The organism is Enterococcus sp. RIT-PI-f (assembly GCF_001297065.1).
GTDB lineage: Bacteria > Bacillota > Bacilli > Lactobacillales > Enterococcaceae > Enterococcus_D.
This window is the reverse complement of the sequence record NZ_LHOX01000018.1, coordinates 230686-346028: the sequence shown is the minus strand read 5'-3', so window position 1 is coordinate 346028 and position 115343 is coordinate 230686. Positions and strand designations below refer to the sequence as shown.

Sequence of the window (115343 nt, the reverse complement as noted above, 5' to 3'; positions counted from 1 at the left end):
CTTTAGCGAAGCAACAGATTCCACTCGTTGTATTGAATCGGCAGCTAGACAGCCCCCGTTTTAACAATGTCACCAGCAACGACGCCCAAGGGGTTTATCATATGATCCAGTATGCCATTGATCAGGGTTACACCAAATTCGCCTGCATTGAAGGTATTCCCTCTTTTCGTTCGACCATCGAAAGAAAGAAAGGCTTTGATCAAGCATTAGCAAAAGCCGGACTCACTTGTCCGTCAGGCTATACCGTGTCAGGCGATTTTTCTTTGGCGAGCGGGCAAGCAGGTGCGCAGCAATTATTGGCACTTTCTGATCCGCCAGAAGTGATTTTTTGTTCAAATGATGATATGGCGATCGGAGCCATCAACTATTGTTTACAGGCCGGGTTGCGCATTCCGGAGGATATCGCGATCATCGGTTTTGATGATATTCCTTTTTCGCCATTCACTTATCCGCCTTTGACAACGATCAGCAAGCCTGTTTATGAGATGAGTAAATGTGCAACCGAACTCCTTTTGGCAAGTCTATCAGAAGCCGATCAGCAAAAACAATTATTCTTAGATACATCGTTGACGATTCGTCAGTCCTTATAGCAACTTCTTAGGACTGCACAATAATGTTAACGTGTGCATATATATTTTAAACCATCGGAGGCTAAAACATGCAAAATATCAAAGATCAATCTGTTACGCAGTATCCCCCACGTGTCATCCAATTTGGTGAGGGAAATTTTATGCGGGGCTTTTTTAATTGGCAATTGGCCCAAATGAATAAACAGGGATTGTTTCAAGGAAGTGCAATCGTTGTTCAACCGATCCCCCAAGGATTGAAAGCCCTTTTAGACGAACAAGATGACCGTTATACAGTGATTTTAGAAGGCTTAGTCGACGGCGTTCCTATGCAAAAGGCGGAAATCATTTCCACGATCCATGAAGTGATCGATCCGTATCGACAATGGCAAGAATTTCTTGCATTGGCCGACAATGAGGCATTGGATATCATTGTGTCCAATACCACTGAAGCTGGGATTCGCTTTGACCCTTCAGATACGATCAGTGATACGCCACCCAGCAGTTATCCGGCAAAGTTGACCGCACTGCTCTACCGCAGATTTCAATTGAAAAAACCAGGATTTACCATTATCCCTTGTGAGTTGATAGATCGCAATGGTGAAAAGTTAAAACAAGCCGTTCAAGCGTATGCTGAATTGTGGGCATTGCCTAAAGCGTTTAGTGAATGGCTCAACTCGGATAATCAATTTTGCTGCAGTCTGGTGGATCGAATCGTACCTGGCTATCCAAGAGAACAGGCAGCGGCATATGAAACTTTGTTAGGCTATCAAGATCAATTGATCGTCACCGCTGAACCCTTTATGCTTTGGGTGATCGAAGGGTCAGAGATTGAAGCAAAGTTGCCTTTGGCTGCCGCTGGTCTAAATGTGATTGTCACCGACGATATGACCCCTTATCGTGAACGAAAAGTCCATTTACTTAATGGTCCCCACACAGCAATCGTGTCATTAGGCTGTCTTGCCGGTCTTGAAACCGTTGAAGATGTCATGAATGACCCAGACTTTGCTTTATATGTAGAACGCCTGTTCCAAAACGAATTGATTCCTATGCTTGATTTACCAGAAACGCAATTAAGAGCCTATGCCGAAGAAATCAAAGAACGATTCAAAAACCCTTATGTCCATCATCAATTACAATCGATTGCTTTGAATAGTGTCTCAAAATTCACTGCGCGGTTATTGCCGGTCTTGATGCGTTTCTACCAAAAGAAACAACAAATCCCTTTGCGGATCACAGCCTCTTTGGCGGCATTGCTTCACCGTTATCTAACAGGACCTTTCGAAGATGAAGCCCTTGTATCAGCTATTTTCACCGAGGCCAAGCAGCTGGCACCATCCGCACAATACGCTTTTTTGCTGGGCAATGACGCATTGTGGCAGATTGATCTGCGTTTTTTAACTGATGACATCCAAACCATGACCTCGATATTGGCCCTTGATGGACCTCGTGCATTGCTTCACTATGTAGAACAGCAAGAAGCTGTATCTCCTGTGTAAACGTCAATCATCGTCCTTTGGTGACCGTTGCCAGAAAATCAGCAACCACGATAGATTTACCTGACGAATAGACCCGTTCAATTGAACAAAAGAAAGGAAGAAAATCATGACAGAGGCACTGATCAAAACACCTGCACAGCTCTTAAAACTACACCCGAAAGACAATGTCGCGGTTGCACTGCAGCCCCTCGCCCAAAATAGTCGCTTGACCTTTGAAGGCCAAGACTTGTTTTTGACCGAAGATATTCCCCAAGGTCATAAGATTGCTTTAACCAACTTAGCAACAGGCGCGAATGTCATCAAATATGGCTACCCCATCGGTCACGTGACGACAGAGGCGGCGATAGGCAGCTGGCTCCATACCCACAATGTAAAAACCAATCTGGCAGGCACCTTATCTTATACCTATCAGCCCAACTTGCAGCCGGTCCATTACCCTAAAACTGAATTGACTTTTGCTGGCTATCGCAGGGCCAATGGCAAGGTTGGGATTCGCAATGATTTATTGATCGTCCCAACGGTTGGCTGCATCAATGGAATCGCCGAGATCATCGTTGAAGAATTCAAAGCACTCCACCCAGACCTCGGCTCTTTTGACCATGTGACGATTTTAAAGCATCCTTACGGGTGTTCACAATTAGGTCAAGACCACCAAAACACCCGCCAAATTCTGATCGATGCGGTTCAACACCCCAATGCAGGCGGCGTCCTGGTTTTTGGTCTAGGCTGTGAAAACAATACCGTTCCTGCCTTCAAAGAAAAGCTCGGTGATTATGATGAACATCGCGTAAAATTCCTGGTTGCCCAGGAAAGCCAAGACGAGATCCAAGTCGGGATCGAGTTGCTGGAAGCATTATTAGAAACTGCCAAAGATGATGTTCGTGAAGCTGTCCCATTGAGCGAGTTGAAAGTCGGCTTGAAGTGCGGCGGTTCCGACGGTTTTTCTGGTATCACTGCCAACCCATTATTAGGTGCTTTTTCAGACTTTCTCGTTGCGCAAGGCGGCAGTACTGTTTTGACTGAAGTACCAGAAATGTTTGGTGCGGAACAAGTCTTGATGGCACGAGCGGAAAATGAGGAAACTTTCGAGAAAATCCTTCATTTGATCAATGATTTCAAAGACTACTTTTTGGCCTATGGAGAGCCAGTCTATGAAAACCCATCCCCAGGAAACAAAGCTGGCGGCATCACAACACTGGAGGACAAATCCTTAGGTTGTACGCAAAAGTCTGGCACATCAGCGGTCGTTGATGTCTTGAAATATGGTGAAAAACTGCGAAAACCGGGATTGAGTTTGTTAGAAGGCCCTGGGAACGACTTAGTGGCTGCTTCTGCTTTGGCATCTGCTGATTGTCAACTTGTTCTCTTCACCACCGGTCGGGGAACACCATTTGGTGCCTATGTGCCCACAATGAAGGTCGCGACCAATCAAGACATCTTTCGCAAAAAGCCCCATTGGATGGATTTCAATGCTGGACGGTTATTAGAAGAATCGATGGATGTTGTACTGACAGACTTCATTCAAGCCATCATTGACACAGCCAGCGGCAAAGCGACACGCAATGAAGCCAACAATGTACGAGAAATTGCGATTTTTAAAAATGGCGTCACGCTATAAACCAATAGGAAGAAAGAAGGAAAACCGTTGTTTAAAGAGAATTTTTTATTAACAAACCCGATCGCTGAAACACTATATCATCACTATGCGGAAGATCTGCCCATCATTGACTACCACTGTCACCTAGACCCGAAAGAAATCTATGAAGATCAACCCTTTAAAAATATAACAGAAGCATGGCTTTCTGGCGATCATTATAAATGGCGTTTGATGCGGGCTTGCGGGATCGAAGAAGAGAAAATCACCGGTCCAGCATCTGATTACGACAAATTTGCGGCCTGGTGTCAGACAGTGCCGAAATTGATCGGTAATCCATTATATACATGGACGCATCTAGAATTACAACGTTTCTTTGACATTGACCTCCCCGTCAATGAAGCCAATACGGCAACATTATGGGAACAATGCAATCAAAAATTACAGCAAGCTGCTTTTAGCAGACGTTCTTTGATTGCCAATAGTCGTGTGGAGATCGTTTGTACGACAGACGATCCCATCGATAACCTCTCCTATCATCAACAACTCCGTCAAACAGAAGACCGTTTCACCGTTTTGCCAACTTTCAGGCCAGACAAAGCAATCAAGATCGGTGATGCCCATTTTCTATCCTATATCGCACAACTGGCTGCTGCTTCAAACCAAACGATTGAAAGTTATCCGGACTTGTTGGCTGCTTTGTCCCAACGCATCAGGTACTTCTCAGAAAATGGGTGTCGCTTAGCTGACCATGGCATCGATACATTGACCTTTAAGGATCAATCTGAATTATCCGCTGCCGACATTTTTCAAAAAGCACGCGCCAAAAAAACGTTAAGCGAGCAAGAAATTGCAGTCTTTCAAACGGCCTTGCTCTTAGAATTGATGAAGCACTATCATCAAGCAGGTTGGACGATGCAGCTGCATTTGCATGCGTACCGCAATTGCAATCAGCGTATGTATCAAACATTAGGACCTGATACTGGTTATGATGGCATCAATGATCGTTCTATCGTCAAAGATTTGCAACAACTCCTCAATCAAGCAGATCAAGCGCAATACTTGCCGCAAGTGATATTGTACTCATTGAATCCCAATGACTACGATGCCCTCGTGGCGTTGATGGGTTGTTTCCAAAGTACCGGCGCCAATAAACTGCAATTGGGCTCTGGCTGGTGGTACAATGATACCCGGGCTGGCATGCGCCGCCAACTCACTGCATTTGCAGATGGCAGTGTGCTGTTTAATTTCGTTGGCATGTTGACGGATTCTCGCAGTTTCCTCTCTTATACACGACATGAATATTTCCGGCGGGTACTCTGCGAATGGTTAGCTGAAATCGTGATCCGGGGGGAAGCACCCACAGACCTTCAGCAGTTGAAACCATTGATAGAAAACATTTGCTACCACAATGCTGCCCATTACTTTCAATTTAGGAGATGACAGATGCCAAAATTCATTATTGCCGGAGACTCAACTGCGGCAAACAAAAGTGAACGTGCACGACCAGAAACGGGTTGGGGAGAAAAACTGTCATGGTTTGTCTCTGATCATTATCAAGTAATCAATTTTGCCAAAAATGGTGCTTCAACGAAAAGCTTTATCAACGATCATCTGCTTGCAGAAGCTGAAGTCGCAATGCATAAGGGAGATTATTTTCTGATTCAATTCGGCCATAACGATCAAAAAGTCGATGATGACCGAGGAACGACGTTAGACGAATACCAAAAAAATTTAACTGTTTACGTTCAAACCGCACAAAAAAAAGGCGTTAGGCCTATATTGCTGACATCCATCACCCGCCTTCATTATCAAAAGCAGCAACTAGACACAGATGCCGTCGGGGATTATCCATCTGCTATGCGTGCTTTTGCAAAGCAACACGATATTTTATGCTTAGACATCTTCGCGGCCACACAGAACTATTTCAATCGACTATCGCAGATGGAGGCCAAAAGCCATTTCTTGCATTTACCTGTGGGGGTACACCCGAATTATCCTCAAGGGATCGATGACAACACCCATCTCAATGGACATGGTGCAACAGCAATTGCCCAGATCATCGCCCAATCCCTTAAAGAATCCGGGTTGCCTTGCGGCCAAGATATCCGGATTGAATAATCGTCAAACAACCAAGAAGGAGGAGTCATGCATCAACAGATGCCTGGCTCCTCCTTCTTTGATCCATGTTTTGTTGATTGTTTGCGGGTGTTACTCCGGTTGTTTGCCAATATAGGCTAAGATTCCGCCATCGACATACAACACATGTCCATTGACGAAGTTAGATGCTTCAGAAGCAAGGAATACGGCTGGACCAGCTAAATCTGTAGGTTCTCCCCAACGGGCTGCAGGTGTTTTTGCAACGATAAATTGATCAAAGGGATGACGTGAGCCATCTGGCTGTACTTCTCTTAACGGCGCTGTTTGCGGGGTCGCAATATAGCCAGGCCCAATGCCATTACATTGAATATTTGCTGAACCGAACTCTGAACAAATATTTTTGGTCAGCATTTTCAAACCGCCTTTGGCTGCTGCATACCCAGCCACTGTTTCCCGACCTAATTCACTCATCATCGAGCAGATATTGATGATTTTACCGTGGCCTTTTTCGATCATTGATGGTAAGACTGCTTTAGAAACGATAAAAGGTGCATTCAAATCGACATCAACTACTTGACGGAAATCTGCTGCTGACATCTCCAACATTGGAATCCGCTTGATGATCCCAGCATTGTTGATCAAAATATCAATGACACCGACTTCTGCTTCGATTTGTTTGACCATTGCTTGTACTGCTGCCTCGTCCGTCACATCACAGACATACCCATGTGCCTCGATTCCCGCCTCTTTGTAATTTGCTAAACCTTGATCCACTGAAGCTTGATCTAAATTGTTAAAGACGATCGTCGCACCTGCTTTGGCTAGCGCTTGTGCCAAGGTAAACCCAATCCCGTACACAGCACCCGTAATCAAGGCGATTTTGCCATCTAATCGAAAATCATTCATTGAAAAATCCATCATTATACCTTCTTTCTTTTATTTTAACTCATCCATTGCGATCATATCCATATCAGTGTAGGTAATGTTTTCACCACACATTGCCCAAATGAAGGAATAATTACTTGTGCCCACGCCAGAGTGGATCGACCAGCTAGGAGAAATGATCGCTTGCTCTTCGGCAACCACCAGATGCTTGGTTTCATCAGGTTTGCCCATCATATGAAATACTTTGGTGTCTTCATTCGCAAAGTCAAAATACACATACGCTTCCATGCGGCGTTCATGGGTATGACAAGGCATCGTATTCCATGCACTCCCTGGTTCTAAAATCGTATAGCCCATTTGTAATTGACAGCTTTCACAGACATTTGGGTGAATATATTGATAGATTTTCCGTTCGTTCAACGTCAATCCTTCCCCTGTTTCCATAGGTTTGACTTGATCGATACTGATTTTGACGTTTGGATACTTTTTGTGGGCAGGTACACTTGAAAGATAGAATTTGGCTGGATTTTCGGGATCATCAGAATAAAAGACCACGTTTTTTGTTTCTTTGCCAATATAATAGCCATCTTGTTTTTTCATGGCTTCTTTCGTGCCTTCGATCGAGATCGCCCCTGGTCCGCCAATGTTGATCACACCCAATTCCCGGCGTTCTAAGAAATAATCGACACCTAATTCTTTCGTCAATTCGATTTCTAAGCCTTGATCTGTTGGTGTGACCCCACCGAAAATCATGCGGTCATTGTGGGTATATGTCAGCATGATTTGACCGGGTGTGAAGATTTTCTCCACTAAAAATTCTCTGCGTAATTCTTCCGTACTATAATGTTTGATATCTAACGGACTGTGGGTATACCTTGTTTCCATATGTTGCATGTGTCTATTCCTCCTTAGCGAATCATTTTTCCTGATCCATTTTTGATAAATGCCTCAACGTCTGACACTGAAAAAAGATTACAATCTCCATGTACAGTGTGCTTGAGTGCCGAAGCTGCAGTTGCAAAGTCGATCAATGCTTGATCGCTGCTTTGATTGGCGATGCCATGTAAGACACCAGCGGCAAACGCATCTCCGCCTCCGACGCGATCGACGATCGGATCGATGGTATGGGCCTGTGACACCACGTAATTGCCTTGATGCCACAGTCTACCTATGAGCACATGATGACTGGCTGAGATCACTTTGCGGTGGGTACCATAAAACAAGTCAATGTTTGGATACAATTGATTCATTTCTTCATAATAATAGCGATCGTCTGTTGCTTCTGCTGACGCGGGTATATCCATAAAAACTTGCGCATCAAGTTTGCCTGCCGAACAAAAATCGACGAACGGCAATAGTTTTTTTAAATATTGCTTTGCTTCATCCGTTGTCCATAATTTGCCGCGAAAATTGATATCTAAACTGATTTTGACACCTGCTTGTTTGGCAGCTTTGACTAAGTTGATCAAGGTAGCCTGCCAATCTTTTGAGAGTGCTGGGGTGATGCCGGAAATATGAAAGATATCGACATCGTCAAACAGCGCTTCTGGCCATTCGTTGGTGGTCATTTCAGCAAAGCTGGATCCTTTGCGATCATAGACTACTTGTGCCGCTCTTTCCCCGACCCCCGTTTCAACATAGTAAGTCCCCAATCGAGACCCACCTCTCAGCACATAACGACAATCAACTCCATATCGCTGCAAATGCTGCTGGGCACCATCGCCTAAAGCGTTTGCAGGAATCTTGCTGGCAAAAGCAACACAATGGCCAAAATTGGCCAAAGAGATCGCAACATTGGCCTCTCCGCCGCCATAATGAGCAAAAAATTGCGTGCTGGATGCGACCCGTTCACCCACCGTCGTGGATAACCGCAACATGATCTCGCCTAAAGTAAGCATCTTTCCCATAACTATGCGCCTCGAATCTCTTTCAATTGTGCCGCATATTGTTTGGCGACTTCTGTTACCGCCGCAAAATCACCTGTGGCAGCTGGTGCAAGCAGATTGCCGCCAACGCCTACTGCCACGACACCAGCGTCAAACCACTCGGCCATATTCGCTAGACTGACACCGCCTGTAGGCATGATATTCAATTGCGGCAACGGCGCTTTGAAGGCAGAGATAATACTCGGTCCATACGCACTGCCAGGAAACAACTTGATAATGTCCGCCCCAGCTTTCAACGCTTCCTTCATTTCTGAAATCGTCATACAGCCGGGAAGATATGGCACTTGATACAGGTTGCACATCTCAGCTGTGGCTTGATCAAACGTTGGACTCACCACATACTCAGCACCCGCCATGATGGCTAAGCGAGCGGTCACAGCATCCAACACAGTTCCTGCCCCGATCACCACATCATGTTGATCACGATAGGTCTCGGTTAATTCAGCAATCACTGCCGCAGCCTCTGGGACGGTAAATGTCAATTCGATCCCAGTGATGCCCCCTTCAATGATTGCTTGACTGGCTTTGAAGGCTTCTTCCTTGGAAGCGCCCCTCACTACGGCTATCACTCCGCTCTTTTGCAATTTTGTTAATCGTGCGACTTTATCCATCAAACCCCTCCTAAATTTCTTATTTGGAAAATAGAATTTATTATAAAGAAACTTACAAATTTATTATACCGTTCTCCAATATTTTTGCAAGGGCTTTCTAGACTTTTATAATGATTTTTCGATGGCTTGTTTGGTTTCGCGAATTGTCTCAATCAATGTTTGCTTATATGCTGGTGTTAGGCGATATTTAGGTAAACTAACCGAAAAGGCCCCAACGACTGCGCCATCGTGGATCAATGCTGTGCCAATACAATAGATCTCTTGTTCCATTTCTTCGTCATCAAACGCGACTTGCTCTTCTCTCGACCGTGCAAGTTCTTTTTTTAATTGGAAGGGATTGGTGATGGTATTTTCAGTATAGGCAATCAGTGGTGTGTCAGCTAAATAGTCTGCGACTTCTTCTTCTGAAAACAACGCCAAAACTGCTTTACCCATTGCCGATGAATACAATGGTCTCGTGATCCCTACTTTAGAAGACATGCGGATCGTCTGGTGCTTGGGCTCCAACTTGTTGACATATAATATCTCATTTGCCGCCAAAACCCCTAAGTGGATAGTTTCATCCGCTTTTGTCTGTAACACTTCTAGATGGGGCAAACTTCTTTCGACTAAATCTAATTCCTCCACACTATGATTGGCATATTTGATTAGTTTAGAACCCAGACGATAATTCTTTTCTTTGCTTCGCTGCACGTAGCCTATCATCACAAGTGTATCTAAGATTTTCAGCGTCGTTGATGCAGTCATTTCTGTTGCAGCGGCAATCATCTGCAGTGGTTGGTTTGGATGCTCAGCTAAATGATCCATAATCAGTGCCGCCTTCAATAAAACTGTGCCGTATGGTTTTTGTGTCATATTCTCCACCTCATTTTTTCTATATAAGAAATTATAATCTCTTTTTGAGAAATGCACAATCTTCTTTGATTCTTTTCCTCTAGATGATGATTTACATTTGCTGATAAAAACAAGTATGATAAAGGAGAAGGATAAAGGAGTGCGTATGAATGGATCTGGATGTGTTAACCAAAGGAAAGAAACTATCCGACAATGAAAAACAGATCATCGACTATCTGATGACCCATACAAAAGAAATCGATGGCTGTCCACTAAGAGAAATTGCCAAGCGAATCTATACCTCACCTGCAACAATCGTTCGCTTAGCACAAAAACTGGGATTTTCTGGCTATACCGAATTCTTTTACTTTTTAAAGAATCAGTTGAAGCAGCAGCAAATCACTGAAGCGACGATCGACTACCAAATCGACAGCGCAAGTATTGATCAGATGATTGCCTCCATTCGAGACATCTATGCAAATCAGCCCAATAAGTTCATCACGATATATGCCACAGGCTTTTCCGGGATCATTGCGGAGTATTTGCACAAAAAAATGCTGGTCAACGGCATCAAAACATTATTGGTCAGTGCTTCAGACTCAGGCGGCATCATCAGCAACAATATTGAAAACATCAGCATGCTGATCACGATCAGCAAATCAGGGGAAACCCAAAAAGTCATCGAAAAAATGACGTTGGCCCAACAAAACCATATCCCAACGATTTTGTTTTGCGGCAACGGGGATCATAGTGCCAATCAACTAGCTACTTATGTTTTTGAAGTCACGGATGAACGGCCTTTTGACACCCAAAATATCGAGTATAGCAGCTTTTTTGGCAAACTGCTGTTACTCATGGAATATATCGTTGCTGCGATGACCGTAACAGAAAAAACACCACACAAATAAAGCGCCTAGCAACAGTCGGCTTTCTCAGCGAACTGTTGCTAGGCGCTCAAATTTGTGGTGTGCGGTTTTAGCGTTGGAAGTAGGACGGAGCGATTTGCTGATAGGTAGTGGCTGATTGCGGATCAGGTGTGATCGTCTCCCCGATTTCCACCGCCACGGTTGTCGGATCATACAGATCATACAACCCAAAGATCGGCTCATTTGCTTCTGAAAGACAACAAGCAACGCCCAAAACATCCGCTGTCATTTGGGCAAGAGCCCTCGTTTGAAAAAAGCCTCCACTGACGGTTACCTGATCCGCCACTTGAACCAAGTCCTTCAACAACCGGATATTCATCAACATCCCCTCGATCGTCGCTCGAATCATCTCTGGACGTCGATGGGCAATCGTCAGATGGTAAAAACCAGCTGTCACTTGATTTGTCCAAAACGGCGCCCGCTCTCCATTCAAATAAGGGAAGAAACGCAGCCCTTGACTGCCAATGGCGGTCTCATTCAATAGGTGCGGCAACGCTTGGAAAAAATCGCTGCCATTTTCGGCAAAGGTCTCCTTCGCCCAAGCCAAAACTGATCCGCCATTATTTGAAGGTGCGCCCACGACATAGACCCCCTCCTTTAAATAATAGCAAAAGTTTTGTTTGTCCAAATCAAAGCTCGGTGTGCTGGTCACTTTACGGATCGCGGCACTTGTTCCAATCGTCAAACTGTTCGGGATACCCGTAGATCGATAGCCCGCATAAGCAGCCAAACAGCCATCACTTGCCCCGCACATGACCGCCACTTGTTGGGAAAGACCCAATTGTTCCGCCAATTCCGGTACGATCAAGAAGCAATCCGTTGGTTCGCACAGTGGCGCCAACTGCTCTGCTGTCACAGAGAGATACGCGAGAATGGCATCACTCCATGTTTTTTCTTGCAATGCATATAATCCCGTAGCAGAAGCGGTACTGCGATCGATTCGTACTTCACCAGTGAACAAACGCATGGTCAACTCTTTTAACCCATAAAAATGATCATAAGATGAAAGCAGTCCCTGCTCCTTGAGATGGAGCAATTTGGCAAATGGCGACATGGCATGGATCGGTGTACCCGTTTCCTGATAAAAAGATCTAGCCTTCTCAGTTTTTCGGAACGCTTCGATTGTTTGGCTGGCTTGATTGTCTGACCAAATATAAATCGCATCCCCTTGCCCATTCTTTTCTGGCATGAAACTATGCATCGCTGTACTGAACGCGATGGTCTTTATTTGTGCTTTTAACACAGCAGGCAAGGCCTGTATGCCCTGGCGCAATGCGCTTTCGATTGCCTTCGCCGATTGTATCTGCGTTGATCCTTCAATTTGCGTAGTCAGTTGGATCGAATGACTGTGACGAATGTTGCGCCCACTGATCACACCAAACTTGATTGCTGTGGTGCCGATATCGATACCTAAAAACATGTCTTCTCATCCCTTTTCCATACAAATTATGCTTTATTTTACCATAGATTGGCACAAGGAAACGTTGCGGGTTTGGGTTAAGGAAAGATACTGCTTTACATGGCGCAAAAGATCGTCTAGAAACATCCCACAGGACACTTCTCGACGATCGATCTGCGCGGCTTCCTTATTAGATGTTTCTCAAATGTGAAACAAATCAGTGCAAATCTGGCCAATAATCGCCATTCTCAGAAACCAAATCTGCCAATAATTCTTTGGCCACTTTTGCGCTAGGAATGGTTTTGGAAAGGGTTAACGCTTGCCACATCTTCTGGTAGCTTTTTTCCACATATGCTTCCACAACCAACTTTTCGACCATCACTTGCTGGTACATGAGTGTTTGTTGGAAAGCGGGTATGTTGCCTTGTGCCAACGCTTCAGGGCCGTCTGAGCCAATGATACAAGGAACTTCCACCATCGCATCATCCGGGAAATTGGCAATGGCTCCATTGTTCTCAACAATCATGATCATCCGCTCATGGGTATTAAAAGCGATCGCTCTGGCTAAGTCGACGATGAAGCTGGCATGGGCATCGATCTCAAAGGCAATACCTTGCGCAGATCCGTTTTCGACGATTTTTTTGGCATGGGCAAACACCCGCTTTTCTCTTCCTTCCATGACCTCATTGGCGCGGGTATGTTCAGGATGATCTTTCATATGATCAAACATTTCATCAGGATACAGATAATATTGCAGATAGGTATTCGGCAAGAATTCCGGCGTCAATGCCAACAGATCTTTGGCTTTTTTATGGGTTTCTTGCCAACTAGGATCTGTATGCTGGGTATCGACTTCCACTTGTGTCAAATAGCCATGTTTGGCCACATAGGAACGAATGTCTTGAATATATTCCGTTCCCGCTTTGTCTTTGATACTTGTCCACCAGCCAAAATGGTTCAAACCAAAATAACGCACCTCTAAATCTTCCGGTTGTTTATTGATGATCTGCGACATACGCCGCAATGTGCCCACTGGCATATCACAAATATTCAATACTTTCGCATGTGGTCGCAACACCCGACAAGCTTCAGCAACGATCGCCGCTGGATTAGAGTAATTCAACATCCAGCAATCCGGTGCATAGGTTTCCATATGATCAATGATTTCCAGCATCCCTGTAATACTGCGCATCCCATAAGCAATCCCACCAGGACCGCAAGTTTCTTGACCGAAAACACCGTGTTTCAGCGGGATTTTCTCATCTTTTTCCCGCATTTCATATTTGCCGACGCGAATATGCGCCATACAGAAATCCACATCGGTAAAGGCAGTTTCAGGATCGGTTGTAAAACAAAACTCGATTTGCGGTGCTTGTTCCTTCAATAAGATCGCTAAGGCTTCTCCTAAATTCCCTTGACGCACATCGTCATTGTCATACAATGTTAGTTTTCTTAAGGGGAACCGTTCTTGATTGTCTAATAACATCATCACGATTCCTGGTGTAAACGTACTACCGCCACCAGCAATCACTACTGAAAAATCTTTCATTATTCATTCTCTCCTTCTCGACCTAGATAAGCTTCTAAATTTTCACGTACTTTCGGGACTGTTAACCCATATACCACATGCACGTTTTCGCCATTTTTAATGACCCCTTTGGCGCTCGTTTGCTCTTTCAAAAGTGTTTCATTCACCAGCTCAGGATCATTCAGTTTTAAGCGCAAACGCGTGTAACAATTATCGATCGTTTTGATGTTGCTGTCGCCACCGAGCCCTTCTGTGATCAATGCTGCGATTGAATCTTGGCTCGAGCTAGCAGCAACCATGCCGTCGTTGCCAGCCAACTGCTGTTCTTTGTAGTCTTTTTTCGAATATAATTTTGTTTCATTGCCTTCATCTTCACGCCCCACGGTTTTTAAATTCATTTTTGTGATCAAGAAACGGAACAAGAAATAATAGATGAAGAAAAAGGCGATCCCAACGAGTACATAGATAGGCCAGCGGGTCTTTTCAATACCCAACGGTATATTATATAAAAGAAAATCGATAAACCCATTCGGTCCGATCGCTCTTGAACCAAATAGATTCAAGGCAACCATACTCAAGCCGCTTAAACCTGAATGGATCACAAACAACATGGGCGCCACAAACATGAAAGAAAATTCGATGGGTTCTGTTACACCTGCAATAAATGACGTAATTACTGCAGGAATCAGAATCGCTTTGACTTTGAATTTATTTTCTGGCTTCGCCGTATGATACATCGCCAAACATGCACCGATCAGTCCGAACATTTTTGAGATCCCTCTGGCATCCCAGATCACACTTTGCGACAAGACCGTCACGGCTGGATCCGCAATTTCTGCGAAGTAAATATTCCGCGCACCTTCAAAAACTTGCCCACCAACATCAGCTACCCCGCCCAATGATGTATATAGAAATGGAGTATAAATCAAATGATGCAAACCAGTCGGAATCAACAAACGTTCCAATGTCCCATATAAGAAAATACCAAAGTTCCCGGTTTGTTGGATCACTCCCCCTAAGTTATCAATCCCTGTTTGAACAACCGGCCAAACAAACGTTGAGAGAATCGATAAACCCACTACCACAGGAATCAATACAATAAATACAAATCTAGCGCCCCCATAGACTTGAAATGCATTGGAAAATGTCTTATCGATAAAGCGATTATGGATCAGCGCCGTCACGACACCCAAAATAAGACCCAAGAAAACCCCCATATCCAAAACCTGAATCCCCAACACAAGCGCTTGTCCCGATCCTTGCAAGGCATCTGCAGGGACGAGCATTTCCCGTAATGCCATGAATTTGTTCATCGCATTCAAGAAGACAAAGTACCCCAATAAAGCTGTAAAAGCCGCCTCAGCTTTTTTCTTCTTCGCCAAACCTAACGCGATACCCACACAAAAGATAATGCCCAAATTGGTCAAAATGGGTAAAAGTGCGGCAGACAAGATACTGCCGAACCCAATGGTGATCGGATTATCTAAAAATGGAAAACGCTCAATCAATCGAACATTGGTAAATACATTCCCAACTGCAATCAAAATCCCAGCAATCGGTAAAATCAATACCGGCACAAACATCGCCTTTGAAAACTTCTGCATTGCATCCATCACTTTTTCTTTCATTGATGAAACTCCTTTGTTTTGTATTTGTAGGTTCATTATAGGAAATAACGTTGACCATTGATAGGGCAAACGCTTTCAAATCAATATGTTGCATGATTTGGAATTTGTTTCAAAAAAAAGCAAAGAATGATCATTTCTTCTCATCCGTTGCTTCACTATGCATCTTATTCTATATTTGAACCACGTGGTGATAAATCATAGGAAAAATCTTTAGGTATGCGGCTTCCGTTAAGTGTATGCCATCATTGGTGAAAGAAGCATCAAGTTGACTGAAATTATCCATGAGCAAACTATTGACTGTAACCGTATCAAAATCATACAAATCCGCTAGTTCACTGACTTTTTCACTTGCTTCAATCAAGCGTTCATTTGTTCGATATAATGCGGCCTGGAATAACCATTCCTCATTGAAATGTCGGGCTGTTTCTTTAATTTTTTCCGTATTAACTGGATAGAACATGATAAAGGTTACTTTGCATTGAGGTAAAGTTTTTTTTAGTTTGCTAAAAATTTGTCGATAACTACCTAATAAGCTGTTGATATCAAAATATTTATCTGCTAAATCATTCGAACCAATATTGATGAATAGATGAGTTGGATCCAAAGGAAATATTAATTGATCAAAAACCTCAAGATATTCTTTAGAGGTTGCCCCACTAATTCCACGATTATAAACGATCATATGTTGATCCATAAATAGTTTTTCTAAAGGGAACTCTTCCATCAAAGAAGAACCAGCAAAGACAATTTTTCCTTTTTCCGCATACTCATTTTTACGAAAGTAGCTATTCAAATCAGCCATTCTTTCTTTACTCCTTTTTGTTAGATGTTTCAACAATTGTCATAGCAGACTTTGCTGGCAAATAAATTGTATCCATTCTTAAGGAATCTATCGTTACTTTAACAGACGCACCATTTTCACTATCATTAAATAATATAACCACTACAGTTTGATTCTCATTTTGAAATGCAACACTTCGAATACTTTCATCATTTGAACTGGCAATCCGAACAGATCCTGGATGTACATATTTACTAAAATGAGCTAATCCAAAATAATCAAGCGTCATCTCATACTCACTTGTTTGTTGGTTCACTTTTATGAGGCCTCGACAAGTACTTCTTCCGAAACCAGGAACAGTAGGACCATTATTTTCATCCAACGCTACATTCCAAAGCGTCATAGATTTTGCACCATTTCTGAAAATGTCAATCCCAGTTCGTATTAAATTACTGAATGCAGGTTCGAAAGCTGGTATCCATTCTCCTCCTGAACCTTCCGTAAAATGAATTTCTTTATTTGGATAAAAAGCAGCAACTCTAGATTGATTGACAACATTGCCTCCATACCAATGCCATGCTATACCATCAAATGCTTTTTCTGCTTTATCTAATATTTCAAGTGGATAATCAATACGATCCCAGTTATGGTCATAACCAAATATCTTCACATTGATATTGTTATTCTCAAATGTCGGCTTTAAATATTCAGCAACGAACGTTGCTTGTTCATCTGCCAACATCTCCATTCCTGGATAATGCGGCGGTAAAAACAAAGGTTCATTTTGAGGTGTAACAGCATAAGTCTCTAAGCCATGCAGGAGATAACTTTCAATTACTTTTTTGAAGTAATTGGCATATGTTTCATAATACATCGGTAGCAATTTACCACCAATCATTTTTTGAGAGTCTTTCATCCATCCCGGAGCACTCCATGGAGAAAGAAATAGTTTAAGTTCAGGGTTTATTTTTTTTGCATATTTCGTTAACGGAATGATGCTTTCTTCATCATGCACAAATGAAAAATGTGTAAGATCCACATCTGTTTGCTCTTTTTCCATATCATCATAACTATAAATAAACCGTGCATAGTCAGAAGCGCCCATAGGATTTCGCAAAATGGAAAGCCCTATTCCTTTGTTCCGATCAAACAATGCCTCCATGACTGTAGTTTGCTGTTCCTCAGACAAGCATTTATCCAGTAAATATGCAGAAGCATCTGTGAATGATGCCCCCCATCCATCTATTGTCTGAAAAGTTTGTTTGCTATTGATATGAATTTCAAATTCACTTTTATTATTTGTAAATGGTGATCGTTCACGCTGAAACATATTTTCTTCATCTGTTGTCACATAGTATTCAAAACTCAATGGATCACTCCTACTCTATTTGTTTTACAACTATCTGCTTCATAATTTGTTTATAGATGAAAATTTGGAAAAGCATAGGGAGACTTATTCCAAATAATGCCCATATCAATCCTAATTTCGGCAAAAATATAGGTATTACAAAACTAGACAGCATAATCGCTAATCCGATACTATTAAAACCTGCATATTTCAATGTTATTCCGAAGGCATATTGCAGTATAGATCTAAGAGACATTTGATTGTTACTTACAATAAATGTATTTGAAAGGAAAACTATAAAAAAAGCAATAAAGAGTAGTATTAAAAATTGAAACATAGTCCCTCTAGTGAAGGCCAACAAAAGAAATAGCATGAAAAAAATAAATAAGAAAATGATTGTTAGAACAATTGAAAGAACAATACTTTTTCTGAATTGCTGGATATATCTTTTTACAGTAATTTCCTGCTGATTAAAATCTTTCAAAAGTTGGTAGCCAGTAATCAACGCGCATGGCAACGTAACGATTGGCAAACTTGTCATAACGATCAATAAGTTAAGTAACATAAATTGATACATCTTATGAAGAAAACTGTAAACCTCGCCATCAATATTAAATAATTGCTTCATTACTGGCTACCGCCTTTCTTAATCTAAACCAAGTTTTTCTTTATTTTCGGCTATTTTTTCATTTCTAATCGTCTCGATATCAGACCAGCCATTTTCATCTAAAAACGTTGTATATGAAGAAAGTATCTGATCAAAATCTTCTTCTGAAGAAGAGCGAATCAAACTGACTAGCGTTGTATACCAGTTGGTATTGATTGCCGAGAGATTGCGTGCTTCTTGAGTCCCAGAACTAGGATCAATATTCTCTAAAATAAAATGAGGATATAATTTTCCTTCTCCCCATTCTCTAGGCTGAATCAAAGCTGGTGTCTGGGTACTTTCACTAGCCATAGATTGATACTTGTCATGACCAAAGAAAATAAATTCACTCAGTCGATACTCTTTTTTAAACCGATCTGAGTCATTGTCTTTCATCTCTTGAACTTCTGGAAGCAACTCTATTTTTCCTTCGGAATCATATTGGAACGTTTCACCTTCGATACCAAATGTAGTTAGAATACCACCATATTCGCTCTGTAAGTACGTGAAAATTTGCATAGCTTTGGCTGGATCTTTAGCACTTTTACTAATGTAATTGATCATCCAACCAGTGATTCCGCTTTGATTTAATTTAGGCTCATTGCCTTCACTATTCTGCGGTCCATTGATAGCAATGTACTCACCATCAGGATTTTCCGATAACCAGCTTTGCAAAAAACCGCTCATTTGTGCAGTGCCGCTAGCCATGATCGTTGCATATTGACCAGATTTCACTTTTTCTTCAAAAGCTGTACCATCATCAGAAAAACTATCATCAGACAAATTCCCATCATCATGGATTTGACGTAAAACTTTTAACCATTTTACATACTCTGGATCTAAATTACGATTGTAAAATCCGCCATCTTCTGTTTCAAGATCAACACCCAAGTAGTCTTGAAAAACGTCTCCTAAAGAGCCTGCGCCATCACCTAACGCATTGAATCCGAAAGGTACTAGGTCTGGGTATTTTTCACTGATTGATTTCATTCCTGCGATAAAGTCATCGGCTGTTTCAAAATTGTTTTCACCAATTGCCTCATATACATCTTTTCGGATCAAGAAATTCGTGTTCGCCGGAATTAAACCGCTATCATAATCTTCTGCTGTATTAGAATAATTAGGATATCCATATGTTTTCCCATCATCTAATTGAAACCAATTCAATGTATCTTCTGCTGCCACAGTTTGCCAATAAGGATCGTATTTTTCTGATAGATCATCTAATGAGTATGCCCAACTATCCGCCTTTTGTGCTACTTGTGAGTTTGAATCAAATATTGTGACAATATCTGCCATATCATTACTCGAAAACATAGTATTTAAGTTGGTATCATCACCTTTAATAAATTTTATTTTGATGTTCAGATCTTCTTCCATCTGTTTAGTTACAACATCATTACCCCATTCATCATTCCACCAATCAGCATTTACATACCAGGTCAATTCAGTAACTTCTTCTTTATTATCCAATTGCCAAGCCGGTGTGTTTTCATCCAGTGTATAACGATCACTAATATCCACATCTTTTGCTTCTTGACTTGCGCTATCTTCTCCGCCTCCGCATGCACCTAACAACATTACTGAACTAGTCAAAAACAGCATATTTTTCATATTTTTCATTTTATGATTTCTCCTTTTCTATTCTTTAACAGCTCCGACCATCATTCCAGCAATGAAATGTTTTTGGAGTAATGGATAAATGATCAATATCGGAATCGTTGTAACCACGATTGTTGCAAGTTGGACACCTTTAGTCGTACTTTCTGCAACAGCAGTTCCGATGTTTTGCATTCCTTGTGTCTGTGATTGAACAATGATTTCATAAAGTTTCATTTGTAATGGGTAAAGTGACTTATCGGTAATAAAAATTCTCGCTGTCATAAAATCATTCCATTGATTTACACCATTGAACAATGCAATTGTCGCTAATGCTGGTTTAGAAAGAGGCAAGAAAATTTGCAGAAAAATTCGCCAATGGCCTGCACCATCGATCATTGCCGATTCTTCCAAAGAATCAGGTACATTTCTAAAGAAATTCATTAATATGATGACATCATAGTAACTTAACAGAGCTGGTATAATATACACCCAAAAACTATTTAACAAACCAATTTGCCTAAACAACAGATATGTTGGAATCATGCCTCCTGAAAAAAACATGGTCGTAATACCCATTGCAGAGTACAATTTTCTACCCTTTAAATTTGCTTTACTCATAGCATAAGCCATCATTGCACAGAAAAAAACATGAGTGAGCACGCCTATAATTGTTTTAGATACTGAAATAAAGAACGCTTGTAACATACTTCCATCTCTAAACACTGCTCGATAATTCTCTAGGGATAATTCAGATGGCCAAAATACAAAGTCCCCTTTAGCAAGTACACGCCCAGATGCAAATGATGATACCACCACATTCCATAAAGGAATAACGATAATCAATGTAAAAATAGTTAAAATCAAAATATTGAACATATCGAACAAACGACTATCTATATCTTTTTTCATTACTTTTTTTTCCACTAAATTCTCCTTTCTACAATACAGATGTATTGTCGTTTAGTCGTTTTGTCATTTGGTTTGAACATATCAACAAAATGACTGATACAATCGACACACCTAATCCAACTGCAGTAGCATATGAAAAATCTCCTTGTGCGATCCCCATTCTAAATACATATGAATTGATGACTTCTGCTTTAGCCTGATTTTGATTATTCATCAAAACCATTGTTTGATCTAAGTTAGACCCTAATAATCCACTAATAGTCAAAATCAGATTTAAACTTATGATTCCTTTTAGCATTGGTATTGTAATTTTCATGATTTGTTGAAACCTGGTTGCGCCATCTATTTTTGCTGCCTCATAGTAAGAGGGATCGATTTTAGATAATGTCGCTAAATACAAAATAGTACCCCAACCAGTATTTTTCCAAATATCTGACAAAACGGCGATCCACCAGTATTTATTCACAGATAAAAGAAAATTTTCATGCTTTATAGAAAATCCAAGTCCACTCAATATCGTGTTAAGTAATCCATTGGTGGATAACCAATTGATCAACATACCACCTAATACGATCCACGAAAGAAAATATGGCATATAAGAGATTGTTTGAACCAATTTTTTAAAAACGCCTTGTCTGAGTTCAAAAATCAAGATTGCTAAGATAATCGGCAAAATAAATCCAATCAGTAATTTGAGGAAGCTTATACCCAATGTGTTTACCACTGATCCCCAAAAGAACTTATCATTCAATATAATCTGAAAATTTTCCAACCCAACCCATGGTGCTGTTTCGAGTGTATCAATGACCGTATATCTTTTGAAGGCTATGATCAGTCCGTAGATAGGAATAAAATTAAAAATAATCATAAAAATAATTCCTGGCCAAACCATACTCTGCAATTCCCATTGTTCAAAAAAAACAGCAATCCATCTTTTTATCTTCATAGAACGTTTTACATTTCCCACGGAGTTTTCCATCTGTTCTCCCCACTTTCAGATTTTAGCTGCGCCAATATGAATCATTTTCTTTATCTGATAAACTGCCCCAACCATTCCAGCATCATTCATTAATTTCGCAGCTTTGATTGGTGCAATCGTTTTATCCATTAAATAATGAATACTATGGTGTCTTGTTGCCACTTTGGAAATGGTGGATTGTAACCGCTCTAAAAACACCTTATTCGCACTGATACCGCCTCCTATCAATACTAACTCAGGATCAAAACAACTAATTAAGTTCAATATACCGATAGATAGATCTTCATAGAAATTTTGAATAAGTATATGTGCGTCATTATCATCATTTTCTTTTGCAAAGATTTCTTTCGCATCCCATATTGGTTCAAAGGTCGAATCGCTTTTTAACTTTATTTGATTATATCGATAACACAAACCACCAATCACTGCTGCACGTTGGTTTAAAGACATCGCTTCTATATCACTACTGTCATCGATATCCTTAATTACCATCCAACCAAATTCTCCGGCCATGCCATGGGCACCTCTAATTAATTCATTTTGACAAATAATACCGCCTCCTATGCCTGTTCCTAAAACGATGCATAAGTAATTCGATACACCTTGAGCATGGCCGATCCATTGTTCTGCGATAGCAGCAGCATTGGCATCATTCTCAATAACAATAGGTAATGTCGTTATCTTTTGTAATTCCTGTTTCAAACGAACCCCATAGATTGATTTGATGGCGCCTGCTGTAATCATTGTGCCATCCTGGTCAATAATGCCTGGCGCACTAATACCAATACCTTCAATGGTTTCTTGCCGTTGACTATCTTCGATAATTCTTTGGAGATTGTCTAAAAATTGCTGTTTATCGTCAACTGTTTTGATGCTTTTTTTATTATAAACTTGCCCTTTATCATTGATAAATCCATATTTAATCGTTGTTCCGCCAATATCAATTCCTAAATACATGTACATCACTCGTTTCTATTTAAACTGCAGAACAGATTCTGCTTCATATAAAGTTCCTTTTAAAACAAAAGACTTGCCTTTATCTTCTCCATTGATCAATTTGATTAAATGCTGTGTGGCAAGTTCACCTTGTTCCTTGATTGGATTCACAATTGTCGTTAGTGATGGACGAAAGTACTTCAATAGCTCGATTCCATCGAAACCAACAACACTAAAATCATGAGGGACATGATAACCCGCTTGCTCTATCGCTTTGGTTACCCCAATCGCACTAAGGTCATTTCCCGCTAAAAATGCTGTTGGCAAATCATTTTGCTGATGTAAAAACTGTTTCGTTGATTGATAGGCACATTCCTCTTCAAATCTACCTTCTAATAAATAATTTGCTTTCAATGGGATTTGAGCTTTCTTTAATGCTTGTTGATAACCCTTAAATCGCTCATCGCTATCAAATACACCATCAAAACCTTTAACAAAAGCAATATCACGATGTCCCATAGCTATTAGATAGGATGTTGCATATTCAGCACTTTCATTCGAGTTGAATACAACACTACCAAATGTATGATCTTGAATGTTCCTATCTATAAAAACAGCATTGATTGCTTCATTGCGAATCGTTTCTAAATCCTCCTGATCAAGCATATCTTCGAACCCAATGAATCCGTCAACAGCTCCACCAAGAATGCTAGTGAGCACAACTTCTTTTTCCATTGATATAAAAACATTTAGCGCATAACCATGTTTTTCAGCTTCTCTAGCGATTGATTCAATCAAAACGCTAAAATATGGACCTTTAATACTTGTGGTATAAAAACCAATTCTTTTTGTTTGATTTGTTTTCAACTCTCTCCCCATTAGATTAGGTACATAATGAAGATGCTTTGCGGCCGCCAGCACCTTCTCTTTAGTAGATGCTTTCACTACATCTACACCATTTAAAGCTTTTGAAACTGTAGCTATTGAAACATTTGCTTCTTTCGCAACATCTCTAATCGTTGTTCGTGTATTCATTTGCACCACCAAATAAAAACGTTTTTATTTTTTGTTAACCTTATAATTGAACTATAAATAAAAACGTTTTCATTTTCAACGGATTTCATTAAGATTGGTCAATGTACCACCTTAATGGCTTTTGTACCTTAATGAAACCCCTCGTACCAAACACCTATATATTTTCTCCGTTAGATGCTATAACACTTTGATACCAATTAAATGAGTCTTTTTTTAAACGTGTAAGCGTCCCTTGACCAGCATTATCTTTGTCAACATATATCATGCCATACCTTTTTTCCATTTCCCCAGAACCAAAACTAACAATATCGATAATGCCCCACGGTGTATATCCTAAAAGATTGACGCCATCTTCTAATACAGCCTTCTTCATCTCAGCTATATGCGCTTGGAGATAATCAATACGATACTGATCATGAACTTGATTATTTTCGACTGAATCATAGGCACCAAATCCATTCTCAACAATAAACAATGGTAAATGATATCTTTGGTCAAGAATATTTAAAATATATCTCAAACCAACAGGATCAATTTGCCAACCCCAATCGCTTGCCTCTACATGCGGATTGCGCAACCATTTGGTTTTTGGGTAGTCAGTGATCAAATCACCTTTCTCATCTAATGTAGTTACAGTTCCTGACATGTAATAACTAAAACCTATATAATCTACTGTGCCTTCTCTTAATATCTTTTTTTCTTCTTCTGTAACATTGATAGAATATTTTTTTTGTTTCCATTCATTTAGTATATAATTGGGGATTACACCTATTGCATGAACATCACTATAAAAGAAACGTCTATTCATTACTTTCAATGCTGCCATCTGGTCGTCTGGCTTGCTAGAGAAAGGGTATACAGGAACATATGCCATCATACAGCCAATTTGAAAATCTGGGTTGATTTGATGCCCTAGTTTGACTACTTTTGCACTGGCAATCAGTTCATTGATGGCCGCTTGATAAATGACTTCTTCCTTTTTGGCTTGGGATTCATTCTGATTGAATAAAATAGCGGAGTTTGTCCAAGTATGTAGATCATGCTGACCATCTGCTTGATTATTAATTTCATTAAATGTCATCCAATATTTAACTTTATTTTTGTATCTAGTCATGACTGTTTCTGCGTAATGCACAAAAAAAGCAATTACTTGTTTATTTTTGAAACCACCATATGCTTCGTACAAATGAAAAGGAATTTCAAAATGTGATAGGGTAATGACCGGCTCTATACCATTTGCGTGTAATTCATCAAATAAATCATCGTAAAATTGAAGTCCTTTTTCATTTGGTTCTTTGTCATCGCCATTTGGAAAGATTCTTGTCCAATTGATTGAGGTACGTAACACTTTGAGTCCCATTTCCTTAAACAACTGAATGTCCTCTTTGTAACGGTGATAAAAATCTATAGCTTCATGATTTGGATAATATGCTCCATCTAAAACGCCATGTGTGATTTTTCTGCCTATGCCATTACCACCCGCAGTCATAACATCCGCGATACTTACCCCTTTACCATCAAGATTCCAACCACCTTCAACTTGATGCGCAGCTACTGCACCACCCCATAAAAAATTTTCTGGAAATTGATTCATACTTCTTCATCCTCCTTGCATTTTTCTTGAGTATACAAAAAGATTTGCTTTCACTGTGCGTTTTTTTTAAAAGTGGTACCTGATAACGAAAATAGAAAAAAAAAGCACCTTGGTACACCTAGTACCAAGGGCAATGATGAAGTTAGAGCTTGTCTAAAGTAACTATTTGGCGAACTGCTTCGGATAAGGCTTCAATCAAAAAAATACAAGGGATTTGACTGGTTAGATCCTCATGTTTGTTGATTCTCTTCACATCTACTGAATAGTCTAGAACAAAGTCACTCATTCGTCCTAATGCGCTAGCAGCATCACTTGTCACAACAACTGTTGTAAAATCTAGATTATTTTTAAATCCATTGAATAATTCAATGATTTCGGTCGTTCCTCCCGTAACTGATAAAGCCAAAACCATATTGTCTGATGTATTTTTCAGTTTGGCAAAGATGGGGTAAGTATGGTCAACCAAAGCAAAACTATTACAACCTAAAATTGAAAATCTACGCGCAGCATATTCACAAATCGATGCTGAGGCACCTATGCCATAAAAAATAATATTTTCACACTCTACTAATTTCTCAGCAACACGCCTTAACTTACTTTCAATATCACTTGGAAAGTGTTCAGCACTTAATAAGTCACTACCACTAAGTATATCCGAATCTTCCAGTTGCGGTATTCTAGCATGCGAACGAAACTCAGTAAAACTTTCAAAGCCCAGTTTTCTTATGAAGCGCATCACAGAAGATGCAGACGTATGTGATTCTTTCGCGATTTCTCTCACCCGCATATAAGGGATCTTATCACTTTGACTAGACATATAATGATAGATTGCACGATCAGTTTCAGACAAATCATTAAAATCTATTTTTCCAAAAAAAGACATATTGACCTCTCCTCATCTATATTCTACCTTTAATGTACCATAAATGTCTGAAAGCCGCCTATTGCTATATAAGCATAGCATGCACTGAAGGTATCCATAGCTAGCCGATTTGTTTAGCTTCCACATTTGATGGTTTATTTCTGTTCGGCATAATCCGCCAGCAGCGCCAGAAAAGCAGCCCCATACTTATCTAATTTGTTTTGCCCGACCCCTTTGATCTGTAAAAACTCGATTGGTGATTTCGGCTGGGTTTCTGCCAACTCACGCAATGTTTGATCAGAAAAAACCACATAAGGCGGCAAGTTTTGCTCTTGCGCCAAGGTTAGGCGCAGTGATCGTAATTGGTCAAACAACGCATCATCGACGACCAATTGTTTGACTTTGGTTTGTTTGCGGAAGACTTGTGCTTTGCCTAGCAAAACATCGATACCGGCATTGGTCACACTTAACAGCGGATACTGTCCTTCTGAAGGCAATAAATAACCTGAAGCGGTCAAATAATCGATCAACTGAGTGACATCTTTTTGCGACCAGTCTTTGAGCAACCCATAGGTAGGTAATTTTTCAAACCCCCATTGCTTGACTTTCTGATCGCCTGAACCTGTCAACACTTTACCTACCAAAGATTTGCCGAATCGTTCACCCATCCGTTTGACACAAGACAAGACTTTTTGTGTATCAACAGTGATATCAACTTGTTCTCGTTCATCTAAACAATTGCTGCAGCGTTGACAATCCGCCCCATCTTCGCCAAAATAGCGCAAAATATACCGCTGTAAACACAGTTGTGTATGCCCATATTGACTCATTTCTCGCAGTTTCAAATATTCGTTTTGACGGTAATGAATATCTGATTCCGATTGATCAATGAAGAACTGTTGGATCTGCATATCCTGCGGGGCATAAAGCAAGATGGCATCACTCGGTTCGCCATCCCGTCCTGCCCGACCGGCTTCTTGATAATACGATTCGATATTGCCTGGCATCTGGGCATGGATCACGAAGCGGACATTGCTCTTATTGATCCCCATCCCAAAAGCATTCGTCGCCACCATCACCTGGATACGGTCATAAAGAAACTCTTCTTGAAAAAATGACCGCTCTTCTTCAGACAACCCACCGTGATAATAGCCGACAGCTATTTTTTCATGCTTCAGCAAATGATAGATCCGTTCAACTTCCTTGCGGGTACTGGCATAAATGATACCAGATTGCCCTTGATTCATTTTAAGATATGTACTGATATAGGTATCTTTTTGATCTTTGACCACTTGAAAGGCCAAATTTTCTCTAGCAAATCCTGTTTTGACCTGATTTTGCGCCGGGATCGATAATAACCGTTCAATATCTTCTGCTACTTTCGGGGTTGCCGTCGCCGTCAGCGCAACGATCGTTGGTTTGTTTTCTAGCAAACCAATGGTTTCAGCCAAACGCAGATAGCTCGGACGAAAGTCATGTCCCCATTGGGAAATACAATGGGCTTCATCGACAGCGATCAACGAAATCGGTACTTGCTTCAATGCATAGCGAAATGCTTCAGAATCTAGCCTTTCTGGTGATACATATAAGAGTTTCAGCTGTCTATTTCTAGCTTGCAGCATCCGTTGATTGATCTCGCTACTGTTCAACGTAGAATTGATATACGCTGCTGGAATGCCCATATCCCTCAAGCTATCCACTTGATCCTTCATCAGAGAAATCAAAGGCGAGATCACTAATGTCACACCTTCTAACAAAAGTGCCGGCAATTGATAACAGATCGATTTCCCGCCGCCAGTCGGCATGATCCCCAAAACGTTTTGTTGTGTTAAAATAGATTGGATAATGGTTTCTTGCCCTTCACGAAAGTGCGTATAACCAAAATGTTCTTTTAATACTGAATGAATGTCCATAATACCCTCTTTTCCAATTCTTTATTATACGCAATTAATTACGCAAAGGAAATGGCTATGAGAAGAAGTTTAACTTCTGACCTCCATAGGCCAGCAACCAAGCAGCTTTAAGGAGTGAACAGATTGAAAAAAATCACGATCATCGGCGGCGGTATCATCGGTATGACCCTCGCTGTTTATCTCGATCACACGCAATATGAAGTGACCGTGATCGACCACTTAACAGGACAAGCAACCAGTGCCAGTGCAGGGATCATCTCACCCTGGTTGTCAAAAAGACGCAACAAAAAATGGTATCGTTTGGCCCAAGACGGAGCTGCCTTTTTTGGAAAATTGGTACAGGATCTTGCGTTGGATCAAACGATCTATGCGCCTTCTGGCACCCTCATCTTGCGACCAGAAGGAGAACTGCTAAACTTGGCTGAATTAGCTGAGACCCGCAAAGAAACTGCACCGGAAATTGGGACGATCAGACTGCTCACTCGTCTAGAAACCAAGCAAGCATTGCCTTTGTTAAAGCCGCAACCGTCGTTATCAATCAGTGGCGGGGGGCGCTTAGACGGTCGCGCCTATCTTTTGCATTTGAAAAAGATCGCCCAGAAAAAGAACGTCAAATTTATTGAAGGCTCTGCAGTGATCCAGCAACAATCTGATGGATGGCAGATAAAAGTGAATGAACAGCGCATCTTCTCAGACATCCTTTGTGTCACAGCTGGCCCAGGTATCGAGCAGCTATTGGCTCCTTTGGGTTATCAAGTAGACGTCCGACCGCAAAAAGGACAACTCTTGTCCTTTGCTACACCATTTCACACGGATAACTGGCCGGTAGCCATGTTGGCAGGTGAAGGTGATTTGATTCCCTTTGCCGATGGGACTATTTTGCTAGGCGCAACCCATGAAAACAACGCAAAATGGGACTTGACACCGACAGAGGAGGCAAAACTACAGCTAACAGCTGGTATCAGCGATTTTCTGCAAGACCCGAACAGCCTCTTTTCTATGCCCCTTTCCTATCGCGTAGGCACTCGGGCTTATACATCAGATTTTGCGCCTTTTTTTGGCGATGTTTCTGGTCAAGGCACCTTATTTGCGGCAAGTGGACTGGGATCATCGGGGTTGACCACTGGCCCTTTCATCGGCTATTTGATTGCACAATCTTTAAATAGCCATATGCACCATGCATCACATTTTTCTCAATACAGCAAACCTATGACAGACTATATCACCCACTCCGTGGATTTGACATAAGAAATAACACAAAAAAACTGGCCGCAGCCAGTTTTTTTTTAGAAAAATTCACCTGTATCCCAATATTCAGCAAGTTGTTCATTCAACATATCTCTATCTAATGGTTCTCTCACATCATCAAACATGTCTTCCACCGGTACATCTCCCACTGCTTTGATACATACAGGATAATAAGGTACATTGACTTCTTCTTTTGTCAGTCTTTTTTCGATCTTGATTTTATGTGTCCAATCCGCCCCCATATCGTAAATATAGGTCAATGATGTGCATTCTTGAAAATCTTGATCGATCGTTGCCTTTTCACTGGAAGAAGAAATACCAACACCAAATGACTTTTGGCCAGCAAAAAAGAGATAGACATGGTTGTTCATCCACTCAAAAGCGATCTGGATCAAGAGATGGAGCTGCTCATAACTGATCCCTGCAGGAACGACCAAGCGACGCCAGATTGGCGGACGATATCCTTCTAGATCGATTCGAATTTGATAGGCCGCTGGTTGATCATCGGTCTCATCAAAGACGGTTTTTGTTATTGGAAAAGGCACCACTTTTTGAGAAGCAGCTGCGATCCGAGGATCATCGACGGGCAACAGATCATGCTCTTCCGGTTCCACATCTCTGATCATGCGCATCATAGCCGCTTTCTTTTCTTCCGACCAAAATTGCGGTTTTGACATTCGTGCAAAAAAAGTCGGTTGTTTTTCTGCGAAAATAAAGACGATTTCTAAGTATTGGCTTTTGGTCAAGTGTTTTTCTTTATATAAACAGTAATAAAAATCTTCCATCGCACTTTTGGCAAAGGGGAGATAACGCAAACTATACGGCACTTCTTGCGGGATCAACTCGGTGTAGAGTTCAGTCACAAATGCTTTGTCCTTTAATTGACTGAGCCCACCAGCAGTTTCTGCACAAAAGATCAGATAAAAGACGGGGTCCAAATAATGTTCTAGATCATCATCACTGACAATGGTTGGTCCACCATACAAGTCTACATGATCCATCATTCGGTCGATGACTTTCGCTAATCGCTTTAATGTTTTTTCCAAATCAAAACCGCTCCTTCCTATCAGCTTTACTTTGACGAAAAGAGCGGTAAATGTCAATCTTTTTTTTAATGTGCCAGCATTTCCTGAGCAATCTCCAAACCAGTCATCTCAGATGGATAATAAGTTGGCCAATGGTCCATCTCTTTCAGCAAGGCTTCTTGACTCTCATTGCCAAAATAAATATGGAAATGGTGCGCTTCTTCAGATGCGATGGCATGATCACTGAATTGAATATATTTAAATGCGGCATCTTCATCATCGGTCTCAAATAAATAGCGTACGCCGCGATTTCCCGCTTCATAAGTCAATATTTCTTTGCCTGCATAGGTATACGTTGCTTCTTTTTCAGTTCCGTCATCAAACATAAAGCGCATGGTTTGATCGGTGATGTTGATTGAAGCAACATCTGTTTGATAACCAGTTGTATAGTAGGCTTTGTATTCTTCCGCAGTCATCTTTTGTGTTTGTTTGGCTTTGTAATCAAAGACTTGATCCAATGTCCCATCTTCCAAGAAAGGATATACGGATTGCCAATCGCCAGCCCAATCAGATAAGGGACGATCTTCAACTGCATGATCGTCAAAGTAGCCATTGTAGACGGTTTTTTCTTTTTCCGTTTCCGCAATTTCTTTGTCATTGGCTACATCTGTCGTTTTTCTTAAAGCATCACGGTTTTGTTCCATAATAGAAATATAGTTTTCACCATTGTCCATTTGTTCTTGTGTCAAGCCTTCTAACGGATTCAGCACCGCCAGTTCAACACCGGCTTCTGATGCCAATGTCCGGGCAATACTATCTTTGGCATTTTCCTCAAAATAAATCGTTTCGATCCCAGTTTCAGTCACAAAGTCTTTCAATTCAGCAATTCGTGAAGCAGATGGCTCTTCACTTGGAGAAAGTCCAGAAATCGGCACTTGTGTCAATCCATATTCTAGTGCCAAGTAGCCGAAAGCCGCATGTTGTGTGACAAAGTGACTTTGTGCTGGATTGCTGAAGGCTTCTAGATATGATTCATGCAATGCTTCCAGTTCCTCTAGGTAGGCTGTTGCATTTGTATCAAAAGCAGCTGCTTTTTCTGGATAGGCTGCACTTAATTGATCACGGATCGCTTCAACTTGTTTGATTGCTAAACTCGGCGCCAACCAGACATGAGGGTCTAATTCGTGAGAATGACCATCATCCCCGTGGTCATGGTCATGGTCGTGGTCATGATCGTCACCGTGGCTATGGTCATGATCGTCATCGCCAGGCAACAAAATCATGCCTTCTGTCGCTTTGACAACTGTCACATTTCCTTCATCGAGTGTGGTTTCAATCGAAGGCACCCACATTTCCATATTTTCATTGTTATACACAAAGACATCGGCATCTTGGATCGTGGCCATATCTTTTGCGGAAGGTTCATAGTCATGGGAATCTGTGCCAGCAGGCATCAGCAATGTCACTTCCCCTTCGTCGCCAACAATTTGCTGGGTAAAGTCATACATTGGATAAAAAGTCGCAACGACTTGGATAGGATCACTGACAGCTTCAGCAGAAACAGCTTCCGATTGATTCGTGCTATCAGTCCCTCCTTGACCGCAGGCTGCCAACCCAAGCGCTGTTATCGATAATAACGTTATTTTAAAAAACTTCTTCATTTTTTTGAAACACTCCTTTTCATTTTCCTTCTTTCTTACTGACGAAATAAATACCATGAAATCAATTACGATTTACGAAAACAAAACGTAAAGATTACGTTTTACTCTCAAGTCACTACTTTACACAACTAATTTCAACCTGTCAATATCATTTTTCATGTTTTTTTATATGATAGATTCTTCATATAAAATCGCTTCAGTCATCAAAAAGAAGTCATTGTATCTGTTGCCGTCTTCTTCTCTATAGTTGTTCTTTCTCAGTTGATGTGCTACACTGTGGTCATTCAATTGAATATTTATCCACTAGGGGCGCTTTATGCTGAGATAGACTTTGGTCTGGTCCCTTTGAACCTGATTTGGTTAGTACCAACGTAGGGAAGTGGCGACGCACAACTTTTTGCGTTCCCATTTTTCTGTCTGCATGTGGATAGTTAAAGGGGGAACGCTTTTTTTGCGGGCAGAATGATCAGAAAGGAGAGTTTAAAATGGAAGCATGTCAAACAGGAATGATCGATATTACAGGGTGTCGGGTAAGTATATATCCAATGAAAGACCAGTTCGCCACCCAAATTTTAACGAGTATCAAAGAAACTGATACCAGTGCAGTGTGGAAGCAAACGGATCTCTTCAGCACGTTGTACCGAGGAGAACCGGCAAGTGTGGTAGATGCGGCAGCAGCATTGATGATCAACGCCTATGAGCCACACACACATCTTGTTGGTGAATTTACATTTTCGAAAGGATGCCCAGGGGATCATGCTGGCGATAGTTACTTGAATGGCCAACAAGCAAAACCAAATGATGCCAATAACATAGCAAAAGGCGATTTTCTCGTTGATTGCAAATACTCCTTCTATGCGTTTGGTGAAAACAATTATATGGAGGAAATCGCCGCCATCGTTGCTTTGGCAGCTGATCATGGATTGAAGCCTCGCTCGGCGCACTATGTAACACTCTTATCGGGCACTGCCAGTCAATTATTCACCTATTTTGAAGCTGCATTGGCGTATGCGCATGCGCACCTTTCCCATTATGTCTTAGAGGCAACGATCTCTGTCAATAGTCCTTCTAAGGAGGTGGCGGCACATGTTTAAATGGGCATTAAAAGATGTGATCATGGTGGGGATCGCTTCATTGATTTTTGGGGTCATCTATCTGGGCGCCGTTCATTTTGGCCTGCTTTTAGGGACACTTCTGACCCCTTTTGGCCTATCAGTTCTGGCCAATGAATTCATTTTTGGTGTTTGGTTCATGGCCGCAGCTTTTGCAGGCTATGTCTTGCGGAAACCTGGTGCCGCGACGATCACAGAAATGATCGCTGCTTTGCTTGAAGTCTTTATGGGCAACTTTTATGGCCCAATCATTTTTATTAGTGGGTTTGTCCAAGGAATTGGTACTGAAGCAGGATTTGCGTTGGGGGGCTATCGGCGCTACGGCTGGTTCCCGTTGATCACAGGTGCGATCGGTGCAACGATCACTAGCTTCATATGGGGTATCATCCGGTCAAATTTCGTTGATCTGAAATGGCAGCTCCTACTGACGATATTTGTGATTCGCTTATGTTCTGCCTTATTTTTCTCGGCATTTTTGATCAAGATCGTCTGTGACCATTTGACACGTATGGGTGTATTGAACAGCTATCCAATTGCTGCAGATCCGACCCTACAGGTCGCTGGAAAGACGTCTCGATGAGCTTACAATTAACAGATTGTCAATTTGCTTGCGATCACCAGACAATCACAGCTTCTTTCGAATTACATCCGGGAGAAACCAAAGCCATCTATGGCCCTTCCGGATCAGGAAAAAGCACCCTCTTTCGTATTCTTGCAGGATTGAGCCAAGAGGGCTTCTTATCAGGAAGCTATACGATTGATGCCCATTCAATCGATGATTTATCCATTCGTACACGCGCCACACTGATTAGTCTGATGTTTCAAAATCCCGATACTCAGTTTTGCATGCATACCCCCAGAGAAGAATTGCTTTTCTGTTTAGAAAATCGAGAGATTGCACCAAAAGATATGCCGCAACGTGTGGAGGATGCCCTTTCTTTTTGTGAGATCGAGGCCCTTGCCGACCAGCCATTGCGCACGTTATCCGGTGGCCAAAAACAATTGGTTGCTTTGGCTTGCTGCCTAGTCATGGAAAGTCGGTATTTATTGTTAGATGAACCTTTTGCCAACCTTGATCATCAGACGCGCAAGCAATTGATCCAAAAATTACGTCAGCTGCAACGCACGCACAATATCGGTATCCTACTGATTGATCATCAAGTTTCATATGTCACAGATTGGGTTGAACAGTGGTTGATGATCGAGGCGCAATTCCTTTCACTCGATCAAGAAGCCATTTTGGCGTTGGAAAATGCGATCACCAACAGATTGCCAGTTCCTTCTATAGAGGAACCCGCATCAAAAGAAGCACTAGTTTTAGAAGATCTTCGCTTTTCAGCGGGATCTCACTCAATCCATCTGCCAACATTTCACTTGCCAGCCGGTGGCCTAATCGGCATCACTGGTAAGAGCGGGATCGGCAAATCAACTTTCTTGAACGTCTTGTTGCATGACCATCCTTATCAGGGCGTCGTTCGGGTCAATCAAAAAAACATTGCCACAGTCAAACAAGCGTTCACCCAAATGAGTTGGATCATGCAAAATCCCCAAGATCAGTTCATCGCCACCACAGTTGCAGACGAATTGCGGGTTGGCAATCAAGACATTTCAATTGAGTCCTGCTTGGCCCAGCTGCACTTAGATGAAAAAAGCCACACCTCCCCTTTTCTATTGAGCCAAGGGCAACAGCGGAGATTGGCGGTTGCCAGCTTTTTGTTTCGCCCTGTCCCCATCCTGCTCGTGGATGAGCCGACATATGGCCAAGACCTTGAACAAGCCTGGCAGATCATGCAAATGCTGGCAGATAAAGCCAAATCTGGCACGCTGGTCCTCATCGTCAGCCATGATACGGAACTATTGCAGGCATTTTGCAGCCAGATCATTGATTTCAATCTTTATCTAACGGAGGATGCCTATGAAAACACTCAACCCAAGCGTCAAGTTATTCGTGATTTTAGCACTCGCATTGGTCATTTCTTTTCAAACAAATAGCAGATTGACCCTTTTGGTCACGATTGTTTTCTTATTGCTGACGCTCAAAGAATTGACGATCAAAAAAACTTGCTTGTTGTTCAGCCTCTTATCTCTGTCCGCATTGGGTGTATTTTTTACCGGTCTAATTTTTTATCAGAATCAAACAACGCAAGATAGTCAGACGCAAGCGATTCAGTATGGCTTAGACATGGCAGCGCGCGTCTATTGCTTCGGGATATTAGGGACGGCCTTTACTGCCTCTACAAAAATTGATGACTTGATTTATTCATTACAGCAACAAGTGGCTTTGCCACCTGTCTTTGCCTATGGCTTAATGGCAGCTTTTCAAATTGCCCCCATCTTGCCCACCGAATACAAACATATCAAGCAAAGTCTGCGGTCTCGCGGCATGACTGTCGGCCCCTTCTCAATGACCTTCTTGATCCCACTGCTCGTCAAGTCAGTCCGCTGGTCAGAGTTATTGGCCGATGCGATGACATCAAGAGGTTTTGATCCTGCTGCCAGCAGAAGTTATGCAAAAACCTTTACGATCACCCGTCGAGATTGGCTATTTATCCTTTGCTGTTTGACCGGCAGTTTGATTGGTACATTTTATTTATCGTAAGGTGAAAAGGACCATTTCAATATGAAATGGTCCTTTTTAATGATCCAGTTTTGACTTGATACAATGTCACAAAAATCGTCGTTGTTAACACATACAAGGCGAAAACACTATATAAGCAATGGATAAAGAACATCGTCCGTTGATTGATCAAGCGTCCCAGATGCGGAAGATGAAAAATAGGTTGCCCAATCAATTGGCTTTTGTGGATAGCCTTTTGCTCCAATTGCTGTTGATTGTCACCAATCGTGTAAATCATCGATTGATCGTCTTCTATCGCCACGATCCGGCGGGTTTGCATCTCTTTTCCTTGATTGATGTAATAGGTCACTTCGTTCCCAACAACCAAATTGTCTTCAGTCGCCTTTTTGACGAACAACACCGTTCCTTCTGCATACGTTGGCATCATTGCATCTGTGGTAACGACAGCCATTGTGAAACCAAATACTTTCGGCACCACGATCATCAATAATGAACAGAGCATGAACAGTAAAAAAACAAATGAGAACAAAATACTTTGCCTTGAAAATTTTTTCAACGTATCACTCCTCTATTTGGTTACTGATTAACTTCATTTTATAACATATAATTATTTTACACAACATCAAATAATAAATAAATTATCGATAAAAATAAATAAATGAGTTATTTTAATTTTCTGAATATGCAAATACAATTGACTTTAACTTCTTTTTTATATTATTCTAAAAAAGAAGTTAAAAAAGGGGTTTTAATCATGAAGAAATTAAATAACAATATAAATATTAAAATAATTTTACCGTTTTTGCTCGTGTTGATTACTTTCCTCAGTTTGGTGTTGATTTTGATCTCTCAAGCGATGTTCCCTACCGATGATTTAGCCTCCATGAACAAAAAAGAAGAATGGCTCTATTTTCCTGAGAATCAACCTGAAACAGTATTTAGCAGCAATTATGTGAATTCATTACCAAACATAAAAGCCAATGAAACCTTCATTATGGAACGAGAAATGACCACCGACCATTCCTTTCCAACGCTATTGCTGATTGGGGATCACCAGAAAATCACCGCTTATCTGGACGACGAGTTATTGTTTTCAAACGATTATAGCCCTGACAACATGATGACCAGCCACCCAGGAAAAACACTGTCTTTCGTGACATTACCTCAAGATTATCAAGGGAAAACCTTGCGTATCTATGTATCCAGTCCCTTTGACAGTTTTGCTGGATTTCCAGCTGATGTGTATGTCGGCACAGCCAACGCCTTGATTGCTTATGTCTTCAAACACTCGATCCCAAATATCTTTATTCTTTTACTCACAGGGCTGATTTGTATATTTACTCTGTTGAGTATCGGATGGCATTATATACGCCATAGAAAAATGCGTGTATCTGCTTTGCTGCTCAGTTTGTTTTCACTTTTTGCTGGTTTAGAAGCGGGATTTAGTGATATGTTGGGTGGATTGCTGTTTCGGTCTTCTTTCAACTCATTGATCTTGAACCTATTAACGATCGTGACACCCATGTGTTTGATTGGTTTTTATTATGTCAAAATGATTTATGCCCGCAAATACTATGGCAAATGGATCTTGTTCCATTACTTGTTTGGTCTTACGGTGATGTCATGGAGACTTTACGCCCCCCAACAAATGCCAAACATGCTGAATTATATCCTGTTGCTGAACATTGCAAGCACTTTCATCACGGCTTTTGCTGCCATTTATGAAGCGGTCAAAAAGAACCATTTTTACGTTTTATGCGCGCCATGGGTAGTCGTGGCAGCCATCGGCCATTGCTTTATTTATATTCTTGATGTCTTGCATCTTCGACAATCTGCGGTCAATTGGTCATCTTTGCTCTTTATGATGTTGGTGGTGATTTTCACATGTTATCACTTATTGGATTATTTCTTCTCATATGAAGAAAAAACAAAGGAAAATGACACCACCACCATGAAAATGCGTTTATACGAAGAGCAGCAGCGCCTCTTTCCTCACAAAACCGCGAAATGGCATCAGACGATCGATGCTATTTCACACCAAACGCAAGTGATAAAAGAAAAGCTTGAAGAACAGCAAATGATCGCGGCTTTCGAAGGCATATCCGAGATTGAGCACCAAATCGATACCCATAAACTGGAACAGATAGACGACACACCTTCTCTACTGACGATGCTTTTGACTACTTATGCGCGCAAAGCCGCCAAAAAAAGTGTTGCCTTTGAACAGCAGATCGACACCAGTCTGTTTGCTGCCTTCCAGGAAGAGGATCTGTTGCCATTATTTGTCCACTTGTTGGATTATGCATTTAGACAGGCATACCAACATAAGGATCCTAAACAACGCCAAGTTGCATTGCGTACGGAGGAAAAAGAGCAGCAACTCATTCTTGCTTGTTCCTTCTCAGTGCCTGAAACGCAGCAATTGCATAACAAATCAGCAGACTTGCGGCATAAGCAAAACCACCGTGATATGCTAGGGCTCAAGCGGATTCTTCGCACCTATCAAGGGGAATGTACCATAGACGATCACCATGATACCCGCAAAGTGACCCTCGTTATCAACCGCTACGAAAAAGGATTGATGGATTAGGTCTTATTGACGGGTGCCTCTGTCGCAAAAAAAGCTTGCATTTTCCGATTGAAGCATATAGCATATAGAATAGATAGAACACATAGGACAAGTAGATTTATGATGGTTACAGAGAGTCGAAGCAAGCTGAAATTTCGACACCCGCTGATAAAACGAACCTACCGATGTGAATGACCGCAAAACGGTCGGTGGAAAGGCCTTATCCTTTAGCGAGTTGGACTAGCAATAGTCAACAAAGGTGGTACCGCGAAATCCAAGCATTTCGTCCTTTTATAGGACGGGATGCTTTTTTTATTTTTAAGGAGGAATATGAATGACACAAAAAAATGACTTTACAGAATGGTATATCCAAACGATCCAAAAAGCTGAACTGATGGCCTATTCTCCTGTGAAAGGCTCGATCATTTTTCGCCCGGATGGCTTTGAATTATGGGAACATATCCAAGAAGAATTCAACCGTTTCTTGAAAGCTGAAGGCATTCGCAATGCCTACTTCCCAATGCTGATCCCACAAAGCTTCTTTATGAAAGAAGCAGATCACATCGAAGGTTTCGCCCCTGAATTGCCTTGGGTCACTGAGGTTGGCAATGAAAAATTAGAAGAACCGCTTGCTCTGCGTCCAACTTCTGAAACCATGATTGGTTCAGCCTTTTCAGATTGGATCAACTCTTATCGCGACCTGCCTTATGAAATCAACCAATGGGCCAATGTCTTCCGTTGGGAAAAGAAAACTTTGCCATTCTTGAGAACCTCTGAGTTTTTATGGCAAGAAGGACACACTGCCCACGAGGGGGAAGAAGATGCCCGCCAACGGACGATGCGCGTATTAGACGAATATGCCCGCTTATGCGAGGAATTTTTGGCGATCCCTGTATATAAAGGTCAAAAAACCCCTTCCGAACGATTTGCAGGTGCTGTCGATACCTACTCTATCGAAGCCATGATGAAAGATGGAAAAGCAGTCCAAGCAGGGACGAGTCATTACATGGGGACAAAATTTGCGGAAGCTTTCGATATCACTTATTTATCAAAAGAAAACAAACACGTTCATGCCCATACTACCTCATGGGGGGTCTCTACACGTCTGCTCGGGGCATTGATCATGACCCACGGTGATGAAAATGGTCTAATCTTCCCACCAACGATCGCGCCAACGCAAGTAGTCTTGATGCCTGTAGGTCCATGGAAGAAAAATCCAGCTATTTTAGACAAATTAACCGAGTTGCAGACTTCCTTCAAAGCAAAAGGCCTGCGTGTCCGGTTAGATGACTCTGACAATTCGCCGGGATTCAAATTCAACGAATGGGAATTGAAAGGCGCTTGTCTGCGTATCGAATGCGGACCAAGGGATCTTGAAAATGGACAAGTTATGGTGAAAATCCGTGATTTAGCTGACAAGCAAGCGGTCGCACTCACTGACCTGTCTGCTTTTGTCGACGAAGCACTAGAAGCAATGACACCACGTCTATTGGCTGCTGCCAACGCCCGCAACCGTGAAAATGAATATTTGGACATCGACACGTTAGATGCGCTTAAAGCCCATATCGAGACGTGCCAAAAAGAAGACAAAGTCACTGGATTTGTCTTGATCGGCTGGGATGGCTCAGAAGAAACTGAGGCAAAAATCAAAGAAGAAACAGGGTTCACTACCCGGAATATGCCTTTTGATGTCCCAGTTGAAAAAACTGTCGATATCGTCAGCGGCAAACCAGCAAAACATACAGTTTGGATTGCTCGCGCTTATTAATACAAAAAACAGCAGCGGCTCATCTTCATCATGGATGAGCCGCTGCTGTTTTTTTGTAGTGCATCTGTCTTAATAAATCAAGCCCAATAAATCCTCTGGCGTGATATTTCCAAAGTATTTTTTGACATCGATGGTGTCAATTTTCGCTTGCAGATCATCTTTGGCATAACGGGTACCCACCAAAATATGTTCCACATCCTGGATATCCCCTAATCCGAAGAAATCACCAAAAATCTTCGCATCGGAAATCCGTCCTTCTTGCACATTCAACCGGATCTCGATAGAACCAATCGGAAAACGATGGCGACGTTCAATATCGAACGCAGGCGATTTCCCATAATTCCAATCCCAATTGCGGTAATATTGGTCAGAGATCTCATTGATTTTGACCCAGTCTTGATCTGTCAAGGTGATCGTATCAACATCGCTGATGGATGATACACCAAAAATCTTCAACAAAATCTCATCTCGAAAGTCTTCTGTCGTCATTTCCTGCTTCTCAGCTGGCAGAAATGGTTTGATATTCGTGACACGAGATCGGATCGATTTGATCCCCTTCGATTCGATTTTATCTTTGCGCACTTTCAGTGCATTGACAACTTCATTGATGTCACTATCGAACATGATCGTTCCATGGGCAAACATACGACCATTTGTCGCATACATCGCATTTCCGGAAAACTTCTGGTCATTGATCACCAAATCATTGCGTCCTTTTAATTGGGCGCCTTCTACGCCCATCTCATGTAGCGCTTGAACGATCGGTTTGGTCAATTTTTCGAAATCTCTAAATGAGTTGCCGTCATCTGGCATGATAAAACTGAAATTTAGATTGCCGTAATCATGGTATACCGCCCCGCCTCCACTAAATCGGCGTACGACATGGATATGGTGTGCATCAACGTAGTCTTGATTGATTTCTTCAATCGTGTTCTGGTTACGGCCAATAATGATCGATGGTTCGTTGATATAGAATAACAAAATAGGTTCATCGATCTTCTTTTCTTGCAGCAAAAATATCTCTATCGCTAAGTTGATCCGGGGATCATGCAAATCATTTGGTACAAAAAGCATAGTCAAACTTCCTCTCTATTTAAATATCGAAACTTTTTTGAACAGCCGCCAATTCTACTGGAATGCCGTCTGCTGCTAAAGCTGCTTCTTCTTTCAATTGTTCTAAGTTGCCATGTTGAGGCAGATGCGTCAATACCAGCTTTTTAACCTGAGCAGCATGGGCGATTTCCCCCGCTTCGGTTGAAGTGAAATGGGCCTTGTGCCGTTCATTGCCAGCAAAGAGATAGGTATCTGCCAAAAATAGATCCGCTTCTTGTGCAAAATCAACAAAAGAGGCTAAATACCCAGAATCCCCAGTAAAAACCAATACTTTGCCGGTTCTTTTCTCAACAATACGCATCGCATAACAGATGACTGGATGGATCGTTTTCATAAAAGTGATGGAAAAAGGACCTAAATCTAATTGTTCCGACTGAAGATAATCATAGCCTTTCGTCACACCTGGCAATGTTAACGCATCAAAATGTACGGCATCTTCGCCATGTCCATAGATCGGCAGGACTGCCCGTTCATCAGATTGGGGAAAAAGTTGCCAGTAATACTGCAAGACGCCCAGATCGGCGATATGATCATGGTGGTAATGGCTCAATATAACCGCATCTAAATCAAGCGGATCTAGAATTTTCTCCAATTGGACCAATGTTGTGCTGCCTGCATCTACTAACAGATGAAAGCCGTCAGCTTCCAATAAATAACCTGTCGTCCCTTCTCCTTTGTACGGATAGGCACCTAAACAGCCAAGTACAGTCAATTTCATGTTGCTTCCTCCTTCATGACTTCTCTGTGTTTCTTGACGCTTCATGACACTATGCTATCATAAACTGATTATTTGAACAAAGAAAGAAAACAACGCTTATCAGCAAATCGATAAGCGTTGTCCTTTGATTAGGCAATCGTCATGGCTTGATCTTCTTTCAGCGCTTCATAAAATGCAGCGTTCACGCCATAGGCATAGGCATTTGCCCACAGAATACCGATCACTAAAGCCAGCAGCCCCAATATAAACCAGCCAATCAATGAAAGCTGCAGCCAAATATATTGCCACAATACAGGTCTGAGCATCCGCCAAGCCTGTTTCAAAGACTGCATCAGGCGCAAATCAGGGTAATCATACTGGAGATAGATCGCAATTTGAAATATTCCACTGATGACTTGCGAAAAGAACAAGAACAACAGCACTGAAATGACTAAACTGACCATAAAAGCAATCGATTGGTTGAGTAATGAACGGTCTGTTGAAAAACCATGATTGAAAGACAGGACCAATTCCAGATATTGATTGAAGCCGGTCATCACAAATTGCGGCAAGAAAATCAATAATCCCAGCAGATAGTTCACAAATACATTCAAAAGATTTAACCCGAAATAAGCTGGATAAAGTCGCTTGTCAAAAACCAAAAAGATATTTGACACATTGACACCGACACCGCGAACCAAAAGCAGCGCCATGATGCTTAATCCTATCGTAAGTGCAAAAAAGACAACATTTTCTAGTATAAAATCAATCAACGTTTGATTACTGTTGCCACTCCCGCGAAGACCAAGTGTTCCAATAATACTGTTAAGAACAGATTGGATCGCGATACTCGCTAAAATACTTAAAACCATCGTCCCCCAAAAACCCCGCAAGGCATTTTTAGCGGTTTGACGAATCACATCGTTTTCTCTCATAGCTGCCCCTTAATAACTGCGCAGTGCTTTGACGGTTTTATCATCCAATCGGCGCACAACTTCAGTGACTAATTTAACTGTATTCAAGTAATCATCTTCATGAATGATCGATGTATGAGAATGCAAATAACGCACAGGTACCGTGATTGCGATCGAAGGAACACCATCACGCGTCAAATGCATTTGACCTGCATCTGTCCCACCACCTGTGATCACCGTATATTGGAAAGGAATCTCCATTTCCTCCGCTACAGAAATCACGAAATTCAATAGTTTTTTGTGGGGGATCATGGATGCATCAAAAATCAAGACTTGCGGTCCTTTACCTAAAACAGAATCGGCCTCTTTCGATGTCATACCAGGCGTATCACCAGCTGTACCTGTATCCAACGCGATCGCAATATCTGGATTGACCAAATGGGTACTGGTACGTGCCCCACGCAAACCGACTTCTTCCATGACATCACTACCGGCAAAAAGACAATTGGGATGGCCTTCGGCAGCCAATGTTTCCAATACCCGCAACGAAACTGCTGTCCCGATCCGATTATCCCAAGCTTTCGCCAATAAGAATTTACTATCATTCATTCGCTTGTATTCAATATATGGCGTGATCATATCTCCCGGACGGACGCCCCATGCCTTGGCTTCTTTGTCGCTGCTGGCACCAATATCAATAAACATGTCTTTGACATCATATGGTTTATTCCGCGTTTCCGGACTCAATACATGAGGTGGTTTCGAGCCAATCACACCATGGATCAACTGACCAGCTTGTGTTTTGATTTCCACTTGTTGGGCCAACATTACCTGACCCCACCAGCCGCCTAGCGTTTGGAACTCAATAAACCCCTTTTCGCTGATTTTGGTCACCATAAATCCAACTTCGTCCATATGGCCCGAAATAAAAATTTTAGGTCCGCCGCCGTCCCCAACGTGTTTGGCAATGACACTGCCTAACCCATCAAAAAAGATATCTTCAGCAAAGTCTTTGGCATACGCCTTAAAGACTTCCCGTACCTCCTCTTCATTACCAGGCACGCCTCGGGCACTGGTCAAATCGATCAAAAGCTGCTCTTCTTTTTTCTCCATGTTTATGCTTTTCCTCCTTTGTTTCGTTCTCTATGATTATACCATTGTCTTATGTAAGACGTGCAAATAAAACAAAAAAGAGCGGAAAATCTCGCTCTTTTTCAACGTTCAATGATCCGCAAACTCAGCTTGACAGTGATCAAATAGGCCAGTAAATAGACCACAGCCGCTGCGCCAGCAAATAAGTAGGCCACCCAATATCCACGACTATCAATAATTTGCGTTAATGTATTGATCGCAAATACCGCATGAAGGATCGCCAACAAAGTACCAGGCATAAAAACCCAAATATTTTGCCAATAAATCAACTTTCGAATCTCCTGCCGACTGTAGCCTAATTTTGTCAGCAGTTGATAATTGCGTTTTTCTCTTTCAGTGTTCGAGAATTGACGGACGATCAAGCTGCTAGACGTGGTGATCAAGACGATCACGCCAACAAATAAAGAGACAAATAGAATGATACCGCCTTGCCGTCGCACGCTGCGCATCGTTGTAAACCGATCAGCACGATTCAAACGATAGACGGTCACTTGATCTGTATGCTCCTTTTCTGCAGTGGTAAATACCGCCTGAGCGCCATTCTTCTTCTTGACCAACCGATAGGTGATCGGTTCGACCCATTCTGTTTTACCAGCATCACTGATTGTCTGATGTGCGGCTTCTGACAACCTCCCTTGAACCTGAAGATACGTCACCGCATACTGATACCCGTCGAGGTGTTCAAAGGCAGCATCGCTCACGACCAGCACATTCGCCAAGGCATAACGCAAGGAGTCATCACCTAAGTAATCAAGCTCCGTCTGTACCAATGTGAAGTTTGCTGTGCCAGCCACCAACACCTGATCCCGATACGACCTAAAGGCCTGAGTTATATCATATTCACTGTCAAACAAAGCAGCCTCTTGCCCATTGATCTTAACTTCTGGCGATTCTTTCAAAAGTTTTCGCAATTGATTGTATTGGCTAAGAGACAGCAGATTGACCATCACTTCTTCCTGATTATTGTCAGTGGTCTCTCCTAAGTATCTCGTATAGACAGCCATATTGGTCATCTTAAAAGTGACCGTTTGATCAGCCGCCAATGCGACTTGGTTGTCTTTCAACGTATCCCGCAACTGTTGGGCTTGCGATTCGGCCACTTGATAGGAGACTGGATACAAGCGGCTGGTCGCTTGATAATTCAAAGAGATCATCCCCATCGTGCCGCCAATCAACGAGATCGCAATAGCTGTGAGGACAGTCAAAAAAGCAAAACTCTTCCATGTCCGTTGCAAATACGCCCGTACATTGTTGTAAGCAATCAATTTGGCACCTTTGATATTGCGTTTTTGGGGCTGACTCAGCCAATGCAATAAAGCCGGCAGGGTACAATCAAAAAAGATATAAGTAGCCGTGATACAACAAAACAAAATCAATAATGGCACCCAAATAATCGCCGAAAAATCTTGTGTATAGGTAATATAAGATTGCCATGTCTCCTTCAAAAATAAAGACAAATAATAACCAACACCCAGCAGAATCAACCCTAAGATCCCCATCAAGATGCGAAAAGGGGTCATCTTCATTTTTTTGATGGGCAAGGAATAATCCGTTTTTAAGGTTTCACTCATTGGTGTGCGCCACACAAACAGCAGCACTTGCAAGCTCAAGATCAGCAGCGCAGCGAAGAAAACGACAATCGTTGTGACGATCGAGCGGGAAGAATTGAAGAAATGACTGGTCAATGTCAATCCCATTGCCCGAATCAAAATCATCGAGAAAAATTTTGAAAAAATGATTCCCATAAAAATACCAATGACCAATGAGAAAAAATTCAGCAAAAAAGTTTCCCGCAGCAGCAACCAGGCCAGCCGCCCTCGCCGCAACCCGAGCAACTGATAAATACTGATTTCCTTTTGTCTTTGACTCAGAAAGAAATGATTGGCACTCAGCATAAAAAACAACACCACAAAGGCCACAATACTACTGCCAAAACCCAATACGCCCTCGATGCGAATATCTTGTTGTACCCGCTGCGTCAGTAAGCGATCATTCATCATGGCGCTAAAAGAATAAAAAATCATCACAGCTGTCATCATACAGATGAAATAAACACCATAATTACGACTTTGCCTTAAAAAACTGCGCCAACCGATTTTAAACAACATGTCGAGGTCCCCCTCCGATCGTTGCCTGCATGTCGATGATCTTCTCAAAAAAATCTTGCCGTGACCCTTTCTTTGTCACTTCTGCAAAAAACACGCCATCTCTGATGAACAAAATCCGATTACAATAACTCGCAGTGAAGGGATCATGGGTGACCATCAGGATCGTGGTCTTTTCCTGTTGGTTGATTTGGTCCAAATAACGCAGCAATTCAGTGGCTGCTTTCGAGTCCAATGCCCCCGTAGGCTCATCGGCAAACAAGACCACCGGTTGACTCACGATCGCGCGTGCCGCAGCGATACGCTGCTTTTGACCCACAGACAATTCTTCCGGATAGCGGTCTAAGAGATGTTCAATGCCCAGCAGTGAGGCAATCTGAGAAATGCGTTGATCGGTTTCTGCGATCGACAACCGATCAATGGCCAATGGCAGCAAAATATTGTCTTTGGCGGTCAATGTATCCAATAAATTAAAATCCTGAAAAATAAAGCCAATTTCTTTTCTTCTAAAATCGCTCAAGCGGTTTTCAGACATGCGGGTGATATCTTTCCCATTGATATAGATGGACCCAAGACTCGGACGCAAAATGGAGGACAATAAATTCATCAATGTCGTTTTCCCCGCACCACTAGGTCCCATAATACCGACAAACTCCCCTTTGTCCACGACAAAAGACAGGTTATCCAATACTTTGGTTTGGTTGAAGCGGGTGCCATATGTTTTGGTCAAGTGTTTGACATCGATCATATTTCTCATAAAGAACCCTCCTTTATCATAAATTCTCTTCTATGGTAGCATACTTTTCTCATGAAAACAGTTTACGCAATCAAAGCCAAAAAATTTTTTTCGCTATTTTTTATTCATTGTGTGAAACATGAAACAATCCAAACATTGTTGTTATCAACTTTAAAGCATTTTCGTCAAATGAATATGCACTACATATTGTGTATATCCAAGAAAGAGATCCATAAACCCCACTATATATAGTTGCTCATTCGCCTATTTTGTTTTATCATATTGATGAAGATAGGAGTGGTTCTAATGATGAACATTAAAAGAAATCCTGAACAAGGACTGGCTAGACAGCCCCATTTAGCAAATTTAAAAATCGTCAAACGAGATGGTCGGCTGGTCGATTTTGATGATCAAAAGATCTATGATGCTTTGGTCAAAGCCCAAAGAAATACGCAAGGTGAATTAACCCCCATCGACCATGAACATATCATGGATATCGTAGAAAGTATTGATCATGAAATCGCTGCTCGTTTTCAAACAAACGTCAAAATATACGAAGTGCAAAATATCGTTGAACATATTTTATTGACTAAAAATGCCTATGCGTTAGCGGAAGAATATATCAATTATCGTACCCGTCGTGATTTTGAACGCAGCAAGGCAACGGATATCAATTTCACGATCAACAAATTGATGAACAAAGACCAATCAGTGGTCAATGAGAATGCCAATAAAGACAGCAATGTCTTCAATACCCAACGTGACTTGACCGCAGGGATCGTCGGTAAGTCCATTGGCTTGAAGATGTTGCCGCCCCATGTGGCCAACGCCCACCAAAAAGGCGATATCCATTATCATGATTTAGATTATCATCCTTATACACCGATGACGAACTGTTGCTTGATCGACTTCAAAGGGATGTTGAACAATGGTTTCAAAATCGGCAATGCTGAAGTTGAATCACCGAAATCGATCCAAACAGCGACTGCTCAGATCTCACAAATCATCGCCAATGTTGCTTCTAGTCAATATGGCGGCTGTTCTGCTGATCGTACCGACGAACTATTGGCGCCTTTTGCAGAATTGAATTATCAAAAACACCTCCGGGATGCAGAAGAATGGATCGAAGCGCCCGACCGTCGGGAAGCCTATGCGAAAAGTAAAACCCGCAAAGATATTTTTGATGCGATGCAAAGTTTAGAATATGAAATCAATACTTTATTCACTTCGAACGGACAAACCCCCTTCACCTCATTAGGGTTTGGTCTAGGAACGTCATGGTTTGAGCGGGAGATCCAACGGGCGATCTTGCAAATCCGGATCAACGGACTAGGTAGTGAAAAAAGAACAGCGATTTTCCCTAAATTGATTTTCAGTGTGCGTCGTGGGGTCAATCTTGACGCGACGGATCCAAACTATGATATCAAAGAATTGGCTTTAGAATGTGCCACCAAACGGATGTATCCTGATATTTTAAACTATGACAAATTGGTCGAATTGACTGGCAGCTTCAAAGTGCCCATGGGATGCCGCTCTTTCTTGCAAGGCTGGAAGAATGAACAAGGGGAAGAAATCAATGTCGGTCGAATGAATCTAGGCGTCGTGACCTTGAATATCCCACGCATTGCCTTAGAAGCCAATGGCGACCAAGACAAATTCTGGGCCATTTTAGCCGATCGTTTGCAGATCGTGAAAGATGCGCTGGTCTATCGTGTGGAGCGATGCAAAGAAGCCAGTCCAGCAAATGCGCCTATTTTATACATGTATGGTGCTTTCGGTGAACGTCTAGACCGCAAAGACAACGTGGATCAACTTTTCAAAAACAAGCGGGCGACTGTTTCCTTAGGCTATATTGGGTTGTATGAAGCGGCTGCTGCCTTTTATGGCGGCGAATGGGAACACGATCCTGAAGCAAAAGCCTTTACCTTATCGATCGTCAAAGAGTTGAAAGCACATGCAGATGCCTGGGGCGATGAATACGGCTATCATTTCAGCGTCTATTCGACACCTAGCGAAAGTTTGACTGATCGCTTCTGCCGTCTAGATACCGAAAAATTCGGTGAGATCGACAACATCACGGATAAAGAATATTATACGAACAGCTTTCACTATGATGTCCGCAAAAATCCAACACCTTTTGAAAAACTAGATTTTGAAAAAGACTATCCGCAATTTTGTTCAGGTGGTTTCATCCATTATTGTGAATATCCTGTGTTGCAGCAAAATCCAAAAGCCTTAGAAGCTGTATGGGATTTTGCCTACGACCGCGTGGCATATCTCGGTACCAACACACCAATCGATCATTGTTATGCCTGCGGGTATGAAGGAGACTTCAATCCAACTGAACGCGGCTTCGAATGCCCCCAATGCGGCAACCATGATCCCAAAAGCTGTGACGTCGTCAAACGGACATGCGGTTACTTAGGCAATCCCCAAGCACGTCCAATGGTCAATGGCCGCCACAAAGAAATCTCGGCCCGGGTCAAACACTTACAACAATAATCGTATCTGCAAGGAAGAAAAACAACGTTGTTTTTCTTCCTTTCTTCCAAACAATAGAAAGAAGTTTGATAAATGAGAAACCCAAAACCAAAAGAATGGCAAGCACAAGATTACAGCCAGAATAGAATTGCAGATTATAAAGCCTATAATTTTGTGGATGGCGAAGGCATCAGAAACAGCCTATATGTCAGTGGGTGTTTATTTGCTTGTGAGGGCTGCTTCAACAAAGCTGTCCAAAATTTCAACTACGGTGTGCCCTTCACGCCTGAACTAGAACAACAAATCATTGATGATCTGCGGCCAGATTATGTTCAAGGATTGACCTTGCTTGGCGGTGAGCCTTTCTTAAATACACCTGTCTGCTTGCAAGTCGTGGATCGTGTCCGAAAAGAATTTGGACGCAGCAAAGATATCTGGAGCTGGTCCGGCTACACGTATGAAGAATTGCTTGAGGATACAGATGACAAGTTAGAACTGCTTAGTAAAATCGATATTCTGGTGGACGGTCGTTTTGAACTGAGCAAACGTAATTTGAATTTGCAATTTCGCGGCAGCAGCAATCAAAGGATCATAGATGTGGCTGCCTCAAAAGCACAAGGCGAAGCTGTTATTTGGGCCAAATGCAAAGATGCTGAGGAAAGTTATGAGCAAATAAAGAAACAGATTTGAGCCATAAACGAAAAAAACCATAGTAAACGCCATGACCTAAGCGTTTACTATGGTATTTTTGATTGCCTTCATGCGTGATTTTTTTCCTCATCGATTTAAATACTTGCTGGCTTCTCGGATACTAAGGGGCGACATTTGATCACGATACGTAGCTATAAAATGTCGCACCCATGCCGGATCTGTTTTCGCATAGTCTCTTAAACTCCATCCGATCGCTTTATTGATAAAAAATTCTTTGGTCCCAAAATTGTTCAGGAGAATGATCCGCAACAGTTCTGTGTCCGTCTGCTTTTTCAAGAGGAGTTGATGAATGATCGCAGAACGTCGCAACCATAGGCTCTCTGAGGTACTCCAACGCAACATCTCCTGTTTCAACACAGGTTCTTGAATGACCATCTTTGAGATCAATTCACTAAAAGCATCAATACTATCCCACCAAGGGTGTTGCAATAGCATGGCTTCAATCTTGGACAAGTCTTCTTTTTTTAGATACGCAGTCATCGCCACCAAATAATCGATTGCCAAATAATGATGCTCGCGGTATTGGCTTTGCCAACACACATCGACAAACAACCAATCAATCACACCTGCGGCTTTGGCCTGTCTTAATGCCGTCTTAGCCGCTTGGCGGCGAATCGGGGCAGTAACACCCAAAAAGGTGAATTGATGCCGCATGTAGGCCGCCATCTTTTGGCTTCTTGTGTCATCTTGCAAAGTGATCAAGGTTTGATATACTTCGTTCATTTGTCGATTTTCCTCTCTTTTATTCTTCTTCTGCGATCTGCCAAAGGGGCAAGACGATATTTTCGTAAGTCAAAGGATCTAGATTGGTCACAGTGATCCCCAACAAACGAATCCCCTGTTCTAGACCCAATACTTCCTCCCAGATCAAACTAGCTTCTGAAAAAAGTTGTTCTTTTTTGTGCACATAGACCGGCAATGTCACCCGTTTCGTAATGGTCGAATAATCTGTGTAGCGGACTTTCAAGACGACTGTTTTGCCATGTTTTTGCGTCCGTTTGAGGGCTTCAGCTACTTCTTCTGCAATCGAACGCAACTGACTCACCACTTGTTCTTCTGTGGTCAAGGGATTGCCGTAGGTATGTTCTTTGCCGACAGATTTACGTTCTCTCGTGACGCTGACAGGTGAATCATGGATTCCCCGCACTTTACGATACAATGAATATCCCATTTTTCCAAATGCGCGAATCAATGCCATTTCACTCATTTCATACAGTTCCGCACCCGTATAGATCCCCATCTCATGCATCCTCGGAACCGTTTTTTTCCCGATACCATGAAATTTTTCGATCGGCAGCTGTTTTAAGAAAGCAACTGCATCTTCCGGCAACACGACAGTCATCCCTCTTGGTTTATGATAATCTGAAGACAATTTGGCCAAAAATTTGTTGTAGCTGACGCCTGCTGAACACGTCAAATGGGTTTCTTGCCAGATATCCCGTTGAATCATGCGGGCAATCTTGATTGCAGAAGGACAATCGATTTTATTACTTGTGACATCAAGATATGCTTCATCGATAGATACCGGTTCGATGACATCGGTATAGCGATGAAAGATTGCTCTGACCTGATGAGAAACTTCTCGATATTTTTGATGATTACCAGGTTTAAAAATTGCTTGCGGACACAATTCAAATGCTTTTTGCGCACTCATTGCTGAATGAATACCATATTGACGCGCCAAATAATTGGCGGTCGTCACCACACCCCGTCCCCCAGTATCACTTGGGTGGCGGGCAATCACTAAAGGGTGTTTCGCCAACTCCGGATCATCTCGTTCTTCCACAGATGCAAAAAAGGCATCCATATCAATATGAATGATTTTGCGGCTCGTGTCATGATGTAAAGGAAATTGTAATTCAGACATATGTATCACCTCGTCACTTCTATTATAAACGAACAAAAGTTCCCTTTCAATAGTTGCGATTCAGCAAAAAAAAAAGAATATCAGCTACGGCCGATACTCTTTTTTTGAAACATTCATCTAGTCCATTTTATAAAGCCGCTGATCCTCGTTCTTTGGTCCGGATCCGCACCGCCTCTTCTACAGGATAGACAAAAATCTTGCCATCTCCCACTTCATCGGTACTGCATATAGCTATAATTAGGTCAATGACAGGTTCAACATTTTGATCTTCTACCACAAAACAAACAGTCACTTTTGGTAACAAAGTCGTGATTACCGCTTGTCCACGGATATATTCTTTCAGCCCTTTTTGTTTTCCATACCCCAGCACTTGATTGACTGTCATCCCGCTAGTGATTTCTGAAAGATCCAGCGCAGCTTTCAATTCTTCGATTTTTTCTTGTCGAATAATCGCTTCAACTTTTTTCATATCAGTTCCTCCATTATTAAGAATCTAAGCCCATAAAGGTCGGGTAGGCCGTTTCATCATGTTCCACTCGGTCCATACCGACTGCTTCTTCTTGTTCAGATACGCGAATCGGCATAAATAATTTGATCACACGGATCAATACGTATGAAACGATCCCAGCAAATAAAATAGTAAAGACAATACTTTCTAGTTGAGCCACAAATAAATCTAGCCCGCCATAAATCAAGCCTGAATGTCCGCCTACCGCAGGATCAGCGAAAATCCCTGTCATAATTCCGCCAAAAATCCCACCAACACCATGACAGCCAAATGCATCTAATGCGTCATCTAGCCCAAGTCGATGTTTGATCACCGAAATGAAGTAATAACAAAATGGACTTACCAATGCACCAATAATAAATGATGACCATAGTGAAACAAAACCGGCACCTGGTGTGATGGCCACTAAACCGACTACTGCCCCTGTACAAGCGCCTACGATCGTTGGTTTACCTAACATCAATTTCTCGATCAGCATCCAGGATAACATCGCACTGGCAGCTGCCGTATTCGTGGTCATTAAAGCATGAATCGCTAAACCGTCCGCAGCTAACGCAGAGCCCGCGTTAAAACCAAACCAACCAAACCACAGCAAACCGGCGCCTAAAACCACAAAGGGAATATTGTGCGGTCGATACTCTGTTTGATGAAACTCACGCCGTTTCCCTACGACGACTGCTAAGACTAAGCCGCTGATCCCAGAACTGATATGCACGACATTGCCTCCCGCAAAATCGATCGACCCGATGGCATCCAAGAAACCACCGCCCCACACCATGTGTGCCATTGGGAAATACACCAAGATCAACCAAAAACCAATAAATAAGAAAATTGCCGAAAAACGCATTCTGCCAACAACTGACCCAGTGATGATCGCAGTTGTGATCAAGGCAAACATCATTTGGAATCCTGCAAATAACCCTTCTGGAATACCTTCGCCTTCCGTCATCGATACATGACTAAAGAAAATTTTGTCAAGATTGCCAATAAAGGATCCTGATCCGCTGAAAGAAAGTGTATAGCCCAACGCTACCCACAATACAGAAGCCAAGCCCATCGTACAAATGACCATCATCATGGTATTCAAGATGTTTTTCCTACGCTCCAACCCACCGTAAAAAAATGCCAATGCCGGTGTCATTAAAAATACCATACCGCTGCAAATCAAAATAAATGCTATATTCCCTGAATCCATATTGAACGCCTCCTTTTCTATCTGAGTGCTATCCTACCATCTGTACATCATAGAAAGCTAGCGTTTTTTGAAAATTTGCAAAATTTTCTGAAAATTCATTACGCTCCATGTTAGAAAAAGTGACATAAACAAGATGCCTGTTCCAGAAAGAATAAAAAACTGCCCAAATGGACAGTTTATCCTCTATCGTTCTAACAGCAACTGATTTCGCTTAGTCAGCGGAATCGATTGCGTGATAGTCGTTGTAGACCACTTGCTTTTTGACTTGATTGCGTTTGGCTACCTCTTTAATGGCCTCTTTTGAAGAAAGGCCTTCTGCGATCAACGCCTCTACTTGTTCAAGATAGCTGCCTTCATAGACTGCTTGTACCGGTTCATCTGCGCCTTCAACCAGCAAACAACATTCACCCTTCAATGACTGTTCACTTAAATAAGCTGATAACTCCGATAAAGTCCCGCGAAGATATTCTTCATGGATCTTCGTCAACTCTCGACAAATGACCGCCTGCCTGTCACCGAAGACTTCTTTGATGACATCGATCGTATTGCCGATACGATATGGGGACTCATAGAAAATCATGGTACTTTGCTGAGCAGCTAATTCAGTCAGCACAGCAACTTGCTCTTTCTTTTTACGGGGTAAAAATCCGTAAAACAGATGCGGTTGTGGAGATAGACCTGAAGCAATCAAGGCAGTCAGACCCGCTGTTGGGCCAGGCAATGCGATGACCGCGATGCCTTCAGCGATACAAGCTTTGACCAATTCATGCCCAGGATCACTGATCGATGGCATACCAGCATCACTGCATTGCGCAATCGTTTGACCTGACTGCATCAACGCTATCAGCTGCGGTACCCGTTCTTTATAATTATGTTCATGCAAACTTTTTTGCGGCGTTGTGATGTCAAAGTGATTCAACAGTTTTTGGGTATTTCGGGTATCTTCACTGGCTATCACATCCGCTTCAGCTAACATTTTGACACAACGCACAGTCATATCTTCTAGATTACCGATCGGGGTTGGCACCAAATAAAGTTTGCCTGCATCTTGTTTGTAACTTTGTTGTTTCTGCATTACTGCTCCTCTCCAAAAAAAGACCAGATTTACCTGATCTTTTCCTTTGCCGCTTATGGTTACTTGCCGCTTTCACGATAAATCACTTCTAGACAAAACGCACATGGCTCGTCATGCTCTCTTCTGGATCCATATAAGTCATAACAGACATGGAACCCTTCCTCATAGATTTTCTCTAAATTCATCCGTGATTTGGACAGCTCTTGTTTGGCACTTTCGGCAGGCGCATCCGCCACGAGGTTCAACTCGCGAATATGTTCACGCAACCGTTGGTTTTCCAATTCCAAAGTGGTATTTTTTTCGACGATTTCTTGCAGCGATTGTTTCATTTCCGCTAGATTGTTCAAGGAGTTTTGCAACTCCGATTCTAATTGATTCAGTCCATCATAAAGGGATCGTTTATCCATGCTCATTATAGTCACCTGCTTATTTTGTCACTAATTCTTCATAGCCATATTCAACAGCAGTTTGTCGGTCATGCAAGCGCACTTTGACAACACGGCTCAATAAATCTAAACCAACGACACGCCCTTTTCCATCAGGGGTCTCAACTTCTTTCCCTCGATCAGGCATCTCTTTTTTTGCTTGTTCGTATTCTTCATTTTCGTATTTCAAACAACACATCAAGCGGCCGCATAGTCCAGAAATTTTGGTTGGGTTCAATGACAGCCCTTGATCTTTCGCCATCTTGATCGACACCGGGATAAAATCCCCTAAAAAAGTGGCACAACAGAGCTTACGGCCACAAGGACCGATCCCGCCTAAAAGCTTTGCCTCATCCCGTACACCAATCTGTCTTAATTCGATCCGGGTATGGAATACATTGGCCAAATCCTTGACCAACTCGCGAAAATCGATGCGCCCTTCAGCTGTAAAAGAAAAAATCAACTTATTGCGTTCAAGCGTATAGGCCGCATTGATCAGTTTCATTGGCAACCGGCGATCCCGGACTTTGCCTTTCGCGATCTGCAATGCCCCTATGGCATCTTCGGCATTGGTCGCTTCTTGCGCCAAGTCTTGACTGTTGGCTCGGCGAATGATCGTCTTCACTTCATGAGGCAAATCTTGCCGATCCATCTGCTGTACAGGCGTCACGACAGTGCCGATACAGCGTATATCTTGTAATGCGACAATTACTTTATCATTTAAGGCATACATTTCTTTTTCGGGCGCATAATAATAGATTTGGCCAACCTGTTGGAAACGTATCCCGATCACTTCAATCATCTTAGACCCTCTTTTCCGGCTGTCGCGGATCTCCATAGATGATTTTCACACAAAATTGCTCTGCAACACCTTGAAAAGCAACATTCGCCTGCAATTTCTTTTGGGCTTGCAACGCAGATTCAATGGCACGATTGATTTCTTTTCCCCATGATCCTTGCATAAGCAGCCGATCTCTTTCTTCTTGCAGGTAAAATAACAAGAGTGAAAAAACTTCTATTTGCTGACTTTTCTCTTTTGCCTGACTCAGCAATCTTTTTTGTACAAATATAAAAGCTTGCGGATCTTTTTTCAAAAGGTAATCTAACCAGCGTACAACAGCATCCTTAGTTTCATTAAACCATTCATTTTGAGAGATTTCAACTGCTTTATGATAACTATTTGTAAGATAACTAAGAAGTCGGCTCGTTTCTTTTGAAAGCCCTTCATCTTGCAATTTTTTCTGTAATATTTCTTTTGATAAGGGCGAAAAGTGGATCATTTGACAACGGGATTGGATTGTTGGCAAAATCCTGCCGACACTTTCGGTTTCCAGAATCGCAAGAAAATTGCCAACCGGTTCTTCAAGGAATTTCAATAAACTGTTGGCGGCACTTGTATTCATTTTTTCGGCTTGTGATAAAATGAAAATCTTGCGTCGGCCTTCAAATCCGCTTTTCGTAAATTCTTCTTGTAACTGACGGATTTGATCCACTTTGATCGTTTGGCCATCAGGTTCGATCAACAGCACATCTGGGTGCTCGCCTTGGGTGATCCGTTGACAGTTGCTGCAAGTATTGCAAGGATCCTCATCCCCTTGCGCATTGGTACAAAACAAACGCTTCGCCAGCCAGATACTTGCCTCATGTTTTCCTGTTCCTTTATCCCCTTCAAAAAGATAAGCATGGGCGATTCGCCCATGCTTGATGCTTTTCTTTAATTGGGCATATACTTGTGGTTGGTTTTCTTGCAGAAATCGTGCCTCCATGAAAAGCTCCTTCTTAATATTGATGGAATCCATCAACCGGTAAAACAAAGACTGTTGCACCGCCAACTTCAACTTCTACAGGATAAGGTACTTGACCATCTAAAGAAATATCTAACGACATCGGCGTCGACACATATTGTTTACGTGATTGACAGGTCTTTTTGATCAATTCTAACGCATCTTGGACCCGATCATCTTCCAATCCAATAATGAACGTACTATTTCCCGCTTTCAAGAAGCCGCCTGTAGAGGATAGTTTGGTTGCTCGGATGTTGGCATCGATAAATTCATTTGCCAAACGATTGCTGTCCTTGTCTTGTACAATAGCCATAATCAATTTCATGGGATCATCTCCTTATTCGATTCAATCAATTTATTACAAAGATTTAAAAAAGGCAGGATACGCTTCTACGATTGCTGAATAACTTGATTCAACAACGTCTTGTAACCCCATTCTAGCATCAATCTTATGAATTCGTACAGGATTTTCTTCTGCCAACTTCAAATAAGCATGCCGTACGCGTTGATGGAACTCTAGTCCCTCTGAATCCAAACGATCATATTGGTGGGCGCGATTTTTTTGGATTCGATGCAAACCAGTATCTGAATCGACATCCAAATATAAGGTGAAATCAGGCGTGGTGCCTTCCGTCGCAAATTCGTTGATATTGGCGATTTCCGGCATGCCAATACGCCGTCCCGCGCCTTGATAAGCCAATGAACTATCGACAAAACGATCACAGATCACGATATTCCCCTCATTCAAGGCTGGCAAGACGACCTCGATCAAGTGCTGGCGTCTCGCAGCTGCATAAAGCAATGCTTCTGTTCGTTCATCCATCTCCTCGTTTTTTGGATCTAAAATGATTTGACGGATTTTTTCGGCAATCCGCACACCGCCTGGTTCCCGTGTTTTCACGATTTTTCTTGTTGCTTCTAATTGTAAACGGGGATACAACTCTTCCAAGACGCTCGTCTTTCCAGCGCCATCTGGTCCTTCGATGGTAATGAACAATCCATTCACCTTGTTTGCCTCCAATATAGTTATAATTCTCGTCGTCCTTCGACTGCTTTTAATAAAGTCACTTCGTCTGCATATTCGATATCGCTGCCCACCGATAAGCCATGGGCTAAACGCGTTACTTTGATCCCAGCTGGTTTGATCAATCGTGAAAGATACATCGCCGTTGCTTCACCTTCTGTTGTGGCATTCGTCGCAATGATCACTTCTTTGACTTGATCATCATGCAAACGCTGGATCAAAGAAGAAATATTGATATCTTCAGGACCAGTACCTTCCATTGGGGACAATACCCCATGCAAAACATGATAAAGGCCGTGATATTCCCGAACTTTCTCAAGCGCCATCACATCTTTAGGTTCCTCAACCACCAAAATGGTGGTTTTGTCTCTGGTTGGGTCGCCGCAGATCTCACAAGGATCTTCTTCTGTGATATTGCCGCAGATACTGCAAAAATGCAGATCACGTTTGACACTGATCAAAGATTTGGCAAACTCATTTACGACTTCATCCTTCATATCGATGGTATAAAAAGCCAAACGAGTGGCAGTTTTTTGGCCGATTCCTGGCAGTTTCATATAACTGTCAATCAATCGTGCAATCGGATCTGGATATTGCACGCTACATTTCTCCTTTTATAGACCCGGAATCCCTTTGGTATACTTGCCCATTGTTTGTTCCGTTTCTTTTTCAATTTTTGCTAAACCGTCATTGATCGCCAAAATGACCATATCTTGCAGCATGTCGACATCTTCTGCATCGACGATGTCTTCATTGATCACTAAATCTTTTAACTTTTTGTTTCCTGTAAAGGTTGCTTTCACATAGCCATTCGTTGATTCACCTAGAAATTCTTTTTGGTTCAACGCTTCTTGTTCTTTCACCATTTCTTTTTGCATTTTTTGCATTTGTTTCATCATGCCTTGCATATTGCCCATGCCTCGCATCATTGTTCTTCACTCCAGTCTAATTTTCTTCAATACTTGTTAAGCTGCCAAATAGTGCTTGTGCTTGCGTGACCACTACGTCATCGCCAGATTCAGCTGCCTCTTCTGGCACATCGCCCGCTTCTATTTCCAATTCTGTTTCAGCGACAGCTTGTCCACCAGCTAAGAACTCTCTGCGTAACAACGGCCAGCTTTCTTTGGTGATAAACACCGCTTGAGGCGCATAATCTTTGACCATTCGAGAAATCTGATTATGGATCATCAGCTGAAATTCTGGATCATTGCTGGCACGCTGACAAAGGATCTCGTAATCAAACGCGATCACAACGCCCGTTTCACTGGCAGCTTTGGCTTCACTCGCATGCAACATCGCCCGTTGGGTAACGGACAATGACATCAGTAAATCATCCCAAATATTACGAACATTTGCCAAATCTTTCTTGGTTGCACCTTTTAAGACTTGGAACACTTTTTCCTTTGGCAAGCGGAAAGAACTCGCTGTCTTGGTCTTTTTAGCGGCTGCAGGCGGTTCAACCGAACCTGTCGGCCGATTTTCCTGCAAGCGCTGGATCTCTGCTTGCAATTTCTGAACAGCGATCTGCAGCTGCTGTACTTCTTGGCTGGTATCCGTCGCCACAGCACTCGTGCCCACAGCTGCTTGCTCTGGGTCATTGGCCAGTTTCACCATCGCCACTTCTAAATAAATCGTTGGGTTATTGGTGAACTTTACTTCGTTTTGTGTGTCATTCAAAACCCCGATCCAATGATAGATCTTTCGCGGGTCCGTCTGTTGGGCCAGCGCTTTGAACCCCTCCGTCAATTGTGTAGATTTGTCCGCAACCAATTGGGGGGCTTGTTGGTACATCAGAACGTCTCGACAATAGACCAGCAGGTTTTCCAATAAACGCCGGGCTTCCTTCCCCGAAGCCAACAGCTCCCGCAAAATCGTCAGTGCATCGGCGACTTCTTTGTCTGAACAAGCTTGCATCAACCGATCCATCATGTCAAAAGACAGGCTGCCCGTGACTTCAAGTGCATCTTGCATCGTGACCGTGTCATCGCTGAAAGCAATAGCTTGATCTGTGATACTCAGGGCATCTCTCATGCCCCCTTCTGCAGCTCTTGCAATCACTTGCAAAGCTTCTGGTTCATACGCAATTGCGCTTGTATCTAATACTTTCTCCAAGTGAGAAACGATATCTTGCGTATTGATACGCTTGAAATCGAAGCGTTGCGTCCGGGAAATGATCGTCGCAGGGATCTTGTGGGGTTCAGTCGTTGCTAAAATAAACACGACATTCTTCCGTGGTTCTTCTAAGGTTTTCAGTAATGCATTAAAAGCACCCGTTGATAACATATGTACTTCATCAATGATATAGATTTTATATTCTGCTTGCGTTGGGGCATAATTGGCCCGATCACGGATAAAACGAATTTCCTCGACACCATTGTTGCTCGCAGCATCGATCTCAATCACGTCTTCTTGGGTACCAGCTGTAATCGAACGACACATCTCACATTCATTACACGGTTCTCCGTTAACTTGATTGGGACAGTTGATTGCTTTGGCAAAAATTTTCGCGGCACTCGTTTTACCAGTCCCTCGTGGACCTGTAAACAAATAAGCATGGGAAATCTGCTTTTGATCGATGGCATTTTTTAATGTTTGGGTAATTGCTTTTTGTCCTACGACATCGTCGAATCGCTGTGAACGCCAAACGCGGTATAGTGCTTGATAAGCCATAATTTTCCTCACTCATTTCAAAATTCGCTACCTTCTATTATACGTAATATTTGCAGAAAAAACTACCTTTTCACCGAGGCAATTGCAAAAGATAACTAAATTTAATCTACGCTGTTCGTCTTGCAAGATCCTTTGTCACGCCAATCAATTATTCTCATTATCTACACCTTTGGTCTGATGACGTGATTCTCGCCCCCTATGGTATAATGAATATACATTCATCTATTGACGATGATGACAATTCAAAGGAGGACTGAAAATGGGTATTATCAAAGCGGCAACAAGCACGATCGGCGGCGGTTTAGCAGATCAGTGGCTAGAGGTTTTCGAACCTGACAATATGGGCGACACGACGGTCATGACTAAAGGTGTCAAAGTACGACGCAATGACAAACGCGGTGCCAATAAAAAAGGCACAGACGATGTGATCACTGATGGATCCGTGATCCATGTCTATCCGAATATGATGATGCTGCTGGTAGATGGCGGCAAAATCATCGATTATACTGCTGAAGAAGGGTACTATACAGTCAAAAATAATTTGGCGCCATCGATGTTCAACGGCTCCTTGAAAGACGCGATTTCCGAAACCTTCGATCGGTTCAAATTCGGTGGTGTCACACCGCAAAAGCAACAAGTATTTTATATCAATCTGCAAGAAATCAAGGGTATCCGATTCGGTACGTCATCCCCTTTGAACTATTTTGACAATTTTTACAACGCCGAACTCTTTTTACGGGCACATGGGAATTATTCATTGCGGATCACTGATCCCATCTTGTTTTATACCAATGCGATCCCGAAAAACAAGAGCCAAGTCGATATCAATGACATCAATGAACAATATTTGGCAGAATTTTTGACAGCGCTGCAAACAGCGATCAACAAAATGTCTGCAGATGGCGAACGCATTTCTTATGTCCCATCAAAGAGTATGGAATTAAGCAAATACATGGGAGATGTGCTAGACGACAGTTGGCGTGAACTGCGCGGCATGGAAATCGTTTCTGTGGCTGTGGCAAGTATTTCGTATACCGATGATTCTGTCAAATTGATCAATATGCGCAACCAAGGGGCCATGCTAGGTGACCCTTCTATCCGTGAAGGGTATGTTCAAGGGTCGATCGCCCGTGGGATGGAATCTGCCGGCAGCAACGCAGCAGGTGCCACAACCGGATTTGTCGGCATGGGCATGGGGATGAACGCCAATGGCGGTTATTTGAATCAAGCTGCACAAAACAATCAGCAACAAATCCAGCAAAACCAAGAACAGCAAAAACAACAAGCCCAAACCAACGGTAATCATTGGGATTGTCCACAATGCGGGACGACCAATACCGGCAAATTCTGCAGCAATTGCGGGACAGAAAAGCCAAGCGGTGGTGCACCAAGCTTAAAAATGAAATGTGCCGACTGCGGGGAGATCATTGATCTGGCCAGCGGCATTCCTAAATTCTGTCCTAATTGCGGCAAACCATTTAAAGGCGTTCCCATCGACTGAACAAAGGAGGAACTCTAATGGATGTAATCACCCATAAGTGCCCCAATTGCGGGGGCGCTTTGACGTTTGATCCAAGTGATCAGAAATTCCACTGTCCTTTTTGTTTGAGCATCTTCACCGAAGATGAGGTCACAGCTTTTGAAGAAAAACAAAAAGAAGCCCAAATGGCTGACCAGCCGACCGTCGGTACCCAAACGATCACGGAAGATACTGAGCCGCAATTGCAAGAAGACGTACAGGCGCAAGCAGACGCAACCGCTGCACAGATGGACCTCTTTCTCTGTCCCAGTTGTGGAGCCGAAATCGTGACTGATGCAACCACTGCAGCGACTTACTGCTATTTCTGCCACAATCCAGTGGTCTTATCTGGCAGATTATCCGGCGAATTTTTGCCAAATAAAGTCTTGCCTTTTGCCGTAGAGAAAGAGGAAGCCACAGAAAAATTTCTGGCATGGGCCAAAAAGAAATGGTTTGTCCCTCGAGATTTCTTTGATCAGTCACAAGTAGAAAAATTGACTGGGGTCTACTTCCCCTATTGGGCAGTTGATGCTGAGATGGATGGGCAGCTAACTGGTACCGGCACTTCCTTGCGTATTTGGCGTGTAGGCGAGATCGAATATACCGAACACAAACAATTTGCCGTCACCAGACAAGGCAAGATCCGCATCAAAGAACTGATCAAAAACGCGCTATCAAAAAACGTGCAGCAAAAAATGGTGACTGGCGTCCAACCTTTCCCTTTGGAGAAAGCCGTTGATTTTCGCAGTCAATATTTGGCCGGTTTCCAAGCCGAAAAACGTGATATTGAATATCAAACCTTATCTGATGAGGTCAAACAAGAACTTTCTGGCTATGCTGAGCAATTATTGAGTGATACTGTCAATGGCTATACCAGCTTCAATCGAACCCAGCGTTCGATCGATATCACTCAGCAACACAACAACTATGTCTTATTGCCGGTTTGGTTAGTGACCTATCGGGCGGATGATCCGAATAAGAGTGCCTTTTATTATGCCATGAATGGGCAAACAGGAAAAGTCAGTGGTGTGTTGCCGATTAGCTACCAGCGTCTAGGTTTGATCAGCGGCGGTATCTTTGCAGCCATCGCTATCATTGGGATGATCGTGGGGTATTTCATATGAAAAAAATTCCTTTGATTTTCCTAATCACCGTTGGCTTTTTCTTTGCGACTGCGCCGGCATTTGCAGCTGAGGACACCGTATCTGATAGTGCCGGTTTATTTACCGCAGAAGAGATCCAACAATTGAGTCAAGAAGCAGACACTTTGAACGAAACAATCAAAGGTGAAGTCTTTATCGAAACAACGAATAGCGCCACGGATGACATTGAATATTACACTGATCGTTATTTAGCAGATCGTATTGGCAATGATAATAATGGGTCTGCTCTGGTCATCAACATGGGCATCCGTGAATTTCATGTCTCTACTTCAGGAAATATGATTGACTATCTTACAGATGCGCGATTGAATGATATGTTAGATGATATGTACGATGCAGCTAGTGCGGGCAATTACTTTCAAGTAGCACAGATTTATTTGCAGCAATCCGCGTCTTTTGTTGACGCAGGTGTGCCTGGCGGTCATTATCGCGTCGATCGTGACACGGGCAAAATCACGTACTACAAAGTTTTGACCCCTGTCGAGATTGTGATCAGTCTGGTTGTCGCTGCGATTGCTGGGATTGCTTTCTTTGTGATCGTCAAGTCACGGTATCAATTAAAAATGGGCGGGTATAAATATCCCTATCGCGAAAAATCAGCGATCAAATTGACCCAAAAAGAAGATCGATTGGTCAACTCATTCGTCACCACCCGCAGAATCCCCCGTCCGCCAAAGAACAATGGTGGCGGTGGTGGTTTCGGTGGTGGCGGCAGTACGACCCACTCGTCAGGCGGCGGTACATTCGGCGGCGGCGGACGTAGTTTCTAATAAAAAAAAGAATTCCTTTGCGGGAATTCTTTTTTTGTTGACATTTTCCTAAATACGACCTATATTTAGGAAAATGTAGGAAAAGAGGTTAAAACATGATTGCTATCATCAAAAAGAATAAACGCTTTATCTCGTTCAGTGTTCTTCTGGTTATCTTCACTGCAGTTAGTGCTTTTGTGTTTCCATTATTGATGCAACTGTCAGATCATTATTCATTGTCACATCTTGTGATTTTACTAACAATCACTTTGACCGCTACTTATCTCGCACAATTTCTTTTGATTTTACTTAAAGAACGCTTTGCTGCAACTTTAAACAAAAACAATTTATTTGATCTTTTGCTTCAAATGAAGCATATGCCTTATCTACAGTTGTCAAAAAAACAGCCCACTTACTTATTGAATCGAATTTTCGGTGTCGTTGATGCTTACTACTTATTTATATGTGGCAGTTTTAGTGAGAGTATTCGAGGATTACTTCTTCTGATCGTATCCATTTTGATGTGCTTGCGTATCCACCTATTATTAGGCATCCCGCTTCTTGTTCTCATTCCCCTCAATCTTCTGGGCTATTTCCTGATCAACAAGCAATTAGCACATAGAATGGCCATCATGCAAAAAACGGCAGCCAATACGAACAAAGAATTGTTGACTTCCCTCAATCATATCGACACCATGAAACAATGGAGCGATCAGATCTACAAACAATTATTTGCCAACGAACTAGAGTCGATGTATCAGGCACTTGCCCGTACCAATATCTTTGCACAGTCTGCTAGTTTAGCGATCAGTATGGTGAACCAAGTCGCTCAAATAGGCATCTACTTATTTGTTATCGAAGGTATTTTACAACAATCACTTCCTTCTGATGCGATTATTTTGATCGGTATTTTAATGCCTATCTATTTTTCTGCTTTGAGTGAATTGACGAAAGTGAATCTTGATACCACAACATTAAAAACCAATCAGCGATTTGTACAAGAAGAACTCATCGCTGCCATCCCTCATCCTAATCTCAAAAAGGGGCAAGAAATTGCTCAATTGACGCTTAGTCATCCCAACATAGCGTTGGAGAAACAGTTCTTCCAGTTTGACATCGACACAACTATTTTAAAAGGTGAACATATTTATCTCTGCGGTTCTTCAGGAAGCGGGAAGTCAACACTTTTGAAAGCAATCGCTGGTTTTTATCCAGCTGAAGGAATACATCTTACTTACGTCATCCAAAATGATCTGTTGTCTGATCCTCCTCTGATGCCCAATGAGCGAATCTTATATTTAGCACAAGAACCAACCATTTTATCGCGAACGATTGAGCAGAATATCACGTGGGGCAGACCCATGACGCTAGAAGAGAAAGCGTATTTGGAAGAAACCAATATTTTGACTCCACTATTTACCCATAGAAATTGGGATAGTTATTTGAAAGAAAATGGGGCTGATTTATCAGGGGGTGAGAAACAACGTATCGCAATCGCCCGCGCCTTACTTAGCTCTGCAGATATTTTACTCTTAGACGAAGCAACGAGCAGCCTTGATGATGATGCTGTACACATCATTATGAAAGCATTAAAAATCCATGCAAAGGAACGCATAATCATCTATACTAGTCATAAGAAAGATGACCTCGCTTTTTGTCATCGCACAATCGTTATTTAGGAGGTAGGCATGAAAGATTACTATACCGTGGATGATCTTGCAAAAGAATTGGGTGTGACGACCAGAACGATTCGCAACTATCAAAAATCTCATGTCATTGAAGGGATAAAAGTAGCCGGCCAATGGCGCTTTTCTCGCGAATCCGTCAAATCTTTACTCGGTGAAACCTTTACAGATCCCTTATTGACCTTCAATCATAAGAGAGCTGAAAAAACACATAGCGAGAGTTTGCTTGCCATTGATGTCGCCATTTCATCAGACACGGCGCTTAGAAACCAAACACAACAAATCATCAAGCAATACAATCTGCTCTACTCAGGAGAAACCCGCCAATTTTTCTATGAAAAAATCAACGATCAGCTTGCCCGCTATACGCTTGTCGGTCCATTGAAATATGTGCTGACATTTGGTCAATGGATCGAAGCTTTCCTGGAAGAAAATGCGAGTCATGATTGACGCAACAATAAAACCCTAGGAACCACCAACTTGCAGCTGTCACTGGTTCCTAAGGTTCATTCAATGAATTGGATACTCCTTCAAATCAAATGATTTCTTTAAACACCGAAAAATCAATATTCCCACCCGATACGATGGCAACAGTGTTCTTGCCTTTCAACAAGTGATCGATCTGCCCACTGAGAATTGCTGCCGTACTCAGGGCCCCAGCCCCTTCGGCAATGACTTTTTCTTTCAAAGCAAGATAATGAATGGCCTGTTCAATATCTTTTTCTTCAACTAATACGGTTTCATCGATTCTAGTTCTTAAAATATCATATGTCAACTCCCCTGCCAGAGCGACGTCACAACCGTCTGCCAATGTTCGATTTCTTCGATTGGCTACTAATTTTTGCTGCCAAATAGAAGCAATCATGCCATACACTCCATATGATTGCACGCCAATGATCTTGACTTCTGGTCTTAATGCCTTTAATGCCAAGGCGATACCTGCAATCAGTCCGCCACCGCCAATTGGGACGATCACATTATCGATCAAAGGCAGATCCTCCAATAGTTCCAAGGCAATCGTTCCTTGTCCCTCCATAACAGCTGCATCATCAAATGGTGAAACAAAGACTTCTCCACTCTCTTTCATGGCTTCTAAAGTGATCTGTTTGGTCTCATCGAAAGTCTCCCCGGCCAACACAACTTGTGCGCCATAATTTTGGGTCGCCTCAATTTTGGTTCTGGCAGCAGTCAGGGGCATAAAGATCCGCACTTTGATGCCTAACAAAGACCCCGCCAATGCTACGCCTTGGGCATGATTCCCAGCAGAACAAGCAATCACGCCACGGCTGCGTTCATCCTCAGTCAGAGAAGACAATTTATTATAGGCACCGCGGGCTTTGAAAGAACCTGTTCGTTGCAGATTTTCCAATTTGAGAAAGATGGCCCCCTCTTTCTCCTTCCCTAAAATATTTGATGGCGCCAGTGGTGTATGGATCATGATCGGTTTTAACCGTTGATAGGCCTCTTCGACACCTGTATAGTCTGTCCTTAATTGCGTTGTCACGTTCAAGCCTCCTTATTTGTTTTTTTACCTCTTTATTGAAGCACACAAATTTGAGAAATACAATCGATTGAATCTCCCTTTCTTTGCAAAAATTTACGCCTTGCATAGGGGAACTTTAGAAAATACCGGTAAATTTTCAGAAAATAATGACTTTTCAAATCGTTAGTGCTATACTAATAAAAATTAAAAAAGGGTGTGAACAAATGACAACGATCGATTGGTCAAATTTGGGATTTTCTTATATCAAAACGCCATGGCGTTTTCTTGCTACATGGAAAGACGGTGAATGGAGTCAGGGTGAATTAACAGAGGACAATTATCTGCATATTCACGAAGGTTCTACTGCCTTGCATTATGGGCAGCAATGTTTTGAGGGATTGAAGGCCTATCGCCGCAAAGATGGCGGTGTCAACCTTTTTCGCCCAGACGAAAACAGCAAACGGTTCAATCGCAGTGCGTACCGCTTGCGTATGCCACAAGTACCGGAAGAAATGTTCTTAGCGGCTGTGAATCAAGTCGTGAAAGCCAACCAAGAATTTGTCCCGCCTTATGGCAGCGGCGCAACATTATACCTCAGACCTTTATTGATCGGTGTGGGTGAAAACATCGGTGTGAGTCCTGCACCTGAATACATTTTCACTGTTTTTTGTATGCCAGTTGGGCCATACTTCAAAGGTGGATTGGCGCCTACCAACTTTATCGTGTCTGATTATGACCGGGCAGCACCCAATGGGACTGGCGCTGCAAAAGTCGGCGGCAATTATGCAGCCAGCTTATTGCCAGGATTTGAAGCCCATGAACGCGCGTTTTCCGACTGTATTTACTTGGACCCTGAAACACATACCAAAATTGAAGAAGTCGGTTCAGCGAACTTCTTTGGGATCACAGGCGATGACCAATTCATCACACCGAAATCCCCTTCGATTTTACCTAGTATCACCAAATATTCCCTGCTCTATTTAGCAGAACATGCATTAGGCTTAACTGCCATCGAAGGAGATGTATTTGTTGACGAGCTTGATCATTTTGTCGAAGCTGGTGCCTGCGGGACTGCTGCAGTGATCTCGCCGATCGGCGGTATCCAAAATGGGGATGATTTCCATGTTTTTTATAGTGAAACTGAAGTTGGCCCTAAAACAAAAGCGTTATACGATCAATTGACTGGTATCCAATTTGGTGACCTTGAAGCACCTGAAGGATGGATATTTGATGTTGCCCTCGACTAAAATGTTTACTGGATATAAGTCGTTTTCGAAAGGAAACGGCTTTTTCTGTGTGTGCACACGTTTTTCTAAAGAAAACATTTGCCCCCTCTTCCTTCACTTGTTAAAATGGTGAAAAAGGGGGTTATCTCAATGGGAAAACGTCTGGCTTATGCCCTACTAGCCACACTCCTGTATTTGTTTATTTCCAATATGGGTAATTTATTCTTTGGGATCAGCCGCAATTTCAGCTGGACCACAACGCTTTGGGAATCTTTGTTCTTTTTTATTTTTGTTTTTTTATTCCAGCAATTCCGCAAAAAATAACGTACAGTCAGCATGGAAGAATGCTGACTGTACGTTATTAGCTTTTTTATACTGTATTTCGCTAATTCCCATCAATCGAACAATCACGAGAATCATGCATAGAATCAATATGAGATAGTCGCACGTGAATTAAAAAAGATCCTTCATTGAAGGACTCCTTCTTTTTTATGCTACTATTTAGTTATTCAATTTCAAGGAGGAATGTACATGAAACAAAATATTGCCCATATCGCTTTAGTGGTGAATGATTACGATGAAGCCATTCAATTTTACACTGAAAAACTTGATTTCATCTTGATCGAGGACACTTATCAACCCGAACAAGACAAACGTTGGGTAGTCATAGCACCACCAAATTCAACCGGTAAGACAGTTTTATTAGCCAAAGCCTCTAAACCGGTTCAAGAAAATTTTGTAGGAAACCAAGCTGGTGGAAGAGTTTTTCTTTTTCTCGCCACTGATGATTTTGAACGTGACTACAACAAGCTATTAGCAAAAGGGGTGACTTTCGTTAGAGATCCGAAAACAGCAGATTATGGCAAAGTAGCAGTTTTTAAAGATTTATATGGTAATTTATGGGATCTCATTCAATACGGAGAAAATCATATCATGCAATCTAGACTACCTTAAACTTCACCTTATCTTATCTGATCCATCCAATCTGCATAGATTAGATGGATCAAATTTTTTCATCATAGCCTGTTTTGTCATCTCCTTTATTCAGCTTAAATTTACTATAAGCCATATAAAAAAACATACTTCCAAGAAAAGAACATCCAGAAATGCGATACCCAACAGTAACTACCCGTTTCAAACAACAAAAGACAGTGCTAAGAAATGATTATAAGATGGTTTATCTTCTAAATATTTGACTACACGGATGGTCAAAAAAAAACAAAAAAGAGCTGGAACCTTATCGACTAAGGATTCCAGCTCTTAAAAATCAAGAGTGATTATTTAACTGTTACTGAAGCGCCAACTTCTTCTAAAGCTGCTTTCAATGCTTCAGCATCGTCTTTAGAGATGCCTTCTTTAACAGCTGTAGGAGCGCCATCAACTACTGCTTTAGCTTCTTTCAAGCCTAAGCCAGTTGCTTCGCGGACTGCTTTGATTACTTTAACTTTTTGATCGCCAGCTGCAGTTAATTCTACAGTGAACTCAGTTTGTTCTTCAGCAGCAGCGCCGTCGCCAGCTCCACCAGCTACAGCTACAGGAGCTGCAGCAGATACGCCAAATTCTTCTTCGATAGCTTTAATTAAATCGTTTAATTCTAAGATTGTCGCGCCTTTTAGCTCTTCGACAATGTTTTCAATGTTCAATGCCATTTTGTTTTCCTCCATTTAGTTGAATAGTTTTATTTGTTTAATAACTGATGATCATGCGGCAATTAAGCTGCATCTTCTTCTTTTTCTGCCACTGCTTTGACAGCGTAAGCCACGTTGCGGATAGGTGCTTGTAGCACAGATAGCAACATAGAAAGAAGTCCTTCGCGGTTTGGCAATTTCGCCAATGCAACGATTTCTTCGACAGAAGAAACTTTGCCTTCGATGATACCGCCTTTGATTTCTAATGCTTTAGCATCTTTTGCGAAATCGTTAATGATTTTTGCAGGTGCAACAACGTCTTCGTTACTGAATGCTACGGCTGTTGGTCCAGTGAATACTTCACCTAAACCTTCAAGACCAGCTTTTTCAGCAGCACGAGAAAGAATAGAATTTTTGATAACTTTCATTTCAACGTTTGCATCACGCAATTGTTTACGTAAGCGTGTTACTTCATCAACAGTTAATCCACGGTAATCAACAACGACTACTGATGCGGCTGCAGAGAACTTTTCACTTACTTCATCGACGATCGCGGATTTTTTAGCGATAGCTGCTTCACTCATTTATATTTCACCTCCTGATTTTGATGGAAGAGTTTCTTGTGCTTTGTTGACCAAAACATAAAAAAACCCTATGCCACCGTAGACATAGAGGGACTATTGAATACTCTCAATAAACGTCCTCGGTAGGAAATTAAGGCTGACGCCACCTACTGTCTTCGGTACAGTTAAACTTTTAACCTTGACTACCTTACCATAGATAAGGCAGCCAAGTCAATAAAAGTTTTTGAATTTTTTATTTTGAATTAGAAAGAAGCTTGCTCAACGTGGATCCCAGGACCAAAAGTAGTCGTTACAGTAATATTTTTCATGTATTGACCTTTTGCTGCTGAAGGTTTAGCTTTCAACAATGTGTCATGGATTGTTTGGAAGTTTTCGATCAATTTCGCATCATCAAATGATACTTTACCAATTGGTACATGGATATTTCCAGCTTTGTCAACACGGTAAGTCACTTTACCAGCTTTTACTTCGTTGACAGCTTTTGTTACGTCCATTGTTACAGTACCAGTTTTAGGGTTAGGCATCAAACCTTTAGGGCCTAATACACGACCTAATTTACCAACAGTAGCCATCATATCTGGCGTTGCAACAACAACGTCAAAATCAAACCAGCCACCTTGGATTTTTTGGACCATATCGTCGTCACCAACGAAATCAGCACCAGCTGCTTCTGCTTCTTTGGCTTTTTCGCCTTTAGCAAAAACTAAAACAGTTTGTGTTTTACCAGTACCGTTTGGTAATACGACCGCGCCACGGATTTGTTGGTCCGCTTTTTTAGGGTCTACATTCAATTTGTAAGCAACTTCAACCGTTGCGTCGAATTTTGCAATGTTTGTTTCTTTTGCCAAAGCTACTGCTTCTTCAACTGAATAAGCTTTTGTAGCATCAACTTTTTTCAATGCATCTTGCATTTTTTTGCTTTTTTTAGCCATTTTGTTTCCTCCTTGATGTGGTTATAACGGTAGAACCTCCCACGTGTCCCATATTTTTCAATATAGAGCCGACTGAGAAGCTACTTTCTTAGGACTGTAAAAATTATTCTACAGTGATTCCCATGCTTCGTGCAGTTCCTTCAACCATGCGCATTGCTGCTTCAACGTCAGCTGCGTTTAGGTCTTCCATTTTCAATTCAGCGATTTCTTTTACTTGATCGCGTGAAACTTTTGCAACTTTAGTTTTGTTTGGTTCGCCTGAACCTTTTTCAATGTTTGCTGCTTTTTTCAATAATACTGCTGCTGGTGGTGTTTTTGTAACGAAAGTGAATGAACGGTCTTCGTATACAGAGATCACTACGGGAATGATCAACCCTGCTTGCTCAGCTGTACGTGCATTGAATTCTTTTGTGAATCCCATGATATTGACGCCCGCTTGACCTAGCGCAGGACCTACTGGCGGAGCTGGTGTTGCTTTACCTGCAGGAATTTGCAATTTAACGATTTTTTCTACTTTTTTTGCCACGAGACATACCTCCTTGAGTCCGTGATGTGGTGTATTGGAGATCCAAATTTCTCCTCCCACTAGATGGTTCATGTGCACACACAAAAAACATGTGACGAACGCACACTGGAATATTATAGCATCTTTAAAGATAATTTCAAGTATTTTTTCTTTCATTTCTGCCACGATCTATAGAATATGACAGCGATCATTAGAAAAATAATTTTTTACGTATTTTGCTTTCCTTTACTTGTACTCTCCTCTTTCTATGCTACACTACTACTGAAATCTTTTTGAATCATGAATCCTGAGGTGAAAAAATGGAACAATTAAAGTACCGCAGTGTATTTGATATTATTGGTCCGATCATGGTAGGCCCTAGCAGTTCGCATACCGCTGGTGCAGCACGGATCGGAAAAATCGTTCGCAGTATTTTCGGAGAAAAACCGGATACTGTCGATATTCTATTATATGAATCTTTTGCGAAAACCTACCGGGGCCATGGTACAGATATTGCCCTTGTCGGTGGTTTACTGGGAATGAATCCAGATGATGCCCGTCTGGCTGATTCTCTGAAACTAGCTTATGAAGAAAACATCGAAGTTTTATTTGTCCCTAAAAAAGAAAAAGCAGAGCATCCCAATATGGTCAAAATGATTTTGACTAAGGGAGACCACAAATTGTCAGTGACGGGTATCTCAATTGGCGGTGGCAATATCCAAATCTCTGAATTGAACGGGTTTAAGATCTCTTTGACATTAGGTACGCCAACTTATGTGATCGTTCACCAAGATGTGCCTGGTATGATTGCCAAAGTAACGAATCTGTTGTCTGAGGCAGCCATCAATATTGGGACGATGACCGTTACCAGAGAATCTGTCGGCGACAAAGCCATTATGATCATTGAGGTCGATCAGCGGAACGATCAATTGGCCCAACAGATCAAGGTCCTTCCCCACGTATTTAGTGCGGCTTATTTTGATTAAAGGAGCAAAAAGATGTTTTATACAATTGATGAACTTGTAACCCAAAGCAAAGACTATTCCTCTGTCGCAGAAATGATGATTGCCGTTGAAATGGAAAATACTGGACGCAGCCACGAACAAATCGTTGCTTTAATGGACAAAAACTTAACCGTGATGGAGCAATCCGTGGCTGAAGGTGTCGCTGGTGTGACTTCGGTCACCGGATTGACTGGCGGGGATGCGGCAAAGATGAATGATTATATCGCAGCTGGCGACTTTTTGAGTGGCGATACGATCTTACAGGCAGTCCAAAATGCGATTGCTGTCAATGAAGTCAATGCCAAAATGGGCTTGATCTGTGCGACTCCTACTGCTGGCAGTGCCGGCGTTGTTTCGGGTGTCTTGATGGCTGTGCGGGAACGATTGCGCATGACACGTCAGGAACAAATCGATTTTCTATTTACCGCTGGTGCCTTTGGCCTAGTGATTGCCAACAATGCCTCGATCTCTGGCGCTGAAGGCGGTTGCCAAGCAGAGATCGGTTCAGCCAGCGCCATGGCTGCGGCTGCGTTGGTCTGTGCCAAACAAGGTTCCGCTCACCAAGCGGCGCAAGCGGTCGCTATCACCTTAAAAAATATGATGGGCTTGATCTGTGATCCGGTGGCAGGACTTGTTGAAGTGCCTTGCGTCAAGCGAAATGCCCTTGGCTCATCCCAAGCCTTCATTTCGGCAGATATGGCCTTAGCAGGGATCGAAAGTGTCATTCCCCCTGATGAAGTCGTAGCAGCGATGTACCAAGTGGGGCGGCAAATGCCCAGTATTTTTAAAGAAACGGCAGAAGGTGGCCTAGCTATGACGCCGACAGCCCAACGTCTGCAGGCTGAGATTTTAGCCAACAGTCATTAATAAAAAAGAACCACACAAAACGCCGACAAACAGTGATTTTCAGCTGGTTGTTGGTTTTTTGTGTAGTTCCTTAGCGCTGTTTGCTAGTTGTCTCTCGTTAGCGACAGACGCGTTTCTTGGGGTTCCTCGGATGTGGGTTCTTCCTCTTGCCTTATGGGATGAAGCACGATACCGGCTTTATCTAGCATCGCGTCTTCGACTTGGTCAATCGCTCTTTTATTCCTCAGTTGCTGTGATAAGTCCAGTAAAGGAATGATCATCATCGCAACCAATCCGCCAGAAAAGCCATTATTATACAGGTTCAAGCCCCCATGTAAAACATCGATATTCAACACCATCGAGGTATGGATGAAGCCAACGATCAAGCCACCCTTCCAGCCATAGGCATTGGTAATGGCACAGAGCATCATCGCAAAAATGGCTGCCGTCACTGTTACCGTTTCATTCATGGCGTAAATATTCAATGTGTTAGCCAAAGTCACCCCCAGTAATAATGGTACCGAATTAAATACATGCGCACCGCAGGCAGAAAAGCCAATCACACAAAAGATCGCGCCTAAAACAGGGCCATTCATCACGGCGTCGATCGTCATAACATAGCCTACCAATAAGAGTGTCATCAACCCCATATTGATCATGGTATTGTAGACGCCAGTATCCCTCAAAATATCTAATTCGATTTTCCCGCTGTGGGACCAAATCGCACGAAGATTCAAGCGATGGCGTTTTGATGCCATTCTCAAACCATACCCGCATAAAAGCAGACCAAAGATCACTAAAAAAACAATCAATTCGGGTTGCTGTTCATTGGACACAATGCCTCTAAGGTCAATCTGTAACCCAAACATGCGGCAAATACCCGCAACCATCGTACACAGCATCCCAGAAGTGAAACCAGCACTATACAAACTGACCCGTTTAAACAAAGATTGGAAATGCAGTGCCAAAGGAACCATGATAAAGCCAATCACGATCCCAATCAAATAGCCCACCCCAATGCCCAAAACAGGTGAAAGCCTTTGATTAAAGGCAAAGAAACTAACCACAGGTGATACAGATGATCCATACAAAGCAATCAGCAGAAATTTCTTCAAAGGCTCGTTCATGAAATAGGAATACAGCCGTACCCCCAGAAATATTGGGATAAAGTTCAACAGATTTTTGCCAAACAAGCCATATCCCGTTACCATAAAGATCGCTGATACCGCCCCGCCGGTCATCGGCACACGGTAATGATAGCAGATAAAAATCGCAATAAATGTCATCATGCTACTGTTAAAAAGTGCGGTACCAACAGAAGTCAGCGCGATATAATCCGTCACCAAATGACTTTCCGAAAAGAGGATCAATTGCATTTCAGCAAGCAATTGCCTCGGTTCCATCAACACCACAGCAGCCGAAAACAAAAATAAATTGAACAAAAACAATAGACGATATCCATTGTGGACGGAAATTGTTCCCTTCTCTGGAAAATGCAAATCATTGCGGAACTTACTCTTCAATAAACCAACAATACTTGACATAGGACCCCTTTCTCTTTTAAAGCGCTTACTTTATTTGTGAAAAAAAGTGGGCCAACGGATTGGTCCACCATGTATACTTTTAGTTTAATGCATTTCTTCAATAGATAACAGTCTCAGCCGGATCAAATTTTGTCGACTTGTTCGAAATCAAGCTCAGTACTGGTTTCCCGACCAAACATATCGATATTGACTTTCAGTTTTTCTTTCTCTTCATCGATCTCAGTCACTTGTCCTTCAAGACCAGAAAAGGCACCTTCGATGATTTTGACAGTTTCGCCAATTTCGACTTCAAGTTCCACTGTGCGTGTACTCATACCAATCGAACGCAAGATTGAATTGATTTCTTCTTGCAATAATGGCGCTGGTTTGCTGCCGGCACCGTGCGAGCCAACGAAACCAGTTACACCTGGTGTATTTCGAACGACATACCAAGAATCATCTGTCATGACCATTTCAACTAAGACATAACCAGGAAATGTTTTGTGGACGATTTCTTTGGTTTTGCCATTTTTTTCTTCCGTTTCAACTTCTTCTGGCACGACAACACGGAAAATAAAATCCCCCATGCCCATGCTTTGTGCGCGGGATTCGATATTGGCTTTGACTTTGTTTTCATAACCAGAGTAAGTGTGCAAGACGTACCAATTTTTTTCAAAAGATTCCATTTTTTTTCGGACTCCCCATCTTTTTGTAAAATAAAAAAACCTCAGCTAGACCGAAGTTTTTCCTCAAAGCGATTATACCACGTATCTGTGATTATGACTAGCGGATAAACAAGAAGACTTGCTTATTTCAAGATCCAATTGAAAACAGTTTGAATCAACGTGTCCATCACAAAGAACATCACAGCAAAAATCAATGTCGTTTGGATAACTACAAAGGTATCTCTGCGCAATTGTTTTCTTGATGGCCAAGAAACGACTTTCATTTCTTCGACAACACTTTTCAAAAATTTCATTTGATTCCCTCCCTACTTGGTTTCACGATGCAAAGTATATTGATTGCAATACTTGCAAAACTTATTGATTTCAAGGCGTTCGCCTTTCTTGCCTTCACTGATCGATTTCGAATAGTTGCGGGATCCGCAGACAGAACAAGCCAAAGCTGCTTTTTTTTGTGCCATCTCAGTGTCCTCCCCCTTTATACATAGTTTTCCAACATTAAAAATACCATTATTTCCAGATTGTGTCAATTTAAGGATTGATTATGCAAAAATATAGTTTTCGCCGATTTTATGGTATGATAAAGTGGTGAAATGGTTATATTAGGAGGGGAAAACTGATGTTATTAAAAACTATGGTCTACAAAAAACGGGATTTGACCACCGTCAAAGAAACAGCCACTTTAGAAGAAGCATTAGCGATCTTAGAAGAATCCGGGTATCGTTGTGTACCGATCCTTGATGAATCAGGCAAAATTTTTAGAGGAAATATCTATAAGATGCATATTTATCGCCATAAAGCCAATGGCGGCGACATGACGTTACCAGTCACTTATTTGTTAAAAAATGCCACCAAATTTATTTACGTCAACTCGTCTTTCTTCAATGTATTCTTTACGATCAAAGAATTGCCTTACATTGCTGTTTTAGATGAAAACAATCAATTTTATGGCATTTTGACCCACAGCTCATTATTGAATATGTTGGCACAGTCATGGAGCGTAGAGCAAGGCAGTTATGTTTTGACGATTGCCTCTACTGGCCAGCAAGGAGATTTAGCCATCATTTCAAAAATCATCGCCAAATACAGCAGTATTGCGAGTTGTATCACATTAGACGTTGGCAAAGATGAATTTATTCGTCGGACATTGATCACATTGCCTGCCCGAACATCAAAAGAATTATGTGATAAGATCGTCCATCAACTAGAGATCAAAAATTTCAAAGTCGTGGAGATCGAAGATTTAAATGCAGAATAAAAAAAACAGCGTCCGCTTCATTAAGCAGACGCTGTTTTGCTGTTTTTTGAGAACCATCCAAGCAAAAAACAACGGATAATTTAAAAGCGTTTGTCGAAACCGACCGCTTTATTTACAATATACATAAGTGGTGCTGTCAGCGTCATAATGATCAATTCGCTTAATGCTGTCGTTCCGAAAGTCAGCCAAAAAGGCAAGCCCAAAACCATATTCAACATCCATGCAACTAAGACCATACTTGCTGAGAAAACGATCGTGTTAAATGCCAAACGCATAAACACGTTCGGTACTTTCTTATAGATCAATGCAGTGGCACCTAAGGCCAAGAAGGAACCTGCCCCACCAAATAAGGCATCGATCACACCTAAACCAAAAAATAAATTATATACGACTACGCCGCCAACGACGCCCCACATCAATTTGCGATTGAACACCACTAGATGATTCAATCCTTCTGAGATCCGAAATTGGATCGCACCTGAGGCAAACGGCGAGACCACGATCGATAAGACAATATACACGGCCATGATCAATCCATTGGCTACCATGACGCGCAGCCGTTGATTGCTGAAACTCCTTGATTTTTCCATAAAAACCCTACTTTCTCCAAGTTTTGATTACGCGGGATGGTTGATGAACCGCGTTGTGTTGAACACGAGTACTTATTATACAGGAAACTGTTGATATATCAAGGTTATATTTAAACATCAAAAAATTTGTTTGAATTGTTATACTGTAAATTCACATTTTTTTGTGGCAGAATTGTTGCAATAAAAATGTTATTGATTCCACTTTCAGCCACTGTGGCTATGACTATATGCCTTTACCGTCATCAAAAATAATTGAGAGCGGACTTTTCCTATATTTTCAATTAAACACCAGAATCTATCGACATTCATATACATCCGATATATAACACGAATATAGCAAGGACTTAAAAATTATTAAGGAAACAACGAAGGGAAAAAGAAAAGCCTGAAACGCAAGAGCAACTATCAGTCAAAATTGGGTCAGTACTCGCAATACTAGCCATAATTGAAAAGTTACTCGAACTGCTAATCAAGCATCTCGACAACTAGGGATAGGGGGAAACCCTCTCTTCCCTTTAATTATATCTTAATGAAAGGAATGAATCCAATGTTGAAAATTTTAAAAAGAAGAAAAATTTTAAATTTCACCTTGGTGATACTTATGGTTTTAATCATCCTTTCTATAAGAATGAAACTTATCCAACTATTTTAGAAACGAGCTCTCGCATTGACCGAAAAGAAAACTTCTGATGCTCAACTTAAAGCATCCAGGAAATGGCAAGAAAAGAATCAAGAACAAATGAAACATGTACGCAATCGTTCAGGTGCCAAGGGATATATTAAAAATGCATCTCTCGAGGAATTGCAAGCCTTAGAACAACTAATCGAAGAACATAAAAAATAGGACGATAGTCCGATCAATAATACCGATTATGTAATAATAATGATAAAATAAAAAAAGAAGAGTACTAGGTAAAATTGGAAAGACTTCCCCAAAAACTTCCTGTCTTAGTAATCTTCTTTTTGTACATGTTGCAAAGTAATCTTACGTTAAAATAAATATTATCGCAAACTCCCACCCTCTTCTTATATAACTCTTATTTAAATACACTTGATATTTTTTTACTTACAAAAACGTTAGCATAAAATTTATATCCATTATGATATTCTAATATACTATTCAACAATAAAACTAAGGAGGGAATATCATGAATGGAAAATTTAAAGTAATTGTTTTTGTCAGTATTTTATCACTTTTTGTAAGTTTAGCGTATCCAGGTATAAATATTTTAGCTGATGAAGAGCAGAATGGACAAGTTTCACTGTGGGACATTGAAGAAGAGAACGAAGTTCAGTATGATAAAAAAGAAGCTTCTGCTACAATTGATATAACAAAAAACAAGCTCATCATAAATGGCGTGACTTATAACAAAGTAAAGTTACTTCATTTACTAAACACCGCTTATGAGCTATCCTCATCAAGTAGCTGTGATCGTCAGCCCCGTTTTGCTGCAGTAGCTGGAGTTTATTTGATTCCTGGTGTTGGCGAAGTTGCACTGGCCGCTACTGGTGCGATCATTCTTGGCGGTGTGACAATTGGTGCTGGTCACTGGGCATATAAAACCATAACAAGTTATTTCTCCAATAAAGCAAGTGGTCCCGTTGGAAAATCCAATCTAAAAAAACAAGGTCGCGAGTTGAATAATAAAGCAAGAAATAATAAAAATTTCAAATCAAGGTCAAATAAGAATCCAAATAGACCTATGAAAAAACATACACCAAGTAAAAAACACAATGGGGGAAAACAGTGATAAAATTATCTGTAAGACCTACTGTCAATAAGCTCATAGCAAAAAAGATAACCAACTATATCGAATGGCTTTCAAAAAATTACGATTTCCCTCTACCAGTAGATATAAATATTACAGGGGCTAAATTTGTATATAATAGCATAACTGTTGAAAAAGTACTTGGAACTTTCTATGCACCCTTTAATAAAGAGGAAAGATCAAGAATAAAAGTTTCAACAGGTGACTTTGCTCACTTAATGAAGTTACATGGAAAAGAAGATGCTATCTTCTATATATTGGAAACTATCTCCCATGAGGTTCAACACTATTATCAATGGGTTGATGATTTAGATTTTGACGAGGAAGATGCCGCGTATGGTGCAACCGATTTAACCAAAGAGTATATGGATAGTCTAATATCTGATTGAAGTTTTATACCTAAGTTCTTCCCATTGAAGTTAACAAAAAATCCCTCCTACTCGATTCTGAGTAAGAGGGATTTAATTTACGTTCAAAAAGATTCAATTTCTGAAATAATCAGCATAATCTTATCTATAACTATCATCACAGGATACTTTTCCAGCATTTCTTCTCCATCGGCGTTACTAAGGAAGCCTGTTTAAGCAAGCTTGACGATGTCTGTATGCTTTCTTGATATTCTTTTTCGTCCAACAGAGTTACTCGCTTACTTGTTACAAGTTCTTTCACTTTTCGAAGCTCCCTATCATTCTTCACTCTAATTGACGGATTTTTTTGACATCTAGCCTCATTCGGATCGTCTCATTCACATCGAAATTATAACAAAAACCGTCAGCTAATTTTCAAGCTAAATCCATAGCTAGTTTCTAAACTAATTTTAAAATAAGAAGAAAAATCCTGTGGATGTCTTTGTGGATGAAATTGGTTTGAAAATAAGAAATATGTTGATAGATCAACATATAGGGACACGTATGCGAATCGGTTGATGAACCGCGTTGTGTTGAACACGAGTACTTATTATACAGGAAACTGTTGATATATCAAGGTACATTTGTTTAAATAGAACGATAAAGATTTCTAGAAGAAAGGAGATCCATCATGAACATCAAACATCTCTCCACCCCCTTATCGGTCATACAAGTCGCAGCATTCGATCCGGCATGGTTGACCATCAAGCCGCTTTTTCTGGCTCAGACCCCAGAAGAATGCTCCATCGTTCTACCGACAGCCGCTGTCCCTAAAGAGACGTTAGCCCGGGAAGATGGCTGGCAAGCACTGATGATCGTCGGTGTGCTGGATTTCAGCCTTGTCGGTATCTTGGCTGATTTGTCTGGTCTATTGGCTGCGCATCAGATCAGCATCTTTGCTGTATCTACTTATAATACTGATTATCTATTGATCAAAGAACAGCAAATCGAACAAGCAAAAGACATCTTGCAGGCGCACGCATATACCATAGTGGCTGATACCAGCGCCTGATACCTATGCAAAAAAAGACAATCGCAGATTCTGCGATTGTCTACGTTTCTATAGCTGAAGATGCTGTTTCATAAAAGCAAGCAGCCTACACCACTCCAAAAAACAACAAGTGCGAGAAGAATGATTCGCCATATTTGATAGGATTTGAGTTCGATTTTTTTCATGTTGCATCGCTCCTTGTATCTACACTACGGCAAAAATATGGCTAAACGAAGAAAGAAAACTTAAAATTTGTATAAATCGACAAGTGTTTAAAAAAGGTTTAAGACCTCATCACGCTTTTGTAAACGCTTGCAATATTGCGTTTTTCTGCTATACTATAAGTGTAAGGAGCAGGAATTCCCAGTAAAGCAGACGATGTAGGTTCTGCAAGAAAAGAATTGTTGTCAACTTAAAATAAAGCACAAAGGATGTGGGAATTTGGGTTACTCCTTACTAATTGAATAGGATTCGACGAAATGTATTGAACATTATGATCAAAGTGGACATCAGAACCTTACCGATCATGACTGGCACTTTCGTCGAATCTATTTTTTTGTCCTCTTTTTCGCATACTTCCCTATCCACACATTTGGTGAAACATGCTATAATAGACCGCATTGAACGTAAACTAGTATATTGGGGATTATATGCCATGAAATATTATTATCACATCATCGCCAACCCTGCTTCAGGTAGTGGACGCGGCAGCAAGGTAGCAGAGCGCATCAAAAAAATCTTAGATAAACATCACTTTCCACACCAGTTTTATTATACGCAACAAGCTGGCGAAGAACGCCTGACGACCCAGAAGCTGCTTAAAGAAACACTGTTGCCTTGGGATGAGGCTTATATCGAGAATAGCGACATGCTATTTCCGCTATTGGTGGTCATTGGTGGCGACGGCACATTACATCAAGTGGTCTCTGAAGTCCAGCAAGTCAACGAACAACAGATTCCGATCGCCTACATTCCAGCGGGATCAGGCAATGATTTTGCCCGCAGTCTGGATTTTCCGAAAGAGCCTGAAAAAGTTTTTTGGCAAATCGCTGGAACTAGCCGGCCGCAAGAACTGACAGTCATCCACTACCACGAACAAATCCAAAATGAAGCGGGTGTGGCCATCAACAATGTTGGGATTGGCTTAGATGCAGCCATTGTATATGCGGCCAATCATTCAGCGGCTAAGTCAAATTTGAACAAATTTAATATGGGTTCTTTTTCTTATATCGCAGCGATTTTAAACGTATTGTTCCGACAAAAAGGCTTTCCGATTTTGGTCGAATGTAATGGGCAGCAATTAAGTTTCTCAAAAGCTTTCTTGTGTACAACGACCAATCATCCTTATTTCGGCGGCGGGGTGTCGATTGCACCCACAGCGACGATCAAGGATAACAAACTGGATTTTGTTTTGGTCGAGCGTGTCGCCATGTTCAAAATTTTTTGGCTGATCTTATTGCTGACCCGCAAGAAACATATGAAATCTCGTTATTTCCATCATATTTCGACTGCTAAAATCCGAATCATCTCAACGATTCCGCAACATGGGCAAGAAGATGGCGAAGAAATGGGCAAACGATCATTTGATTTAACATTGACTACAGCAAAACAATTATTTTGGTGTTAAAAAAGGTGTGTCTCAACATTGAGGCACACCTTCTTTCTATTGGCCAAACACTTTCCTACTCAATTACCGCAAATACGATTTGTCTTTGCTCATTACCAACTGAACAATGAGAAACACTGCTGCGAAGGCCAGCAAAATACCAGATTGCGCAATAAACGTTTCTAAAAACGCCGAATTGATCGTCAAACTTTGGCTAATCAGTTGATTATTTTGGATAAACCAATAGGTCGGTGTAAATGCCGCAATGTGATTGACGATAGCCGGCAATAAATTTGACGGAACAAAGACACCGCCGATAAAACAACTGCCCATAATGAAAATAGTACTAATTCCCCCGATGGCTTCACTACTCTTGATAAGCGAGGTCATACAGGAAGAAAATGCAATCACCGGCAGGATGAAAACAAGCACATTCAACACATGCCAGCCAATCGCATTCGACCACAGATGACGGGTCAGCAACAACACCAATCCACAAAAACCAATAGTCAAAAGAATGGAATAGCCAACCAATGCCAAGGTGATTTGCCGATTGAACTTTCGTTTGGACAACGGTGCTACCTGATTTCGTTGACTGATCATCTTCCGGTTAAAGGCCAAATTCACAACGCCAAAACCGCTAAAAATCGACATGAATAAGCCATACGCCAATAAATTGAAGGTCATACCAGAGAATAACCGACCCATACGCTGACTATATTCTTCACTAAGCACCAAGTCGCCCTGGATCGACAGAGTCTCCCTTGTTTGAACCATTGCTTCTTCAGGAGCAAGCGTTTGTGCGTATGCCAGATACGTCTGGAGATACGTCGTTACTTGTTGCGTCACGAGGGTCTTAGAAAAAGCATCTGGTCGCGCTTGTATATCAATGTTAGGCATTTTACCTGAAAGGATTGTATCTGAGAAGTCATCTGGGAGATATAAGACGATCCCTACTTGCTGAAAATACAAGGCATCATCTATTTCCTTTTGGGTTGGAGAATCCATTTGGACGACCGTCTGCGTTTCTGCCAAATAATCCGTCATGCCATCTATAATAGGCGCTTCATGTTCAGACAGAATCAAAATCTTTGCCTCTTGCAACTGCGTATCCCCGACATCAATACTTTGGGCGTAGAAGAAGGTAATCACCAATGTAACGATCACACCAATCATTAAGTTGGTTTTATTGGTTTTAAGCAGTTGCCAAATCGTTTTATAAAGCATCATATTGAACCCTCCTTTCAAACAACCCATTCATCGCAGCAATCAAAAAAATAATGCCAATCAGCCAAATGAGGTTTAGATAGAAACTGGAAAGATCCTGATAATAATACAACTTATATAAGCTCTCGCTAATCAAGTTGACCAAATTGATTTTTCCTAAGAAAGGTAGATTGACGTCAATCCAATACTTCACTTGCTCAGAGCCCATCATCCCAGCAAGAAAACTCAAGGCCATCGTGACCGCGGTGGCGATCCCTTCTTTTTGTGCCAAAGCCATCTTAGGAAAGGCATTCCCCATCAGCAAGCCCAATAACAAGGCACTGAGGGCACCTAAAGCGACCACGAGAAGCAACCACTGCCAGCGTGTGCCGAAATCAACACGATAAACAAAACGATAAACAGCGATGATCACTAACAACTCTAAATAAAAGATGGTAAAACTGGCCATAAGATTGGCCAACGTCACTTTCGCTTTGGTGATTGGCATCATTGATAAGCGTATGCCATTGGCAGATTGATTGGCGTGTTGATCCAAGGCATGTCGCAATCCCCACATGGTGCCATAAAGGATCGCCATGCCGATCAACGTAAAGAAATAGAAACTCTTGATACTCATCTCGGCCTCTCCATAACGGGTTTGGAACGTCGGCGTATCCAGCTCTTGCATGATATCTGCTGCAGCGAGATCTCCCGATTCCATCGAATATGTGTGGCGTGCCATTTGCTGAAGATATTGATCCATGACGCTTTTCATGATAGTCTGTCGCAGTCCCGCTTGTCCTACATGTAAGGTGATCTGCTCTTCTTGTAGGACATAATACCCTGCAATCTCGTTGGCTTCCAATTGCCTTTGTGCTGCATCAGCCGTTGCAGTGTGCAGCGTGAATAAAGCTGCACCGTCAGATTCGATCGTAGTTAACAAGTCAACGAATCTGTCGGCCGATTCATGTTCTTCTTCAGGAAGGACAACAGCAGCAGGAATGGCTTCTAAAGTGGTTCCTTCATCCAATTGGTCAAATGCAGCAACAAACATCAAGCCTAAAATGATGGGAAAAGCCAATGTCCAAAACAAGAGCGATTTATTTCTTGATAAAATTTTTAATCGATAAAAATACATATGCCAAAACATCGTCATCCCTCCTAATCCCGCAACGCTTTGCCAGTGATCTCTAGAAAAACATCATTCAATGTGGCCTCTTTGGTACTGATTTTCCCGTAGGTGAGGTTTGCTTCTTGCAAAATCGTTAATATCGGCAATAGATCATCTTTCAAATGCGTAGAGGTTACAGATAACACCCCATCTACGTAGTGCATGTCTTCAAAAGAAAGCTGTGCTTTGATTTTTTTGTGCACCTCTTCTGGTAAAAATGGGATATCGATCGTTAAACGATCTGAGGTACGGACCATATCCTTCAACTCATCTTTGGTCCCTTTGGCGATCACTTGTCCTTGATCCATGATCACGATGCGGTCACACAACAATTCCACTTCTTCCATGTAATGGGTCGTGTACACAATCGTCGCACCTGATTGATTCAAGGCCTTGATGCTTTCAAGAATCTTATTTCTACTTTGCGGATCGACAGCAACAGTCGGTTCATCTAAGAAAATCAAATCAGGCTTATGGGCAATACCGCAAGCAATATTCAACCGGCGTTTTAAGCCCCCGCTCAACGCATGAGGATAAAACGACGTGAACGTTTCTAACCCAACCAAAGCCACAACTTCTGAAATCAACGATTGCCTTTTCTTCTTATCCGGCACATATAAGCCACAGAAGTAATCAATGTTTTCATAGACTGTCAACTCTTCAAAGACTGCTATTTCTTGCGGCACGATACCGATTCTCGCTTTGACAGCATAATTATCGGCTGTCATTTTCTGTCCAAATAACTGAATCGATCCTTTATCAAATCGCAATAAGGAAAGCATACAGTGAATGGCCGTTGTTTTGCCGCTGCCATTTGGCCCTAGCAATCCCAGGATCTCTCCTTCCGCCACTTGCAGATCGACATGGTTCAATGCAACCAACGTGTCATAACGTTTCACCAATTGATTGATTTCGATCATCATCTTCAAAAACCCCTTTCAAATTTCTCTATGTTCCGACTATAATAAAGATAGCTGTCACATACTAGTGACCTTTGACCAAACTAGCCATGACAAATGTCATAAAAAGGAGGCTTTCATGGACAAAAGCCGTACACTGACTGAATCCAGCCTATTTCTATTGATTTCTTTGTCCTTGATGATTGGACAAGGATTCGCTGCTCAGCAAATCAGCTATCTTTTAGCAGCGATTTTTTTGATGGGGATCAGTTTTTTGTTACCAAAATCAGCCAGTTGGATCATGATTATGGCGATCATCCTTAGTTGTTACTTGTGGCCAGGACTCACTTTTTATCTCCCTTGCTTCTTGAGGACATTGCCCTTGCGTTCGCTAGCCATCGAAGGAGCAACCTTATTGTGCTTGACAGGTATGCTCTTCTTTCAACAACGAGGGGCCATTCAGATCGCCCTTATGGTGCTTATGCTTTTTAGCTTTTACTTGCGTCAGAAAGACCAAGCAATGACAGCCGTATCTCAGGACTACCTCGCCTCAAAAGACAGCCATTGGGAAAAGCAGCAGCAATTAGCCGCACAAAATAAGCAACTGCTCGAATCTCATGAAACTCAATTGGCCTTGCAGATTGCTGAGGAACGTAATCGAATCGCCAGGGATATCCATGACAATGTCGGTCATTTGTTGTCACGGGCACTCTTGCAAATCGGCGCCCTTCAAGCGATCAATCAAGAACCCGCTTTACAAGAACCATTGGAACAACTGAAAAGAACAGTAGATACAGGCATGGATCATATCCGGCTGAGTGTCCATGACTTGCATGCAGATTCGCTTTCTTTTGCCGACGCGGTCCAACACCTACTGACGATCGATGCACTTTTCACAGTTGATATTCAAGGCAAGGTATTTGAAGACTTATCAGACAGACAAATAAATTGTCTGCTGATGGTGATGAAAGAGGCTTTAACGAATACGATCAAGCATAGTCAAGCAACAGTGTTGACTTTTTATTTCAAAACATTGCCCGCATTTTATCGGTTGCAGATTCGCAATGACGGCGTCCATACATCTGATCCATCAAAGCCAGGCATTGGCTTGCAGACGATCCAGCAACGGGTTCGGTCACTCAATGGACAGGTCCATATCATGCAGACCGATAGCCATTTTCAATTGACGATCACCATACCAAAGGAGACAACCTGATGATCAAAGTAATTATTATCGATGACGATCCTTTCGTCACAGCTTCCTTAAAAACGATTTTAGAAAGTACAGAAGAAATCACAGTCCTGCATGTTGGCCACTCTGCAGAAGAAGCAAAATTACTGTATCAAACACATAGACCCGATGTGCTATTGACAGATATTCGCATGGGCCAACAAACAGGCTTGAAGGCTGCAAAAGAAATATTGGCGCAGTTTCCGGCAGCAGTCATTTTGCTGCTGACAACATTTAATGACCAAGACTATATTCGAGAAGCCATCGCCATTGGGGTCAAAGGCTATTTGATCAAGCAAAATCTCGATGCGATCATCCCTTCAGTCAAAGCAGCGCATAATGGACAAGTCGTCTTTGGTACCGAAATCGTAGATACGTTTACGCAAATGATGGCACCTGCACCCGAAATGACCTTCTCACAATCTTTGACCGAACGTGAACTGCAGATCATCAAAGAAGTCGCCACTGGCAAAAACAACAAAGAAATAGCTGAAACACTTTTCCTAAGTGATGGCACAGTCCGAAACTATATCAGTCAACTATTAGAAAAATTGGCCTTACGTGACCGTACACAATTGGCGATTTATTACTACCAACATCTCCGAAAAACCTAGGACAACACAAAGAGCATTGACCCGCAAGTCAATGCTCTTTCTCTTTATCCCTGTTGATCATTTCTTCTAAAAGCTTACGGATTGCCTGGATTTCCAGGATTGATTGGATTGTTTGGCGTGTTCGGTGGAATGATTGGTGCTTTGTCTAACGTCTTTTCCAACTTAGATTCGCCTTCAGATGTACCCGCTGCATCTGGACTTTCGTCAAGTTTGTACTCTTTTTCCATTTCATCTAGCTTTTTGAAATCATTGCTTGACTCTTTTGCTAATTTTGCTAATTTGTCTTCCGTTTCTTTGGCCATAAAACAACGCCTCCTTTTGATTTTAGCTTAGCATATCTTCGCCAAAAACCAAAAGAAAGCGCTCACTTCTCTTGTCTATTCTTTATTTTCCCCACAACTTTTTCTTAAAAATCATAAGGCGTTGTTTTTCCCATACCAATCATCGGATCCACTGTTTGGTTGGTGATCATCGCAATTGTCAGTGGCCCTGAAGCTAATGTTTCTTCCACTATATCATCAGGGGTAAGCGATGCTGGTTCAGCAAACGCCGACTGTTCTTTTTTCAAGTCGTCTGAGAACAAATCAATTGACTGTCTGGTCACCACATCCGAATCACTGGATTCTTTCACGACTGGTTTTTCAACGGTCTGTAATGGCTCTTTGGTTGTTTGCGGATCATTGAAAGGATCATCGCTTTCTTCATACTGGGCTAGTTTTTGCCGCTGCAGGGTGGTCATTTGATCAGTGCCATTGATTCGTTCTTTCAATGTGGTCAAGCGGATCGCTGACTCATTGACCACACAAGTCTGATACGCCTGCGGTTCACCAAGCAAAATCAACATATCTTTACTGCGGGTCACTGCTGTATAAAGCAGATTCCGCTGCAGCATGCGTTGATATTGATGAACCATTGGCATGATCACCATTTGAAATTCACTACCTTGAGATTTATGGATCGAACAACAATAGGATAACGTGATCTTGTTCCATTCATTGCGCTTATACGTCACTTCATTGGCATCAAAACGAATCGTCAATTCATCGATTTTGTCCTCAGACTGCTTGGCTAAGGTAATGCCGACGATCTGGCCCATATCGCCATTGAAAACATTGTCTTCTGGCGCGTTGACCAATTGCAAGACTTTGTCGCCGATTCGATAGACTGTATCATTGAAGGCGACTTCTTTTTTCGACCCATCATTTGGGTTAAAAATCTCCTGCATCATCTTATTCAAGGCATCGATCCCCGCCGCTCCTCGATACATCGGCGCTAAGACTTGGATATCTTGTGGTGTGAATCCTTTGTCTTTGGCTCTTTTGACGATTTGCGCAATCAAAGGTTCGATTTTATAAGCATCGCAGGCAAAAAATGATCGGTCTTTTTGATTCTTGGTGAAATCAGCTGGTAATTGACCATTTTTGATCGCATGGGCCAATGGAATAATACTTGATCCATCCCCTTGGCGATAGATTTCTGTCAATTCTTGTTGCGGAATCGCCTCGATTGCGAGCAGATCATGTAAGACCTGACCAGGTCCGACCGAAGGCAGCTGATCTTTATCGCCAACGAATATCACTTGCATATTGGTGGGGATCGATTTGAATAGCGTATTGGCCAACCAGGTATCGACCATCGACATTTCATCTACGATCAACAAACCGCCTTCCAACTCTTTGGCGCTGACACTAGGGGCCTTCTCCCGGCCATTCAATCCAAGTAAGCGATGGATCGTGCCGCTAGGCAGACCTGTGGTTTCATTCATTCGCTTGGCTGCGCGACCAGTGGGTGCTGCCAGTAAAATCGGAAAGGTGTCTTCGCTGTATTTGGATGGGGTCAAATCAAGATCGTTCAAAGCAGCAAATAGTTGAACGATCCCATTGATAACCGTCGTTTTACCTGTTCCTGGCCCCCCTGTCAAAATAAACAACGGGGAACGGATGGCTTCTTTGATCGCTGCTTCTTGGGAGGCGCCGTAGGTGATGCCCAACTGCTTTTCAATCTTGCGAATCGTTTTACTGATGGTCTTTTCAGGATATTTGATTTCTTTTTTCCGTGCTAGCAGACGATCGATCGAACTGGCGATACCCCATTCTGCAAAATACAAACTATTTTCATACAGCTTGGTTTCTTCCTGCTGGATCTTGCCTTCTTCTACCAATTCAATGATCACATTCGCCAATGCTTCCGGTGGAATTTCCACTGGTCGGCTCGTTTCCAGCAAACGCAGCGTTTGTTCCAATAAATCTTGGGCATCACTATATGTATCGCCGCTTTGCAAGGCGTGGGCAAAGATCTGATGCAAGATCGCCGCTCTAAAACGCTGAGGCGCGATCGCCTCGATGCCAAGTTGTTCCGCAATCCCATCCGCCCGCTTGAAGCCGATACCTTCAATATCTTCAACCAAACGATAGGGGTTTTCTTCAATGATAGACAGCGCTTCATTGCGATAGGCTTGGTAGATGGCAAAGGACAATTGACTGCCGAAGCCATAACGGTTCAACCCAACGATCACCTGATCCATACCGTGATTTTGACGGATCGTATCAATGATCATCTTTTGCTTACTGTCGTTCAAGCCATGGATCTGCCCCAGCAATGTGGGGTCTTCCAGCATCCGATCAATGGCATCTTCTCCTAGAAGGTCCACGATTTTTTCAGCTGTTTTCTTGCCGATCCCTGGGAATTTCTCGCTGGATAGATAGTTGATCAAGCCCTGTGCTGAAGTCGGCTGTTCCTGTTGATAACTCTCTGCCTTCAACTGCACGCCATACTTAGGATGGTTGACCAACTCACCAAAAAATCGGTATTTCTCTTCTTCTTGGATCTCGCCAAAACTACCGGTCACAACGATTTCGCTATCCTTGTAATCCGCATTGTTTTCCGTGACTTTGACCAACATGACTTTATAAAAATTGCTTGGGTTTTGAAAAAAGATGGCGGCAACATGGCCGACAAAAAACAATCTTTCTGGAATCATGGTGCCGCTCCTTCCTATATTATAATAAGGCGTCTAATCCAGCTTGATCGGCTAAGAAGCTGGCATCATTCCATTGTGTCAGCTGGTATGGCAGGTTTGCATCTTGACCTGTGTCTAAAATACTCAAACTGTTATTGACCAATCCGCCCTGTTCTCTTAACTGAGCAAGGTTTTTTCCAGCCAGCCACTGGATCGCAGCAGTCAGTGAGGCACCATGACCCACAAATAATAAAGGCCCTTGATGTTTTTTTACAGCGTTGACGACTACTTTTTCAATCCGGGCCAAAGCCGCTTCGATTGGTTCGCCATGAAAGACACTCGGGTCATATTGATCCAAGTGGTTGCGTAAGCGATCCAATGCTTCTGGATATTTGGCGTGCATCTCATCGATGGATTGCCCTTCTAAGTCGCCTAAGCCCAATTCCCTTAAATCATCTGTATAGATGATCTCCACAGGCTGTGACAATCGCGCTTGGATGCCCTGAGCTGTTTTCATTGCCCGCAACGAAGTGCTGGCATATATTTTTTCAAAAGGAACAGCAGCTATATGCGCCCCCAACAAATCGATTTCTTGATAGCTTTGCGGCAATAGCGGCGAATCCCCCATCATCCCTTGAAAGCGTCTTGCTTGGTTCCATTCCGTTTTGCCATGTCGTGTAAAATAAAGTTGCATCCATCCGTCCTCGCTTTTAGTCGATTTTGTCGTTTTCATAATGGTGCGTCAATTCTAATTCCGGAAATCCTTGTTGACGCAGCACTTCATAAATGATCAACGCAGCTGTGTTTGACAAGTTCAATGACCGAACGTGGGTATCGTTCATTGGGATACGCAAACACTGTTGGGCATGTTCCCGCATAAAGGTTTCTGGCAAACCAGTGGTTTCTTTGCCAAAAATGAAAAATTGGTCATCATCTGCCGTATAGTCGACTTCAGAATAGACGCGATTGGCAAATTTAGAAATCAAGTACAATGGGCGTTCTCCTAAGAATGCCATAAAGGCAGGCAAATCTTTGTGGTAGGTGATGGCAACATCTTGCCAGTAGTCCAATCCTGCCCGTTTTAAGTGTTTATCATCCGTAGAAAAGCCTAAAGGCTCGATCAAATGCAACTGTGTATTTGTCGCTGCGCAAGTGCGGGCGATATTTCCCGTGTTCGCTGGAATTTGTGGTTCAAAAAGAACGATGTGATTCATGAAATATTCTCCTTTTCACTCGGTATTCACCAATTGATTGTTATTGTATCTATAGTATCATATTTTGGTCAAATTGTTTTTAGCGATTCTTCTCACATAAAGGACATTTTGGGCATAAAAAAAACGTACCAACTCGGTGTCGATCACTGCGAGTCGTTACGTTAGTGAAGCTCTTTTCACTAACTTTTATCAGAACAGGAACCTGATAAAAACCAATGAAAAATGACTTGAGAACAATATATCACTCCCATGGCATGAATGCAAGGGTATATAACAAAAAAGTTCAAAATATTTTCAGTAAATTTTCGCAATTAATAGGTCAACATCCACTGTGATTTTTGTCAGCGGTTTTTTCCGCAACGCTTCTTTCGCAGCTTCGGTTGCAGCCCATTCCAAAGGGGACATCGCCAACAAATCTTGCTGCAAGGCTTCTGGGATCGCAAAGACGTGGGTTACCCGCTGCCGTGTGGCGGTTGGATAATGCGCTAGAAATTTATCTACCACCCGTTGATTGGAATACGTTTGCTTCGCCAAATCATCAGGAAAAAAGGCGATTCGCAATTCTTTCAAGTAATTTTCAGCCGGAACAACTTTGATTAATTGGCCGCCTTTTTTAAGAATACGATTAAATTCCTCATAATTCGAAGGGGAAAAAATATTCAATACCGTATCAAAACTGGCAGCTGCAAAAGGTAGATTGGTCAGATCCGCCACACACCAAAACGCCGGTACAGCTTGATTGGTGGCTAGATTGATGCCTTCTTTGGCTATATCGAAACCAACCGCGGTCTGGGTCGGTGCGCTGATCAACTGGTTCAAGAAGCTCCCTTCGCCACAGCCAACGTCCAAGACACTGTCCCCAAGGCTCAAATGCTTTTTGATCAGCGCCAACACAGGCTGATACATCCCGCTTTGGATCATTCGTTGTCTAGGCAGGAACATCGACTGGTCATACTCTGTTTTGACCGCATGGTCTAAGAAAAACAAGGTCCCTTTCTTTGACAAATCAAAGCGATGGCGATTGGCACAAACCAACCCGCTATCGGCGGCAAAAAATCTCTGCTGACAAATGGGACAGGCAAACAGCGCTTGGTGGACTTGTAAAAACAAACGACCACGATCGATTTTTTTTAACATCAAACACTCCTCCATCTCTGTTCTACTTTACCATAAACTTATGGTAAACTACTAGTATAGAATAACAGCTTTATCCATGGAGGGTCTTTATGTTAAAAGAGTTTTGTGCAGAAAATTATACCAATATCCCATTAGCGATCGCCCGAGGTGCGAATCGGATCGAACTATGCGACAATTTGGCTGTCGGCGGCACCACCCCTAGTACAGGTGTCATTGAAGAAGCCTTAAGCTATGCCGGAGAAAAGAATGTCCCTGTGATGACGATCATTCGTCCGCGGGGTGGTGATTTTGTTTACAACGATACAGAATTGAAAATCATGCATACCGATTTGATCGAAGCCAAAAAAATCGGTACCGATGGCGTTGTTCTAGGTTGTTTGACTCCCAGTGGCTGGTTGGATGAAGAAGCCTTAGAACTATTGCTAGACACAGCAGAAGGCCTACAAGTGACTTTCCACATGGCCTTTGATGCAATTCCTGCTGAACGACAGTTTGCTGCGGTCGATTGGCTGGCGGATCACGGGGTCGAACGCATTTTGACCCATGGCGGCGCAGCTGGCACCCCTATTGAAGATAATCTTTCGCGTCTGCAAGAATTAATCGACTATGCAGCAGAACGTCTGACGATTTTACCAGGGGGCGGGATTTCATTTGAGAATGCGCAACATGTCAGTGATACGCTAGGTATACAAGAAGTTCACGGGACCAAAATCGTTGATTTAAGTGATTGATGTTCTTACTGCTTTCTTTCGAGAAAGCAGTTTTTTTGTCGTTTTTCATTGAACAAGCACTTTCAATCCTTCTTTACTCTTTTTAAGTTCCCATTAAGCCGCCTCAGCTATCCTATGTGCAAGAGGTGATTTCACATGAATGTCCTATTAATGATTCCTATCTACGAGCCGTCAAAAAAAACCATTACATTTTTTGACACGTTGCTTCAAGCAACTACCTGCGATATATTGATCGTCGATGATGGCAGTGGTGCGCACTATCAAGAAACTTTTCACACCATTCGTCAACTTTCTCCCCGCATTCATTTTTATTCGTATCCCCAAAACCACGGCAAGGGCTACGCGCTGAAGTATGGGTTACACATGATCCAGCAACACTTTCCTGAAGTAGAAGGAATTGTGACCGCCGACGGGGATGGGCAGCATCACCCGCAAGATATCCAACGTCTGATCCATGCTTTGCCCAATCAGCCAAGCCGCGCCCTGATACTCGGCGTCCGCTCATTTGAGAAAAAAACGACCCCTGCCAAAAGCTACTGGGGCAATCGATTGACATCAGGCTTTTTTTGGTTGGCTACAGGTTTGCGTTTGCAAGACACCCAAACAGGTTTGCGGGCATTCCCCACTACCTTGATGCCCATTTTGACCGAAATCAATGGCGCACGTTTTGACTATGAAATGAATGTCCTGTTAGCTGCAAAACAGCAGCAACTTACGCTGATATCGATCCCTATCCAGACGATTTATGAGGACAACAATCAGCATTCCCATTTCCGTCCAATCCATGATTCCTTGTTGATCTATGGACCGTTGCTGCGTTTTATCGGTGCTTCACTTATTTCAGCACTCTTAGACAGCAGTTTGTTCCTGCTATTGACCTTGCTTTTGGGTCGTACCTCTCTGCCATTATTGATTGCGACGGTTTTGGCCCGTTTGACTTCAGGGGTAATCAACTACTTATTGAACCGTCGCTATGTATTCCGGCAACCGCGTCAGTCAGCTACTGCTTTTCGTTACGCCTGTCTATTTTTGGCCATCATCTTCTTTAGTTGGATCGGGGTCAATTGCTTAGCGCAGATTTTGCCCTCAATCTTTTTGTCTAAACTGATCGTGGACGGCCTCTTGTTCTTCTTGAGTTTCCAAGTACAACAGCGTTATATTTTTGTAAAGGGGGCCTCATAATGAATTGGCTAAAAAAACCTTACCGCTGGGCCTGGCTGTTTTCACTCCTGCTGACAGCAAGCAGCTGTTGGATCCTTTTAAAAGCGTTTGTTTTGCCTGATCGCCAAGTAGCAGTAGCAACGGTGACAGACAGCACCGCCGCCTCGACTGACAATAGCACTGAAGAGACGACGGCCAGCAGCGAATCGGTCGTAGCCACCGACACAAGTTATACGAGTGACGGCCTGACGATCACGTTGACAGAAAAACGTGTCGATGAAACCACCGTCTATATCGCCGATATCCAAACAGTCGACAGCAGTCATCTGCAAACTGCTTTAGCGGAAAATACTTATGGCAGAAATATCAAAGAAACAACTTCTGCGATGGCAGCCGAAAACGAGGCTGTTTTGGCGATCAATGGCGATTATTACGGATTTCGCAGTACAGGTTTTGTTTTGCGCAATGGTACGTTATATCGCGATACGGCAAATGGGGATACTCAAGCGTTGGTCATTGATCAAGATGGCAATTTTTCGATCGTTGATGAAAGCACCACGTCGGCTGAGTCCTTGACCAATGCACAGCAAATCCTTTCTTTCGGTCCGGCATTGATCGAGGATGGTCAAATCGCAGTATCTACTTCTGCCGAAGTCTCGCAATCCATGACCAGCAACCCCCGAACGGCCATCGGACAAATTGGCGAGAACCACTATGTGATCATCGTTTCTGAAGGAAGGACATCTGACAGCGAAGGATTGACCTTGTATCAATTGGCAGAGCAATTTGAAGAACTAGGTGCTACAACTGCCTATAATCTAGACGGTGGCGGCTCATCGACCCTTTACTTCAATGGCAAAGTTGTCAATCAGACCGTCGGTGGTAGTGACAACAGCGAGGAACGAGCAGTCAGCGATATCCTCTATTTCAAGTAAAGGAAGTGACCGACATGAAAAAATTGATTTCCTACGGTAGCATCAGTCTTAGTCTATTTCTCTTCCAATTGGTGTATCATCACTTTAGTCACGGCGTCAGCTCCGCCTCGCTGCGCTACGCTTGGCTGATCATGGCTGGTGCAGGCCTGATCTGGTGGCTGATTGGTCGACTATTCAGCAACAAACAGCTGCGGCTTTCATCGAATCTCTATCATTCGGGTTTGGCCTGCTTCATCACATGGTGTCTATTGAACGGCGTATTGGAGATTGCTGGAAGTGATTCACCTTATTTGTGGTTGTATTTGCTTTTTGGCGGCGGGTTTATCTGTGCCAGTCTGATCACATTGAGCTGGAAGGAAAAATCTAAGAGCTGAAAATTTAGCGTAGATGAGAAGAACCTGCCGATTGATTGGCAGGTTCTTTGTATTTAGCAGACTATTTCAGTTCCCTCATATGAAAGTTAATTGGGTTTTATGATCAACTGAACATTCCTAATATCATCCGTATTTTGTGTAATTTCAACATGAATTTGTTCACCGTAATCAATGTTGACTTCCCGACTTTCAAGTTTTTTTTCAAAATCTGAGTAATCAAACTCGACGCCAAGTGCCTTGAAAAGGGCCGTCATTACTTCATCGATCAGCTGTTTCTTTTCACCAAAATTTCTATAGCTTTCGTTGATTTGAATCATAATGGCAGAAAAGTATAGATTTCTACTCTCTTCTCCAGCCGCATAATCCACTGTAATAAAGCCATCATCTGCTTCTACACCGTCGGGAACAAGAACAAAAACGCTCGAATCTGCTAATTTCCGATCTAAATCAGCCGCTTGAATATCAAAAACCACCCTATGTTCCATTGCCTGATTTTCTTCCTCAATCGCTGCTTGCCGTTGACTTTCACTGACCGATTCTTCTTGTACATCAGGGGCCAGACTGCCACAACCTGTCAGCAGTAAGCAACCTATGGCTATATAAGCACATTTCAACTTACGCAATATAGGTGTCCTCCTTCAATTTCATAGACACGATCACAAAGCGCATCAATTTGCCGCTCATCGTGGCTTGTTAAAAGAATTGTCTTCCCTTGTATTTTTAACTCTTGCAACAATTCTGATATTTCAGCAACACCTCTTTTATCCAACCCGTTGAAAGGTTCGTCCAAAATCAAAATCGCGGGATCTTCCATTAACGCTTGCGCGATCCTCAGTCTTTGTTTCATCCCCAAAGAAAAATATTTGACTTTTTTCCCTTTGCAATCTACTAAACCAACCTGGACAAGGACTTCTTCCAACTGTTTCGTGGAAACTTCCTTTATCAAGTCAGCCAATAGCTGTAAATTTTCAAGTGCTGTTAGATACCCAATCATGTCTGGTTGTTCGATCATAATGCCACTATCAATAATAAATTGTTTTCCAGCTATGACATCTTTTCCCATGACATTGATTCTTCCGGAAAACGGCATAAACCCGCAAATTGCTTTCAGAAGTACAGATTTCCCAGACCCATTGTGTCCAATCAACCCAATACACTCTTTTGCGCCAATCAGCATATTCACATCATCTAATATACTTTGACTTTTTATTTTAATCGTTACATTTTTCAGCTTGATTCTCATTGTTGATCACTTCTTTCGTTGAGTTTACAAATGAAAAGGCATAAATATTGTCATGAACTGTGTTAAGAGTAAGATGATGCCACTAAAAATGATACTTATCACCCAATGCAAATCATGCCAAATGAAAATAATAGATAGACTGGGAAATGTCAGATTGATCATAAAAATGATAGCCAATACACCCACTAGCATGAGGACAAACCCCACATCATCCAACATCAAATAAACAAAAAACAGGAACCGATACAGTGCCAACAGGAAAAGTGTATGGATGATCAATAATAGGACCATTTGCAATAAAAAGGTTTGGCTATCTTCCTGATAATTAAATGTATTGAAAACAATCAAACAGATAATAGCCATGTGATAACTGAAAGAGAAAACAACTAGGTCATATGTTCCTTTCTGCATCATTCTGCTAAACAATCTTCGACTTGTTTTTAAACGAGCGGCATAATATTGAAAGTATACCTTTCCTCTGCTCAAAAAAGAAAGTGCCCCAACGACAATAGCTGAAAGCAGAAAGAAATAAAATGGCATTAAATCAAAAACATTCTTTCCTTCCATATAATCTAACCGAGTATAATCGGGAAAGATAAACAGTTTATGCACAAAATATTCTTTATATAGCTGACTATTTGTTGCCATACTGTACTGAAACAAGTTATTGCTGACATAGACATAACTGACGCTAGCAAGCAACACTGCTGTTAAAAACAGGAAACAGAATTTTTGATATCCCTTCATATCGACCTCCGAATAACGCTATTTTACTTCCCGACGTCTTAAAATAAATAAGATGACACACGCCAGCATCATAAAAATGAAAATTGGTGTAAACGCTTGAAGCGTTGTTAATTCCGTATTAAATGCTAAATATGTACCGTAATAATTCAGTGCTGGAAAGCTTGCGATATTGGATAGAATTCCTGAACCAAAACAAATGAACATCGTTAATATTAAGACTTGCCATTTACGGTGACAAAAAATGACGAATGTTCCTGCTAAAAAGTTGAGAACAAAAAATGAAACGAAATATATAGTCCAGATCATAAATAAAAAGAAGAGAAATGGAGAAGACTGGTAAAAGTTGGCAGGTAATATGGAAGCATAGTCGCCAATATCATCAATCGATCGAACCACGAATAATCCTGCTATACTATAAAGACACGTCAAAGCCAAACAAAGTGCGCAGGCTGAGATAACGGAATAAATGGAAATTGTTTGTACTTGATATTTGAAAAAATGTTGTATTCGCGATCTTCCGTAAGCATGATACAACTGAAACTCGTCAAAAAATCCTAACATGGGCAATACCACCAAAACCGGTAAAAAATCAATTATGTGATACATAGAAGAATCGACAAAGTTTTCCCATGTTAAGATAGATCCTAGTAAGCTTTTTTGGATAATGCTTTTCGGAACTGACTGGTCAAGATCCGGAGCAGTGTAATCCATTGTCAGAATCTCAAAAAAGTTGCTGGCAAAAATCCAAGAAATCAACATCGATACAGTAAGTAAGATCATACTTGCTGCTAAGTATTTGTTTTTATAGCGAAATTTTCGAATTGACATGAAACGCCTCCTAAAATATACGAATATAGACTTTCAATTGAACAATGCGTGTTAGATATTCGTGCCCCTGTTATACGTCCATAGCCAGTATGCCATATTGTTCAAAAGCCAGTAGAATTCTCCAACCAAAATAATTCCCTTTAAAAATAGAAAACATGCCTGTTTGGCACATTGATCACTCTCTGTTACATTTGATTGCCCTTTGACTTGTTTAATGTCAAATAAATCATTGTAAGCATATAGTAAAACATGGCGATGATCAGCATTGTCAAAAAGAAGACATACAGCCGTTCAAAATTCAGTCCAAACGACATATACAAATCCCATTGCAGATTCTTGTCACTAATCTCAAAGATTAGGAAACCAAAATACGATGAGTAATACCCAACCTGTCTATGACTAAACAATAAGTTCAATAAACTAACGACCAAAATTACCCCAGTTGAGGAAAATGAGGTTGCGAGACACGCTATTAGTATTCGACAATTTATCATATGCTGCTTCCTCCATTAAATACATTATTCTTTACCAATTTACTGCAACAGTGATTTTTTGCTCACTGAACTTTCATGTGAGATCAAATCCTTTACCAAGTGATTCAATCAACCTAATGCTCACAGTATATTCTATCTTGTGACAAAACAGATGATTTCTATCTAATAGTGCCTTTTTACGTCCTAACTGTTACTAAAACTGAAATTTATACAGTTAGGATAACCTCATCTCTCTCAACTGCTGATGATGTCTATTAGATAAATATCATTTAATTTCTAATACACCCTGACAAAAATTGATTTTTAGTTACATACACATCTAATTACATTAAAATATAAATATTCTAAAAAATATGTCGTTAGTTGCTAATTATTCAATCAGTCATTTTCAAATCATTTTAGCTGAAAACACATATGGTAGAATTATCAAAGAAACAACCTCTGCCATGGTAACGTCAACCTCTTTTCAAATTCATCCAAGCGCCTTTCCTTTTGTTTCAACAGTTCATCAACCTTATATAATGTAAGGGAAGTTCCTTGGGAAATCTATTTCACTGCATGGGCTTCTTTTATTTCACCAAAAAAAAGCCAGAAATGAATGATTTTTCTGTCATTTCTGGCTTATTATATTCAGGACTTATGTGACAGTCCCTACTATTTGGTTTTAGAAAAGTTCATAAACAAGTTCTATTTCCTTTTCATCTAGGTTATATGATTCGACAACATGCTTAAGACCTGCTTTGAGGAAGCTACTCTGTCTACCTTCCGCTGTATTGACATATGATTCAATTGCCAGAACTGCTAAAAGACCATAATGATTGATCTTTTCTATTTTTTCTTCATCATTAAGGAGTTCAGATTGAATAATCGTTTCAACATTTTCTGTAACAGTATCTTTTATCTCTAACCACTCAGTTGTAAATTCATGCGCATCTTCCCACCCAAAATCTTCATTTCCTAAAATTTCATTGACATTTGTGTGACTGATATCCTCAATGGCAATAGAAATTATATACTGAACAAGACCATTTTCATCTGAGCTGACTAGACTATTTTCTAGTTCACAGAGCGCAGCTACACCTAATTCTATAATTGCATCATAATATTCATTTTCCGCAATATAATCATAGGGATTAGAACTCAGTGATAAAAGTGTATGGTTCTCTATTTGGTCTTGAATAGATTGATCAAGTTTTTCTAAATTTAGTCTTACTTTTTCTGATGCAGAAATATCTCGAGGATTAATCACTAAAGCTAAACATATAATTATTGTAGATAATACTCCTACAAAAAAATATATTCTTTTCATAAATTTATCCTTTCACCTACTATTTAGAAGCTCAAAAAGAAAGCGCGTCATAAACATTGTTTGACAACATCGCTAAAGTATCATACTTAATTATCTTCTCAGATTTCCCAACAATTTCGGGTACATCTGACTGAATAATCGACTCAACGATTTTATTTTCATTTATTCCCTCTTCTTCAACTTTTTTATTGCAAGACGATCAACTTGCCATTTTTTTGTCCACTTCCAAGTCAGTGGTAGCGAAATAATTACCTAATCAATATTCGCAATCGTATTTATTGGAATGACTTTATCTGCTCTCTCCCAAATACTTTGATTATGGGTAGCGATAATAATCACACGACTTTCATTTCTCAATGAAAGCAAGATCGACATGATTTCTTCTGAAGTAACTGGATCAAGTGCCGCAGTTGGTTCATCTGCTAAAATCAATGAAGGATTTTTAAGAATTGTTTTCGCAAGTGCGACACGTTGCGCTTCTCCACCAGATAATGTATATATTTTTTGGCCTAATTCAAGATAATCTAAATGCACCATTTCCAATACTTCTTTTTCTAACGCAATCTTCTCTGATTTCTTTAATTTCTTTGCAATCAACCCTAAATCTAAATTTTCTTTAATAGATTGGCTCTCTAGCAACCCAAAATTTTGGAAGAGATACCCCAATTCATTACGAAAATAGATATGACTTTTTATTTTCTCTAGCGGCTGATCATGATAAACGATTTTCCCATCATCGTATGGTTCAAGCTGTGCCAAAATATTTAATAATGTGGTCTTTCCGCTTCCACTGGGACCAATCAAAGCATATACTTTTCCGTTTTCAAAGGTTACATTCGTTTTCGAAAATAAGTAACGGTTCTCGAACTTTTTGTTTAAGTTTTCAATCTTGATCATCTTATTTTCCTTTCAAAACTGATATTGCCAGTTTATTTTCAGATTTCATCTGACGATAAAGAATCAGTAGCCCATTGATTACAAAAAAAAGGCATGCTGCTATACTGGTCCATAGACTTTTGGTGATAAAAACAATCAGGCAAAATCCAAGAAAGATCACGGTCAACTGCGTGATTAGATAGTTTTGATGAAGCGCCAAAAATCGTAATCCAGATAATCGTTTAATAAAAATATCCCGTCTAAATTCTTCAAAATAAAGAAGATTCATAGAATTAAACAAGAGAACAGAGGTAGCAACACCAATAACAGTACTAGCTATAAGTGTCAATAATTCCATACGTAGTTTGCTGTACTGTTCATAATACATTTGACGACTATTCGAAACAGTTGAGACTGAGGAATATAAGTCCATTTCTTTCAGCTTACTTACAGTTTTGTCAAAGCCTGAAAGATAAAAGTAATCGCTGATCATGTCCATCCAAAACAATCTAGACGAAAACGTGTTTCCTAAAGATGCTGGGGTCACAATCACTATAATAGGATCTAAAAGAAATTGCTTTGATGAGATGGACGTATGGTTATAAATGAACCTTAATTGATTATTTGGTACGTATCCAACCACAGCAGAAAAATCGAATAGTATTTCAGCATTTTCCTCGCCACTATCCAACCCGTACATTTCCATATGGCTTTCATACATTTTTCGGTACTCATCACTATGCTCTTTCAATTTCTCGGGCATTAATAAAACAAATTGACCTTGCTCTAAATCTTCCAACTGTGTGTACAGTATATCGTCTACTGAAATATTTTGTTCATTCAAATAATTAGGTGTGACAAAAAGAGTATTGCCTAAAGGTACGTAATCAGTTAATCGATTTCCTTGAGGATCAACATCACTGAATATATAATTTAATAAATTATGATTCACTAAAAGCGCATTTTGATGTTCTATTTCATCTCGCACGAAAGGGTACCATAGCTTTGCTTCTTCATCAAATGCTTCCATACTATTGATTTCTTTACCAACATTAAAAGAAATATTTACTAAGTCTTCATGAGGATCCCATTTTTTTGTTGCGCTTTGTTGCTCTTGATATGTATTAATCAGCAATGGAATCCGACTAGTCCCCCAACCAATGACGATCATCGCTAAAAATTGACAGAATAAAATGATGCCTACGAGTCGATGAAGTGGTAATTTTCCTTTAATGATGCTAATCAGATTCATGCTTTTTAGATTAAAGAAATAAATCCCGCTCAAAATGATTGAAATGAATACCAGAAGCACTATATATAAGGATTGTCCCGCAAAAAGAAGTAGCAAAATCCGATCCTGTGAAATTCCTTGCATGACTAATATTCCCCATCCTAATAATATACAGGATAGTAAAGCGCCAATCATATCAACAAAGTCTGATCGAAGGCTACGAAAAATAATCGACCAAATCGTTTCTCCAGATATCAAGCGAATACCTGCAAAGCGTAAATCCTTTATGCGTAAAACCAATGTTAATGCTGTAAAAGTAAAAACTAAGATCAGTAATACTGATAAAGAAGATCCTGCCAAAAATGCAACTACAATACTAATCACAGATTCTTTTTCAAAAATTTCTACTTGATAGCCAAAATTATAAAATTGATTCGCTAATCGCTGTTCTTCTAATTCACCTTGAATTACTAAATATTGTCCAAATACACTACTGATCCCTTGAATATTATTCGGTGCTTCAGGAAACCCTCTAGGAAGATCGCCTGCGCCGAATTTTTGATAGACAAATCGCTGCCCTTCCTTAGTTGGTTGCACAATGCGTTTGACAATAACCAAATTATTTTCTCTAGAGAATTCATCCAAGGAATCGTTAACTGCTTGTTTATCTAATGCATTTGAATCCGCATTCTTTACATAAATAAAAGGATAAGTAGCGAAAGATAACTGATCAGGGGAATTTATTAATGTCCATACCATAAAAGCCATAATGATAAGTGTGGAAAAATAAATAAAAAAACGCTTGATTTTCACTTACGCATTCTCCTTTGTCTTCTCGTCTATACGTCAGCTTTTGATTAAATTTTTTTAAACCTTATCAAAAAAATAAATCACATTATGTATATTTTATTTATATAGCTAGAATAATTTTATATATCCATTCTAAATGAGAGAATAACCGTCATTCTCTCCTTTTAAACGATTAAAATCCAAAATCAAAAGAAGCTTTTTCTCCCAAATTTGTGTTAACAAAAGCTTTAGAAGTACCACCTTTAGAAGCTGTGCCCTTATTAGACTTTAAATCCCTATGCCTAACAACACTTGACCAATGCCATTTGTCTTTGTGATAGTAATTTGAGAATGCTCCCCAGTTAGTAGGATTATGCTGACCACCATATGACCATGTTCCACCTTGAACAGAAACTGCAGCAAATGCTGGGGCAGCAAGAGAAAATATGGTCGTAGCAACAAATAAAGCTGTGATAATTTTTTTCTTGATTTTCATGTGTATTTCCTCCTCGAATTATGCTAGAAACGTACCGAACAAAATAACAACATCTTACAATTATTATTTTCCATACTTGAATCTGGTTCAGAATAAATAAATCAACTACATTTAGGCGCGCAAAGATAGCTTATACGACTGACTAAATCTATTTCTAAAATGATATTCTATGAAATACATTTCTTCAATGAAGCGTCTCTTTTAGTCTTTGGACAATCATTTGACAACGAGAAACAAGTTTTTTTGAGAAAGAAAAAACTTGTATACTAAGTGACATATCAGATATTCTTTTTTTCAAATCGATTTGATACCCTAATCATATTGGAAATGTAGCCTCGAAAACCAAAGATATCCTAATTCATTGATTAACTATCCTAAATGAAGAACAGACGTAAAAAAAAAACATCTAGGAATACCTGAATGTTTTTGTCTTAAATCCATATAAATATGATAAAATATAATCAAAAAACAACAGGAGATTCTCATGATCTTTAACTTAATCATTTTTTCGGAATTATTTTTTATATTAAGTGTTTTTATGATGCTGGAACCAAACATCATAAAAGATAAATCGTTGCTTACCTGTATCTTTTTTCTTCTGCTTATCTGTTGTTTTATTGAAATGCATATCAACTGGCTGGGACTTTTTATTTTCATCATTGGATTGCTGATCATCACGTATTCTTCGCATTCAAACCAATCCTTTTTAAATCCGCTTGCAAAAGTATTGGTTGCTTATTATTTAAATTGGTTGCTAACAAAATTGTTCTCAACGTTGATATTTATGATGGTCCTCTCAGAAAACAATCTGTATTATTTATTGTATTTAATCACAGGATTACTGCTTCATGGCTGTTTAGGATATATATTACGACCTTACCTAACGGTTGCTCTTCAAAAATATTTTCTGTTGAAAAAAACCGTCTACATTCTCGCTATTGTTTGGTTTCTGACGCAAAGTTATCAACTATATACTTATTTATATTTCTATCCGCAAAATTTTCAAATACAATCATTATTCAGTGCTTTAGCAGCAATTTTGCTATTTGTTCTGATTGTCATGATGCTGATCATTTATTCCTTATACAGTAAAAAAAAGCTGCAACAAGCGCAGCAACAAACGCAAACCGCTTATGAAGAGATTCAAATATATAGTCATGCATTAGAAACCAGCTATCAAGATTTACGCGCATTTAGGCATGATTACAATAATATCTTGCTTTCGATCCAAGAATACATCAATGAAGGAGATCTAACTGGTTTGAGGGATTACTATCATAGCCATCTCAAAGCAACACAAAATCTGGTTACCACCTCTTTCTTTCGTTTAGACGATATTCAAAACATTGGACTGTCAGAAATTCGCAGCATTCTTTTGCATAAATTGAACTATGCTCAGGTTGCAAAGATAACTATCACACTTGAAGTTCCTTATGAGGTACTAATGGAATCAATATTCGACACAATTCAGCTCGTTCGTCTGCTAGGTATTCTTTTGGATAATGCGATTGAAGCTGCGCAAGAAAGCACGACCCCCGATCTCTCAATTGCTGTGTTCAAGCAAGAAGGAGATGAGGTGATCATTATAAGAAACACGTATTCAGCTTCTCTTCCTAAAGAAGATTTGCTGAAGAAAAATAACCTGTCAACTAAGGGGCCTGACAGAGGATTAGGTTTGCAAAATGCAGCAGCAATCGTCAAACAAGAACATAGTCTGTTTCTTGAAACACAAATCACCGATCGCTATTACACACAAATGATTACCATCCATCAGGAGGAATAATAGATGTTATCTGTATATATCTGTGAAGATGATCCAAAGCAATTAGACATGTTGACCCATTTTGTTCAGTCATACATCATGATTGAAGAACTTGATATGGAAGTGACATTAGCGACAAAAGATCCCCATGAATTATGGACATATATCAAAGAAAAAGATGCCTACTATGGTATTTTTTTCTTAGACATTGATTTGCGAACATCGATCGACGGTATTGCCCTTGGTTCGAAAATCAGACAAAAAGACCGCAATTGTAAACTTGTTTTCTTAACTACCCACGATGAAAAAATGCCTTTAACCTTCAAATATAAGCTTGAAGCGCTAGATTATATTAGTAAAGATGATAGGAGTCTCATACGTGATCGCGTTCGTTCGGCCTTGATTGAAACACAAAGCTTCTATACAACTAGCCAGTCGAAGGATACCGAGATTCTTCCCTTTAAAGTTGGCAATCAATCCCGATTTCTGCCTATTGATCAAGTCATTTATTTAGAAACATCAACTGCAAAGCATCGTTTGATCCTTCATCATGAAGAAGGACAACTTGAGATATATGGGAACTTAACAGATATAGAAAAGCTTTCGAATCATTTTATCCGTGTGCATCACGCTTTTCTCGTAAATAAAAAACATGTACTGCGTTTAGATAAGTCTACCCGAGAAATAATGATGACAAATGGATTAACAGCTTTCGGTTCAGTTCGCTTGATAAAAAATTTATTTTAGCAGTTAGGACTTCTTATTTGTCAATCCACGCTCCCGTTAAATCGAATATCCACCTAAGCAACTATTTAGGACTACTCACACTTTTTCCCCAAAACTAATGATATGCTTGCATTAGCAATTATTTAGTTTATACAGAAAGGTGTGGCAAAATGAAAAAAATGTATTTAACGCTTCTGGTCGTGTTGATGCTGTTTAGTGATGCGGGAATTGCTTATGCACAAGCCTCGAGTGAAGGATTCATTCTGGATAATCAAATTTCTGAAAGAGGTATTCTGCTAACTTCTTATAAATTTTCTTCATATCCCCCAGCAACATACCGAGGAAAACCACTCATTCGTGCTGAAAATAAAGGTTCATATTATGTAGGTTATTATAAGAGTTAGCATTTCTCCATATTTGGTTTAAAGAAAATCTTTTTACTTCATATACTGCGAATTATCTTATAATCGACAAAACGACTCTCAACTCATTGAAGTTGCAAGTCGTTTTTTATGTCTAAAAACCTATTTCTTGTTTAACATACTTGATAATAAATAAATAAAAATACCGATATTCCCAGCTATAGCTATCAGCAATCCAAATAGGTTAAATATTTGAATAAAATTGATTGTTTGAGAAATCAATAAAAAAAACTGGAAACTGATAAAAAGAACATGAATAGTGAAAGCGAGTATTATAATCTGATTATTATTAGTAATAAAACTGCCAACTATAATGAACTCATATAAGCAGAACAGCCCCATATACATCAGTGAAGAAGAAATAAGACTAATCCCATTTAACACTTCAATACTGAATGTATCAAGGTTTGAATTAAAGCTCCAAGGTAAAATTAGGGAAACAATGAAAGCAATATGAAAAAAGATTGCTTTTTTGGGAACAGGCGAATGGTTAGATTTAAAACTAGTCATATATATGCCCTCCTTGGTAATATATTATTTAAATTATTTTTAATTATAGGAATACAAATATTAATACTGAAATAATGAATAGTTAAGTCGACTTAACACTTATAGTTTACTTTCTATTTTGAATAAATTGTCGATTAAGTCCTAAAATGATTTTTTCACTTCCTATCTGTTCTAATTCAATTCGAAATTTCACTTAGGAACGCCTAAATGCTTCTGCAATTAGCATAAAGGTCAATGCAAAGATTTAACTGTTCTCCCCATTCGAAGGCGATAACTTTTAAACGATACCTACGTAGCTACAATCAATAACTATCATCATAAGTATATTTGTCAAAATCCAGTATTGTTTATTCTTATCCAAAGGTTTCGTCTTATAACTGCAATATCCGAAGTCGATATTCCCTGCACTTTTTATACTAAAGAACTTATAGTAAACGAATACAGTTTCAATTCGAAAAAAGAACCTCTCGGTTTTCCGATTTGCCATTAATTTTTAAACTGAAATGGATGACAAATTGGATCCTTATTTCGAGACTTTTTTGAAAGCAGGATACTAATTCCCTTTTACTAGGTAATGACTTCACTACTATCTACAGCAAAACCTTCACGCTTAGTTAAACAAAAATCCATTCTCTCCAAAAAGGCGCACCTCATCACAAGGTGCGCCTTCTTCTCGATTAAATTATTTTCACTTATCTCATATCGCCTGCAACAAATCATATTGCGATTGATACAAATGATGATACAACCCTCTTTGGGCCATCAATTGGTCATGATTGCCTGATTCCGCGATCGTACCGCCAGCCACATAGAAAATGCGGTCCGAGTTTTTGATCGTTGACAAGCGATGGGCAATAATAAAGGAGGTCCGACCTTCTAAGAGTTTTAGTAAACCTTCTTGCAGCAGTTCCTCTGTTTTGGTATCAATGCTTGAAGTTGCTTCATCCAGAATCAGAATCTTCGGATCTGCTAGCAGCGCACGCGCAAAGGATATCAATTGCCGCTGACCTGCAGATAACGTACTACCCCGCTCTTCCACCACCGTATCATAGCCATCTTTCAAATCTTTGATAAAATCATGGGCGCGAACGATTTTGGCTGCTTCGATGATTTCTTCTTCCGTAGCATCTAATTTTCCGTAACGAATATTCTCAATGATGGTACCAGAGAAAATAAAGGTATCTTGCAGCATCACACCCATCTGAGAGCGCAATGAAGCCAATGTGACATCACGGACATCCATGCCATCAACTTTGACACTGCCTTCATTGACATCGTAAAAGCGGCTCAACAAATTGATGATCGTGGTCTTACCCGCGCCGGTTGGTCCAACCAAAGCAATACTTTCCCCTGGCGTAATCGTAAAGTTGACATCTGATAGAATATTCTTGCCTTCTTCATAGCGGAAAGTCACATCTTCAAAGGCCACTGCCCCTTTCATTGCTGGCAAGACTTTGGCATCAGGTTTGTCTTCGATATCTGGTACTTCGTCCATGGTTTCAAATATACGTTCCAAATAGGCTGTTGCTGTGATCAATGAATTGTAAAAATTCCCGATATTAATGACCGGATTCCAAAAATTGTTGATATAACTGATGAAAGCAATCAGAGTTCCGGTACTGACTTCCACCCCGATTTGGCGGATACCGACAAAATAAATCAAGCAAGTGGTGATGACTGAGATATTCTGTACGCCTGGCCACATCAGAAATTGAATCCGGACGGCTTTCATCCATGAAGTCCGATAGTCATTGCTGACTTCTTCGAAAATACCAGCATTCTCTTCTTCTCTGGCAAAAGATTGCGTGATTTTGATGCCTGCGATGCTTTCATGGATATAGGCATTCAAATTAGATTGTTTATTGCTAAGGGTTTGATACGCTTTGCGCTGTTTGTTTTTGATGACCATCACCATCACAAACAAGACTGGCAGCAAAGCCAATGAATACAGGGTCAATCTGAAGTCAATGGCAAACATGAAGATCAAGGTGATCACGACATTGAAAATATCCGAGATCAGATTGATCAACCCATTACTCAACAGGTCACTCAAGGTATTGATATAATTGACGATGCGGATCAAGATTTTCCCATGTGGCCGCGTATCAAAGTAGGAAAACGGCAAGCGTTGCAAATGCTCAAAAATATCATAGCGCATGTCTTTCAACACGTCTTGACCGATACTGGTGATATGATAGATTCGATAGCGCATGCAGACGCCAATGATGACCAAGGTCACCAGAAATGCCACGCCGATCAATAGCAACTGACCAATACTTCCTTCAGGAATCGATGTATCGATCGCAATCTTGGTGAAGACCGGCGCCATCATCCCTGCAAGATTGGCCAAAATGATCGTTGCCAAGACTTTGAAGATACTTTGCTTATACGGAACAACATAACGTGATAGGCGCTTGAAGTCTTGCCAACTAAATTCCTGTTCTAATTCTTCATCGACATCAAATGTGTTTCTCGCCATCGTCTTCACCTCCTGATAAACCTAGTTGTTTTTGATACACTTCATAATATTTACCACGTTTGGCAACCAGTGCTTCGTGTGTGCCTTGTTCGACGACACGGCCCTTTTCCATCATGAGAATCACGTCGGCTTCTCTAACCGATGAAATACGATGGGCGATGATAAATGTGGTCTTTTCGCCTGTTAACTTGGTGAGTTCTTGCTGGATCTTCGATTCCGTTTCCATATCGACGGCTGACGTCGTGTCGTCCAAAATCAAAATCGATGGGTCTTTGGCCAGTGCCCGTGCTAGAGAGATCCGTTGTTTTTGCCCACCAGATAGTCCGACACCCCGCTCACCAATAATCGTTTCATAGCCTTGCGGCATCCGTGAGATGAAGGTATCTGCATCGGCTACGACAGCCATTTGCCGAATAAATCCTTCATCTGCCAATGGATTTCCAAAGGCGATATTGTCGGTGATCGTATTTGAGAATAAGAAGACATCTTGCATGACCATCGAAATGTTCTCCCGCAATTGACGGACGGGGTATTCTTTGGCATTTTTGCCATCGATCAAGACTGTTCCTTCGGTTGGATCATAGAATCGCCCCACTAAATTGACTAGTGTCGTTTTTCCTGATCCTGTCTCGCCTAAAATCCCCAGCGTTTGTCCTGGTCCGATGCTGAAATTAATATCTGACAAAACATTTTGATCAGGATCATCGGAAAAGTGGAAGGACACATCTTTAAATTCTACATAGCCCTTGATCGGCACCAGTGTTTCTTGATGATGCACTGGTATTTTCGATTCCTGTGCCAGCATTTGCCGGATCTTGATACACGCCGCTGAAAAGCGTTGGGCATCATTGATCAACCAGCCGCTCATCCGCATCGGATTGTTCAGCATCCACAAGTACCCATTGAAGGCCACCAAATCCCCTAACGTCATCTCGCCATTGATCACGAAGATCCCACCCAGAACCAATGCAATGATCGATAAACTACCGGCCAATCCGTCTAGCCATGGCAAGTAGGTTCTGGATACTTCAGCCGATGCCATATTTTTCGCTTTAAAGTCTTCATTATATTGCACAAATTTTTCAATCTCAAAATTTTCTCGGGCAAATGCTTTGACCACCCGATTGCCGCCGATATTTTCTTCTACCATCGAATTCAATCTGGAAAAACTCTCACGGATATTGAAGAATAGCGGATGGGCTTTTTTCGACATTTGATTGGTCAATACAAAAATAAAGGGCGTAATGGCGACAAGTGCCAACATCAATTTCCAATCAATAAAACTCATGACAACGATTGCCGAAAAGAACCATAAAACACATTCTGCAATATTGTAAGTCACCCAGGAAACAAAGTGGCGAATCGCATCGGTATCGCCGGTCATCCGGGCCATGATATCTCCTACTCGGGTATGGTTGAAGAAATCAAAGTCCAATTCTTGCAATTTTTGATACATATCTTCTCTGAGATCATACAGCGTATTTTGACCCACGCGTTCAAACAGCAATTGATACAAGTACCGAACGATTGTCCGTACCACGGTCGTTCCTATCATGATCAATAATAATGGCAGTAACAGTTCTGATTTTTGCTGATTGATCACATCGTCGATCACCATACCCCCTAAATATGGATTAACAACGATCAGCGCTGCATTGATCACTAAAAATAAAGTTGCCAATAGAAGTTTGCCGCGGTTCTTTTTTGCATAGCGCCAGATCCATTGTGTGTTACTCATCGAATTCCCCCTCTCGTTGTTAAGAATAAAGGTTTGAAAAGCGATTAAAATGGTTTTTCTTACTCATTTTGATGTAGAATATTACTAAGAAGAGCCACGCCTGATTACTTCAGGACGTGTAGCCCGAATTGGAGTGAAGCAGCCATGAATTTAGTCAATCCGCGCACGTTTAACCCAGAAATCATTTATTTGTTTGATCCTTGGACCCAATCCGAAAGCCATGGTGACATGCACCACCATGATTTTTTGGAGATCAGTATTTTATTAGAGGGAGAAAGCAATTATCATTTTAATCAAGAACCCGCAAAGAAAATTCGGGCGGGCAGCGTGATGCTTTTTAATCCGGGTGTGGATCATTGTGAATTTCAATTGCCTGGTACCCGCTCCCATCAATTGCATATAGGGTTGAAAAATATTTCTTTAGAAGGGTTTACACGCAATGTCTTTCCAAATAAACACCCGCTGTTAGATCTAGGTCAATACCACCATCAAGTGTTGGAAAAAGCTTGGCAGCTGGTCAAAGAAAGCAATGAGGAACGTGATGAGTTTCAGCTGATCCAAAAAGCGTTGCTGATCGAGATGCTGGTCTATATTTTACGCGGGCTCAATGATGAAGACAGCAACGTTGTGCCCTATCTGTCGAAAAGCCAACAGCGTCAGCAAAAGATCGTGAACTATACGATCTATTATTTAGAAAATCACTATAAAGAAGAGATCACTTTAGAAAAACTCGCCCAAGATCAATTTCTAAGTCCGACGTATTTATCGAAGATTTTTAAAGAAGCGACAGGCATGAGCCCGATCAATTACTTGATTGAGATCAGGCTCAAACGGGCGAAAGATATGCTGAAGAATGACCAACTGACGATCAAAGAAGTCGCTTCTGCGGTGGGTTATCAAGATGCCTATCACTTCAGTAAGTCTTTTAAAAAACTTTATGGCATCTCCCCTTCTGGCATCTTGCCGAAATTCAAACATTAAAAAGACCGCAACACGAATCCTCACTAGGAACGTGTTGCGGTCTTGCCTTTGCTTCATTGTATAAAGTAGCGCATAAACAAACTTGCGATATTAAAATAAATCAAGACACTGGTGAGATCACTCAATGTGGTAATAAATGGGCCGCTGGCAACAGCCGGATCAAACCCTAATTTATCCATCAGCATAGGAATCAAACTTCCTGCTAGGTTGGCCACTGTGATCGCACACATCATAGCCATCCCGATCACAAAACCCAGAATCGGATTTTGTTTCCAAACTGCCACGATCGCAAAGATCGTCAGACCCGTGATCGCACCGGTAAATAATCCCGTCAGAACTTCCCCGACGACGGTCTTCATAAAGCTCTTTTCTTTGTCATCATTGATGGCCAGTCGTCTAACAGCCACCGCCAATGATTGGGTACCAGCATTTCCCGCAGTCCCGGTGATCAAAGAAATAAACACGGCTAAGATACTGGCTTCACTAACTAATTCTTCATAATGGCTGATCAAACTGGCAGTTGCCATCCCCAGGAACAACAACGTGATCAACCATGGTAAACGACGGCTAGACGCTTTGATTGGGTTTTCGCTGACTTCTTCTACGTTGACCCCAGCCAAACCGGAATAGTCACTTGCTGCTTCATCATCGATAACATCAATGATATCATCGACGGTCACGATTCCCAGCAAATGGTCATCGTAGTCTGTGACTGGTAATGCCAAGAAATCGTAATCCCTAAAGGTTTGGGCTACATCTTCTTGGTCATCACCGACATGCACCGACATCACCCGTTCATTCAAAATATCGGCAATCATGGTGTCATCTTCATTGATGATCAGATCCCGCAACGAAATAACCCCGACCAATTTGTCATCGGTATCCACCACATAGATATAATAAATCGTTTCGGCCACATCCGCCGCATTTTTCAACACATACATCGCAGAGCGAACGGTCTGATTCGCCACGATCGACACAAATTCGGTGGTCATCAAAGAGCCCGCTGTTTCATCCTCATAATGAAGCAGTTCTTTGATCTCGCTGGCTTCATCAGCAGTCATTAAGCTGAGATATTTTGCCGTTTGCTTTTTATCTAATGTATTCAACAAATCGACCGCATTATCCGTATACATTTGCGCCAACATATCGGCCGCATAACTAGGCCGCATCTCTGTTAAATAATCCACCATATGTTCATCATCTTCTTCGATCACATCGAACATATCCGCCAATTCTTTGGGCGAAAGATACGTATAAACGATTTGACGCGCACTGGCTTCCAGAGATTGGTAGAACTGCCCCTGCTCATAGATATGCAGATCTAGAAATTCATCTCTGAACTTCTGGATATCCATCTCTTTCAGCGCTTGGGTCAGTTGATCAAACCGTTCGATTAATTCTTGATTTTCATCCAATCTCTTCACCTCATTTATTCTCTTAGTTGAATTCTTTTAGTTGAACTCTCTTCATTGTATTCTCTTAATGGCTTGTTGCGACAATCGCCATGTCGGTGGCTAAAGGACAGTCAAAAGCCATGCGCGCTTCTGTGAAGGGATGCAAAAATTGCAGCTGACAGCAGTGGAGTGCTTGCCGCTCGATGCCTAGATCCATTCTGCCGCCATACATGTCATCTCCCAAAAGCGGACAGCCAATTGCCGAAAAATGGACCCGTATTTGATGGGTTCGACCCGTATGCAGTCGAATATCCACCAATGCCCACTGAGGCTTTTGTTTGGCTACCCAATATTCGGTACGGGCTGGCTTACCTTCTGGAGAAACTTTGCGTTTCAACAGCGAAGTCAAATCGCGGGCAATAGGCTGATCGATCTCCCCATGATCCGCTAAGACAGCCAACTCACCGGCAATCAGTGCCTGATATTTTTTGATGACTTTTTTTTGACGCAGCTGTACATCCATCTTGGCATGGGCGAAGCCGTGTTTAGCAAAGAGCATCAAACCAGATGTATCCCGATCCAGACGTGTCACCACATGGATCACTTGGTTTGGATACTGTTGCCGGCGGTAATACGCTTTGACCCGATTGGCCATCGTTCCGTTAGGATGATACTGGGCCGGGATCGAAGATACACCCGCTGGCTTATTGACGATCAACAAGTGTTCATCTTCAAAAACGATCTCGATCGGTGTCTCATCCAGCAGCATGGTTTCATGTTCGCCTTCATCTGGAATCACAATAGTTACCCTATCATGTTGTTTCAATGAAAACAAGACATTTTGTTCCTCTTGATTGACAAAAATGCTGCCTCCTTGAAATTTGATCTTGGCAAGGAGGCCTTTGGAAATCCCTTGTTCTTTCAAAAAATACTTCACCTGTTGCGGCACTGTTTTCGTGTAATGATAGGTAAATTTCATCTCGTTTATTCTTC

Annotated in this window: 115 protein-coding genes, 1 riboswitch and 1 other annotated feature (2 of these 117 only partly in view); of the genes, 41 read left to right on the top strand and 74 right to left on the bottom strand. The window is 41.4% G+C overall.

Annotated elements, in window-relative coordinates:
• From AEQ18_RS12785 to AEQ18_RS12765, 5 genes are all read left to right on the top strand, one after another.
• Positions 1-590: the 3' portion of a LacI family DNA-binding transcriptional regulator gene (locus tag AEQ18_RS12785; protein ID WP_054116723.1), read on the top strand. Its footprint begins 391 nt before the window's first position; 590 of the gene's 981 nt are visible here — the last part of the coding sequence; its start codon lies off the left edge, out of view; the stop codon is at positions 588-590.
• A gap of 68 nt (positions 591-658) precedes the next feature.
• Positions 659-2065, top strand: a complete 1407-nt coding sequence (locus AEQ18_RS12780) for a tagaturonate reductase (RefSeq protein WP_054116722.1) — start codon at positions 659-661, stop codon at positions 2063-2065.
• A 106-nt stretch (positions 2066-2171) separates the two neighbouring features.
• Complete coding sequence (locus AEQ18_RS12775) at positions 2172-3683, top strand: UxaA family hydrolase (protein WP_054116721.1); 1512 nt, start codon at positions 2172-2174, stop codon at positions 3681-3683.
• Between the two features lie 27 nt (positions 3684-3710).
• On the top strand, positions 3711-5102 hold the full coding sequence (gene uxaC, locus AEQ18_RS12770) for a glucuronate isomerase (protein WP_054116720.1): 1392 nt from the start codon (positions 3711-3713) through the stop codon (positions 5100-5102).
• Between the two features lie 3 nt (positions 5103-5105).
• On the top strand, positions 5106-5780 hold the full coding sequence (locus tag AEQ18_RS12765) for a rhamnogalacturonan acetylesterase (protein WP_054116719.1): 675 nt from the start codon (positions 5106-5108) through the stop codon (positions 5778-5780).
• A 90-nt stretch (positions 5781-5870) separates the two neighbouring features.
• Here the strand turns inward: AEQ18_RS12765 and AEQ18_RS12760 are convergent, their stop codons facing one another.
• The 5 genes from AEQ18_RS12760 to AEQ18_RS12740 all read right to left on the bottom strand — a co-directional run bounded on the left by AEQ18_RS12760 (position 5871) and on the right by AEQ18_RS12740 (position 10056).
• Complete coding sequence (locus tag AEQ18_RS12760) at positions 5871-6677, bottom strand: gluconate 5-dehydrogenase (protein WP_054116718.1); 807 nt, start codon at positions 6675-6677, stop codon at positions 5871-5873.
• 18 nt (positions 6678-6695) lie between these two features.
• Complete coding sequence (kduI, locus tag AEQ18_RS12755; RefSeq protein WP_054116717.1) at positions 6696-7538, bottom strand: 5-dehydro-4-deoxy-D-glucuronate isomerase; 843 nt, start codon at positions 7536-7538, stop codon at positions 6696-6698.
• Between the two features lie 14 nt (positions 7539-7552).
• Positions 7553-8551: a sugar kinase gene (locus AEQ18_RS12750; protein ID WP_054116716.1), complete on the bottom strand. Its 999-nt coding sequence runs from the start codon at positions 8549-8551 to the stop codon at positions 7553-7555.
• 2 nt (positions 8552-8553) lie between these two features.
• The gene (locus AEQ18_RS12745; protein WP_054116715.1) at positions 8554-9201 is read right to left on the bottom strand and encodes a bifunctional 4-hydroxy-2-oxoglutarate aldolase/2-dehydro-3-deoxy-phosphogluconate aldolase; all 648 of its coding nucleotides are present in this window, start codon (positions 9199-9201) and stop codon (positions 8554-8556) included.
• Between the two features lie 105 nt (positions 9202-9306).
• Entirely contained in the window at positions 9307-10056 is a 750-nt protein-coding gene (locus AEQ18_RS12740; RefSeq protein WP_054116714.1) for an IclR family transcriptional regulator, read from the bottom strand.
• A gap of 149 nt (positions 10057-10205) precedes the next feature.
• Here AEQ18_RS12740 and AEQ18_RS12735 point away from each other — a divergent pair, with 149 nt between their 5' ends.
• Positions 10206-10943, top strand: a complete 738-nt coding sequence (locus AEQ18_RS12735; RefSeq protein ID WP_054116713.1) for a MurR/RpiR family transcriptional regulator — start codon at positions 10206-10208, stop codon at positions 10941-10943.
• A 67-nt stretch (positions 10944-11010) separates the two neighbouring features.
• Here AEQ18_RS12735 and AEQ18_RS12730 read toward each other — a convergent pair whose 3' ends face one another.
• The 14 genes from AEQ18_RS12730 to recQ form a co-directional block, all read right to left on the bottom strand.
• Positions 11011-12381 (bottom strand): gluconokinase, encoded by a 1371-nt coding sequence (locus AEQ18_RS12730; RefSeq protein ID WP_054116712.1) that lies wholly within the window; start codon positions 12379-12381, stop codon positions 11011-11013.
• Positions 12382-12577: 196 nt separating this feature from the next.
• Positions 12578-13909 carry a 6-phospho-alpha-glucosidase gene (locus tag AEQ18_RS12725; RefSeq protein WP_054116711.1) on the bottom strand — a complete coding sequence of 444 codons (1332 nt, stop codon included), beginning with the start codon at positions 13907-13909 and terminating at the stop codon, positions 12578-12580.
• Positions 13909-15516, bottom strand: coding sequence for a PTS transporter subunit EIIC (locus tag AEQ18_RS12720; RefSeq protein ID WP_054116710.1), 1608 nt, complete (start codon positions 15514-15516; stop codon positions 13909-13911). Before AEQ18_RS12720 ends, AEQ18_RS12725 begins: the two co-directional genes overlap by 1 nt.
• A 169-nt stretch (positions 15517-15685) precedes the next feature.
• Entirely contained in the window at positions 15686-16318 is a 633-nt protein-coding gene (locus AEQ18_RS12715) for a GDSL-type esterase/lipase family protein (protein ID WP_054116709.1), read from the bottom strand.
• 7 nt (positions 16319-16325) lie between these two features.
• Positions 16326-17666 (bottom strand): glycoside hydrolase family 30 protein, encoded by a 1341-nt coding sequence (locus tag AEQ18_RS12710; RefSeq protein ID WP_054116708.1) that lies wholly within the window; start codon positions 17664-17666, stop codon positions 16326-16328.
• Between the two features lie 10 nt (positions 17667-17676).
• Complete coding sequence (locus AEQ18_RS12705) at positions 17677-18273, bottom strand: hypothetical protein (RefSeq protein WP_054116707.1); 597 nt, start codon at positions 18271-18273, stop codon at positions 17677-17679.
• 18 nt (positions 18274-18291) lie between these two features.
• Complete coding sequence (locus tag AEQ18_RS12700; RefSeq protein ID WP_054116706.1) at positions 18292-19914, bottom strand: sugar ABC transporter substrate-binding protein; 1623 nt, start codon at positions 19912-19914, stop codon at positions 18292-18294.
• An 18-nt stretch (positions 19915-19932) separates the two neighbouring features.
• Entirely contained in the window at positions 19933-20802 is an 870-nt protein-coding gene (locus AEQ18_RS12695; protein ID WP_054116843.1) for a carbohydrate ABC transporter permease, read from the bottom strand.
• A gap of 28 nt (positions 20803-20830) precedes the next feature.
• A complete protein-coding gene (locus AEQ18_RS12690; protein ID WP_200908925.1) occupies positions 20831-21748 on the bottom strand; it encodes an ABC transporter permease subunit in 918 nt (305 codons plus the stop codon).
• A 48-nt stretch (positions 21749-21796) separates the two neighbouring features.
• Positions 21797-22738 carry an ROK family protein gene (locus AEQ18_RS12685; RefSeq protein ID WP_054116704.1) on the bottom strand — a complete coding sequence of 314 codons (942 nt, stop codon included), beginning with the start codon at positions 22736-22738 and terminating at the stop codon, positions 21797-21799.
• 15 nt (positions 22739-22753) lie between these two features.
• Positions 22754-23752 (bottom strand): LacI family DNA-binding transcriptional regulator, encoded by a 999-nt coding sequence (locus AEQ18_RS12680; protein WP_054116703.1) that lies wholly within the window; start codon positions 23750-23752, stop codon positions 22754-22756.
• Positions 23753-23906: 154 nt separating this feature from the next.
• Positions 23907-25346: a 6-phospho-beta-glucosidase gene (locus AEQ18_RS12675; protein ID WP_054116702.1), complete on the bottom strand. Its 1440-nt coding sequence runs from the start codon at positions 25344-25346 to the stop codon at positions 23907-23909.
• 142 nt (positions 25347-25488) lie between these two features.
• Positions 25489-26229 (bottom strand): MurR/RpiR family transcriptional regulator, encoded by a 741-nt coding sequence (locus AEQ18_RS12670; protein WP_054116701.1) that lies wholly within the window; start codon positions 26227-26229, stop codon positions 25489-25491.
• 134 nt (positions 26230-26363) lie between these two features.
• A complete protein-coding gene (gene recQ / locus AEQ18_RS12665) occupies positions 26364-28121 on the bottom strand; it encodes a DNA helicase RecQ (protein ID WP_054116700.1) in 1758 nt (585 codons plus the stop codon).
• A 123-nt stretch (positions 28122-28244) separates the two neighbouring features.
• Here recQ and AEQ18_RS12660 point away from each other — a divergent pair, with 123 nt between their 5' ends.
• Positions 28245-29369, top strand: a complete 1125-nt coding sequence (locus AEQ18_RS12660) for an NAD(P)/FAD-dependent oxidoreductase (RefSeq protein ID WP_054116699.1) — start codon at positions 28245-28247, stop codon at positions 29367-29369.
• Between the two features lie 38 nt (positions 29370-29407).
• On the opposite strand, the gene AEQ18_RS12655 is transcribed toward AEQ18_RS12660, so the two are convergent.
• Together AEQ18_RS12655 and AEQ18_RS12650 are read right to left on the bottom strand one after the other, a co-directional pair.
• On the bottom strand, positions 29408-30415 hold the full coding sequence (locus AEQ18_RS12655; protein ID WP_054116698.1) for a plasmid pRiA4b ORF-3 family protein: 1008 nt from the start codon (positions 30413-30415) through the stop codon (positions 29408-29410).
• Positions 30416-30480: 65 nt separating this feature from the next.
• Positions 30481-32055 (bottom strand): zinc ABC transporter substrate-binding protein AdcA, encoded by a 1575-nt coding sequence (locus AEQ18_RS12650; protein ID WP_054116697.1) that lies wholly within the window; start codon positions 32053-32055, stop codon positions 30481-30483.
• Positions 32056-32350: 295 nt separating this feature from the next.
• Positions 32351-32450, top strand: a riboswitch (TPP riboswitch).
• 90 nt (positions 32451-32540) lie between these two features.
• On the opposite strand from AEQ18_RS12650, the gene AEQ18_RS12645 reads away from it, so the two are divergent.
• The 4 genes from AEQ18_RS12645 to AEQ18_RS12630 are packed head-to-tail and all read left to right on the top strand — an operon-like array spanning position 32541 to position 35766.
• Positions 32541-33149 carry a YkoF family thiamine/hydroxymethylpyrimidine-binding protein gene (locus AEQ18_RS12645; RefSeq protein WP_054116696.1) on the top strand — a complete coding sequence of 203 codons (609 nt, stop codon included), beginning with the start codon at positions 32541-32543 and terminating at the stop codon, positions 33147-33149.
• Positions 33142-33747: an ECF transporter S component gene (locus AEQ18_RS12640; RefSeq protein WP_054116695.1), complete on the top strand. Its 606-nt coding sequence runs from the start codon at positions 33142-33144 to the stop codon at positions 33745-33747. The genes AEQ18_RS12645 and AEQ18_RS12640 overlap by 8 nt, the downstream gene beginning before the upstream one ends.
• The gene (locus AEQ18_RS12635) at positions 33744-35159 is read left to right on the top strand and encodes an ABC transporter ATP-binding protein (RefSeq protein WP_054116694.1); all 1416 of its coding nucleotides are present in this window, start codon (positions 33744-33746) and stop codon (positions 35157-35159) included. The genes AEQ18_RS12640 and AEQ18_RS12635 overlap by 4 nt, the downstream gene beginning before the upstream one ends.
• A complete protein-coding gene (locus AEQ18_RS12630; RefSeq protein WP_054116693.1) occupies positions 35083-35766 on the top strand; it encodes an energy-coupling factor transporter transmembrane component T in 684 nt (227 codons plus the stop codon). Before AEQ18_RS12635 ends, AEQ18_RS12630 begins: the two co-directional genes overlap by 77 nt.
• Positions 35767-35782: 16 nt before the next feature.
• Here the strand turns inward: AEQ18_RS12630 and AEQ18_RS12625 are convergent, their stop codons facing one another.
• Positions 35783-36301, bottom strand: coding sequence for a S24/S26 family peptidase (locus tag AEQ18_RS12625; protein WP_054116692.1), 519 nt, complete (start codon positions 36299-36301; stop codon positions 35783-35785).
• 198 nt (positions 36302-36499) lie between these two features.
• On the opposite strand from AEQ18_RS12625, the gene AEQ18_RS12620 reads away from it, so the two are divergent.
• Both AEQ18_RS12620 and proS read left to right on the top strand, forming a co-directional pair.
• The gene (locus AEQ18_RS12620) at positions 36500-38335 is read left to right on the top strand and encodes a hypothetical protein (protein ID WP_054116691.1); all 1836 of its coding nucleotides are present in this window, start codon (positions 36500-36502) and stop codon (positions 38333-38335) included.
• A gap of 313 nt (positions 38336-38648) precedes the next feature.
• The gene (gene proS / locus AEQ18_RS12615) at positions 38649-40082 is read left to right on the top strand and encodes a proline--tRNA ligase (protein WP_054116690.1); all 1434 of its coding nucleotides are present in this window, start codon (positions 38649-38651) and stop codon (positions 40080-40082) included.
• Between the two features lie 69 nt (positions 40083-40151).
• Here proS and AEQ18_RS12610 read toward each other — a convergent pair whose 3' ends face one another.
• The 6 genes from AEQ18_RS12610 to AEQ18_RS12585 all read right to left on the bottom strand — a co-directional run bounded on the left by AEQ18_RS12610 (position 40152) and on the right by AEQ18_RS12585 (position 46820).
• Positions 40152-41156 carry a lipoate--protein ligase gene (locus AEQ18_RS12610; protein ID WP_054116689.1) on the bottom strand — a complete coding sequence of 335 codons (1005 nt, stop codon included), beginning with the start codon at positions 41154-41156 and terminating at the stop codon, positions 40152-40154.
• 19 nt (positions 41157-41175) lie between these two features.
• On the bottom strand, positions 41176-41913 hold the full coding sequence (locus AEQ18_RS12605; RefSeq protein ID WP_054116688.1) for an MBL fold metallo-hydrolase: 738 nt from the start codon (positions 41911-41913) through the stop codon (positions 41176-41178).
• Positions 41914-42041: 128 nt separating this feature from the next.
• Positions 42042-42827 carry a DUF975 family protein gene (locus AEQ18_RS12600; protein WP_235505540.1) on the bottom strand — a complete coding sequence of 262 codons (786 nt, stop codon included), beginning with the start codon at positions 42825-42827 and terminating at the stop codon, positions 42042-42044.
• A 9-nt stretch (positions 42828-42836) separates the two neighbouring features.
• Positions 42837-43919 (bottom strand): M42 family metallopeptidase, encoded by a 1083-nt coding sequence (locus AEQ18_RS12595; RefSeq protein ID WP_054116687.1) that lies wholly within the window; start codon positions 43917-43919, stop codon positions 42837-42839.
• Between the two features lie 101 nt (positions 43920-44020).
• Positions 44021-46066, bottom strand: a complete 2046-nt coding sequence (locus tag AEQ18_RS12590; RefSeq protein ID WP_054116686.1) for an FtsX-like permease family protein — start codon at positions 46064-46066, stop codon at positions 44021-44023.
• The gene (locus AEQ18_RS12585; protein WP_054116685.1) at positions 46056-46820 is read right to left on the bottom strand and encodes an ABC transporter ATP-binding protein; all 765 of its coding nucleotides are present in this window, start codon (positions 46818-46820) and stop codon (positions 46056-46058) included. Before AEQ18_RS12585 ends, AEQ18_RS12590 begins: the two co-directional genes overlap by 11 nt.
• Before the next feature lie 285 nt (positions 46821-47105).
• Between AEQ18_RS12585 and nrdD the strand changes: the two genes are divergently transcribed.
• Entirely contained in the window at positions 47106-49301 is a 2196-nt protein-coding gene (gene nrdD, locus AEQ18_RS12580; protein ID WP_054116684.1) for an anaerobic ribonucleoside-triphosphate reductase, read from the top strand.
• A gap of 72 nt (positions 49302-49373) precedes the next feature.
• Complete coding sequence (gene nrdG / locus AEQ18_RS12575; RefSeq protein WP_054116683.1) at positions 49374-49970, top strand: anaerobic ribonucleoside-triphosphate reductase activating protein; 597 nt, start codon at positions 49374-49376, stop codon at positions 49968-49970.
• A gap of 87 nt (positions 49971-50057) precedes the next feature.
• On the opposite strand, the gene AEQ18_RS12570 is transcribed toward nrdG, so the two are convergent.
• The 13 genes from AEQ18_RS12570 to dnaX form a co-directional block, all read right to left on the bottom strand.
• A complete protein-coding gene (locus tag AEQ18_RS12570; protein WP_054116682.1) occupies positions 50058-50714 on the bottom strand; it encodes a DNA alkylation repair protein in 657 nt (218 codons plus the stop codon).
• 19 nt (positions 50715-50733) lie between these two features.
• A complete protein-coding gene (dinB, locus tag AEQ18_RS12565; RefSeq protein ID WP_054116681.1) occupies positions 50734-51858 on the bottom strand; it encodes a DNA polymerase IV in 1125 nt (374 codons plus the stop codon).
• Between the two features lie 127 nt (positions 51859-51985).
• Positions 51986-52327: a P-II family nitrogen regulator gene (locus AEQ18_RS12560; RefSeq protein ID WP_054116680.1), complete on the bottom strand. Its 342-nt coding sequence runs from the start codon at positions 52325-52327 to the stop codon at positions 51986-51988.
• 16 nt (positions 52328-52343) lie between these two features.
• Positions 52344-53561 carry an ammonium transporter gene (locus AEQ18_RS12555; RefSeq protein WP_054116679.1) on the bottom strand — a complete coding sequence of 406 codons (1218 nt, stop codon included), beginning with the start codon at positions 53559-53561 and terminating at the stop codon, positions 52344-52346.
• A gap of 211 nt (positions 53562-53772) precedes the next feature.
• Positions 53773-54636 carry a 16S rRNA (cytidine(1402)-2'-O)-methyltransferase gene (gene rsmI, locus AEQ18_RS12550; protein ID WP_054116678.1) on the bottom strand — a complete coding sequence of 288 codons (864 nt, stop codon included), beginning with the start codon at positions 54634-54636 and terminating at the stop codon, positions 53773-53775.
• Positions 54637-54695: 59 nt separating this feature from the next.
• Positions 54696-55043: a DNA replication initiation control protein YabA gene (locus AEQ18_RS12545; protein ID WP_082348665.1), complete on the bottom strand. Its 348-nt coding sequence runs from the start codon at positions 55041-55043 to the stop codon at positions 54696-54698.
• Between the two features lie 19 nt (positions 55044-55062).
• A complete protein-coding gene (locus AEQ18_RS12540; RefSeq protein ID WP_054116676.1) occupies positions 55063-55863 on the bottom strand; it encodes a PSP1 domain-containing protein in 801 nt (266 codons plus the stop codon).
• A 1-nt stretch (position 55864) separates the two neighbouring features.
• Positions 55865-56827: a DNA polymerase III subunit delta' gene (holB, locus tag AEQ18_RS12535; protein WP_054116675.1), complete on the bottom strand. Its 963-nt coding sequence runs from the start codon at positions 56825-56827 to the stop codon at positions 55865-55867.
• A 13-nt stretch (positions 56828-56840) separates the two neighbouring features.
• Entirely contained in the window at positions 56841-57170 is a 330-nt protein-coding gene (locus AEQ18_RS12530; protein WP_054116674.1) for a cyclic-di-AMP receptor, read from the bottom strand.
• A 33-nt stretch (positions 57171-57203) separates the two neighbouring features.
• Positions 57204-57851, bottom strand: a complete 648-nt coding sequence (gene tmk, locus AEQ18_RS12525) for a dTMP kinase (RefSeq protein ID WP_054116673.1) — start codon at positions 57849-57851, stop codon at positions 57204-57206.
• Positions 57852-57871: 20 nt separating this feature from the next.
• Complete coding sequence (gene recR, locus AEQ18_RS12520; RefSeq protein WP_054116672.1) at positions 57872-58468, bottom strand: recombination mediator RecR; 597 nt, start codon at positions 58466-58468, stop codon at positions 57872-57874.
• A gap of 15 nt (positions 58469-58483) precedes the next feature.
• Positions 58484-58798: a YbaB/EbfC family nucleoid-associated protein gene (locus AEQ18_RS12515; RefSeq protein WP_054116671.1), complete on the bottom strand. Its 315-nt coding sequence runs from the start codon at positions 58796-58798 to the stop codon at positions 58484-58486.
• A gap of 16 nt (positions 58799-58814) precedes the next feature.
• Entirely contained in the window at positions 58815-60539 is a 1725-nt protein-coding gene (gene dnaX, locus AEQ18_RS12510; RefSeq protein WP_054116670.1) for a DNA polymerase III subunit gamma/tau, read from the bottom strand.
• 259 nt (positions 60540-60798) lie between these two features.
• Here dnaX and AEQ18_RS12505 point away from each other — a divergent pair, with 259 nt between their 5' ends.
• The 5 genes from AEQ18_RS12505 (at position 60799) to AEQ18_RS12485 (ending at position 66105) form a co-directional block, all read left to right on the top strand.
• A complete protein-coding gene (locus tag AEQ18_RS12505; protein WP_054116669.1) occupies positions 60799-62040 on the top strand; it encodes an SPFH domain-containing protein in 1242 nt (413 codons plus the stop codon).
• Positions 62041-62057: 17 nt separating this feature from the next.
• Positions 62058-63182, top strand: a complete 1125-nt coding sequence (locus AEQ18_RS12500) for a hypothetical protein (protein WP_054116668.1) — start codon at positions 62058-62060, stop codon at positions 63180-63182.
• Positions 63179-63991 (top strand): TPM domain-containing protein, encoded by an 813-nt coding sequence (locus tag AEQ18_RS12495; RefSeq protein ID WP_054116667.1) that lies wholly within the window; start codon positions 63179-63181, stop codon positions 63989-63991. Before AEQ18_RS12500 ends, AEQ18_RS12495 begins: the two co-directional genes overlap by 4 nt.
• A 95-nt stretch (positions 63992-64086) precedes the next feature.
• Positions 64087-65649, top strand: coding sequence for an ATP-binding cassette domain-containing protein (locus tag AEQ18_RS12490; protein WP_054116666.1), 1563 nt, complete (start codon positions 64087-64089; stop codon positions 65647-65649).
• A gap of 9 nt (positions 65650-65658) precedes the next feature.
• Positions 65659-66105 carry a helix-turn-helix domain-containing protein gene (locus tag AEQ18_RS12485; RefSeq protein WP_054116665.1) on the top strand — a complete coding sequence of 149 codons (447 nt, stop codon included), beginning with the start codon at positions 65659-65661 and terminating at the stop codon, positions 66103-66105.
• A gap of 85 nt (positions 66106-66190) precedes the next feature.
• On the opposite strand, the gene AEQ18_RS12480 is transcribed toward AEQ18_RS12485, so the two are convergent.
• A complete protein-coding gene (locus AEQ18_RS12480) occupies positions 66191-67159 on the bottom strand; it encodes a pyridoxal-phosphate dependent enzyme (RefSeq protein WP_054116664.1) in 969 nt (322 codons plus the stop codon).
• A gap of 203 nt (positions 67160-67362) precedes the next feature.
• On the opposite strand from AEQ18_RS12480, the gene AEQ18_RS12475 reads away from it, so the two are divergent.
• From AEQ18_RS12475 to AEQ18_RS12470, 3 genes are all read left to right on the top strand, one after another.
• Complete coding sequence (locus AEQ18_RS12475; RefSeq protein ID WP_054116663.1) at positions 67363-68385, top strand: branched-chain amino acid aminotransferase; 1023 nt, start codon at positions 67363-67365, stop codon at positions 68383-68385.
• 129 nt (positions 68386-68514) lie between these two features.
• Complete coding sequence (locus AEQ18_RS15785; RefSeq protein WP_162838230.1) at positions 68515-68688, top strand: hypothetical protein; 174 nt, start codon at positions 68515-68517, stop codon at positions 68686-68688.
• Between the two features lie 207 nt (positions 68689-68895).
• A complete protein-coding gene (locus AEQ18_RS12470; RefSeq protein WP_054116662.1) occupies positions 68896-69318 on the top strand; it encodes a VOC family protein in 423 nt (140 codons plus the stop codon).
• Between the two features lie 323 nt (positions 69319-69641).
• Here AEQ18_RS12470 and rplL read toward each other — a convergent pair whose 3' ends face one another.
• The 4 genes from rplL to rplK form a co-directional block, all read right to left on the bottom strand.
• Complete coding sequence (gene rplL / locus AEQ18_RS12465; protein WP_054116661.1) at positions 69642-70013, bottom strand: 50S ribosomal protein L7/L12; 372 nt, start codon at positions 70011-70013, stop codon at positions 69642-69644.
• A gap of 62 nt (positions 70014-70075) precedes the next feature.
• Entirely contained in the window at positions 70076-70576 is a 501-nt protein-coding gene (gene rplJ / locus AEQ18_RS12460; protein WP_054116660.1) for a 50S ribosomal protein L10, read from the bottom strand.
• Positions 70577-70627: 51 nt separating this feature from the next.
• Positions 70628-70753, bottom strand: a sequence feature (ribosomal protein L10 leader region).
• 65 nt (positions 70754-70818) lie between these two features.
• Positions 70819-71508: a 50S ribosomal protein L1 gene (rplA, locus tag AEQ18_RS12455; protein ID WP_054116659.1), complete on the bottom strand. Its 690-nt coding sequence runs from the start codon at positions 71506-71508 to the stop codon at positions 70819-70821.
• Between the two features lie 103 nt (positions 71509-71611).
• Complete coding sequence (gene rplK, locus AEQ18_RS12450; protein ID WP_054116658.1) at positions 71612-72034, bottom strand: 50S ribosomal protein L11; 423 nt, start codon at positions 72032-72034, stop codon at positions 71612-71614.
• Positions 72035-72333: 299 nt separating this feature from the next.
• Here rplK and sdaAB point away from each other — a divergent pair, with 299 nt between their 5' ends.
• Complete coding sequence (sdaAB, locus tag AEQ18_RS12445; protein ID WP_054116657.1) at positions 72334-72999, top strand: L-serine ammonia-lyase, iron-sulfur-dependent subunit beta; 666 nt, start codon at positions 72334-72336, stop codon at positions 72997-72999.
• Positions 73000-73011: 12 nt separating this feature from the next.
• A complete protein-coding gene (sdaAA, locus tag AEQ18_RS12440; protein WP_054116656.1) occupies positions 73012-73884 on the top strand; it encodes an L-serine ammonia-lyase, iron-sulfur-dependent, subunit alpha in 873 nt (290 codons plus the stop codon).
• Positions 73885-73967: 83 nt separating this feature from the next.
• Here sdaAA and AEQ18_RS12435 read toward each other — a convergent pair whose 3' ends face one another.
• The 4 genes from AEQ18_RS12435 to rpmG form a co-directional block, all read right to left on the bottom strand.
• Entirely contained in the window at positions 73968-75407 is a 1440-nt protein-coding gene (locus AEQ18_RS12435; RefSeq protein ID WP_082348660.1) for a DUF1576 domain-containing protein, read from the bottom strand.
• A gap of 122 nt (positions 75408-75529) precedes the next feature.
• Entirely contained in the window at positions 75530-76072 is a 543-nt protein-coding gene (nusG, locus tag AEQ18_RS12430; RefSeq protein ID WP_054116655.1) for a transcription termination/antitermination protein NusG, read from the bottom strand.
• A gap of 122 nt (positions 76073-76194) precedes the next feature.
• Complete coding sequence (gene secE / locus AEQ18_RS12425) at positions 76195-76365, bottom strand: preprotein translocase subunit SecE (protein ID WP_054116654.1); 171 nt, start codon at positions 76363-76365, stop codon at positions 76195-76197.
• Positions 76366-76377: 12 nt separating this feature from the next.
• Positions 76378-76530: a 50S ribosomal protein L33 gene (gene rpmG / locus AEQ18_RS12420; protein WP_054116653.1), complete on the bottom strand. Its 153-nt coding sequence runs from the start codon at positions 76528-76530 to the stop codon at positions 76378-76380.
• A 158-nt stretch (positions 76531-76688) separates the two neighbouring features.
• Between rpmG and cbpA the strand changes: the two genes are divergently transcribed.
• Complete coding sequence (gene cbpA, locus AEQ18_RS12415) at positions 76689-77327, top strand: cyclic di-AMP binding protein CbpA (protein WP_054116652.1); 639 nt, start codon at positions 76689-76691, stop codon at positions 77325-77327.
• An 80-nt stretch (positions 77328-77407) separates the two neighbouring features.
• Here the strand turns inward: cbpA and AEQ18_RS12410 are convergent, their stop codons facing one another.
• Positions 77408-77917: a QueT transporter family protein gene (locus AEQ18_RS12410; protein ID WP_054116651.1), complete on the bottom strand. Its 510-nt coding sequence runs from the start codon at positions 77915-77917 to the stop codon at positions 77408-77410.
• A gap of 667 nt (positions 77918-78584) precedes the next feature.
• Here AEQ18_RS12410 and AEQ18_RS15780 point away from each other — a divergent pair.
• The 5 genes from AEQ18_RS15780 (at position 78585) to AEQ18_RS12390 (ending at position 82711) form a co-directional block, all read left to right on the top strand.
• Positions 78585-78761 (top strand): hypothetical protein, encoded by a 177-nt coding sequence (locus AEQ18_RS15780; protein ID WP_162838229.1) that lies wholly within the window; start codon positions 78585-78587, stop codon positions 78759-78761.
• Positions 78762-79065: 304 nt separating this feature from the next.
• Positions 79066-79668 carry a hypothetical protein gene (locus AEQ18_RS12405; protein ID WP_054116650.1) on the top strand — a complete coding sequence of 201 codons (603 nt, stop codon included), beginning with the start codon at positions 79066-79068 and terminating at the stop codon, positions 79666-79668.
• On the top strand, positions 79665-80075 hold the full coding sequence (locus AEQ18_RS12400; RefSeq protein WP_054116649.1) for a hypothetical protein: 411 nt from the start codon (positions 79665-79667) through the stop codon (positions 80073-80075). Before AEQ18_RS12405 ends, AEQ18_RS12400 begins: the two co-directional genes overlap by 4 nt.
• A 649-nt stretch (positions 80076-80724) precedes the next feature.
• Positions 80725-81105, top strand: a complete 381-nt coding sequence (locus tag AEQ18_RS12395) for an ACT domain-containing protein (protein ID WP_054116648.1) — start codon at positions 80725-80727, stop codon at positions 81103-81105.
• A gap of 634 nt (positions 81106-81739) precedes the next feature.
• On the top strand, positions 81740-82711 hold the full coding sequence (locus tag AEQ18_RS12390; protein WP_054116647.1) for a diacylglycerol/lipid kinase family protein: 972 nt from the start codon (positions 81740-81742) through the stop codon (positions 82709-82711).
• Between the two features lie 63 nt (positions 82712-82774).
• Here AEQ18_RS12390 and AEQ18_RS12385 read toward each other — a convergent pair whose 3' ends face one another.
• Genes AEQ18_RS12385 through AEQ18_RS12375 form a run of 3 tightly spaced genes read right to left on the bottom strand, consistent with a single transcriptional unit; the run spans position 82775 to position 85990 of the window.
• Positions 82775-83920 (bottom strand): ABC transporter permease, encoded by a 1146-nt coding sequence (locus AEQ18_RS12385; protein WP_054116646.1) that lies wholly within the window; start codon positions 83918-83920, stop codon positions 82775-82777.
• Positions 83907-85046 carry an ABC transporter permease gene (locus AEQ18_RS12380; RefSeq protein WP_054116645.1) on the bottom strand — a complete coding sequence of 380 codons (1140 nt, stop codon included), beginning with the start codon at positions 85044-85046 and terminating at the stop codon, positions 83907-83909. The genes AEQ18_RS12385 and AEQ18_RS12380 overlap by 14 nt, the downstream gene beginning before the upstream one ends.
• A gap of 11 nt (positions 85047-85057) precedes the next feature.
• Positions 85058-85990, bottom strand: a complete 933-nt coding sequence (locus tag AEQ18_RS12375) for an ABC transporter ATP-binding protein (RefSeq protein WP_054116644.1) — start codon at positions 85988-85990, stop codon at positions 85058-85060.
• A gap of 115 nt (positions 85991-86105) precedes the next feature.
• On the opposite strand from AEQ18_RS12375, the gene AEQ18_RS12370 reads away from it, so the two are divergent.
• The gene (locus tag AEQ18_RS12370) at positions 86106-87182 is read left to right on the top strand and encodes a sensor histidine kinase (RefSeq protein ID WP_054116643.1); all 1077 of its coding nucleotides are present in this window, start codon (positions 86106-86108) and stop codon (positions 87180-87182) included.
• Positions 87182-87811, top strand: a complete 630-nt coding sequence (locus AEQ18_RS12365; protein WP_054116642.1) for a response regulator transcription factor — start codon at positions 87182-87184, stop codon at positions 87809-87811. Before AEQ18_RS12370 ends, AEQ18_RS12365 begins: the two co-directional genes overlap by 1 nt.
• 74 nt (positions 87812-87885) lie before the next feature.
• Here AEQ18_RS12365 and AEQ18_RS12360 read toward each other — a convergent pair whose 3' ends face one another.
• The 5 genes from AEQ18_RS12360 to AEQ18_RS12340 form a co-directional block, all read right to left on the bottom strand.
• Complete coding sequence (locus AEQ18_RS12360; protein ID WP_054116641.1) at positions 87886-88113, bottom strand: hypothetical protein; 228 nt, start codon at positions 88111-88113, stop codon at positions 87886-87888.
• 104 nt (positions 88114-88217) lie between these two features.
• Positions 88218-90791, bottom strand: coding sequence for an SF1B family DNA helicase RecD2 (gene recD2 / locus AEQ18_RS12355; protein ID WP_054116640.1), 2574 nt, complete (start codon positions 90789-90791; stop codon positions 88218-88220).
• A gap of 19 nt (positions 90792-90810) precedes the next feature.
• Positions 90811-91464 (bottom strand): histidine phosphatase family protein, encoded by a 654-nt coding sequence (locus AEQ18_RS12350; RefSeq protein ID WP_054116639.1) that lies wholly within the window; start codon positions 91462-91464, stop codon positions 90811-90813.
• Between the two features lie 16 nt (positions 91465-91480).
• Positions 91481-91984 (bottom strand): tRNA (uridine(34)/cytosine(34)/5-carboxymethylaminomethyluridine(34)-2'-O)-methyltransferase TrmL, encoded by a 504-nt coding sequence (trmL, locus tag AEQ18_RS12345; RefSeq protein ID WP_054116638.1) that lies wholly within the window; start codon positions 91982-91984, stop codon positions 91481-91483.
• Positions 91985-92278: 294 nt separating this feature from the next.
• Complete coding sequence (locus AEQ18_RS12340; protein ID WP_054116637.1) at positions 92279-93121, bottom strand: methyltransferase domain-containing protein; 843 nt, start codon at positions 93119-93121, stop codon at positions 92279-92281.
• A gap of 89 nt (positions 93122-93210) precedes the next feature.
• Here AEQ18_RS12340 and AEQ18_RS12335 point away from each other — a divergent pair, with 89 nt between their 5' ends.
• The 4 genes from AEQ18_RS12335 (at position 93211) to AEQ18_RS12320 (ending at position 96322) form a co-directional block, all read left to right on the top strand.
• A complete protein-coding gene (locus AEQ18_RS12335; protein ID WP_054116636.1) occupies positions 93211-93852 on the top strand; it encodes a copper homeostasis protein CutC in 642 nt (213 codons plus the stop codon).
• A gap of 135 nt (positions 93853-93987) precedes the next feature.
• Positions 93988-95034: a glycosyltransferase gene (locus tag AEQ18_RS12330; RefSeq protein ID WP_054116635.1), complete on the top strand. Its 1047-nt coding sequence runs from the start codon at positions 93988-93990 to the stop codon at positions 95032-95034.
• The gene (locus tag AEQ18_RS12325) at positions 95031-95948 is read left to right on the top strand and encodes a phosphodiester glycosidase family protein (RefSeq protein ID WP_152911921.1); all 918 of its coding nucleotides are present in this window, start codon (positions 95031-95033) and stop codon (positions 95946-95948) included. Before AEQ18_RS12330 ends, AEQ18_RS12325 begins: the two co-directional genes overlap by 4 nt.
• Before the next feature lie 14 nt (positions 95949-95962).
• On the top strand, positions 95963-96322 hold the full coding sequence (locus AEQ18_RS12320; protein ID WP_054116633.1) for a hypothetical protein: 360 nt from the start codon (positions 95963-95965) through the stop codon (positions 96320-96322).
• Positions 96323-96408: 86 nt separating this feature from the next.
• On the opposite strand, the gene AEQ18_RS12315 is transcribed toward AEQ18_RS12320, so the two are convergent.
• The 9 genes from AEQ18_RS12315 to AEQ18_RS15965 form a co-directional block, all read right to left on the bottom strand.
• On the bottom strand, positions 96409-96945 hold the full coding sequence (locus AEQ18_RS12315; RefSeq protein ID WP_054116632.1) for a hypothetical protein: 537 nt from the start codon (positions 96943-96945) through the stop codon (positions 96409-96411).
• Positions 96933-97565: an ABC transporter ATP-binding protein gene (locus AEQ18_RS12310; protein WP_054116631.1), complete on the bottom strand. Its 633-nt coding sequence runs from the start codon at positions 97563-97565 to the stop codon at positions 96933-96935. Before AEQ18_RS12310 ends, AEQ18_RS12315 begins: the two co-directional genes overlap by 13 nt.
• Before the next feature lie 24 nt (positions 97566-97589).
• Positions 97590-98312 (bottom strand): hypothetical protein, encoded by a 723-nt coding sequence (locus tag AEQ18_RS12305; protein WP_054116630.1) that lies wholly within the window; start codon positions 98310-98312, stop codon positions 97590-97592.
• Between the two features lie 18 nt (positions 98313-98330).
• Positions 98331-99140, bottom strand: a complete 810-nt coding sequence (locus AEQ18_RS12300) for a hypothetical protein (protein ID WP_054116629.1) — start codon at positions 99138-99140, stop codon at positions 98331-98333.
• A gap of 1158 nt (positions 99141-100298) precedes the next feature.
• Positions 100299-100943 (bottom strand): hypothetical protein, encoded by a 645-nt coding sequence (locus AEQ18_RS12290; RefSeq protein ID WP_054116627.1) that lies wholly within the window; start codon positions 100941-100943, stop codon positions 100299-100301.
• Positions 100944-101195: 252 nt separating this feature from the next.
• The gene (locus tag AEQ18_RS12285; RefSeq protein WP_054116626.1) at positions 101196-101840 is read right to left on the bottom strand and encodes a putative bacteriocin export ABC transporter; all 645 of its coding nucleotides are present in this window, start codon (positions 101838-101840) and stop codon (positions 101196-101198) included.
• A gap of 1 nt (position 101841) precedes the next feature.
• Positions 101842-103863, bottom strand: coding sequence for a bacteriocin-associated integral membrane family protein (locus AEQ18_RS12280; RefSeq protein ID WP_054116625.1), 2022 nt, complete (start codon positions 103861-103863; stop codon positions 101842-101844).
• Between the two features lie 169 nt (positions 103864-104032).
• Complete coding sequence (locus AEQ18_RS12275) at positions 104033-104335, bottom strand: lactococcin 972 family bacteriocin (protein WP_054116624.1); 303 nt, start codon at positions 104333-104335, stop codon at positions 104033-104035.
• Positions 104336-104861: 526 nt separating this feature from the next.
• Complete coding sequence (locus tag AEQ18_RS15965; protein ID WP_235505539.1) at positions 104862-105026, bottom strand: hypothetical protein; 165 nt, start codon at positions 105024-105026, stop codon at positions 104862-104864.
• Positions 105027-105086: 60 nt separating this feature from the next.
• On the opposite strand from AEQ18_RS15965, the gene AEQ18_RS12270 reads away from it, so the two are divergent.
• The 3 genes from AEQ18_RS12270 (at position 105087) to AEQ18_RS12260 (ending at position 107227) form a co-directional block, all read left to right on the top strand.
• Positions 105087-106118 (top strand): GHKL domain-containing protein, encoded by a 1032-nt coding sequence (locus AEQ18_RS12270; RefSeq protein ID WP_235505538.1) that lies wholly within the window; start codon positions 105087-105089, stop codon positions 106116-106118.
• Between the two features lie 3 nt (positions 106119-106121).
• Positions 106122-106844 carry a LytR/AlgR family response regulator transcription factor gene (locus AEQ18_RS12265; protein ID WP_054116622.1) on the top strand — a complete coding sequence of 241 codons (723 nt, stop codon included), beginning with the start codon at positions 106122-106124 and terminating at the stop codon, positions 106842-106844.
• Positions 106845-106993: 149 nt separating this feature from the next.
• Positions 106994-107227: a hypothetical protein gene (locus tag AEQ18_RS12260; protein WP_054116621.1), complete on the top strand. Its 234-nt coding sequence runs from the start codon at positions 106994-106996 to the stop codon at positions 107225-107227.
• A 120-nt stretch (positions 107228-107347) separates the two neighbouring features.
• Here AEQ18_RS12260 and AEQ18_RS12255 read toward each other — a convergent pair whose 3' ends face one another.
• From AEQ18_RS12255 to AEQ18_RS12245, 3 genes are all read right to left on the bottom strand, one after another.
• Positions 107348-107755 carry a hypothetical protein gene (locus AEQ18_RS12255; RefSeq protein ID WP_054116620.1) on the bottom strand — a complete coding sequence of 136 codons (408 nt, stop codon included), beginning with the start codon at positions 107753-107755 and terminating at the stop codon, positions 107348-107350.
• 697 nt (positions 107756-108452) lie between these two features.
• Positions 108453-110234 carry an ABC transporter ATP-binding protein gene (locus AEQ18_RS12250; RefSeq protein WP_054116619.1) on the bottom strand — a complete coding sequence of 594 codons (1782 nt, stop codon included), beginning with the start codon at positions 110232-110234 and terminating at the stop codon, positions 108453-108455.
• Positions 110215-111972 (bottom strand): ABC transporter ATP-binding protein, encoded by a 1758-nt coding sequence (locus tag AEQ18_RS12245; protein ID WP_054116618.1) that lies wholly within the window; start codon positions 111970-111972, stop codon positions 110215-110217. The genes AEQ18_RS12250 and AEQ18_RS12245 overlap by 20 nt, the downstream gene beginning before the upstream one ends.
• 144 nt (positions 111973-112116) lie before the next feature.
• Between AEQ18_RS12245 and AEQ18_RS12240 the strand changes: the two genes are divergently transcribed.
• A complete protein-coding gene (locus AEQ18_RS12240) occupies positions 112117-112953 on the top strand; it encodes an AraC family transcriptional regulator (RefSeq protein WP_054116617.1) in 837 nt (278 codons plus the stop codon).
• Between the two features lie 53 nt (positions 112954-113006).
• On the opposite strand, the gene mgtE is transcribed toward AEQ18_RS12240, so the two are convergent.
• From mgtE to AEQ18_RS12225, 3 genes are all read right to left on the bottom strand, one after another.
• On the bottom strand, positions 113007-114371 hold the full coding sequence (gene mgtE, locus AEQ18_RS12235; RefSeq protein WP_054116616.1) for a magnesium transporter: 1365 nt from the start codon (positions 114369-114371) through the stop codon (positions 113007-113009).
• Positions 114372-114435: 64 nt separating this feature from the next.
• On the bottom strand, positions 114436-115329 hold the full coding sequence (locus tag AEQ18_RS12230) for an RluA family pseudouridine synthase (protein ID WP_054116615.1): 894 nt from the start codon (positions 115327-115329) through the stop codon (positions 114436-114438).
• Positions 115330-115334: 5 nt separating this feature from the next.
• Positions 115335-115343 carry the end of an NAD kinase gene (locus AEQ18_RS12225; RefSeq protein ID WP_054116614.1) on the bottom strand. It continues 798 nt past the right edge of the window, so 9 of the gene's 807 nt are visible here — the last part of the coding sequence; its start codon lies off the right edge, out of view; the stop codon is at positions 115335-115337.

What these genes read in the sequence shown, in the direction of transcription:
- sdaAB (WP_054116657.1), top strand. Translation starts at nt 72,334, where the DNA reads ATGGAACAATTAAAGTACCGCAGTGTATTTGATATTATTGGTCCGATC.
- AEQ18_RS12490 (WP_054116666.1), top strand. Translation starts at nt 64,087, where the DNA reads ATGATTGCTATCATCAAAAAGAATAAACGCTTTATCTCGTTCAGTGTT.
- AEQ18_RS12640 (WP_054116695.1), top strand. Translation starts at nt 33,142, where the DNA reads ATGTTTAAATGGGCATTAAAAGATGTGATCATGGTGGGGATCGCTTCA.
- AEQ18_RS12750 (WP_054116716.1), bottom strand. Translation starts at nt 8,551, where the DNA reads ATGGGAAAGATGCTTACTTTAGGCGAGATCATGTTGCGGTTATCCACG.
- AEQ18_RS12320 (WP_054116633.1), top strand. Translation starts at nt 95,963, where the DNA reads ATGAAAAAATTGATTTCCTACGGTAGCATCAGTCTTAGTCTATTTCTC.
- AEQ18_RS12670 (WP_054116701.1), bottom strand. Translation starts at nt 26,229, where the DNA reads ATGTCTTTTTTTGGAAAAATAGATTTTAATGATTTGTCTGAAACTGAT.
- AEQ18_RS12245 (WP_054116618.1), bottom strand. Translation starts at nt 111,972, where the DNA reads ATGAGTAACACACAATGGATCTGGCGCTATGCAAAAAAGAACCGCGGC.
- proS (WP_054116690.1), top strand. Translation starts at nt 38,649, where the DNA reads ATGACACAAAAAAATGACTTTACAGAATGGTATATCCAAACGATCCAA.
- AEQ18_RS12435 (WP_082348660.1), bottom strand. Translation starts at nt 75,407, where the DNA reads ATGTCAAGTATTGTTGGTTTATTGAAGAGTAAGTTCCGCAATGATTTG.
- AEQ18_RS12555 (WP_054116679.1), bottom strand. Translation starts at nt 53,561, where the DNA reads ATGGATTCAGGGAATATAGCATTTATTTTGATTTGCAGCGGTATGGTA.
- rplJ (WP_054116660.1), bottom strand. Translation starts at nt 70,576, where the DNA reads ATGAGTGAAGCAGCTATCGCTAAAAAATCCGCGATCGTCGATGAAGTA.
- AEQ18_RS12470 (WP_054116662.1), top strand. Translation starts at nt 68,896, where the DNA reads ATGAAACAAAATATTGCCCATATCGCTTTAGTGGTGAATGATTACGAT.
- AEQ18_RS12600 (WP_235505540.1), bottom strand. Translation starts at nt 42,827, where the DNA reads ATGAGAGAAAACGATGTGATTCGTCAAACCGCTAAAAATGCCTTGCGG.
- nrdD (WP_054116684.1), top strand. Translation starts at nt 47,106, where the DNA reads ATGATGAACATTAAAAGAAATCCTGAACAAGGACTGGCTAGACAGCCC.
- AEQ18_RS12395 (WP_054116648.1), top strand. Translation starts at nt 80,725, where the DNA reads ATGAACATCAAACATCTCTCCACCCCCTTATCGGTCATACAAGTCGCA.
- sdaAA (WP_054116656.1), top strand. Translation starts at nt 73,012, where the DNA reads ATGTTTTATACAATTGATGAACTTGTAACCCAAAGCAAAGACTATTCC.
- AEQ18_RS12765 (WP_054116719.1), top strand. Translation starts at nt 5,106, where the DNA reads ATGCCAAAATTCATTATTGCCGGAGACTCAACTGCGGCAAACAAAAGT.
- AEQ18_RS12475 (WP_054116663.1), top strand. Translation starts at nt 67,363, where the DNA reads ATGACAACGATCGATTGGTCAAATTTGGGATTTTCTTATATCAAAACG.
- AEQ18_RS12275 (WP_054116624.1), bottom strand. Translation starts at nt 104,335, where the DNA reads ATGAAAATCAAGAAAAAAATTATCACAGCTTTATTTGTTGCTACGACC.
- AEQ18_RS12590 (WP_054116686.1), bottom strand. Translation starts at nt 46,066, where the DNA reads ATGTTGTTTAAAATCGGTTGGCGCAGTTTTTTAAGGCAAAGTCGTAAT.
- AEQ18_RS12570 (WP_054116682.1), bottom strand. Translation starts at nt 50,714, where the DNA reads ATGAACGAAGTATATCAAACCTTGATCACTTTGCAAGATGACACAAGA.
- AEQ18_RS12230 (WP_054116615.1), bottom strand. Translation starts at nt 115,329, where the DNA reads ATGAAATTTACCTATCATTACACGAAAACAGTGCCGCAACAGGTGAAG.
- AEQ18_RS12385 (WP_054116646.1), bottom strand. Translation starts at nt 83,920, where the DNA reads ATGATGCTTTATAAAACGATTTGGCAACTGCTTAAAACCAATAAAACC.
- secE (WP_054116654.1), bottom strand. Translation starts at nt 76,365, where the DNA reads ATGAAATTTTTGAAAAGTGTTGTCGAAGAAATGAAAGTCGTTTCTTGG.
- AEQ18_RS12260 (WP_054116621.1), top strand. Translation starts at nt 106,994, where the DNA reads ATGAAAAAAATGTATTTAACGCTTCTGGTCGTGTTGATGCTGTTTAGT.
- AEQ18_RS12705 (WP_054116707.1), bottom strand. Translation starts at nt 18,273, where the DNA reads ATGAAGCAATTATTTAATATTGATGGCGAGGTTTACAGTTTTCTTCAT.
- AEQ18_RS12595 (WP_054116687.1), bottom strand. Translation starts at nt 43,919, where the DNA reads ATGGAGAAAAAAGAAGAGCAGCTTTTGATCGATTTGACCAGTGCCCGA.
- AEQ18_RS15965 (WP_235505539.1), bottom strand. Translation starts at nt 105,026, where the DNA reads ATGCGAAGAATACGTGATGATCAGCAATCCAATGATGAAAATAAAAAG.
- rsmI (WP_054116678.1), bottom strand. Translation starts at nt 54,636, where the DNA reads ATGCAGAAACAACAAAGTTACAAACAAGATGCAGGCAAACTTTATTTG.
- trmL (WP_054116638.1), bottom strand. Translation starts at nt 91,984, where the DNA reads ATGAATCACATCGTTCTTTTTGAACCACAAATTCCAGCGAACACGGGA.
- AEQ18_RS12360 (WP_054116641.1), bottom strand. Translation starts at nt 88,113, where the DNA reads ATGGCCAAAGAAACGGAAGACAAATTAGCAAAATTAGCAAAAGAGTCA.
- AEQ18_RS12650 (WP_054116697.1), bottom strand. Translation starts at nt 32,055, where the DNA reads ATGAAGAAGTTTTTTAAAATAACGTTATTATCGATAACAGCGCTTGGG.
- AEQ18_RS12405 (WP_054116650.1), top strand. Translation starts at nt 79,066, where the DNA reads ATGAATGGAAAATTTAAAGTAATTGTTTTTGTCAGTATTTTATCACTT.
- AEQ18_RS12740 (WP_054116714.1), bottom strand. Translation starts at nt 10,056, where the DNA reads ATGACACAAAAACCATACGGCACAGTTTTATTGAAGGCGGCACTGATT.
- AEQ18_RS12540 (WP_054116676.1), bottom strand. Translation starts at nt 55,863, where the DNA reads ATGATTGAAGTGATCGGGATACGTTTCCAACAGGTTGGCCAAATCTAT.
- AEQ18_RS12495 (WP_054116667.1), top strand. Translation starts at nt 63,179, where the DNA reads ATGAAAAAAATTCCTTTGATTTTCCTAATCACCGTTGGCTTTTTCTTT.
- AEQ18_RS12285 (WP_054116626.1), bottom strand. Translation starts at nt 101,840, where the DNA reads ATGATCAAGATTGAAAACTTAAACAAAAAGTTCGAGAACCGTTACTTA.
- AEQ18_RS12305 (WP_054116630.1), bottom strand. Translation starts at nt 98,312, where the DNA reads ATGAAGGGATATCAAAAATTCTGTTTCCTGTTTTTAACAGCAGTGTTG.
- recD2 (WP_054116640.1), bottom strand. Translation starts at nt 90,791, where the DNA reads ATGATTCCAGAAAGATTGTTTTTTGTCGGCCATGTTGCCGCCATCTTT.
- AEQ18_RS12335 (WP_054116636.1), top strand. Translation starts at nt 93,211, where the DNA reads ATGTTAAAAGAGTTTTGTGCAGAAAATTATACCAATATCCCATTAGCG.
- AEQ18_RS15785 (WP_162838230.1), top strand. Translation starts at nt 68,515, where the DNA reads ATGGGAAAACGTCTGGCTTATGCCCTACTAGCCACACTCCTGTATTTG.
- rpmG (WP_054116653.1), bottom strand. Translation starts at nt 76,530, where the DNA reads ATGGCACAAAAAAAAGCAGCTTTGGCTTGTTCTGTCTGCGGATCCCGC.
- AEQ18_RS12375 (WP_054116644.1), bottom strand. Translation starts at nt 85,990, where the DNA reads ATGATGATCGAAATCAATCAATTGGTGAAACGTTATGACACGTTGGTT.
- AEQ18_RS12340 (WP_054116637.1), bottom strand. Translation starts at nt 93,121, where the DNA reads ATGTTAAAAAAAATCGATCGTGGTCGTTTGTTTTTACAAGTCCACCAA.
- AEQ18_RS12290 (WP_054116627.1), bottom strand. Translation starts at nt 100,943, where the DNA reads ATGAAAAGAATATATTTTTTTGTAGGAGTATTATCTACAATAATTATA.
- holB (WP_054116675.1), bottom strand. Translation starts at nt 56,827, where the DNA reads ATGGAGGCACGATTTCTGCAAGAAAACCAACCACAAGTATATGCCCAA.
- AEQ18_RS12380 (WP_054116645.1), bottom strand. Translation starts at nt 85,046, where the DNA reads ATGTTTTGGCATATGTATTTTTATCGATTAAAAATTTTATCAAGAAAT.
- AEQ18_RS12545 (WP_082348665.1), bottom strand. Translation starts at nt 55,043, where the DNA reads ATGGATAAACGATCCCTTTATGATGGACTGAATCAATTAGAATCGGAG.
- AEQ18_RS12410 (WP_054116651.1), bottom strand. Translation starts at nt 77,917, where the DNA reads ATGGAAAAATCAAGGAGTTTCAGCAATCAACGGCTGCGCGTCATGGTA.
- recQ (WP_054116700.1), bottom strand. Translation starts at nt 28,121, where the DNA reads ATGGACATTCATTCAGTATTAAAAGAACATTTTGGTTATACGCACTTT.
- AEQ18_RS12530 (WP_054116674.1), bottom strand. Translation starts at nt 57,170, where the DNA reads ATGAAATTGATTATGGCTATTGTACAAGACAAGGACAGCAATCGTTTG.
- AEQ18_RS12775 (WP_054116721.1), top strand. Translation starts at nt 2,172, where the DNA reads ATGACAGAGGCACTGATCAAAACACCTGCACAGCTCTTAAAACTACAC.
- AEQ18_RS12485 (WP_054116665.1), top strand. Translation starts at nt 65,659, where the DNA reads ATGAAAGATTACTATACCGTGGATGATCTTGCAAAAGAATTGGGTGTG.
- AEQ18_RS12240 (WP_054116617.1), top strand. Translation starts at nt 112,117, where the DNA reads ATGAATTTAGTCAATCCGCGCACGTTTAACCCAGAAATCATTTATTTG.
- nusG (WP_054116655.1), bottom strand. Translation starts at nt 76,072, where the DNA reads ATGGAATCTTTTGAAAAAAATTGGTACGTCTTGCACACTTACTCTGGT.
- AEQ18_RS12760 (WP_054116718.1), bottom strand. Translation starts at nt 6,677, where the DNA reads ATGGATTTTTCAATGAATGATTTTCGATTAGATGGCAAAATCGCCTTG.
- AEQ18_RS12365 (WP_054116642.1), top strand. Translation starts at nt 87,182, where the DNA reads ATGATCAAAGTAATTATTATCGATGACGATCCTTTCGTCACAGCTTCC.
- AEQ18_RS12605 (WP_054116688.1), bottom strand. Translation starts at nt 41,913, where the DNA reads ATGAAATTGACTGTACTTGGCTGTTTAGGTGCCTATCCGTACAAAGGA.
- rplA (WP_054116659.1), bottom strand. Translation starts at nt 71,508, where the DNA reads ATGGCTAAAAAAAGCAAAAAAATGCAAGATGCATTGAAAAAAGTTGAT.
- AEQ18_RS12630 (WP_054116693.1), top strand. Translation starts at nt 35,083, where the DNA reads ATGAAAACACTCAACCCAAGCGTCAAGTTATTCGTGATTTTAGCACTC.
- AEQ18_RS12680 (WP_054116703.1), bottom strand. Translation starts at nt 23,752, where the DNA reads ATGAATACACGAACAACGATTAGAGATGTTGCGAAAGAAGCAAATGTT.
- AEQ18_RS12620 (WP_054116691.1), top strand. Translation starts at nt 36,500, where the DNA reads ATGAAGAAATTAAATAACAATATAAATATTAAAATAATTTTACCGTTT.
- dnaX (WP_054116670.1), bottom strand. Translation starts at nt 60,539, where the DNA reads ATGGCTTATCAAGCACTATACCGCGTTTGGCGTTCACAGCGATTCGAC.
- AEQ18_RS12265 (WP_054116622.1), top strand. Translation starts at nt 106,122, where the DNA reads ATGTTATCTGTATATATCTGTGAAGATGATCCAAAGCAATTAGACATG.
- kduI (WP_054116717.1), bottom strand. Translation starts at nt 7,538, where the DNA reads ATGCAACATATGGAAACAAGGTATACCCACAGTCCGTTAGATATCAAA.
- AEQ18_RS12685 (WP_054116704.1), bottom strand. Translation starts at nt 22,738, where the DNA reads ATGTATTTAGGAATTGATATTGGCGGAACAACGATTAAATATGGATTT.
- AEQ18_RS12675 (WP_054116702.1), bottom strand. Translation starts at nt 25,346, where the DNA reads ATGAATCAATTTCCAGAAAATTTTTTATGGGGTGGTGCAGTAGCTGCG.
- AEQ18_RS12310 (WP_054116631.1), bottom strand. Translation starts at nt 97,565, where the DNA reads ATGAGAATCAAGCTGAAAAATGTAACGATTAAAATAAAAAGTCAAAGT.
- AEQ18_RS12725 (WP_054116711.1), bottom strand. Translation starts at nt 13,909, where the DNA reads ATGAAAGATTTTTCAGTAGTGATTGCTGGTGGCGGTAGTACGTTTACA.
- AEQ18_RS12780 (WP_054116722.1), top strand. Translation starts at nt 659, where the DNA reads ATGCAAAATATCAAAGATCAATCTGTTACGCAGTATCCCCCACGTGTC.
- AEQ18_RS12720 (WP_054116710.1), bottom strand. Translation starts at nt 15,516, where the DNA reads ATGAAAGAAAAAGTGATGGATGCAATGCAGAAGTTTTCAAAGGCGATG.
- AEQ18_RS12700 (WP_054116706.1), bottom strand. Translation starts at nt 19,914, where the DNA reads ATGAAAAATATGAAAAATATGCTGTTTTTGACTAGTTCAGTAATGTTG.
- AEQ18_RS12255 (WP_054116620.1), bottom strand. Translation starts at nt 107,755, where the DNA reads ATGACTAGTTTTAAATCTAACCATTCGCCTGTTCCCAAAAAAGCAATC.
- AEQ18_RS12300 (WP_054116629.1), bottom strand. Translation starts at nt 99,140, where the DNA reads ATGTCAATTCGAAAATTTCGCTATAAAAACAAATACTTAGCAGCAAGT.
- AEQ18_RS12330 (WP_054116635.1), top strand. Translation starts at nt 93,988, where the DNA reads ATGAATGTCCTATTAATGATTCCTATCTACGAGCCGTCAAAAAAAACC.
- AEQ18_RS12390 (WP_054116647.1), top strand. Translation starts at nt 81,740, where the DNA reads ATGAAATATTATTATCACATCATCGCCAACCCTGCTTCAGGTAGTGGA.
- AEQ18_RS12690 (WP_200908925.1), bottom strand. Translation starts at nt 21,748, where the DNA reads ATGAAGATAAAAAGATGGATTGCTGTTTTTTTTGAACAATGGGAATTG.
- AEQ18_RS12500 (WP_054116668.1), top strand. Translation starts at nt 62,058, where the DNA reads ATGGATGTAATCACCCATAAGTGCCCCAATTGCGGGGGCGCTTTGACG.
- AEQ18_RS12715 (WP_054116709.1), bottom strand. Translation starts at nt 16,318, where the DNA reads ATGGCTGATTTGAATAGCTACTTTCGTAAAAATGAGTATGCGGAAAAA.
- AEQ18_RS12350 (WP_054116639.1), bottom strand. Translation starts at nt 91,464, where the DNA reads ATGCAACTTTATTTTACACGACATGGCAAAACGGAATGGAACCAAGCA.
- AEQ18_RS12730 (WP_054116712.1), bottom strand. Translation starts at nt 12,381, where the DNA reads ATGTTTTTAGGTATCGATATCGGCACCACAGCAATCAAGTTTGGTGTG.
- AEQ18_RS12560 (WP_054116680.1), bottom strand. Translation starts at nt 52,327, where the DNA reads ATGAAAAAAGTTGAAGCGATTATTCGACAAGAAAAAATCGAAGAATTG.
- AEQ18_RS12505 (WP_054116669.1), top strand. Translation starts at nt 60,799, where the DNA reads ATGGGTATTATCAAAGCGGCAACAAGCACGATCGGCGGCGGTTTAGCA.
- AEQ18_RS12585 (WP_054116685.1), bottom strand. Translation starts at nt 46,820, where the DNA reads ATGAGAAATATGATCGATGTCAAACACTTGACCAAAACATATGGCACC.
- AEQ18_RS12250 (WP_054116619.1), bottom strand. Translation starts at nt 110,234, where the DNA reads ATGGCGAGAAACACATTTGATGTCGATGAAGAATTAGAACAGGAATTT.
- dinB (WP_054116681.1), bottom strand. Translation starts at nt 51,858, where the DNA reads ATGTCTGAATTACAATTTCCTTTACATCATGACACGAGCCGCAAAATC.
- AEQ18_RS12635 (WP_054116694.1), top strand. Translation starts at nt 33,744, where the DNA reads ATGAGCTTACAATTAACAGATTGTCAATTTGCTTGCGATCACCAGACA.
- AEQ18_RS12645 (WP_054116696.1), top strand. Translation starts at nt 32,541, where the DNA reads ATGGAAGCATGTCAAACAGGAATGATCGATATTACAGGGTGTCGGGTA.
- AEQ18_RS12695 (WP_054116843.1), bottom strand. Translation starts at nt 20,802, where the DNA reads ATGAAAAAAGATATAGATAGTCGTTTGTTCGATATGTTCAATATTTTG.
- AEQ18_RS12610 (WP_054116689.1), bottom strand. Translation starts at nt 41,156, where the DNA reads ATGCTTTTTGTACCAAATGATTTGCATGATCCCCGGATCAACTTAGCG.
- AEQ18_RS12745 (WP_054116715.1), bottom strand. Translation starts at nt 9,201, where the DNA reads ATGGATAAAGTCGCACGATTAACAAAATTGCAAAAGAGCGGAGTGATA.
- rplL (WP_054116661.1), bottom strand. Translation starts at nt 70,013, where the DNA reads ATGGCATTGAACATTGAAAACATTGTCGAAGAGCTAAAAGGCGCGACA.
- AEQ18_RS12515 (WP_054116671.1), bottom strand. Translation starts at nt 58,798, where the DNA reads ATGATGCGAGGCATGGGCAATATGCAAGGCATGATGAAACAAATGCAA.
- cbpA (WP_054116652.1), top strand. Translation starts at nt 76,689, where the DNA reads ATGTTATTAAAAACTATGGTCTACAAAAAACGGGATTTGACCACCGTC.
- AEQ18_RS12370 (WP_054116643.1), top strand. Translation starts at nt 86,106, where the DNA reads ATGGACAAAAGCCGTACACTGACTGAATCCAGCCTATTTCTATTGATT.
- AEQ18_RS12735 (WP_054116713.1), top strand. Translation starts at nt 10,206, where the DNA reads ATGGATCTGGATGTGTTAACCAAAGGAAAGAAACTATCCGACAATGAA.
- nrdG (WP_054116683.1), top strand. Translation starts at nt 49,374, where the DNA reads ATGAGAAACCCAAAACCAAAAGAATGGCAAGCACAAGATTACAGCCAG.